General features: G+C 67.8%; 87 protein-coding genes, 2 pseudogenes and 1 CRISPR repeat array. Of the genes and pseudogenes, 46 read left to right on the top strand and 43 right to left on the bottom strand.

What is annotated here, in order from left to right; genetic code table 11:
• Positions 1-1,140: 1,140 nt before the first annotated feature.
• Positions 1,141-1,473: a CRISPR direct-repeat array (repeat unit 28 nt; unit sequence GAGCGATCCCCGCGAGCGCGGGGCCAAC).
• Between the two features lie 79 nt (positions 1,474-1,552).
• From cas2e to EMA17_RS52155, 13 genes are all read right to left on the bottom strand, one after another.
• Positions 1,553-1,831, bottom strand: coding sequence for a type I-E CRISPR-associated endoribonuclease Cas2e (gene cas2e / locus EMA17_RS36545; RefSeq protein WP_126641491.1), 279 nt, complete (start codon positions 1,829-1,831; stop codon positions 1,553-1,555).
• On the bottom strand, positions 1,828-2,850 hold the full coding sequence (gene cas1e, locus EMA17_RS36540) for a type I-E CRISPR-associated endonuclease Cas1e (RefSeq protein ID WP_126641490.1): 1,023 nt from the start codon (positions 2,848-2,850) through the stop codon (positions 1,828-1,830). The genes cas2e and cas1e overlap by 4 nt, the downstream gene beginning before the upstream one ends.
• 2 nt (positions 2,851-2,852) lie before the next feature.
• Positions 2,853-3,611 carry a type I-E CRISPR-associated protein Cas6/Cse3/CasE gene (cas6e, locus tag EMA17_RS36535; RefSeq protein WP_126641559.1) on the bottom strand — a complete coding sequence of 253 codons (759 nt, stop codon included), beginning with the start codon at positions 3,609-3,611 and terminating at the stop codon, positions 2,853-2,855.
• A 5-nt stretch (positions 3,612-3,616) separates the two neighbouring features.
• Positions 3,617-4,402: a type I-E CRISPR-associated protein Cas5/CasD gene (gene cas5e, locus EMA17_RS36530; RefSeq protein WP_281290574.1), complete on the bottom strand. Its 786-nt coding sequence runs from the start codon at positions 4,400-4,402 to the stop codon at positions 3,617-3,619.
• Positions 4,399-5,529, bottom strand: a complete 1,131-nt coding sequence (cas7e, locus tag EMA17_RS36525; RefSeq protein ID WP_126641489.1) for a type I-E CRISPR-associated protein Cas7/Cse4/CasC — start codon at positions 5,527-5,529, stop codon at positions 4,399-4,401. The genes cas5e and cas7e overlap by 4 nt, the downstream gene beginning before the upstream one ends.
• A 92-nt stretch (positions 5,530-5,621) precedes the next feature.
• On the bottom strand, positions 5,622-6,221 hold the full coding sequence (gene casB, locus EMA17_RS36520) for a type I-E CRISPR-associated protein Cse2/CasB (RefSeq protein ID WP_126641488.1): 600 nt from the start codon (positions 6,219-6,221) through the stop codon (positions 5,622-5,624).
• The gene (gene casA / locus EMA17_RS36515) at positions 6,208-7,899 is read right to left on the bottom strand and encodes a type I-E CRISPR-associated protein Cse1/CasA (protein ID WP_126641487.1); all 1,692 of its coding nucleotides are present in this window, start codon (positions 7,897-7,899) and stop codon (positions 6,208-6,210) included. The genes casB and casA overlap by 14 nt, the downstream gene beginning before the upstream one ends.
• 220 nt (positions 7,900-8,119) lie before the next feature.
• Entirely contained in the window at positions 8,120-11,044 is a 2,925-nt protein-coding gene (locus EMA17_RS36510; RefSeq protein WP_126641486.1) for a CRISPR-associated endonuclease Cas3'', read from the bottom strand.
• A gap of 375 nt (positions 11,045-11,419) precedes the next feature.
• Positions 11,420-11,665: a hypothetical protein gene (locus EMA17_RS36505; RefSeq protein ID WP_126641485.1), complete on the bottom strand. Its 246-nt coding sequence runs from the start codon at positions 11,663-11,665 to the stop codon at positions 11,420-11,422.
• Positions 11,666-11,767: 102 nt separating this feature from the next.
• On the bottom strand, positions 11,768-12,094 hold the full coding sequence (locus EMA17_RS36500; RefSeq protein WP_126641484.1) for an NPCBM/NEW2 domain-containing protein: 327 nt from the start codon (positions 12,092-12,094) through the stop codon (positions 11,768-11,770).
• A 488-nt stretch (positions 12,095-12,582) separates the two neighbouring features.
• Complete coding sequence (locus tag EMA17_RS36495; RefSeq protein ID WP_281290573.1) at positions 12,583-13,179, bottom strand: RNA polymerase sigma factor; 597 nt, start codon at positions 13,177-13,179, stop codon at positions 12,583-12,585.
• Positions 13,180-13,185: 6 nt separating this feature from the next.
• The gene (locus EMA17_RS36490; RefSeq protein WP_126641482.1) at positions 13,186-13,431 is read right to left on the bottom strand and encodes a hypothetical protein; all 246 of its coding nucleotides are present in this window, start codon (positions 13,429-13,431) and stop codon (positions 13,186-13,188) included.
• A gap of 283 nt (positions 13,432-13,714) precedes the next feature.
• Entirely contained in the window at positions 13,715-13,864 is a 150-nt protein-coding gene (locus tag EMA17_RS52155) for a hypothetical protein (protein ID WP_160161698.1), read from the bottom strand.
• Positions 13,865-14,094: 230 nt separating this feature from the next.
• On the opposite strand from EMA17_RS52155, the gene EMA17_RS36485 reads away from it, so the two are divergent.
• On the top strand, positions 14,095-15,273 hold the full coding sequence (locus EMA17_RS36485; protein ID WP_126641481.1) for a hypothetical protein: 1,179 nt from the start codon (positions 14,095-14,097) through the stop codon (positions 15,271-15,273).
• A gap of 158 nt (positions 15,274-15,431) precedes the next feature.
• Positions 15,432-15,713: a hypothetical protein gene (locus EMA17_RS53025; protein ID WP_174861491.1), complete on the top strand. Its 282-nt coding sequence runs from the start codon at positions 15,432-15,434 to the stop codon at positions 15,711-15,713.
• A 137-nt stretch (positions 15,714-15,850) separates the two neighbouring features.
• On the opposite strand, the gene EMA17_RS36475 is transcribed toward EMA17_RS53025, so the two are convergent.
• The gene (locus tag EMA17_RS36475) at positions 15,851-17,830 is read right to left on the bottom strand and encodes a pentapeptide repeat-containing protein (protein WP_126641480.1); all 1,980 of its coding nucleotides are present in this window, start codon (positions 17,828-17,830) and stop codon (positions 15,851-15,853) included.
• A 331-nt stretch (positions 17,831-18,161) separates the two neighbouring features.
• Here EMA17_RS36475 and EMA17_RS52150 point away from each other — a divergent pair, with 331 nt between their 5' ends.
• Together EMA17_RS52150 and EMA17_RS55575 are read left to right on the top strand one after the other, a co-directional pair.
• Positions 18,162-18,332, top strand: a complete 171-nt coding sequence (locus tag EMA17_RS52150) for a hypothetical protein (protein ID WP_160161697.1) — start codon at positions 18,162-18,164, stop codon at positions 18,330-18,332.
• 50 nt (positions 18,333-18,382) lie between these two features.
• The gene (locus EMA17_RS55575; RefSeq protein WP_281290572.1) at positions 18,383-18,514 is read left to right on the top strand and encodes a hypothetical protein; all 132 of its coding nucleotides are present in this window, start codon (positions 18,383-18,385) and stop codon (positions 18,512-18,514) included.
• 547 nt (positions 18,515-19,061) lie between these two features.
• On the opposite strand, the gene EMA17_RS36470 is transcribed toward EMA17_RS55575, so the two are convergent.
• A complete protein-coding gene (locus EMA17_RS36470; protein WP_126641479.1) occupies positions 19,062-19,355 on the bottom strand; it encodes a site-specific integrase in 294 nt (97 codons plus the stop codon).
• Here EMA17_RS36470 and tpg (EMA17_RS56355) point away from each other — a divergent pair.
• A complete protein-coding gene (gene tpg, locus EMA17_RS56355) occupies positions 19,326-19,679 on the top strand; it encodes a telomere-protecting terminal protein Tpg (protein WP_443093127.1) in 354 nt (117 codons plus the stop codon). The two genes, EMA17_RS36470 and tpg (EMA17_RS56355), sit on opposite strands and share 30 nt — an antisense overlap.
• Positions 19,680-20,438: 759 nt before the next feature.
• Here tpg (EMA17_RS56355) and EMA17_RS36460 read toward each other — a convergent pair.
• On the bottom strand, positions 20,439-23,426 hold the full coding sequence (locus tag EMA17_RS36460; RefSeq protein WP_126641477.1) for an NACHT domain-containing protein: 2,988 nt from the start codon (positions 23,424-23,426) through the stop codon (positions 20,439-20,441).
• Between the two features lie 29 nt (positions 23,427-23,455).
• Between EMA17_RS36460 and EMA17_RS36455 the strand changes: the two genes are divergently transcribed.
• Entirely contained in the window at positions 23,456-23,665 is a 210-nt protein-coding gene (locus EMA17_RS36455) for a hypothetical protein (RefSeq protein ID WP_126641476.1), read from the top strand.
• A 443-nt stretch (positions 23,666-24,108) separates the two neighbouring features.
• Positions 24,109-24,696 carry a site-specific integrase gene (locus EMA17_RS54630; protein WP_126641475.1) on the top strand — a complete coding sequence of 196 codons (588 nt, stop codon included), beginning with the start codon at positions 24,109-24,111 and terminating at the stop codon, positions 24,694-24,696.
• 54 nt (positions 24,697-24,750) lie between these two features.
• Here EMA17_RS54630 and EMA17_RS52145 read toward each other — a convergent pair whose 3' ends face one another.
• Positions 24,751-24,978, bottom strand: a complete 228-nt coding sequence (locus EMA17_RS52145) for a helix-turn-helix domain-containing protein (protein ID WP_160161696.1) — start codon at positions 24,976-24,978, stop codon at positions 24,751-24,753.
• Positions 24,979-24,982: 4 nt separating this feature from the next.
• Positions 24,983-26,125: a hypothetical protein gene (locus EMA17_RS52140; RefSeq protein WP_160161695.1), complete on the bottom strand. Its 1,143-nt coding sequence runs from the start codon at positions 26,123-26,125 to the stop codon at positions 24,983-24,985.
• Between the two features lie 46 nt (positions 26,126-26,171).
• Between EMA17_RS52140 and EMA17_RS52725 the strand changes: the two genes are divergently transcribed.
• From EMA17_RS52725 to EMA17_RS36420, 6 genes and pseudogenes are all read left to right on the top strand, one after another.
• A complete protein-coding gene (locus EMA17_RS52725; protein ID WP_170222326.1) occupies positions 26,172-26,348 on the top strand; it encodes a hypothetical protein in 177 nt (58 codons plus the stop codon).
• A 162-nt stretch (positions 26,349-26,510) separates the two neighbouring features.
• Positions 26,511-27,490: pseudogene (locus tag EMA17_RS36440) on the top strand (IS5 family transposase).
• Positions 27,491-27,615: 125 nt separating this feature from the next.
• A complete protein-coding gene (locus tag EMA17_RS36435; RefSeq protein ID WP_126641472.1) occupies positions 27,616-27,897 on the top strand; it encodes a hypothetical protein in 282 nt (93 codons plus the stop codon).
• A complete protein-coding gene (locus EMA17_RS36430; protein WP_246127132.1) occupies positions 27,894-28,136 on the top strand; it encodes a type II toxin-antitoxin system RelE family toxin in 243 nt (80 codons plus the stop codon). Before EMA17_RS36435 ends, EMA17_RS36430 begins: the two co-directional genes overlap by 4 nt.
• Before the next feature lie 654 nt (positions 28,137-28,790).
• Positions 28,791-29,009 (top strand): hypothetical protein, encoded by a 219-nt coding sequence (locus EMA17_RS36425; RefSeq protein WP_126641471.1) that lies wholly within the window; start codon positions 28,791-28,793, stop codon positions 29,007-29,009.
• A gap of 12 nt (positions 29,010-29,021) precedes the next feature.
• On the top strand, positions 29,022-31,268 hold the full coding sequence (locus tag EMA17_RS36420; RefSeq protein ID WP_126641470.1) for an NACHT domain-containing protein: 2,247 nt from the start codon (positions 29,022-29,024) through the stop codon (positions 31,266-31,268).
• Positions 31,269-31,528: 260 nt separating this feature from the next.
• On the opposite strand, the gene EMA17_RS36415 is transcribed toward EMA17_RS36420, so the two are convergent.
• A complete protein-coding gene (locus EMA17_RS36415) occupies positions 31,529-31,918 on the bottom strand; it encodes a helix-turn-helix domain-containing protein (protein WP_371863097.1) in 390 nt (129 codons plus the stop codon).
• Positions 31,918-32,376 carry a replication/maintenance protein RepL gene (locus EMA17_RS36410; RefSeq protein WP_126641468.1) on the bottom strand — a complete coding sequence of 153 codons (459 nt, stop codon included), beginning with the start codon at positions 32,374-32,376 and terminating at the stop codon, positions 31,918-31,920. The genes EMA17_RS36415 and EMA17_RS36410 overlap by 1 nt, the downstream gene beginning before the upstream one ends.
• Positions 32,377-33,420: 1,044 nt before the next feature.
• Between EMA17_RS36410 and EMA17_RS36405 the strand changes: the two genes are divergently transcribed.
• Positions 33,421-33,960 (top strand): RNA polymerase sigma factor, encoded by a 540-nt coding sequence (locus EMA17_RS36405; RefSeq protein ID WP_126641467.1) that lies wholly within the window; start codon positions 33,421-33,423, stop codon positions 33,958-33,960.
• Entirely contained in the window at positions 33,941-34,696 is a 756-nt protein-coding gene (locus EMA17_RS36400; RefSeq protein ID WP_126641466.1) for a hypothetical protein, read from the top strand. Before EMA17_RS36405 ends, EMA17_RS36400 begins: the two co-directional genes overlap by 20 nt.
• A 55-nt stretch (positions 34,697-34,751) precedes the next feature.
• On the opposite strand, the gene EMA17_RS36395 is transcribed toward EMA17_RS36400, so the two are convergent.
• Positions 34,752-35,969 (bottom strand): chymotrypsin family serine protease, encoded by a 1,218-nt coding sequence (locus EMA17_RS36395; protein WP_126641465.1) that lies wholly within the window; start codon positions 35,967-35,969, stop codon positions 34,752-34,754.
• Positions 35,970-36,660: 691 nt separating this feature from the next.
• Between EMA17_RS36395 and EMA17_RS36390 the strand changes: the two genes are divergently transcribed.
• Complete coding sequence (locus EMA17_RS36390) at positions 36,661-36,876, top strand: hypothetical protein (protein WP_126641464.1); 216 nt, start codon at positions 36,661-36,663, stop codon at positions 36,874-36,876.
• A gap of 393 nt (positions 36,877-37,269) precedes the next feature.
• A complete protein-coding gene (locus EMA17_RS36385) occupies positions 37,270-38,169 on the top strand; it encodes an STAS domain-containing protein (RefSeq protein ID WP_160161694.1) in 900 nt (299 codons plus the stop codon).
• A gap of 142 nt (positions 38,170-38,311) precedes the next feature.
• On the opposite strand, the gene EMA17_RS36380 is transcribed toward EMA17_RS36385, so the two are convergent.
• A complete protein-coding gene (locus EMA17_RS36380) occupies positions 38,312-39,067 on the bottom strand; it encodes a Crp/Fnr family transcriptional regulator (protein WP_126641462.1) in 756 nt (251 codons plus the stop codon).
• Between the two features lie 14 nt (positions 39,068-39,081).
• A complete protein-coding gene (locus EMA17_RS36375) occupies positions 39,082-39,405 on the bottom strand; it encodes a hypothetical protein (protein WP_126641461.1) in 324 nt (107 codons plus the stop codon).
• Positions 39,406-40,019: 614 nt separating this feature from the next.
• Here EMA17_RS36375 and EMA17_RS36370 point away from each other — a divergent pair.
• Positions 40,020-40,916, top strand: a complete 897-nt coding sequence (locus EMA17_RS36370; RefSeq protein ID WP_160161693.1) for an STAS domain-containing protein — start codon at positions 40,020-40,022, stop codon at positions 40,914-40,916.
• Between the two features lie 74 nt (positions 40,917-40,990).
• The gene (gene tpg, locus EMA17_RS36365) at positions 40,991-41,260 is read left to right on the top strand and encodes a telomere-protecting terminal protein Tpg (RefSeq protein ID WP_126641459.1); all 270 of its coding nucleotides are present in this window, start codon (positions 40,991-40,993) and stop codon (positions 41,258-41,260) included.
• 320 nt (positions 41,261-41,580) lie between these two features.
• Here the strand turns inward: tpg (EMA17_RS36365) and EMA17_RS36360 are convergent, their stop codons facing one another.
• A complete protein-coding gene (locus tag EMA17_RS36360) occupies positions 41,581-41,844 on the bottom strand; it encodes a hypothetical protein (RefSeq protein ID WP_126641458.1) in 264 nt (87 codons plus the stop codon).
• Positions 41,845-42,119: 275 nt separating this feature from the next.
• On the opposite strand from EMA17_RS36360, the gene EMA17_RS36355 reads away from it, so the two are divergent.
• Positions 42,120-42,866, top strand: a complete 747-nt coding sequence (locus EMA17_RS36355; RefSeq protein ID WP_126641457.1) for a DUF5131 family protein — start codon at positions 42,120-42,122, stop codon at positions 42,864-42,866.
• Positions 42,867-42,915: 49 nt separating this feature from the next.
• On the opposite strand, the gene tcmP is transcribed toward EMA17_RS36355, so the two are convergent.
• Positions 42,916-44,079 (bottom strand): three-Cys-motif partner protein TcmP, encoded by a 1,164-nt coding sequence (gene tcmP / locus EMA17_RS36350; protein WP_126641456.1) that lies wholly within the window; start codon positions 44,077-44,079, stop codon positions 42,916-42,918.
• A gap of 594 nt (positions 44,080-44,673) precedes the next feature.
• Here tcmP and EMA17_RS36345 point away from each other — a divergent pair.
• Together EMA17_RS36345 and EMA17_RS36340 are read left to right on the top strand one after the other, a co-directional pair.
• Entirely contained in the window at positions 44,674-46,212 is a 1,539-nt protein-coding gene (locus EMA17_RS36345; protein ID WP_126641455.1) for a restriction endonuclease fold toxin-2 domain-containing protein, read from the top strand.
• Between the two features lie 30 nt (positions 46,213-46,242).
• Positions 46,243-46,677 carry a hypothetical protein gene (locus tag EMA17_RS36340; protein WP_126641454.1) on the top strand — a complete coding sequence of 145 codons (435 nt, stop codon included), beginning with the start codon at positions 46,243-46,245 and terminating at the stop codon, positions 46,675-46,677.
• Between the two features lie 259 nt (positions 46,678-46,936).
• Here the strand turns inward: EMA17_RS36340 and EMA17_RS36335 are convergent, their stop codons facing one another.
• Positions 46,937-47,977, bottom strand: coding sequence for a hypothetical protein (locus EMA17_RS36335; RefSeq protein ID WP_126641453.1), 1,041 nt, complete (start codon positions 47,975-47,977; stop codon positions 46,937-46,939).
• Between the two features lie 356 nt (positions 47,978-48,333).
• On the opposite strand from EMA17_RS36335, the gene EMA17_RS36330 reads away from it, so the two are divergent.
• The 6 genes from EMA17_RS36330 to EMA17_RS36305 all read left to right on the top strand — a co-directional run bounded on the left by EMA17_RS36330 (position 48,334) and on the right by EMA17_RS36305 (position 57,787).
• Entirely contained in the window at positions 48,334-49,329 is a 996-nt protein-coding gene (locus tag EMA17_RS36330; protein WP_126641452.1) for a hypothetical protein, read from the top strand.
• Between the two features lie 89 nt (positions 49,330-49,418).
• Entirely contained in the window at positions 49,419-52,739 is a 3,321-nt protein-coding gene (locus EMA17_RS36325; protein WP_126641451.1) for an AAA family ATPase, read from the top strand.
• Positions 52,739-53,602, top strand: a complete 864-nt coding sequence (locus EMA17_RS36320) for a hypothetical protein (RefSeq protein ID WP_126641450.1) — start codon at positions 52,739-52,741, stop codon at positions 53,600-53,602. The genes EMA17_RS36325 and EMA17_RS36320 overlap by 1 nt, the downstream gene beginning before the upstream one ends.
• 202 nt (positions 53,603-53,804) lie before the next feature.
• Positions 53,805-54,818, top strand: coding sequence for a phosphorothioated DNA-binding restriction endonuclease family protein (locus EMA17_RS36315; protein ID WP_126641449.1), 1,014 nt, complete (start codon positions 53,805-53,807; stop codon positions 54,816-54,818).
• A 963-nt stretch (positions 54,819-55,781) separates the two neighbouring features.
• Positions 55,782-56,390 carry a hypothetical protein gene (locus EMA17_RS36310; protein WP_126641448.1) on the top strand — a complete coding sequence of 203 codons (609 nt, stop codon included), beginning with the start codon at positions 55,782-55,784 and terminating at the stop codon, positions 56,388-56,390.
• Entirely contained in the window at positions 56,390-57,787 is a 1,398-nt protein-coding gene (locus EMA17_RS36305) for a hypothetical protein (RefSeq protein ID WP_126641447.1), read from the top strand. The genes EMA17_RS36310 and EMA17_RS36305 overlap by 1 nt, the downstream gene beginning before the upstream one ends.
• A gap of 346 nt (positions 57,788-58,133) precedes the next feature.
• Here EMA17_RS36305 and EMA17_RS36300 read toward each other — a convergent pair whose 3' ends face one another.
• Positions 58,134-60,149: a DNA cytosine methyltransferase gene (locus tag EMA17_RS36300; protein WP_126641446.1), complete on the bottom strand. Its 2,016-nt coding sequence runs from the start codon at positions 60,147-60,149 to the stop codon at positions 58,134-58,136.
• Positions 60,150-60,623: 474 nt separating this feature from the next.
• On the opposite strand from EMA17_RS36300, the gene EMA17_RS36295 reads away from it, so the two are divergent.
• Complete coding sequence (locus EMA17_RS36295; RefSeq protein ID WP_126641445.1) at positions 60,624-62,447, top strand: AIPR family protein; 1,824 nt, start codon at positions 60,624-60,626, stop codon at positions 62,445-62,447.
• 279 nt (positions 62,448-62,726) lie between these two features.
• Here EMA17_RS36295 and EMA17_RS36290 read toward each other — a convergent pair whose 3' ends face one another.
• Complete coding sequence (locus EMA17_RS36290; RefSeq protein ID WP_126641444.1) at positions 62,727-64,034, bottom strand: ATP-binding protein; 1,308 nt, start codon at positions 64,032-64,034, stop codon at positions 62,727-62,729.
• An 880-nt stretch (positions 64,035-64,914) separates the two neighbouring features.
• On the opposite strand from EMA17_RS36290, the gene EMA17_RS36285 reads away from it, so the two are divergent.
• Genes EMA17_RS36285 through EMA17_RS36275 form a run of 3 tightly spaced genes read left to right on the top strand, consistent with a single transcriptional unit; the run spans position 64,915 to position 69,930 of the window.
• Entirely contained in the window at positions 64,915-66,276 is a 1,362-nt protein-coding gene (locus EMA17_RS36285; protein ID WP_160161692.1) for an ATP-binding protein, read from the top strand.
• On the top strand, positions 66,260-68,944 hold the full coding sequence (locus tag EMA17_RS36280) for a Z1 domain-containing protein (RefSeq protein ID WP_160161691.1): 2,685 nt from the start codon (positions 66,260-66,262) through the stop codon (positions 68,942-68,944). Before EMA17_RS36285 ends, EMA17_RS36280 begins: the two co-directional genes overlap by 17 nt.
• A complete protein-coding gene (locus EMA17_RS36275) occupies positions 68,941-69,930 on the top strand; it encodes a PD-(D/E)XK motif protein (RefSeq protein ID WP_126641441.1) in 990 nt (329 codons plus the stop codon). Before EMA17_RS36280 ends, EMA17_RS36275 begins: the two co-directional genes overlap by 4 nt.
• Positions 69,931-70,084: 154 nt before the next feature.
• Here EMA17_RS36275 and EMA17_RS36270 read toward each other — a convergent pair whose 3' ends face one another.
• Positions 70,085-71,254: an IS30 family transposase gene (locus tag EMA17_RS36270; protein ID WP_218043183.1), complete on the bottom strand. Its 1,170-nt coding sequence runs from the start codon at positions 71,252-71,254 to the stop codon at positions 70,085-70,087.
• Positions 71,255-71,953: 699 nt separating this feature from the next.
• Between EMA17_RS36270 and EMA17_RS54625 the strand changes: the two genes are divergently transcribed.
• From EMA17_RS54625 to EMA17_RS36250, 4 genes are all read left to right on the top strand, one after another.
• Positions 71,954-72,934: a restriction endonuclease gene (locus EMA17_RS54625; RefSeq protein WP_246127131.1), complete on the top strand. Its 981-nt coding sequence runs from the start codon at positions 71,954-71,956 to the stop codon at positions 72,932-72,934.
• A 1,843-nt stretch (positions 72,935-74,777) separates the two neighbouring features.
• Positions 74,778-75,818: a bifunctional DNA primase/polymerase gene (locus EMA17_RS36260; RefSeq protein ID WP_126641554.1), complete on the top strand. Its 1,041-nt coding sequence runs from the start codon at positions 74,778-74,780 to the stop codon at positions 75,816-75,818.
• Complete coding sequence (locus EMA17_RS36255; RefSeq protein WP_126641440.1) at positions 75,815-77,323, top strand: DNA primase family protein; 1,509 nt, start codon at positions 75,815-75,817, stop codon at positions 77,321-77,323. Before EMA17_RS36260 ends, EMA17_RS36255 begins: the two co-directional genes overlap by 4 nt.
• Positions 77,320-77,724, top strand: coding sequence for a DUF6009 family protein (locus EMA17_RS36250; protein WP_126641439.1), 405 nt, complete (start codon positions 77,320-77,322; stop codon positions 77,722-77,724). The genes EMA17_RS36255 and EMA17_RS36250 overlap by 4 nt, the downstream gene beginning before the upstream one ends.
• Before the next feature lie 855 nt (positions 77,725-78,579).
• Here the strand turns inward: EMA17_RS36250 and EMA17_RS36245 are convergent.
• The 6 genes from EMA17_RS36245 to EMA17_RS36220 form a co-directional block, all read right to left on the bottom strand.
• Positions 78,580-80,676, bottom strand: coding sequence for a serine/threonine-protein kinase (locus EMA17_RS36245; RefSeq protein ID WP_126641438.1), 2,097 nt, complete (start codon positions 80,674-80,676; stop codon positions 78,580-78,582).
• Between the two features lie 502 nt (positions 80,677-81,178).
• The gene (locus EMA17_RS56405) at positions 81,179-81,859 is read right to left on the bottom strand and encodes a hypothetical protein (protein ID WP_126641437.1); all 681 of its coding nucleotides are present in this window, start codon (positions 81,857-81,859) and stop codon (positions 81,179-81,181) included.
• Between the two features lie 357 nt (positions 81,860-82,216).
• Positions 82,217-83,398, bottom strand: coding sequence for a Wadjet anti-phage system protein JetD domain-containing protein (locus tag EMA17_RS36235; protein ID WP_126641436.1), 1,182 nt, complete (start codon positions 83,396-83,398; stop codon positions 82,217-82,219).
• A 4-nt stretch (positions 83,399-83,402) separates the two neighbouring features.
• Positions 83,403-86,804: an ATP-binding protein gene (locus EMA17_RS36230; protein ID WP_126641435.1), complete on the bottom strand. Its 3,402-nt coding sequence runs from the start codon at positions 86,802-86,804 to the stop codon at positions 83,403-83,405.
• Entirely contained in the window at positions 86,804-87,391 is a 588-nt protein-coding gene (locus EMA17_RS36225) for a DUF4194 domain-containing protein (RefSeq protein WP_218043182.1), read from the bottom strand. Before EMA17_RS36225 ends, EMA17_RS36230 begins: the two co-directional genes overlap by 1 nt.
• Positions 87,388-88,842: a DUF3375 domain-containing protein gene (locus tag EMA17_RS36220; protein ID WP_126641434.1), complete on the bottom strand. Its 1,455-nt coding sequence runs from the start codon at positions 88,840-88,842 to the stop codon at positions 87,388-87,390. The genes EMA17_RS36225 and EMA17_RS36220 overlap by 4 nt, the downstream gene beginning before the upstream one ends.
• Positions 88,843-90,065: 1,223 nt before the next feature.
• Here EMA17_RS36220 and EMA17_RS36210 point away from each other — a divergent pair.
• On the top strand, positions 90,066-91,058 hold the full coding sequence (locus EMA17_RS36210; RefSeq protein WP_126641432.1) for a replication-relaxation family protein: 993 nt from the start codon (positions 90,066-90,068) through the stop codon (positions 91,056-91,058).
• A 616-nt stretch (positions 91,059-91,674) separates the two neighbouring features.
• Here EMA17_RS36210 and EMA17_RS55570 read toward each other — a convergent pair.
• The 5 genes from EMA17_RS55570 to EMA17_RS36190 all read right to left on the bottom strand — a co-directional run bounded on the left by EMA17_RS55570 (position 91,675) and on the right by EMA17_RS36190 (position 98,021).
• Positions 91,675-91,797: a hypothetical protein gene (locus EMA17_RS55570; protein WP_281290571.1), complete on the bottom strand. Its 123-nt coding sequence runs from the start codon at positions 91,795-91,797 to the stop codon at positions 91,675-91,677.
• Positions 91,798-91,995: 198 nt separating this feature from the next.
• Positions 91,996-92,298 carry a hypothetical protein gene (locus tag EMA17_RS36205; protein WP_246127129.1) on the bottom strand — a complete coding sequence of 101 codons (303 nt, stop codon included), beginning with the start codon at positions 92,296-92,298 and terminating at the stop codon, positions 91,996-91,998.
• 287 nt (positions 92,299-92,585) lie between these two features.
• Positions 92,586-94,190, bottom strand: a complete 1,605-nt coding sequence (locus tag EMA17_RS36200; protein WP_126641430.1) for an arabinofuranosyltransferase AftB family protein — start codon at positions 94,188-94,190, stop codon at positions 92,586-92,588.
• Between the two features lie 2,384 nt (positions 94,191-96,574).
• Positions 96,575-97,480, bottom strand: coding sequence for a hypothetical protein (locus EMA17_RS36195; RefSeq protein WP_126641429.1), 906 nt, complete (start codon positions 97,478-97,480; stop codon positions 96,575-96,577).
• A 115-nt stretch (positions 97,481-97,595) separates the two neighbouring features.
• Positions 97,596-98,021 (bottom strand): hypothetical protein, encoded by a 426-nt coding sequence (locus EMA17_RS36190; RefSeq protein ID WP_126641428.1) that lies wholly within the window; start codon positions 98,019-98,021, stop codon positions 97,596-97,598.
• A 507-nt stretch (positions 98,022-98,528) separates the two neighbouring features.
• Between EMA17_RS36190 and EMA17_RS36185 the strand changes: the two genes are divergently transcribed.
• Both EMA17_RS36185 and EMA17_RS36175 read left to right on the top strand, forming a co-directional pair.
• Positions 98,529-98,813, top strand: a complete 285-nt coding sequence (locus tag EMA17_RS36185; RefSeq protein WP_126641427.1) for a hypothetical protein — start codon at positions 98,529-98,531, stop codon at positions 98,811-98,813.
• A 1,228-nt stretch (positions 98,814-100,041) separates the two neighbouring features.
• The gene (locus EMA17_RS36175) at positions 100,042-104,331 is read left to right on the top strand and encodes a golvesin C-terminal-like domain-containing protein (RefSeq protein ID WP_126641426.1); all 4,290 of its coding nucleotides are present in this window, start codon (positions 100,042-100,044) and stop codon (positions 104,329-104,331) included.
• A 74-nt stretch (positions 104,332-104,405) separates the two neighbouring features.
• Here EMA17_RS36175 and EMA17_RS36170 read toward each other — a convergent pair whose 3' ends face one another.
• Complete coding sequence (locus tag EMA17_RS36170) at positions 104,406-105,005, bottom strand: DUF6461 domain-containing protein (RefSeq protein ID WP_126641425.1); 600 nt, start codon at positions 105,003-105,005, stop codon at positions 104,406-104,408.
• A gap of 744 nt (positions 105,006-105,749) precedes the next feature.
• Between EMA17_RS36170 and EMA17_RS36165 the strand changes: the two genes are divergently transcribed.
• Both EMA17_RS36165 and EMA17_RS56130 read left to right on the top strand, forming a co-directional pair.
• On the top strand, positions 105,750-106,196 hold the full coding sequence (locus tag EMA17_RS36165; protein ID WP_126641424.1) for a hypothetical protein: 447 nt from the start codon (positions 105,750-105,752) through the stop codon (positions 106,194-106,196).
• A pseudogene (locus EMA17_RS56130) lies at positions 106,139-106,471 on the top strand (ATP-binding protein); the annotation flags it as partial. The gene EMA17_RS36165 and the pseudogene EMA17_RS56130, both read left to right, overlap by 58 nt.
• A gap of 489 nt (positions 106,472-106,960) precedes the next feature.
• Here EMA17_RS56130 and EMA17_RS36160 read toward each other — a convergent pair.
• Both EMA17_RS36160 and EMA17_RS36155 read right to left on the bottom strand, forming a co-directional pair.
• On the bottom strand, positions 106,961-107,359 hold the full coding sequence (locus EMA17_RS36160) for a PIN domain-containing protein (RefSeq protein WP_126641423.1): 399 nt from the start codon (positions 107,357-107,359) through the stop codon (positions 106,961-106,963).
• Positions 107,356-107,631 (bottom strand): ribbon-helix-helix protein, CopG family, encoded by a 276-nt coding sequence (locus EMA17_RS36155; protein WP_126641422.1) that lies wholly within the window; start codon positions 107,629-107,631, stop codon positions 107,356-107,358. Before EMA17_RS36155 ends, EMA17_RS36160 begins: the two co-directional genes overlap by 4 nt.
• Positions 107,632-108,242: 611 nt before the next feature.
• Here EMA17_RS36155 and EMA17_RS52130 point away from each other — a divergent pair.
• From EMA17_RS52130 to EMA17_RS36135, 5 genes are all read left to right on the top strand, one after another.
• Positions 108,243-108,392: a hypothetical protein gene (locus tag EMA17_RS52130; protein WP_160161690.1), complete on the top strand. Its 150-nt coding sequence runs from the start codon at positions 108,243-108,245 to the stop codon at positions 108,390-108,392.
• Positions 108,393-108,834: 442 nt separating this feature from the next.
• Entirely contained in the window at positions 108,835-110,262 is a 1,428-nt protein-coding gene (locus tag EMA17_RS36150; protein WP_126641421.1) for an ATP-binding protein, read from the top strand.
• Positions 110,263-111,018: 756 nt separating this feature from the next.
• A complete protein-coding gene (locus tag EMA17_RS36145; protein ID WP_126641420.1) occupies positions 111,019-111,360 on the top strand; it encodes a hypothetical protein in 342 nt (113 codons plus the stop codon).
• Complete coding sequence (locus EMA17_RS36140) at positions 111,357-111,872, top strand: GNAT family N-acetyltransferase (protein WP_126641419.1); 516 nt, start codon at positions 111,357-111,359, stop codon at positions 111,870-111,872. Before EMA17_RS36145 ends, EMA17_RS36140 begins: the two co-directional genes overlap by 4 nt.
• A 469-nt stretch (positions 111,873-112,341) precedes the next feature.
• Positions 112,342-113,583: a site-specific integrase gene (locus tag EMA17_RS36135; RefSeq protein WP_126641418.1), complete on the top strand. Its 1,242-nt coding sequence runs from the start codon at positions 112,342-112,344 to the stop codon at positions 113,581-113,583.
• Positions 113,584-115,343 lie beyond the last annotated feature (1,760 nt).

The following is a 115,343-nucleotide window of genomic DNA, read 5'->3' as shown; positions in this document are numbered from 1 at the left end:
CCGAGTGAAAAAGCTGTTACCCGCTGGTAGAACCCCAGGTCATCCGGTGTCGGCCCCGCGCAGGCGGGGATGTTCCCAGCCAGGTTCGGCACGAACCCTCCCTCAGTAGGTCGGCCCCGCGCAGGCGGGGATGTTCCCTCCCGGGATCACCGGGCACGCCGGGTCGCACGGTCGGCCCCGCGCAGGCGGGGATGTTCCCGGCGCCCCGCACCGCGCGCGGCGACCTCGCCGGTCGGCCCCGCGCAGGCGGGGATGTTCCCCCACCCCGGGGCCGTGGCCGGCCCCGGGGTCGGTCGGCCCCGCGCAGGCGGGGATGTTCCTGAGTATGGCGTGGGCCGGCATGTGGTATCAGGGTCGGCCCCGCGCAGGCGGGGATGTTCCGACATGGGCCACGGGCCGCTTGTGTGGGAGGAGGTCGGCCCCGCGCAGACGGGGATGTTCCCTGATCCGCTCCGTACCGTGCTGGCTCCGGGACATCGGCCCCGCACAAGCGGGGATGCTTCTACGTACCTGATGCTGTCGGGAACTTGTGAATACAAGGTTGGGTGTGCCGATCGAGTGCCGGTGTGCGGCCGCCTTGTGACAGCACGAGAGGATTCCGGGGTGATGGATCCGACCGAGATGACCGAGCGCGAGTACCTTGCGTTCTTTGCCAAGCGGCCCGGGATGTACATAGGTCGCGTCTCCCTCGCTGGCGTGACTGCGTTCCTGCAGGGCTACGACCACGCCGCCCGGCGGCTCGGCGGGCCTGGCACCGGCACGCCGCCCGCATCGGCGCCAAGCTGGCCCCGCGCAGGCGGGGATTGCTCCTGGCGGTGTCCGCGCACGCCGTCGACCTCGCCGTCGGCCCCGGGAACGCGGGATTGCTCGGCCGAGGCGGAGAAGACGGCCGCGCACAGGCCGCGTCGGCCCCGCGAACACGGGGATGTTCCCGCACCCACTTGCGCGAACGCGCCAACCTCGGCGTCGGCCCCGCGCGAGCGGGGATGCTCCCAGGCCGTTCCCAGCACGTAGGCATGATGGTCTGTCGGCCCCGCGCAGGTGGGGCCAACCACTTCCGGGAGGTGTCACCGGTCTTCTGCGTCGAGCGATCTCCGCGGGGCCCACAGATCTGGGCATCAGGCCCATGGGCTCGCGCGAGAGCGATCCCCGCGAGCGCGGGGCCAACCGCTTGGCCAGGGCACCCGCCCCGGCGATAACCGAGCGATCCCCGCGAGCGCGGGGCCAACGAGATGCGCGGACTCACCGCAATCCCCATGCAGGAGCGATCCCCGCGAGCGCGGGGCCAACCGCGAACGCCGACTCGCCCGGGCACTCCGGCCGGAGCGATCCCCGCGAGCGCGGGGCCAACCCCGCGGGCGTCGAGCTCCCGGACATGACGGGGGAGCGATCCCCGCGAGCGCGGGGCCAACTCCGCAGCGAGGAGCGGCCACCAGCGTGGGGGGGAGCGATCCCCGCGAGCGCGGGGCCAACGCTGCCTGAACTGGGCTTCTACCGGCAGGTAACACGAATTTCATTTAGTTGCATCATGCCACCACACCTATTGATGTCTTCACTTTCCGGGACGTGCCGACAGGATCAGTCCGTCGAAGTCCGTCGGTCGCCAGCGATCGCGGCCGGCCGTGCGAACGGCCCAGCCCTGTTCGTTGTTCGCCGGTTCGGCCATTACGGCCTGTCCGTCCCGGATGCGCTCGGTCAGAAGTTGCCAGAGGCGGTCGCGTACGCGGCGACTGGGGGTGCCGACGAAGACGCCGGCGTTGACTTCGACCATCCAGCGGGTGAGGTGGCCGCGCAGGCCTTCCGGGACGGCGATGAGCACGATGACCGTCACTGTCTCCCGCCCTCGGTGGGTTCGTCGAAGTCGGGGCCCAGGATGGTGATGTGGTCCTCTCCCATCGAGGCCTCTCGGACGAGGTCCGGCGTGTCGTCCCCGCCGTAGTCGACGCCGCCGGCGACGGTGCCGGTCTGATCGTCCCAGAGTTCGTTGGCCTCGACGTCCGGGATTTCGACTCCCTGGGGCGTCAGCAGTGCTTTGACGTCGTCGACGATTCTCCCCAGGAGTTTGTCGCGGACGATGAGTTCCCGCAGGCCGACGCGTGCGTCGCGTTCGTCGACGAGGCCCTTGGCCGCGAGATCGAACGCCAGGGGGACCGAGTACTCGGCCTTGTAGAGGTCGGCGACGTCCTGGACGAACGACGTTGCCGTCCCGGTGTGGACGAAGCCCAGGCCCGGGCTCGCGCCCAGGCCCACGATGACGGCGTGGCTGATGCCGTACAGCGCGGCATTCGCCGCCGAGTACAGCCGGTTGACGTCGTCTCCGGCCGCGAAGGCGTCCCCCGCGCGGTATTCGCGGCGCTTCCACGGCACCCCGGTACGTTCCGATTCGGCCTTGTACACGTCACGCATTCGTCTGCCTTCGCGTCCGCGCAGCACCTGCATCGTGGCCTTCGACACGTCCTCACCGGGGAAGCGCATGCCGTACATCGCGCGGGCGACGGCGAGTCGTTCCCTGGGTCGGGTCACCAGCCATGCCTGCCGGTGCAACAGTCCGGCGCCTCGTGCGGGGCCGATGCCGGTGGCGTACAGACGGACGCCTCGTTCCCCGACCCAGCACACCGCCGTGCCGGAATCGGCGAGGACCGCGATCGCCTGGTGGGTGACGCGGGTGCCGGGTCCGAGCAGCATGACGGCGATCATCGCGGCCGGGACGCGTACGGTCTCCCGTTTGTTGATGACGACGACGGCGTTGTCGTCGCGGTCGACGTGGCTGCGTTCGACGTACACGCTGGAGACGCGATCGACCAGGCGGTGCAGGTCGTGCGGGTGGGCCTTCCACCAGATGTCGGGCACGTTCAGGATCCTTCCGGCAGCGCGGCGAGGGTCATCAGGCCGCAGCCGTAGGCCTTTCCCGGGCCGATGCCCCCGACCAGTCTTTCCGCGAACAGGGCGGCGTCGGTCACGCGCAGCCGTCCCTCGAACGTGGCCGTGGTCAGGACCACCGGAGATTCGCCGCGGCCGTTCTTGCCGAACGAGTGGCGTTGCCGTGCGGTGATCCGGACTTCACGTGCGGCCTCGCCGCTTTCTGGGGCGTCGAGCCCCGGTGCCGCGGGGTCCGTGCGTGCGTCCGGGACCGTAAATCCCCAGCGTTCGCAGCGCTTGAGGAACCAGGCCGTCTGGTCGGCGGCGGTGCGGTGTCCGATGCGGAAGGATCGCGTGTGGCCCGCGGACTTGCGTTTGCCCTGGATGGTCGAGGGCGCCTGCGGTGTGCTCGTGTTCTGTACGGGGTTCGCGGTGAGTCGGAAGGCGAACTCGCGGCCGACCGCGATCCGTGCGAGGAGCGGTGTGTAGTCGCGTACGGCGGCGTGTTCGCCGTCGGCGTCGGGCCAGCCCGCGCGTTCGACGATGTGTGTCCAGTCGGGCTTGGACTCGGTGAGGACGAACAGCATCGGCCGTCGTGGGTTGTCCGTGTCCAGTCGCCACAGGACGCGTTCCTCGGTGGGTCGTTCGGCGACGCCGCCCAGCACGGCACCGCGCATCGCGCGCGGATTCGCCAGCAGCGTCCGGCTCTCGCCGCGCAGCGGGTTGAGCCGGACGCGGGACAGGTAGGGCATGAGGGTCACCAGTCCAGGAGTGCGAAGGGGTCGTGGCCGGCGGAGCGCGCGTCCGGATCCGGGTTGTCGAATCCGGACGGAACGGTCAACCAGGCGTGGCGGATGCGGCGGCTCGTGAACGCGCGGCGCAGCGGGTCGAAGGAGACGGGGCGGTCGTGGGCGACGTCGTCGCCGTCGGGGTCGTCGAGGGTCGCGGCCAGTTGCACGGTGGCGGGGCGGCCCTTGCGGGCCTGGCGTCGGCGGGCGTGGTCGCCGATCTGCCAGGGCTCGGTGATCAGTGCGGTCTCGAGGTCGGTCGGGCGCAGTCCGAGGTTCACGGGTTGTGTGGGTACGCACGAGCGGCGGCCGAGTGCGAGTGGGAACGCCGGGTTGGAGACGGCGGTGCCCAGTGTCGTGATCAGGTCGGCGGGTCCTTCGATGCCGGCGACGAAGACGGCGTCCTGGAGGTAGAAGCGTTGCGTGATGTGGGTGTGTTTGGCGGGTGAGGTCGGCTTCTGGATGCCTTTGGCAGATACGCCCGCTTGGGGCAAGGGTTGCCCGCGGTAGTCGCTGACGGTGTGGTAGTCGCGCATCAGTGATCCGGCCTGGTCGACGCGTACGCCGAGCCGCAGCTCGGCCAGGTCGGTGATGTCGGCCTCGCGGCGGCGGCCGGCGGCGGCGGCGAGGAGTCCGACGACGCCTGATTTGGTGGGTTCGGGGCGGGTCTCGCGGCGGTTGAACGCGCTGCGGTCGCCCCAGGACTGCATCGGCCCGGCGAGGCGCAGCAGGAGTACGAGGTGGTCGGTGGTCACGCGTTCGTCCTGGCCTGGAGTCGGGCGGTGAGGCCGGTGAGCAGCGTGGGGAACGGTTTCGTGTCGCCGAAGACCTCCGCGAGTCGTGCGCCGGCGGGGGATTTGGTGTCGAAGGTGTGGCACACGTCGATGTGTTCCGGGCCGCCCCACGCCTGGGTGACGCGGGCGTATTCGTCGGCGAGGCGGATGGCGGAGTCGGCGGCGATGCCGTCGGTGCCGGGGACGGGTTCCTCGAACGCGGAGACGAGGTTGACGGGTTGGTCGGTGCGGATGGCGACGGCGACGAGGTTGGGCAGGGTGCGGTGGGCGAAGGTGTTCTGGTGGCCGGAGGGTACGGCGCGGGCGAAGTCCTGGACGAACAGTCGTGTGGCGTCGATGGCGGCGTCGGTGTCGCCGAGGTTGTCCTCGAGTTGGTGGAGGCCGATGGTGGCGTAGCGGTAGAGGGTGGCGGAGTTGAAGCCGACGGTGCCGATCATTCCGGCGCCGGTTTCCTCGGCGGTGTTTTGGTCGTCGACGGCGGTGTAGTAGTCGAATTCGAGTTCGACGGCGTGGGTGGACAGGGCGTGGGCGACCTGGGTGGCGGCGTCGACGTTGAGGGAGGGGATGTCGGCGACCATGCGGCCGAACAGGGCGACGTCCATGGGGTGTCCGGTGCGGAGTGTGTCGGCGACGGGCAGGTTCTTCACTGCGTCGACGAGGTCGGTGTCGTCCAGTGCGACGAGGTCGGTGGCCCGGTCGGCGACGAGGTCGACGATGTTCTCCACTTGGTGGTGGCCGTAGAACAGCAGGTAGGCGGTGTCGCCGGCCTTCTTGCCGGGTTTGACGCCCAGGGGGGTGAGCAGGGCGGTGGCGAGGCGTTGTGCCTGTTCGCCGTCGACGCCGGTGCGGGCGAGGCGGGTGGCGAGTTCGGTGGCGATGCGCTTGGTGCGGGTGCCCTGTTCGCCTTCGGGCTGGTGGGAGGCGAATTGCATGCGGGTGGCGCGTTTCCATGCCTGGGAGGAGACGCGGGCGCGGCGGACGCCGCCGAAGTAGGCCTCCTTGGGGTTGCCCTGGTCGTCGCGGTTGAGGTTGGCGGGTGGGACGGTCTGCAGGATGTGGATGTCGATGTACAGCGGTGCGGCGGTCATGATCTCTCCGGGGTTCGGTGGAACGGTTCGAGCGGTTGGAACGGGTGGGACGTACGGGGCGGGATCGAGGGAATCGTCCGGTGGCGTGGTCGTCACGGTGTGGGGTCGGCGTCCGGTTTCCAGCCGTAGTAGTCGCGGCCCCAGCGCCTGCGGACCCGGCGGCGGCCGTCCGGATGTTCGAATTCGCGCAGGTCTTCCAGCAGGGTGTTGTAGTCGAGGGGTTGGGCGACGGCTCGGAGTTGGGTGACCAGGCCGCGGAGGTGGATGTGCAGCGCCTCGGCCCGGGTGGCGGTGGCGGCGGCGTCGACGCGTCGGTCGACGGCCTGTTCGCTGAACTTCCCGGTGGCCCGCAGGGCGCGCAGGGCCTGTCCGGGGCGTACTCCGGACTTGTGCATCGGGGTGGACTGCGACTGCTGGTGGAGGCCGTACAGGGCCAGCGCGGCGTGTTCCGCTCGTTGTTCGGCGGACATGCGGTCCTGGCGGGCGAGGTGTTCGTCGACCTCGGACACGCTGAACGTCCACACGGCCCATGCCTCGCCCGGGGTGCGTCCCAGTCCGGTGCGCATCGCCGCGAGGTCGGCCCCGGGCGGCGGCCCGACGTATCCGGTGGCGTGGTCGACGCGCCAACGGCCGTCGACGCCGATACGGGTGTCCCAGTACCGTTCGCGTCGTTCGATGTCAGGTGTCGTCATCCTCGTCCTCGTCGTGTGTGTTCGCGGCGGTGTCGCGGCGTGCGGTCTCGGTGGCCCGGGTGAGGGTCCGTCGGAGCTGGAATCGGAAGTTGTCGTCGGCGGTGGCCAGGCGGTAGGTGCGTTCGCGGCCGTTGTCGTCGACGGTGCGGCCCGCGAACACGCCCGGCGCGGCGGCGGTGACGACCCGATCCGCGATGTCGTGCGCGTGCCGCAGGGCGAGTTGTTCCCAGGCGAGCAGGCCGCGTTCGACGAGGTCGGCGTCGTCTGCGGCGCTGCGCAGGCCGGCGAGCAGGCGACGCATCAGGGGGTCCAGGGCGTGCAGGAGCAGTTCGCCGGGTCGTTGGCCCTTGTCCCAGGGGATGGGGTCGGCGCCCGCGGCCCGGCGCAGGTCGGCCGAGAGGTGGTTGATCGCGCGGGCGAGTTCCTCGGCCTGTTCGGCGGCTTCGAGGAGGGCGTCGCGGGCGGGGCTGTCGGCGGCGAGTGCGGTGAGGGGCAGGGGGATGGCGTCGAAGAGGACGTCGTCGACGACGGCCGATTGTGTCCCGTACGAGATCCCGGTCATCTCCAGTTGAACGGGGTGGTCGGTGGGCAATGCGTCGCCGAGGTCGCGGAGTTGGTCCACCAGGACGCTGGTCTCGAAGCCGGCGGAGCTCTTGCCCGGCCCGGTGGACGTTCGTACGTCCGCTTCCAGGAGGGCGTCCAGGCCGCGCCAGGCCGCCTTCCCCGGTTGGTGGCGACGCGGGCGACGCATGGGTGTCTGGGGGGACTTCCTGCCGGTCGGGGGGATGGACCAGGCGGTGTGCGGTTCGAAGTCGGGGGTTTCCTTGAGTCGATCACCTGCGGTGATGATCACGCGGGTGACCCGGACCGTGCCGTCGTGCGTCTCCTCGGGCACGAGGCGGATCCTGCGGGACTGCCAGGTCCACAGGTCCGACAGGCCGTGTGCCGCGCGGGTCTTCCAGGTGTGTCCGGCCGGCGGTTGTTCCCACTGCGGTTTGTCGCCGGGGATGGCGCCCGTGCGATACGGGGTGTTCAGCAGGAGGGTCTCGTACAGGGTGCGGCCGGTCGGAACCACGACGCCGAGTTGTCCGAGGGGGCCGGTCGGGTTGCCCGTCGTCTTGCCCGCCTTCGCCTGGTCGTCGTCGGCGGCGCCGGTCTTGATCGCGGCGGTGTCCCAGCAGTGGGTGTGCAGCAGCCAGTGGGCGGCCTCGGCCGGGGTGAGCGGCAGCGGGTCGCCCTCCGTCCGCGACGCGAACAGGGGCACGTTGTTGCCGGTGGCGGCGGTCGCGACGAGCAGCGCGGAGCCCTTGGTCTCGTCCTTGGCCGTGCGCAGCCCCGCGACCTGCGCGAACGGGTGCGTCGGATGGAAGAGGTCGAACCGGTCGCGATGGGTGTCCAGATAGGCGTTCAGCCGTTCCTTCTCGTCTTTGTCGAACGCGCCGGCGCGAAAGCGCTCGAGCCACCCGGCGCGGCCGCCGGGTGGGCCGAGCGCGGCCCGGACGATCGGCAGGAGGAACTGTCTGAGCAGTGCCGGTGCCTGGGTGGGAAGGTCGACGACGAGTGTCTCGAACTCGTCGGCGTGGATCAGGGCGTGGCGTCCCGGGTGGAGTTCGGGAGGGCCTCCGCCCCTCGGGGCGAGGGTCAGCCACGGGTCGTCGACCAGGCTGAATGCGGGCATGCTGAATAGCCCCCAACTGTCCATGTCTAAAAGAGGTTTCGGAAAAAAACCCTGGCACATTCGGCCGGAGCGACGGGGCGGAATGCGAGAATCCGCCGTAGGCCCCGCGCCGATCGCGGGGATGACCCGTGTCCGTGTCTCGCACCGAGTCGGGTCGACGGGTGGGCCCCGCGTTCGCGGGGGCGGGCCGGGGTCGTCGTCGGACGGTCCCGGCCCGCGCCTACCTCCGTCTCTCGGCCCGGCCTGCGAAGTCCGGGGCGCTTTCCTGCACGAGCCCGAGCACGGGGTCGTACCGCAGGGTGTAACCGCCGACTTCCGCCCACCCCTCGGCGTCCACGACGAGAGCCGGGCTGTACTGCAGCCAGGGGTCGCCCCGCCAGCCGGGCAGTGGCTCCAGCTCCTTTTGGGCGGCCAGGCTCTGGCCCGCGGACAGCCGCACCGTCCCGCCCAGCACCTCGTCGAGCAGCGCCTCGGCGACGTCCCCGTTCACCGACAGGGCGCGACCGGCCGGCGTACGGTACCCGCCGCCCGGTTCCCGAACCACCAGGACGGCCTCGACGCCGGGTCGGCCGTCGCGCACGACGGCCTGGAGTCGACGCTCGCCCCCGTCCAAAGCGCCCGCGAAGTGCAGCCCCTCGAGGGTGGTGTTCTCGTGCTCGCCGGTTCGGGTCAACAGGTACCGCTCGGCGTCCTCGATGCGCTCGCGTCTGGTGTCCTCCCACAGCAGACGGGCCTCGTCCTCCGCAGACCGCCACGCCGCCGGGACGACGTCGTGAGTTTCGCCGTATACACGACCGACGAGTTCGGGGACCTGCGCGGGTACACGCCACCCGTCGTGCGCGGCGGCGTCGAGGACGAGCGCCGCGGTCCGGAGCAGGGGCCAGCGCCCGTAGATCCCCTCGGACGCCCCGAGCAGGTCCGGTGGTCCGTCGTCGGCGGGCGCGAACCCGGTCACCACGACGCGGGGTTCGCGCAGACCGCACGGGCGGGCCGTACCGGTGTGACGATGCAACCTTCCGATCCGCTGCAGCAACAGGTCGACCGGGGCCAGATCCGTGATCAGCAGATCCGCGTCGACATCGAAGGACTGCTCGGCCAACTGCGTCGCCACCAGCACCCATCGGGCCGGGCGGTCGTCACCTTCGCCGGATGTTCCGAGTGCGTTCAGGGCGGCCCGGGTCCGATCGGCTCGCGCCCGCACGGTCAACCGGCCGTGCAACAGGTCGACCTCATCCTCTGCGAACCGCTCGTACAGGACCTTCGCCAACGACTGGGCTCGCGCGACCGTGTTGCGGATGACCAGGGCACAGCCGCCCTCGGCGAGCCGCTCCACCAGCAGGTCCGCGACCTCCTCGTCCACGCGGCGCTGCGCGTCCTCGAGGGCGTCGTCGCTTCCGATCACCGTCTCCGGCAACACTTCGAGTCGGACCGCGGGAAGCGACTCGTCCGCCCGCAGGGCCGCCTCGCGCCACGCGGGCGCGGCGTCGACACCGAACCGGGCCCGTTCCCCGTCCCACCAGGCCGACGTCGCGCACGGATACCCCTGCGGTTCGACCCAGCCGGACAGGTCGCACTCGGTGCGGGACGCCGCCCCCGCCAGGTAGGCGCCCACCAACGCGTGCCGCTGCGCGGGCGCGAGGGTCGCGGACAACATCACGACCGGGACGCGGGCCTGACCGAGCCACCGGAGCGCCTCCTGCAGGAACTGCGACATGTACACGTCCGCGGCGTGCACTTCGTCGAGAACGACGACCTTGCCCGCGAGCCCGGCCATACGGAGCATCACGTGCTTCGTACGCGTCGCCGCGAACAACAACTGGTCGATCGTGCCGACGACGAAGGGTGCCAGCAGGCCCCGATGGCGCCCGAGGAACCAGCCGGCGAGCGCCTGGGCGACCGTGCCACCACCGTCCAGGTAGGGATCGTCGCAACAATCGAGGCCGAACTCGTCGACACTCGCGAAACGCCCGCCCATGGATCCCGCGCCCGCGTCGATCTGCTCCTTCCACTCGGGATTGAACCTACTCTTGCCGTGCAGGAGAGCGACCTGGGACACGAGTTTGGGATCGATGCCGCGCAACCAGTCGCGCATCCGATCGAACATCGGATCACAGGTGGCCTGGGTCGGCATCCCCATGAACACCCCGTCCGCGCCGAACCGAGCGGCCAGGACCTCCGCCGCGAGGAACGCGGCCTTCGTCTTCCCCTCGCCCATCGGAGCCTCGACGATCAACAATCCCGGCTCGGCCATCGCATGCGCAGCCCGCAACACCATGGCCTGCGACGGCCGCGGCTGTTCGTCGAATCGCTCCCGGAACACATCCTCGCCGGGAAGCGGCAGACGACCCCAGCCACCCCTGAGCCCCAGCTCCTCCCAGGCCCTGGCGGCGCGCTCGCGCGAGACCTTCATGCCCAACGACGCCAAGTCGTCGATGCCCACGAAGTGCCTCTCGTCGCTGGCGATCCAATCCGCCATGACGATCAACCCACTGACCTGCAACTGCGTTGCCCGAGAGGGCACTCGCACCGGCTCGACCTCGTCCACGGACCCGTACCCGAGTGCGGCGGTCACCGCTTCCAGCAAGGCCCGTTGAGCGACCTCCCACCGCGCGTCGCCGTTGAGGAGAGTGCGCTTGCTCCCCCGCAGGGCCAGAGACCCCGCGGACGGGAAGAGCCCATGATGCCCGGCCACGAGCGGCCATACCCAGTCGACGTGCTCATCCCGCCAACCGGAGGCCCGCAACCGATCGATCAGCACGCGACCACCCGCCCGATCGTGCCTCCACTGCCTCGGCCCGGCTTCCTTCCGCCACCCGAGGCCGACTGCCCGCACGGCCAAGGAACCCGCGCGATCCATCTGCTGGAAAGGCGGCGTCGCCTTGCCGACATCGTGTACGGCACACAACCAACAGAACAGCCGCTTCCCCCTCGTCTCCCCACCCGCCAACTCGTCGAGCGTGCGGCGGGTCGACGGAGCCAGGAATCGATCCCAGATCAACTCCGCCACGGCGGCCGTGTCCAGCAGGTGCGACAGCAACAGATTGACGCGCCCACCCGCCTTGCCTGCCGATTTGCCCCACAACACGCCCAGCAGGGCGGCATGGTCGCCTCTGATCGCCAGTAAGCCACCCGATTCATCCGGCATGATCCACTCTTCCGTCGACAACGAGCCCGGAACTCTACGAGGTCGCACTGACACAGGACGTGAAGACGCGGATCGAAGCTCGACGAACCTCCCACCACGCGGCCGCATTGACGGTCGTGTTCACGAGACGCGTCCCTCGAGGAGCCAGACCAGGGTGGTTGCTCCCGTGCCGACGGCGGACCCGAAGGGGTGGGCCGGACAGGAACGGCCGGGCCAACCTCTCGGGACCAACGCCCCTGGCCCACCTCGACCGCGCGGACCACCACCAGGCGTGGGCCGACGAGCACCGTCGCCGCGCGGACGACGCCCGCGCCCGGTGGCGCGAACTCGAATGCCTCGGCCGGCTCGGCAGGATCGGGCTGGGGCACGCCGGCCTCACCTGCGCGCAGGTCGCCGCCGACACCACCACCGCGCACCCGCGCCGTCGCCCGCACCGAGGCCGACAACGACCGGGACCGCGCCCGAGGCCTGCGCGAAGAGGCCGCGCTGCGCACCGACATGCCTGAGGACCGGTCCGCCGCCGAGGACACGATCCGCGTCGACCTCGACCGTGAACGCCGTGAGCAGCAGGTGCGTCGGGAACGCGCCGAACGCGAACGACAACGACAGCAATGGCGGCATCGGCGGCCGCCGGGCCATTCCGGGCCGGAGTCGGGGCCAAGGGGCGTTTGCCCTGGGCCGATGCCTACCGCCGGCCGTGGTGCGAGTGTGCGGGCATTGCCGTTACTTGGTCAGTACCGGCTGCAGGAGCTCTGCCGGCGAGCAGTCGGCGGGATCGTCGGAGCGTTGGACGGTCAGCGACAGGATCCCCACACCCTGCATGTTCGCGTGCAGGGTTGCGGGGGGGCCGCCGGGCATGGCCGTCGCGCTGGCGACGAGGGGCCCTCCGTCGAACCCGTCGACGGTCAATGTCACGGTCACGGGCGTGGTGCCGGAAGAGGGGACCCTCAGCCGGGCGTCGAACGTTCGGTACTTCCCGTCGAGTCGGTAGCGGCGGGGACCCGGTTCGCAACCGAGCAGCGTGTCGCCGCCGACGATTCGGTCCTCCACGCCGCCCGGGATGCGCAGGGTTTCGAGCGCCAGCCCATTGCCGGGGGACGCCGTGACCGGAGGCGTCCCCGCGTGTGTGGGAGGCCTCGCCTCCGCTGTCGTCGGGGCCGGGGCGGAATGTCCTGCGGGCTCGTCGTGGGGTTGGAGAACGATCACCGTGATCAACGCCGCGACCACTGCGCCCGCCGTGCCCACGATCGCTGCCCTCAGGTACGACGGACCGTTCATGACAATGCCGCTCGGCATCGGGGGCAAGGGTGCGTGCCTCGGCGCCGGAGCGCGGTGCGGTGCGGGAACGTTCTCCGGCGGCCTCGCTGCCGTCACGATTTTGGGCGGAGGACCGGGGGGAAGGGCCGGGTGGGTGTCCACGGTGGCGTGCAGTCGCCGCAGCGCGGTCTCCGCGTCGGCCGGGGGCAGGTTCTCCCGGCGGACGCGCCCCAGGCGGTGCAACTCGGCGAGGTCGTCGGACCGGCGCCTGCGGAACAACGTCACGAGCGACCACCTCCCGTCTCACTCGCGCCTTGGACGTCCGACACCGCCGAGGAGGTTCCCAGATGCGCCGTCTCGGCGGCCTCGAGGCGGGACCTCGCCGTCGAGACCTGCGTGCGTACCGTGCTGGCCGACACCCCCAGCATCGTCGAGATCTCCTTGACTTCGTACCCGGCAAGGGCGAGCACCGCGACCTCCCGGCAGGCCGGGGTCAATCCGTCGATGACCCGACAGGCCCGGACGAGCCTTTCCTCCGCGTCCTGGCGCACCTCGTCCAAGGCCTTGGGCAGATATCCGATCTCCCCCACCCGCTCCATGTCGCCGTGGGGCCTGACATGGCGCTGGTATGCGCTTGCGCGGTGCTTGCGCGCCGCGTTGATCACCGTCGTCCACGCGTAGCTCCGCTGCCGCCCCACCTCCGCCATGGCCTGCAGGGTGTGCCAGTTCCTGAACAGACCGATGCACGCGTTCTGGATCACATCGTCCGCGTCGTCGCCCACGTACGTGTACGCGACGCGGACCATGTCGGCGTGCATGTCCCGCACCAGGGAATCGAGATCCTCGTACCGATCCCGCCTCCGCCGCCCCCCGAACACCGGCGATCAGCCGTCCACCACGACGGCCGCCACCGCCGCCACCGGCGCACCCTCGGGCGCGATCAGCAACATCGTCCCATCCCCTCGACGTTCGATCACCAAAGTCCGTCCGGACGCGACCTGCGCGGCGATACCCCGAATCGCCCTCGCCCTGGCCAGCTCGCGGACGACCGCCATCACCCCGGTCACCACCACGAGCAGCACCGGCGCGAGCACGTACACGACGATCCACAGAGCGAGCATCGTGGCCACCCCCTCTCCCCGACGGCGGAATCGCTCGTCGACAAGAGGGATCCATCGTGGCGTCGAAACGTCCAAGAGACGGCCGGAACACCGAAACTGCCCGGCCGTCGTCGGTACGTTGCCGAGGTGGGCGCCTGCGGCGCCGAGGACAAGGGGCACACCGCTTCACGCCGGTACGTGTCCGTCCGTGGCCGTGTGCCCGCGGCGGGAACGCGTGGGGTCGCCGTCGTCCTCGGGACCCGGAGGGACCGTGACCACCCTCCCTGCCGGGCCGCTTCGTGATGCGAAGGGGTCACCGCCCCAGCCAGATCGTCCCCACGGATCCCAGGACGGCGGCGGCGACGGTGACAAGTCGATGCGGGAGGTGTTGGACGGTCAGGTGCAGGCCGCCGACGCGCAGCTCGAGGAAGGGCCGGGGCGTGGCGGTGTGGGGCCGGGGCATGTCGTGTTCTCCATTCGTTCGTTGTCCGCCTCGGCGGTCGCCGGGCACGAACGAGCGTCCGGCGACCGCCGGGTGCTGCGGCAGGGGGAACGGGGTGTTCCCGGCGGATCGGCAAGGCGTCGTTCGGCGGGCGGGGCGTTCCCGGTGCGGAAACCTTCGGGTTCTCGCACGACACGGCCGACGATCCCGCTTGAATCGGGGACGGGACGGTGTCGAAGGGGGCGGCGGGCATGGTCGAGGAGAGACCCGAGCGGGACGGGATCGAGCCGGAGGCGGCGGCCTACGGAGCCGCGATGGAGGAGTGCTTCGAGCGGTGCGGCGCCTCGCGCCGGGAGTTCGCCGCGTCCATCCCCACCAACGCCTCGGTGGTCACCCGCTACTTTCAGGGCCGGCGCATCGCGCCCGCCGCGTTCCTGACCGCCCTCGCCGCGTTTCTCGCCGAACGCGGCACACCGACGACGCCGCAGGAGACGGAGCGCCTGGACGAGTTGCGGCGCGCGGCGCTGGAGGCCAGCACCCGCCCGCACAACCAGGCCCAGGCGTGGCGCGAACGCGCCGAACGCCTCGCCCACGACAAGGACGAACTCGCCGCGCTCCTACGCGAGCAGCAGGACCGCGGCGACCGCGAACGCGACGAGACCACCCGGGCCCTGAACGCTCTCGGACTCGATCTCGCCGAACTGCGCGAGGACCTCGACCAAGCCCTGGCCGACAACACCCGCCTACAGGCGGAGAAGACCACCGCCGAACACGAACGCGACGAACTCCGTGCCCGCGTGGACGACCTGGACCGCCAACTCGCCGCGGCGGCGGCCTACACCCGAAACCTCGAACACGACCTCGCCGAACAACGCACCGCCGCCGAACGCCTGAGCCGCGAGGTCGAGGTCCTGCGCCACCAGGTCGGCGCCCTCGTCCGGGAGGCCGCGCGGGACGTGGTACCGGTCGCCGCACGTGTTCCCACCCCGGCAACACGCCTCGCTCCGACCCGACCTGCCGTCCCCGCTGGCCCGGCCGAACGTGGCCGACGCGCCCCACGCACCGCGAGCCCCGGGAGGACGCAGAAGTGGCGGTCGAACCTGGCGTTCGTGTTCTGGTGTGTGGGTGTGGTTTGCGCGGGGTACCTCGGCGCCGCCGCTCTGGTAGGGACCTGGACTCCCGGGAACGTGGCGCCCTCATGGGTACGTCACCACGGCTCGATCTTCCAGGTGCCTGCTCTGTCCTACCTGGTCGCGAATACGTTCGCGACGATCGTCGGTGCCGTGGGTGAAGCGAAGGGGCTCGACAAATCCGTGTCGACGGTTCTTCGCGAGTACGCCGCCGTGTTGCTGGTCCCAGCGTTGCTCCTGACCGGATTCCTGACCCTCGCCTCCTACGCCGTCCTCGCGCTCGTGGCGTTTCCGGCATGATCGGCGACGGCCCCACCGAGGAGACGGCCCGCCACAACGGCCACCTGGACATCCCCGCACCCCGATGCGACGCCAACAGGGTTGGCATCCCATCGGATAACCTCCCCTTATCCGACGCGACAAACCGGACGCGTCACCACTCGGGAGGGAGATCGTCCGTGAGCCACGTCCTCGAACCCGTCCCGGAGTCGGCCGATCCGCGCGACGAGCTGGTGACGCGCTGGGTCGAGCGGCACGGCGTCGACGTCGCCCACCGCCTGGCCCAGGCGGAGGACCTGGCCGACGCGGTGGCCGAGGCGATCGTCCCGAAGAACACGACCGACACCTACGACAAGGCGTGGCGGACGTGGGAGCGGTTCACCTCCGCGCAGGGCCTGCCCGTCGACGAGGGCGGCCGCGGCTCGCTCATCGCGTTCGTGACGTCCCATCAGAGCCACTGACACTTTTCGTGGCGAACGCGCTGACATTTGACGGCCAAAGTCGCTGACAAGTTCATTTTCGTGGCGGACGACAGCCCATGTTGTCGGACGCGAACGAACTTGTCAGTGCCTTTCGCCACGGCCAGATGTCAGTGAGTTCAGCGTTTGACGCGGCCTCGGATGGCAAGGGCCGCGAGGCCGAGGAGGACGGGTTCGAGGAAGCGGGAGGCCATCTCGATGTACGCACCGCGTGTGGTGAGGTTTTGTCCGCTGGAGCGGAACACGACGGAGTTGAGGACGACTCGGGTAGCCTTCTCGGCGCGTTTGCCGGTCAGCCTGGTGTGGGGTGGGCCGGTCAGGACGGGGTCGGGGGTGTCGGTCGTGAGCGCGATGTTCTGCCCGGCGAGGGTGCCGTTCGTCCGCGGCTCGGGGTCGCTCGTGGGCAATCCCCAGAGCATCATCGCGAGGACCGTGACGGTCATGGCGAGGAGCAGCCAGGTCAGGGCGCGAGAGGCACGCAGGCCGTAGCCGGACAGGGCCCAGTAGGCAGTCAGGAGTCCGCGTTCGGCGCGGGGGCGGCCAGGGCGTCGGTCGAGGCGGCGCATCTCCATCTCACCCATGTAGAAGTCGGCGGCGCCGGGTTCGTCCTTGCCGTCCTCGAATGCCTTGCGGAGTTGGCGGTACAGCGCGGCGAGCGCGGCAGGCCCGGGCACGGTTGGCGGTGAGCCGGAGGACAGCGGCGGTGCGGGCGTCCACCCGGCGCGCAGCCGGGGGCGGTGTGCGGGCAGTGCCCGCCAGTGGTGTTCCTCGGCCAGGGCCAGGCGGTCGGTCCAGCGCACGGGCATACCGCGGAGCGGGTCGATTCCCGCTGGTGTGCGAGCGAAACGGGTGTCGCCCTCCAGACGGAGTTGGTCGAGGTGGAACGCGCCGAGCAATCGGCACACGGTGAGGTCGGTATCGGTCAGGACCAGATGGGCGGCGTCGACCCCGTTTACGCTCAGCACCCGTACCGGGTCGGTGCCTGCGGCGGCCGAGACCACGGCCAAGGGAAAGTTGAGGACCGCACCGCTCATGTCGAGGTCGCCGTGCCACAACCGCAGCGTCGCCGTCGCCTCCCACCGCGTCCGCCCGCATCGCAACTCCCCGACTGCGGCCTCGATCACCACCGGCATACCGAACACCGCTTCCGACAGGTCCAACACCCCCTGGCACCACAACGGTCCCAGCACCGCCAGGGAATTGAACCGCCCACCGTCGAACCTGGCATTACCACCGACCACGACACCCCTGAAGCCGGCGTAGGTGGTGAACGTCGCGTCCTGGAAGTAGGCGTTGGCAGTGAACGTCGAGTCCCTGAAATAGGCACCGGCGGTGAACGTCGCGTCGTGGAAGTCGGCGTCGGCGGCGAAGGTCACGCGCTGAAACCAGGCGCTGGCGGTGAACCTCGCGCCCAGGAAGTTGGCGTCGGCGGCGAAGGTCACGCCCTGGAACCAGGCGCTGGCGGTGAAGGTCGCGCCCAGGAAGTTGGCGTCGGCAGTGAACGTCGCGCCCCGAAAGTTGGCCCTGGCGGTGAACGTCGCGTCGTCGAAGTTGGCGTCGGCAGTGAAGGTCGCACCCCGAAAGTAGGCACCGGCGGTGAACGTCGCGCTCTGGAAGTAGGCGTCGCTGGTGAAGGCCGTGCCCGGGAAATTGGCGTCGGCGGCGAACGTCGCGTCCTGGAAGTAGGCGTCGGCGGCGAACGTCGCGTCCTGGAAATGGGCGTCGGCGGCGAAGGCCGCGTCCCTGAAGTCGGCATCGGCGATGAACCTGGCGTCCTGGAACCAGGCGTTGGCGGTGAACGTCGCGTCTCGGAAGTCGGCGTTACCGAGACGGGGATGGGTTGTGGTGGGGTCGCGGAGTGCGTACAGGAGCTCGGTCAGCAGAGGGCCGTCAAGGGTGGTGCCGCAGTGGTTGACGTCGGCGCCGGGGGTCAGGCTGGCCAGGTAAGCGGTCCGGTCGGCGGGACCGAGGTGGGCCAGACACCGAGTGTGTCCGGTGACGTATATGCCCCGACATCCGACGAGGTCGGTCGTGGTCGTACCTTCCGCGCAGTGCGGCCACGGCGGGGGTGTGGGCGAAGGCGCGGGAGGCGAGGTCATGCCATCGGGGACGACCCTGTGTGAGCCTGCGGTTGCGGCCCGATCAACCCGGACTCGGCGGACCCGCCGGAAGCCGTCGCTCGTCCGGTGTTCCGATCGCCATCCACGCCCCCCGCGTCCCGTGCGCCAAGTTTCGTCCCACGCACGTCCTCGGCGCCGGCGGAACGCCGGCACGCCCACGACGAATCCCGTGCGCGGGACGTCCCGTTCCCGTCCGGACCCGTGTGCGCGCACGCCCCGCACACGCCCGACGGGTCCACGGTGGAAGGAGCCGACCGGCTGCCCCGCGCCGCCGGCCCACCCATCCGTCACGCGCTCTCGGGAGACAGGCATGACCACCACCACCGGCACCCCCGTCGACCCCCCGACCCCGCCGGCCGTGATCGCCGTACGGGCCCGCCTGGCCCGCGCCGGTCGTGTCCTGGCCGCGACCGCGGCGCGAGGTCTGGCCACCGGCACCGCGGTCGGTACGTGGCTCGTGTGGTGGATCACCCACCACTGAACCCGGCCGTTACGACGGACCGCTCCAGACACAACAACCCCGACATCGTGATGACCACCGGACCCGGCTGGTACTACAGCGGAACGGTGCAACTCGTGCTGTGGCGCCGCTACGTGCTCGGTGACGACGTGACCGCCGCCACCGCCGACGCCGGGCCGGACGCGCTGGGCTGGGCTGGGTGAGGCGACTCGGGGACGATCGGCCGGCCCCTTCAGCGCGAGCCCGATCAAGCCGATGCGATGCCAACCCAGTTGGCATCGCATCGGATAAGCTCCCCAAATCCGACGCGACGGCTACGGCTCGATGCCGTCGGTGGCAGCGTTCTCCTGCACCTCATGGATGAGCATGCTGGAGGTGGGTGGGGGCGTATTGCCGCTCTTGTCAAAGAAGTTGCGGGTTGCACGCGGCATCCGCGCTTACGAAATCTGCTTGGCAGCGAACCTCCTGATACAGGAGGATGCCCACGCATCACCTTCCGAGGACGACCACTGGGGTAGGCGCCCAAGGCCCTGTAAACCCGGGGTACTCCAAGGAAGGGAGGCGGCGTGACTTGCGTAGGCAACGACACGATGCGAAGGAGTCGTTCGCGCGCCGGGTGGCGGCAACGCTGCTGCGGCACGCGGCGTGGGCGATCCTCAGGGATCTGTTCGACACCTTCATCTCCATGTGATGCAACGAAGCCCCGGCCTTGCGCCGGGGCTTCGTCACTTGCCGTGCATCCCGGGCGTGCTACAGCCCCAGGCCCTCGGTGGCGGCGTCCTCCCACATCTCGCCGTCCTCGACGTAGGACCACAACACCGGGCTGTTCGCGGAATGTCCGGACTGCTTGCGCAGCTTCTCCGGCTTCTTGCCCTTCTTGCGGCCGGTGGTGACCAGTCCGCGGCGCGCGGAGTGGCCGGTGAGCCGCACGTCCAGCCCGGCGCGCTCGGCGGCGCGGGTGATCGCGATCCGGCAGCCGTCCGGGGACAGCCGCGCGGTGCCGACGCGGCCAGGATCGACGCGGAGGTCCGCCGCCTGTGGCAACCCCGGGTCCGCCGCCGCGCCGAGCAACGCGCCGCAGCCGCAGGCGCTGTGATCGTCGAGACCAGAGCCAGGTTCGGGTTCTCCTCGGCTGCTGGCTCGACCGACGACCCCGACATGCGCCGCATCACCCAACCGCTTCCCCCCGACCGGGCCCGGGAGTTGTTCGAGGCCCACCATGCTGGCACCTCCGAGCGCGACCTGGAGCGCATCGTGGCCGCCGGCCCGCACCAGGCCTACTTCCAGGAGAGCGGCACCCGCGCCGAAGACCTGGACGTGGTCGAACTCACCGACGTCGACTACATCGACTTCGACATCCAAGGCTGACGCGAACGCACAGGTCGGCGCTGCGCGGGTGGCAATGGTTACTTGCCGCAGTAGCCCTACACAAGACGAGGATCACCCGGACCGCAGAGCGGCGCTCTCCTCGAGGGGCGCGCCGAGCCCGTTCAGTTCCACTCGCCGTGGCGGGGTGGCCCAGGCGCCTACGGCCCGTCGAATCCGGCACCGCTGGCGATATCTTGGCCGGTCCGATGCCCGCCAGGTCCCGAGCGAGCCGGGGCGATGGGTCAGATTGCCGTCCGGCCGCGCGGCCGGCCCCCGGCTACGTCACCACTTCTCGCCCCGGGATCCGCACACCCGGATGGCGCACCCGCCTCACCCGGGCCGGATACGCCTTCGCGCAACTTCAGCCGATGACCTCCGCCGGAGCCCGGGATCGTGTCGTCGCCTGGCACCAGGTCCAGGAACACCACCCTTGCCGCGTTTCTCGCCGAACGCGGTACACCACCGACGCCACAGGGGGCGGAGCGCCTGGACGGGTTGCGGCGCGCGGCGCTGGAGGCTAGTGCCCGCCCGCACAATCAGGCCCGGGCGTGGCGCGAACGCGCCGAACGTCTCGCTCACGACAAGGACGAACTCGCTGCGCTCCTCCGCGAGCAGCAGGACCGCAGCGACCGCGAACGCCACCTGACCACCCGGGCCCTGAAGGCTCTCGGACTCGATCCTGCCGAACTGCGCGAGGACCTCGACCGAGCCTTGGCCGACAACGCCCGCCTGCAAATGGATCTGCTACCCGCCCGGCACCTACTTGGATCGCTGACTTCTCGGCGCCAGGAGCTGTTTTTCGTCGAATATATTGGCGCCGATCACGCTCTTCACGTGCGATGCATCGATACGAATCCCCTCGATACCGGTGAGAGGCGTGAGATCCGGTACCCACTGGTCTCCGGCCAATGTCAGATGTGTGAGACCCGGAAAGGTGCTCACCACATCGTTGAGGTCGGCGGGACGGCCCTCATGGGACACCAGCCAAAGATCCTTCACCCTTGGGCAGGGTATTGCATTGCCAAAATTTCCCGCCATGGAAAGTGTGCCCAGATTAGGAAGATCGGCAAGCTCTTGCCATTCATGCAATCGCGTGACGGGCGTGGAAGTCCCAAAAGTACGCAACTCTTGCCATCGTGACACGCCGGAGATTGAGGGACCAAACCCAACCTGGAGATTTTCGAGATTTTCCGATGCCCGTAGCTCTGTCAAATCCCTCCACGGAAGCTCTGTGAGCAAAGTGAGATTTCGAAGTTTTCGCAGAGAAACGAGGAAATCGAAAGAGCACTCGAGTGGCGAATTATAGATAACTAACTCTTGCAGCCCGAGGTTCGCGAGGCCGTCAAGGTCGCGAATACTGGAGCAACCATGCAGAAATAGATACGTCAGCACCCGGGCATTCTGCAAGACCGAGACATCGCTCAACGAGGTGTCGGAAATTTCCAGATCCAGGAGATTCTCAACCGATACATGTTCGAAGATCTCCTCGACGGTGAAGTTCCCGAGAAACGCCACCCTGGTCACCGAATGGATATGCCGGAGCGCTTCTCTTTGCGCATGACTCCTGATGCGCAAATTTCCCATTGCATGCAATGCAAGAATATCTCGGGCATATTCATCCACGTCGAACCTTTCCCAGTGGGTGGCGAAAGCCGGATATGGCCTTTGGCTGGTTTTAGCGAAGCGGTGGAGGAAGGCATGGGCTTGGTCTCCACCGATAATTCCGGCGGTATGGATTACAGCGGTACCTTCGTCTTCCTCCAGGCCCGCGTCCGTGGCCGGGAGCAGGTCCAGGACGCCGGGGCCGAGGGCGGCCAAGCCATAGGCGTCTTGGTATGTGCGTGGGGGCATCAGGGCGCGGGTGCGGTCGTCGACCAAGGCGCGGGTTTCGGAGTCGATCTCGGTGGCGTAGCGCAGTGCCGCAGCGGCAAGGAGGTGGGTGCGGGCGCGTTGCTTGGGGCGTTGGTCGCCGCGGCGGATCAGGCGTTGGAGGAGTTTGGCGCCGTCAGTGGGGCCCGCGTGGGCGACGGCCATGCGGATGACGTCCTCCCACTGGTCGTCCCGGGCGTTGTCGACCAGAAGAGGGAAGTCTCGGGCTTCCACGACGGCCTTCGCGCCGAGGTAGTCCTGGAACGTGCGGTGGATGAAGTCGATCGTGTCCTCGGTCGGTCGACGCAACAGCCCGCTGCGTGCGACCAGGTGTTCCAGTACCCGTTCGGCGTCGCCCTGTTCGGCAATCTGCGGCATCGAGGGCAGGGCGACGTCGATCACTGACACTGCGGTCGCGACGTCCATCTCCTGTTGCCGGTTGCGAATCAGCCAGTATGCGAGACGCTGCAGGAGCAGCACGCTCTGCTGCTCGCTCAGGTCCATGCTTTCGGGTGCGCCCACGCCCCGTTCGCGGTCGCGGCGCACCAGGAGCATCGACAACGCGGCCGCGTACAACTCCATCCGCGTGTGGGGCAGGTAGCCCCGCCGCTCCCGGTGCAGCGCGCAGATCACCGCGCACATCAACGGCGACGTCGCCAGCTCCGCGAGATCGCGCTGCGCGCGTACGCTCGTCCTCAACGACGCCTCAAGTTCGTCCAGATGTCGGCGCTCGGCGGTGTCCTGGGCGCAGAGCCGGGCGGCGGTGTGCCAGCGTCCGACGAACAACGCGGTGTCCGCCGTGCTCATCGGTCGTACCGCCACTTCCGTGAATCCCGTCGATCGCAGCCATCCTTGCGGCACTGCCGTCGGGCGCGTGGTGACCACGAAGACCGTCGTCGGGTAGGCGGCGACCAGCCCCTCCAGCCACTGTTCGGCTGCGGCGCGTTGTTCCTGGGGGACCTCGTCGACGCCGTCGACCAGGATCGCGCCCCGTCCGGACGCCAGTACCCCGTCGGCCCAGCCGGGCGGCTGTGCGTCGGCGAGCGGGCACTCCAAGCCTTTCAGGAACCCCTCGGGTCCCGGTAGCGCGCCATGCCGCGACAGCGTCCGGAGCGGCAACAAGAACGGCACTCGCCCTCGCCACGACGCCAACTCGTCGGGGACCTTGCCGGACGCGGCGGACACCGTCAGCCACTGCAGCAACGTCGTCTTCCCTCCACCGGCGTGGCCCCGCAAGACCAGTCGCGCGGACCCGGACAACGCCCGCTCCGCCCGCTCCACCGACACCGACGGCGCCCGCTCCACGTCCTCGTCGACCACGTGACGGCTCGGGTGCCGCTCCTTGTGTACCGCGAGCTCGAGGCTCAGATAGGCCGCGTCCAACGACCACCGGGCCTGCTGCGTCCGCCCCAGATCCAGACCGAACACCGTCAGGTTGGCGTGCCGATCCCGTACGTATGCCAAGTACCGCTCGTCGAACCGCAGCTCCGCAGCCGATCGCGCGAGCACCTCGCTCCCAGCCCGTTCAGTCGACGCCTTCGACGTGTCGGCCGCGGCCGAACCCTGCGCGAGCAGGTCCAACAGCGGCTCCGGATCGGCGCGCAAAGCCCTCGCCAACGCCACCACCGTGCCCGGCGAGGGAACCGCCCGACCGTTCAACGCCTGACTCACAGTGGTACGCCCCAGCCCCGACCGCGCCCGCAGTGCGTCCACCGATAGCTCGCGCTCCGCACGCAACCGACGCAAACACTCGGCCAGTCGCCCCAACGGATTCTCGACCGGTCCCGCCACCCCAACGCCCCCAGACCGTGATCGCTCACGTTCGACTTCGTTCGCCCGAACCCCGGCGAACACCCCACCGAAGACAGTGTGTTCCACGCATCCCTACCACCCTCGGGACCCACACGATGGACACTTCCCTCACTCGCCTGACCCTCCTGCTCCTCGCGCTGGCGGTCGCCGTGCTGTTCGCCGCGATGGTCGCCTTTGCCACCGCCGTGTTGAGCCGCCTCGACGGCGCACGCCCGGTCGCCTGTGTCGAACGGGGCGCGGTCACATTCCTGGCCACGCTCACGGTGTGTGTGGCGACACTGTCGCTCATGGTCACGGCGCTGTAGCTCACCAATGTCACGCACGTCGGCCGCCGGTACACCGTCGACCGCAGCTCCGTCGACGTTGCGCCGCCGGGCCGAGGCGGAGACCTGGCCGACGCCGTCGCCGAGGCGATCGTCCCGAAGAACACAACTGACACCTACGCCAAGGCGTGGCGGACCTGGGAGCGGTTCACCGCGACCCAGGGCCCGCCCGTCGACGAGGGCGGCCGCGGCTCGCTGGTCGCGTTCGTCGCGTGGATGCTGTGCGAAGGCCGGGCGAACGGCATCGGCTACGCGCCGAGTTCCGCCTCGACTATCCTCGCCGCGGTCGTCGTCGGGCTGCGCGAGCGCGGCGTGAACGTCGCCCGCGACGACCAGGCCGAGGCCCGCAAGGCGTTGGACGGGCTGACCGTACGGCTCCTGCGGGAGGGCGAGCGCGCGGACGCGGCCAGGCCAAGGCCGTCAACGTGGGGGGCCTGTACACCGTGGTCCGGGCCTGCCCCGACACCCTCACCGGGCACCGCGACCGCGCGCTGATCCTCACCGGACTGCACTACGCCTCCCGCGCCCAGGATCCGGCTGGACTCCTCGCCCGCGACGTCGCTTTGCACCCGCGCGGCCTGGTCGTGTCGATCCTCACCGGCAAGACGACGCACTCGGTGCGCGGGGCACGGATCCTGCGCCAACGTGACACGGAGGTCTGTGCGGTCCGGGCCTGGGAGACCTGCCGCGCCCGCCTCGCCGCCGACGCCGCCCCCGCCTGGTCTGCGCCCGACGCCCCCGCGTTCGTCGGCATCGACCAGTGGGGCCACGTCACCGGCGGCATGACCCCCGACTCGATCAGCCGCGCGGTGAAGCGGGTGAGCATCCGGGCCGAGGGCGCGGTTGCCTGGACCGGACACTCGCTGCGCGTCGGCCACGCCTCCCTGGCCCGCCGCAAGGGGAAGGACGCCGTCGCCATCGCCGACCAGGGCGGCCGGGCCTGCCACTCCCGCTCCCTCCCCATGCAGATCGAGGACGGCTGGAACGACAACAGCTCCGCCGACCTCGTCTGAGGAAGACCCCGGTACCCGGCTCAGTTCACTGGTCTCCGACCTGGTGCCGCAGTTTCATCCGATGCGGCTGGTACCGGCACGGAGTGCCGCGTACAGCTCCCGATGAAGGTCCAACAGCTCTGCCAAAGGCAGGTCCAGTGACGTCGCCAGGCTTATCAACAATTCTTCCGATGGGATCATCTTGCCACCGAAGATGTGCTTGAGCTTTCCGACCGATGAACCGCAATGCTCGGCCAGCTCGCTCAGGGACAGCGCTTTCCTCCTTCGGGCGCTGGTGAGCACACGTTCAAGCCTGAGCCAAGCGTCGCCGGATCTCCGCAGCGCGTATGGCGTCTTCCACGGCTTGGAGCGTCTCCTCCCATACCGGATCGTGCGGCATGAGTAGGTCTCCTTCGTTCCCGGACAGGACGGCTCGTCGATATAGGAGAGAGCGAAACCGCGCGAACCGTTGATCCGCTGCGGGAATGGAGACCCCCTGAAGCCAATCGTGCATCACCCCAAGCGGCAACGTGATCGAAGGGCTTGAGGAACGGCTCTCGTCCGCTAGTTCCTGCAGGCTCGGATGCCCCGCGGCTTGGTACAGCTGGAACAGAGACATCCACAACGCGTTCCAGAGATGATCAGGATCTTGAAGTGGCCCACCCTCGGCGTTCGCTCGGGTGGCTCCATGCTCGGTGACCTCCAGGATGCGTTCAAGCTCCTCACATCGGTGCTCGGCTTCCAGAGTCCGGCGATGGGCGTCGTCCAATGCCTCGCGCAGCGCCTCGACCTTGGCCATCAGGCGGTCACATTCCTCACGCAGGCGTGCCCGCTCGTCGTTGGCCACGCCGAGTTCCGCGTCGTGATCGACACGCTCTTGCTCGCTGGCAGCCTGTAATTCGCGATGGCGTCCGTTCAGATCGGCGAGATCGCGTTGCCGAGCCTGCAACGCCTCGATGATGGCCTCCTCTCGGACCTCGCACCGTTGGCGTCGACGATCAGCCTCCGCCAACTCGTCGCGCAGACGTTGCAACTCAGCTTGCACCCGGTTGCTCTCGGCCAAGGCGGCGCGCTGGGCGGCGCGAATGCTGGCTATCGCCTCGGCCGTGCGAGGTCCCGCCTTGGTCGCGACGTCCAGCAACAACCGCTCCACGAACTCGGCCGGAGCCACCCGGGTTCCGTTGAGATACCGGGAAAGAGCACCGGCATCCAGCTGCACACGCAGCGCGTACGTACGCACCGACACCTGCAACACCTCGAACAGGGCTCGCAGATCCAAGGCCAACGCCCGGCAGCGGGGCCGCACCCCCGCCGGGATCGCCTTCAGCGGAGTGCGCTCGACCAACTCCGCCTCAACCGGCGTCATTTCTTCCCCCATGCCCGTCCCCTCGCGCACGCCGATCCGTTGTTCGAGATCGGCAACGTGTGCCAACTGCCGCAACGCTGCCACACCCGAGCATCCTCGGATCCCCGAAACCAAACCCCGAGGAGAGCCCATGTCCGTCAATCCCGACCACGGCGGGAACGAGCCGTTCGATCTGCGCACTCTCGTGCTGCTCACTGTGGCCGGCGCCGTCGTCTACGCGAGCTACCGCAACTCGGCACTGGGAGCCGCAGTTGGTATCGGAATCGCCGTCCTGCTCGCTCTTCACAACCTGGTGAAGCGCAACTGAAAGCTTTGGCCTCGGAAACGGCGCGTTATTCGAGGCCGGAACCCGGAAGCGGAAGCCGGGCCGCTCCGAGGCGTTCTTCGAGTCCTAGGGCCTGTGTGATGTTGCGATCACTCCTCGGGTTCTGCCCCTGCTCCGGGGCAGAACCCGGTAGGAATGTTGGCTGTGACGCGCAGGCAACTCAGCGACGAGCAGTGGAGTTTGATCGAGCCCTACCTGCCGATCGGCAGGTTCGGGCCCTATCCCGAACGGCTTCGTGACCAGTTCGAGGGAGTGATCTGGCGGTTCCGTTCCAGCGCCCAGTGGCGGGAGATGCCTGACGAGTTCGGCCCCTGGTCCACGGTCTTCGGCCGGTTTCGGGTCTGGCGGGACGCCGGCGTGTTCAGCGCCCTGCTCGAAGGCCTGATCGCCGAGGCCGCCCGCGAGGAAAAGACTGACCTGTCGCTGGTCAGCGTCGACTCCACGACCGTCCGCGCCCACCACGACACCGCCGGGATGCTCGTCGACGAGGAGCTCATGCAGGCCCTGGAGGAGGCCGCGCGCGAGCAGGAGAGAGCCCGGCAAAAGGGGGCGAGTCGCAGGAACAGAACGGACAGGACGAGCGCGGACGGGTCCGATTGCGACGCAGACTCCGTCTGAAGCAGGCCCTGCTCGGCAGGTCACGGGGTGGGCCGACCAGCAAGGTCCATCTCGCCGCCGACCGCGGGTGCCGTCCGCTGGCACTCGTTCTGACTGCGGGACAGGCCGGCGACAGCCCCCGGTTCGTGCCCGTCCTCTCCAAAGTGCGCGTGCGCCTGCCCGTCGGCCGGCCTCGCACCCGGCCCGGCGCGGTCGCCGCAGACAAGGCCTACTCGTCCCGCGCCAACCGCGCCTACCTGCGCAAACGCGGGATCAAAGCTGTCATCCCGGAGAAGAGGGACCAGGCTGCCAGCCGGAAACGGAAGGGCAGCAGGGGCGGGCGACCCGTCGACCATGACACTGAACTCTACAAAGAGCGGAACACCGTCGAGCGCCTGATCAACAAGCTGAAGGCCTGGCGAGGCATCGCCACCCGCTTCGACAAGACACCCGAGAGCTACCTCGCAGGCCTTCACCTCCGCGCCTCGATGATCTGGATAGACGACCTCGTGCGACCGCCCAACTGATCACAACCTCACACAGGCCCTAGCACCGCCACCCCTGTGCGCCGTCGTGCGCCACTGCCGACACCTCGAGGTGGGAGCGCACACTGGGGGACGCACCGTCCATTCCCGTGAGAGGAGAGCATCCGATGGCCGAGCAGGAGCCGTATCTGCGTACCCGGATCGGCGGCGAGTTCGTGGATCTGCCCGGGTCGATCGGGAGCATCCGCGCGTCGTTGCCGGAGGATCGGCGTGCGGCGTTCGACGCGGCGATCGACGAGGCCCCGTTGATGGAGGTGCCGTTGATCGCGGCCCGGTGGGGGCTGCCGCAGGAGGCGATCGACGAGGACGAGGCGCTGATCGAACAGCTCAAGCGCGGGGACTTCTCCGGGTTCGCCGAGATGGACGAGAGCGCGGGTTCGCCGCAGTGAGCTACCGGGTGCAGTTCTCCACCGAGGCGCGGGCCGCAGTCGCCGCGTTACGGCCGGACGTGCGGGCCCGGTTCGACCGGGAGATCGGCGGGATCGCCGACGACCCCTACGGCCACGGCTCCACCGCCATCCGTGAACGGGACTACCGCCAGGCCCTCGTCGGCGGCTGCATCACGATCTACTACGTCTCGAACGAGGTGAAGGTCGTCTCCGTCACCCGCGTCCAGGAGCCGCCGTAGAAGTTCGCCGGCATGCCGATGGGCACCCGGGCGGCAGCGGGGCCGCCTGCCGACTGTCGTCACGACCTCCTTGCGTAACCCAGCGAACGAGACCCGCCGGAGGGAGGTCCTCCGGCGGGTCTCGTTCGCTGTGACCATGCCGTGTTCGCCACGGGCCGCCGGTCGGCAATCGAGCCGGCGCCCTTGTCCCACTTACACATGACGAAGGCCTCTCGCGGCAACGAGAGGCCTTTTTCGCGTCGAGGACGTCCGGGTCAACAGACGGAGACCTCGGGGCCCACCTCACGATGCGGCCCGCAGAAGTGATTGTGCATCGGTATGCCCGACGCTCTCATCTTCTCGGACGAGAATAGCCGATCTCGGTCTGTAATCAACCCCTGACCTGCGGATACATCCAATTGTCATCCGGCCGGGCCCGGATTGATTACTCGCCCTCACCCGACATGTCCGAACCTCCCGAGTGCCCCGGGGTCCTCGTTCCGGCCCATGCGAGTTATTCACGACTTCGCTCCAGCCGGGTCCTGCTGCGGGCTTCGCTCGACTTTCCGCAAGGAACGGGAGCATTCTGTTACCACGCTCGATCCGGTACGCGGCGGCAACCGCGCCGGAGTCATCGAGTGATGTCCGGGTCAGTAGACGAAACGAGGTCTTCGCATGCTCCTCAACTGGCGCCTGGAGGGCGGGTCTTCCTGCTCTCTGGGGCTGGTGATGCGCCGCCTGATGGTGATCGTGATCGTGATCGTCGTGGTGACCTGCGGGTTGCTGGGGTACGACGTCATGCCCACACTCACCGCGGCCGCCACCGTCACGGTCACCACCCGGGTCGCGGCCCGTGGCCTGTTCCCCGTCCGCCCCGCGCCCACCCGCGCCTGATTGCAAAGGGGCGTGGAGAACGCTCGCGTTCTCCACGCCCCGTCCACCATGGCCCGTCCGGAAAGGCCGATCGAAGGCGAAGGCCCCGTACCCGACTTCGCCCGGCGGCTGCGTGAGATACGTCGGCACGCGGGAACTCCCCAATACCGCGTGCTCGCGGAGCGCGCCCACTATTCGGCCGCCGCGCTGTCTCAGGCCGCGTCGGGCCGAAAGCTGCCGGGATGGACTCTCGCCTGGGCGTTCGTACGCGCGTGTGACGAAACGCAGGACGAGGCGACGTGGCGCGCGCACTGGGACACGGCCCGCAGCACCGCCTCTCCGGATCCGGTTCCTCACGGCAAACAGCTCCAACCCATCGAGCCGCCCCAACCATCAGCCCCGACCGTGGGCCTCGCCACGGAACCCGTCGAGGCGCCCCTAACGGATCTCAAGTTCGACGAACTGCTGGCGGCCGCGCGTGCCACCGGGCAACGCGAGGAAGCCACACAGTTGTTCGTGCACGCCATGCGCGTCCGCAGGGCGGCGGCCGGCAATCCATCGTTTCGTGAACTCAGCGTCCGCAGTCAACGAGCCGACCGTCACCCTCGCGTACCGTTCCTGGCGCGCAGCACGCTGTCGGACGCCCTGAGCGGGAAACGCCTGCCGTCCTCCGAAGTCGTGATGGCCTTCGCCCTCGCATGCGGCGCAGGTTCCCGGGAGTTGCAGGATTGGCGCCGAACATGGACGCACCTGTCGCTCCTCGACGTGTTCCCGCCCCGGGTCCCACAAGGCCCCCCGGCCGCCGAGGCCCCCTTTTCCATGGCCGAGGTGGTGATCCATGACGCTACGGATCGCTGGAGTTCACGTTTCCTCGTCGAAGGGCCGATGCTGCTCGCGATGAGCACGCTGCTGGTCGCGTTCCTCCCTTCGCTCTTGGACGTGCCCCTCCCGTCGTCCTGGAAGAGTGTCCTGCCGGTGGTCCTGTCCGGTGTAGCGATGAGTCTCGCCCTGCTCTACTCGGTAGGACGCTCAAGAGGTAGAACCACCACGCCTGAGAAGTCGGCACGTCGGCTGGCGGTGCGGGTCTACCACCACGAGAAGAAAGCCCTGCGACGGGCGCTCGACGGCGACCACAACATGCTCAATCTCCGCCTCGAGCACGACCCGCGCCTCGGCCCGGCCTACCTCGGTCCGCCTCTGCCGGGCTCCTCGAGGGACATCGACTCGTTCTTCACCAGGATCAAATCGTCGCGGTTGATCATCCTGGGAGCACCCGGGGCCGGAAAGACCGTAATGGCCCGAGAACTGGCTACCCGTTTGCTCACCCGCACCCCGGACGGGCCCGTACCTGTCGTCCTCCACCCGGCCCGGAAACCGGACGGTCATTCCCTCCAACGATGGCTGCGCGACGAATTGATCGCGGTTCACCACTTCTCAAAGCATGAGGCCGATCAACTCGCGGGCTCACGATTGATCCTCCCGGTACTGGACGGCATCGACGAGATGTCCTCCCTCGAGTCCATGAAGGAACTCCTCGACGACCTACGCTCCTCGTTCCCGGGAGCGGTGATCACCTGCCGTACCCAACGCTTCCACCAACTGGCCCGCACGTTGGGGCCATCACGTGGAGGTTACGCCGTCGTGAAGCTCGATCGCCCCCACCGCCGGGAGGTGCATAAGTACCTCAGCCACCGCGTTCGGGACCGTGAACGTTGGCAACCGGTGCTCTCCCTCCTGCGCACGGAACCCAGCAACAGCAGCCTGGAAACGCCGTTCATCCGCGCCATGACCAACCCGGGATACCTGGTCGCCGCAACCACCCACTACGAACAGCTGTCTCCCGACGGCGATTACGTCCACGACATCGCCGACCTGATCACCTCACACTCGCAGGCACCACCCCTGCTCTTCCTGCTCAAGCACGCCTTCGCCCAGGCTCCCACTCACCCCGCCTACCCCTCCGAAGATGCGCTGAGATGGCTCGGCACACTCGCCCGGCACGCCCGGCCGAACGCCCGGTTCTCCACACGGACGCTTCCTCTTCGCCTGCGGTGGTTCCTGCCCCTTCGCCTGCACCGCTTCCTCGAATGGGCCACGGAGACCGGAGTCCTGCGCGCCTGCGGCCCCACACACTTCAGGTTCTCCGGGATGGGAACACAGGCATTGCTGGCGATGTTTCCCGGCCCTGACGACCGATCAGGACCTCGTGCCCGGGCCACCGAAGCACACGAGGATCACCACCTCGCCCGCCGCATCCCGCGTACTTCCCACCCGGGGTGAAGATCCTCGCGATCATGTGCGTCCGGGAACCGTCATAGGCACCGCGCCGATTAACGTCACAATCTTCCGCGTGACGCCCAACCGGACGAAGCACCCAGCGCCATGCCCCGCCACCGCGTTGCGCCGCACCGACCACCTCGAAGCAACCGGGACGGGCCAAGTCCGCGTTCGCGGTCGGTGCCGTGTGCTCAGAGATCAGGCATCGACCCCTATTAACCCGAACAAGCGCGGCCACACAGCCTCTTTCTCGGCCGCCTGGTTCAGCTGACGGCGGAGAGTGGTGGGGCGTGTCCGACCCGGGGTGGGGGTTGGACGTACAGCGGCACGGTGATGTCTGGGATGTCGTCGCGCCGCACGGCCTCGATCGCGGCGCGTTCGTAGTCCTCGCTGGACGCGTAGCCGGCGATCAGCGGGTGCAGGCGTTTCGAGCCGCGGGAGCCGATGACGAGGTTGCGGTCCCTCAGGGTGCGCATGCTGCGGGAGACGGTGACCTGGGAGAGCCCGAGGGCACTTGCGATGTCGACCTGGCTCTCGACGATCAGTCCGCCGGGCTGCTGGACGGCCTGGAGCCGGGCGAGGACGCGCATGGTCGCCGGGGGGAGGTCGAGGTCGGGCAGTATCGACCACAGCGCGGTCGACGAGTAGAGCATCACGGCGTCGTGCCCTTCTTCCTCGGTGCCGGCATCTCGGGGACGCAGACCTCGTCGGGGAACCCGGACGCGAGCGCCAGGGCCCGCGCGTCGGCCAACGTCGCGCGTTGCGCGTTCCCGTTGCCCATGTAGGCCAGCAACGGATTCACCTGGTATACCCCGCGGCGGACCTTCCGCACCCAGTTCAGGCCGCTCAGGCCGGTGAGTTCGGTCGACACGGTCGACCGCGGGATGGACAACGCGTCCGCGATGGCCTGCTGGTTCATCCCGACCAGCGATTCCTGCTGGCGTCCGATCATGTACAGCATGATCGCGCACTGCCGCGGCGAGACCACCCTCGCGGCCACCGACTTCGCCAGAACGTTCGCGAGATAGTCGTTGCTGACGAGGCTGAAGCCCTCGTCCCCCAACATGTGGTGCGGCGACCGGTAGTGCAGGTCGACCGAGACTCGCTCCACAGACCGGGGAACCCGGGCCTGGGGGGCTTTCGTGACGATCGCCTCGGTGATCGCCTGACCCAGGCTCACCCGCCGCGGCGGCTGACCGGGCCCCGGCGACGCGGAAGGATCCGTCCGCGCAGGCGTCGGTGATGCGGGGATCGGGCGTGCGGGGTCGGTCACTCGGGTCCTCCCAGGAATCTCACCCGGCGACGATAGCGATCTTTACCCCCGTGGTTATGGAACTTGCCCCCGGCCGTTAAGTCGTGTCGCGTTGTGTCGACCCAGGGCCGACACAACGCCGGTCGATGTGTCGCATCCGGCCGGCGGACGCCGGCCCCCGGCCCATCGCCGGCGAACCACGCGCGGTCACCCAAGGCGGAACTCGACACAACCGACCACGAGTTAACCGTGGCGGTGAAGTCGGGGAGAGATATGTAAGCCCAGCACGACACATCCCTCAGCGGTATGTCGTGACAGCCACGACATACCGTTTCGCAAACCCGCAGGTCAGGCCCACAATCCGCCGATTCGCCTCTGAAAAACCCGACCTCCGCCCGACGTCCGACCGCTTTCCGACCCACGAATCCGTCCCTCACGCACTCAACAGCACCGGTCGACGGCATCGTTCACGGTCGCCGGCCCCTGCGACCGATGCCTGCCAACGCCTGCGGCGGCCGCCGTTTCGTATCGCCTGCCGGCGCCATGGCACGCTGCGCGCGCCATCGGTGGGCGTTCCGCCGCCCCCCGATCCCCCCTGGCGGTTCGTGCCGTTGGGGGGGACCACCGTTCGCGCCCGGGTCGTGCGCCGCCGGTTCAGGCCCGCGCTTTACGTACCCGCGTTCGATCGGGTTGGTCGGGATGTTCAGGGCTCTGCCGGTGGGAACGTGGTTCGAGGCTCCGGGAATTGTTGGCTCGCTGCGAGCGAGGGTCGTGGTCACGGTCTCGTCGAGTTGGGAAGGCCAGGAATCTTCTCGCCGACGCGGCCAACCCGCCTCGAGGGTTGTTCGTTCTTTAGGGGTGTGACGGTGACGACAGGTCGGGTGTCGGGGTGGGGGAGGGCGGATGGGTGTTGACGGGGAGGTGGTGCATTCCCTGGTGGCGGCGCGTGGGCAGGCGTTGAAGCGGTACGCCTTCCTGCTGTGTGGCGACGACGACCGGGCCGACGACCTCGTGCAGGAGGCCCTGGTGCGTACCCTCGCGCGGCGGCACCCGCGCGACTTGGCGGAGTTGGAGGCGTACGTCCGGCGGGTGATCGTCAACCTGGTGATCGACGAGTCCCGCAGGGCAGGCCGCTGGGCCCGGCTGCGGCCCATGTTCCGTACGCGACAGGCGTCGTTCGACGAGGAGGGGCCCGAGTCGCGGGTATCCGCGCGGTTGTGGACCCGGGAGTTGCTGTCGCGTTTGCCGCCGGGACAGCGGGCCTGCCTGGTCCTGTACTACCTCGAGGATCTTCCGATCGCGGAGATCGCGAACGTTCTGGGATGCGGCCCGGGGTCGGTCAAGAGCCAACTGAGCGCCGCGCGCGCGGCGCTGCGGCGGATGTCGACGAGCGCGGACACGACGAACACCGAGGAGGAAGACCATGAGTTCGAGCCGAGATGACATTCGCCACGCTCTGGACACGCTCTCCCACGAGGCGAGGCCGCTGCGCGAGATGCCCCGGGAGACCCTGACGGCGGAAGCCGATCGGCGCCGGCGACGCCGCCGGTTGCGCACGGCCGCAGTCGCCACGGCGGTGGCCGTGTGCGGTGTGGGGGTGGTCGCCGCGATCGTGCGCGGGGCGGGCTCCGCGGACCCGTCGACCTCGGCCGCCGCGCCGACTCCGCGCGACGCGCCTGCGTGGGGCGCGCAGGAACCGGGGCCGTTCACGTGTGGTCGACCGCTCGGATACCCCACGGCGGAGCGGTTCGAGGGGGTCGGTCTGTCGCCGCTGAGGATCGAACGCCCCGCAGGGGCACCGGACGGTCCGCCGAAGGTGGAGGCCGACCTGGAGTCGCCCTCGCCGAGCGGATTGAACGCCACCGAGGTGTATCCCGTCGTGGTGGTGCTGCGGGACGGGATCGTGGTGGGCGGTCCGGTCGAGGCCGGTGCCCTGCCGCCCGGGCGTATGCTCCGAAGCCCGGATTGGCCCGCATGGAGTCGGACGATCCGGCAGCCGACCCCGGTGTGGTTGTGCGGGGCGGTGACCTGGCAGCAGGTGTGGGCGGACCCGGGAAGGTACACGGTGGCGCTCGTGATGACACCGCCCACGGCCGACGGAAACCGGCCCGGCGGCCGTGCGATCGATGCGTCCTACCCGTTGCTGATTTCGACGGCGCGGCTCGACGCGCTGCCGTGAGACGGACTTTCGTCCGGTGCGACGACGGTGGCGGTCGCACCGGACGAAAATCGTGTCAGCGGTGGTGGAGACGAACGGAGAAGGCGTTCATGATGGCGACGGCGCTGGGCCATCCCACGCTTTTGCAGGCCACGTTGTCGCAGCGGAATCCTGTGCTGACGGTTCCGTTGATCTGGCGGGTGTTCGTGTCGTTGATGGTGATGATCGGTCCTCCGCTGTCACCGCCTGTCGCGGCGTAGTAGTCGTCCCACTGGCCGCCGACCGAACCTACGATGTTCGTGCCGTTCACCGGCCAGATGTTGGAGCCGGCGACCCGGATGTTGCACATGACCTTGGTGTTGTAGCCCAGGTTGCACACGTAGTCCCCGGCCACGGTGGAGCGGGCGCCGTTGAGTCCGCGCATGTAACCGTTCGTGTCGTAGCCGTCCCAGGTGTAGTCGCTGGTCTCGGTCTCGATGAAGGCCGCGTCGACGTTGGGGTCCTTCGCCCTGACCTGGCCGACGTAGTTTCCGCCGTGCGTGTACACCTGCGCGCCCACGTCGTAGCAGTGTCCGGCGGTGACCAGCCACTGCCGAGCGTCCCAGGTACTGATGGTCGGTATCCCACTCGTGCAGAAGGAACGTTCCGGGCTGGATCCGACGCCGAGGGCACCTCCGGCGTAGAACGGGGCGAAGTCGTTCTCTCGGGTCAGCGGCTTGGCCGCAGCCCCTTTCTCGACGCGGACGTCGAGCGTGGGGGCGGCCGTTCGGTTGCGCCCCTTCGCCGACACCAGGTAACTATTCGCGTTTCCGGGATCGTTTACGGAGAGAGTGATGCTCCCGCCGTCGCCCGCGAAGCTCGCCGAATACACCTCGAACGGCAGTGTCTTGTCGTCGAGGAGAAGCGACGCCTCACGGATCATCGAGGCCTCGGAGTTCTTCCCTTGTTTCACGACGATGAGCTTCGTGTCGGCGTTCGGGTATTCCTTGTGGACCTGTGCGATGAACGCGTCGGCTTGCGACGTGTCGGTGAGGTATACGTTGAGGGCCTTGTAGTCCGCGCTCATCTCCGCCGAGGTGTAGATGTCCGCGCGCAGGTCGCGTCCCACTGTGACCACCCCGTCGGCGACCACACGCAGAGGCTCGAGGACACGGCCCTGCTCCTCGGGAGACATGCCCGCCAACACGGCGGCGGACAGCTCGGTGGGTGTGTCGGCAGAAGCGGAATAAGGTACTGTCGCCAAAGCCGCGAATGCTACGACGGCCGCCGCGAGGCGTTTGATATTCCTGCTCATTTCCCCCCCAGGTCAGGCGCTCCCCATGGCGCCATGTCGGTCTGCGGAGCGTATTCAAGTGGATGTGAAGAGTCAACGGAATAAATCGTGACTCGAATATATTGAATGCGATATCGGCCGCGCCCGTTGTAAAGTGTGCCAATTGGGGATTTTATATTCTATAATCCAAATTCCGATGCGATTCGAGATTGAAATGATCATTGGATTGACGCGCGCGACGGCCTCCGACGAGTAACAACGCGACCTCCGGTGCCGAGGTCCACGTCCGGCTCTCGCCACAGCGGTAGAGCGTGCGCGGAATGGGCGGTCCCAGTCCGCGACGACCAGGACCGAGGTGCGCCAAGCGTTGGACGGCGTTGCCGTGCGGCTCCTGCAGGAGGGCGAGCGACGCGGACGCGGCCAGGCCATTGGTGTTCGCGGCGGCAGCGCGGTCAACCAGTACCCGCGCCTGGGGCGGCCGCCGTTTCGTATCGCCCGCGCCCGCCGATCCCCCGTGGCGGGTCGTGCCGTCCCGCAGGACCTCGTTCATCCCAAGTCGTGTCGCCGGTTCAGGCTTGCGTCTCGGCGTGCCCACGTTCGGTCGGGCCGATCGGCAGGATCCGGGAGGTGATGCTTGGGGGTATCGAGGGCTGGGAGAGCGGCCCGCCGCCGTCCAAGCCCGATGTCGGAGGGCGGCGGTAGCGTGCGCCGGATGAGTATCGATACGACGCCCGGTGCCGAGGTCCGTGTCCAACTCTCGCCGGAAGCGGTGGAGCGCGTAAGGGAGTTGATCGGACTCGGACTCGCCGCGTCGGTCGAGGACTACGTGGCCGACTCCGTGCGCAACCGCCTCGCCGGATTCCAGGACCTCACCACCGGCCGGCCCGGCGGGGACCCGAAGGAATGGGTGGTCGGCCGTCACGCGTGATCCGCGGCCGAACGGCAGGCCCAGGGGCCACGATCGTCCAGGGGCTACTCCGCCCGTTCCGAGCGATCACCTTCCGGATCCGGTGCCCCCGGGGCGGTATAGGCGTCGGCGGCGGGCCGAGGCTCGGTGGTGATGATTCGATGCGTTCGTAGGTCCAGGAACACGCCGCAGGACACCGGAGCGCTCCGTGGACCCTGCGATATCCGGAGCCGGCGGGGCGAAACGCGGGTACGGTCGCCACATGTTCGGCGTCGACGACGCCGCTGGCACCACCCGTCCGGACGATCGCGGACGGACGCGGACGGCGGGGACGGACGCGGACGACGCCACATCGAGCCCGCGGCCGGCCGGGGACCCGCCGATCAACGGGGGAGAGCCATGGGGGAGATCGAGATGAGCGCTCGCGAGCACGACGAACCGGTCCCGACCGTCGTGGACGAACTCCCGCCCGCCCGCGGCGACGATCCCGATCCCGTGAAGGACTTCGCGAATTGGCTCTGCCTGGTGCGCCTGCACGGCGGCGACCCCTCCTACGACGAGATCCGCCGCCGCTGCAAGCGCGCGGGCGTGGACATCCCCAAGAGCACCCTGGGCGACGGCCTCACCGGCCGCCGCCTGCTCTCCAGAGAACGCGCCATCGCCGTCGTCCGGGCTTGCGGCGGCGGTCAGGGACTGCTCGCGGAATGCCGCAACCGGTGGACGAACGCCAAGGCCGGCCAGATCACCCGCACCCCCGCCGAGGGCGGACCCGACATCGGCCTGCGCGACGCCGAACCCATCGACATCCCCCTCGGCGCCCACCACCGCCGCGCCGGCGTCAGCTGCAGCATCATTCAGCACGGCGCCTGGCAGGTCGTCCGCTTCAGCGGCGACTGGGACGGCCACGTCATGCCCGCCGTCCGACCCCACCTCGAGAGCGTCGTCGCCGACACCCACCACCCCCACGTGGTCGTCGACCTGTCCGACGTCACCTTCATGGACAGCAGCCTCCTCGGCGGCCTCGTCTACGTCCTGCAGACCATGCGCCTGCGCGGCGCCGTCCTGCGCCTGGTCTCGGGGATGGGCGAGGGCAACCTCACCCGGATGGGCAAGGTGATGATCGTGACCGGCCTGAACCAGATCCTGCCCGTCTACCCGACCCTGGAGGTCGCGCTCTCGCCCCTGTCCGCGCTCGACGCCGACACCGCGCCCGTCCAGGAGGCGTCGCACGCGCCGACGCCGACGGTCGTGCGGGGAACGGTCGTTCCGCCTTCCCGATCGCCGCTCGCCGGCCGGGAGGAAACACCGGCCTGAGCCCGATCCGAGGCCGTGGTGGAGCATCGGGGCGGCCGACGACCCGGTCGCTCGCCGCGAGCGAGCTCTTCGCGCAGCACCCGACGGCCGGTGGCCCGCCCGGAATCGGGCGGGCCACCGGCCGTCGTGGTCGAGGTTCGGGTCAGGGCTGCCACGGAGGCATGTTGCCCACCCCCGCCCGGAGCGAGGCGGGGTCGACGATGTCGATGACGCGGTAGGCGGTGGTCACCCGCCCGGCGGTGCGCTGCTCGCGGAAGAAGTTCTCCACCGACGCCCGGGAGGCGCCGATGCCCTCGGCGATGTCGCTCTGCGAGAAGCCGGAGATGCGGATGCCGGGATGGACCGCCGTGCCGGTCTCCTCGCCGAGGAAGTCGGCGAGGAAACACAGATAGCGGGCGATCCGGACGGGCGTGGTGCCGTGGCGGACGTGGACGTCGAGGTAGAGGTCGAGTTTCTCGCGTTGGGCCATGGATTTCGCCAACGCGGTCATGGCGGCGGGACGGGTGGCGAGGAATGTCGTGAACACGGGACGCGGGATCGCGATAACGGCGGTGGATTGTACGCCGTGGACCATCGCGTTCCCGCCGAGCGGATCGAATACGGTCGACGATTCGACGATGTCGCCTGTCATGCGCAACCGCGTGTTCGTGGAGTCGCCGGAATAGGGGATCTCCCGGAGGATCCCGGACAGGACCACGAACACGGATTTCTCGTAGTAGAGATTCCTCGCGCCGCTCTTGTTCACCCGTGACACCGACGCCCTGCGCAACAGAGCCTCGCGATGCGCGATGTCGAGCAGCCCGAGAAAGCTGTGCGCCGGGTAGGAACGGCGGGCGTACCTCGGGGAGGGGACCGCGGGTGGTTCGTCGGGCTCGGGTGTCCGTCGAGGCCTGGGCACCAACGTCCCGCTCCTCACGGAAGGCGGTCGACGGCGGCTGGGCCGGGTTCCGTTATCCCCCTCGTGGTGGGGCTCGGGCTTGTGGGGGGAGTGGCGGTCGCGGTGGCGGGGACGCTGGCGGCCGCGGGCGCCACCGGCCTGGTCGACGTCGGTGCCGCGGCCAGTGCCGCGTAGATCACCGCCGGCACCACCCCGGCGAACGCGGTGATGGCCGCGATCACCCCCGCCAGCCGGGCCGGCGCCGAGGTGCTCATGCGCCGTACCGCGTAGGCGATCACCGCCGCCAACACGAAAACGATCAGTACGACGCAAAAAAGCGTCGAGAAACTTTCGGACATTTCCTGGCGTTCCTGCTTTCTCGTTCGCCCGGGCTCGTTCATGTACCCGGGAACGCCGGACGCCCTGGTAGGAGGCGGGCATTCCGCGGGTGATGTGCGCACGTTAGCCTACGCCGCCGTCCGAGTGACTACCAAGACCGCCGAAATGCTCCGTGACCTGGGTATTCTCGACGACTCCGGAAGCGATTCCCTAATCCTGGGGAGTTTTCGGTCGCGTTTCGCGTTATCGTGTTCACGCTGACGTTGACCTCGTTCGCCCGGGCTCGGCTCAGCACTCCGATCGGCGCGTCGGGGGTGGTAGCCCGCGCATCCGACCGGAACACGTCTGAGCCCTCGCCGGCATGCCGGCGAGGGCTCGCGCGTTCACGGGATCACCGGCGACGCGGCCACGACGCCGTCCGGATCGTGCTGCAACGCCACCATCGAAGACGACCGCCACACCCTCCCGCCACCCTCGCGGACGATCCCGGCCGAACGCGGACGCCCGCGGACGACCACAGACGACTGCGGACGACGTCTGCGGCGCGCAACGCTGTCGGTGGGCGCCACTACCTTGGAAGGCCACCACCGGTGACGGCCCAACACCGCACACCACCAGGCGAAACGGGGAACCCGTGACCGTCCGCAACCGACGAACCGGCCGGGCCGACGCACCGCTGGCCATCGTCGAAGTCCCCCTGCCCCGTCGCGCGTTCGCCAACTGGCTCGCCCAGATACGACTCCGCGCCGGACAACCCTCCCTCCAGGAACTCTGCGTCCGCATGCGAAAGTTCGGCGTCCACGTACCCAAGAGCACCCTCGGCGACGGCCTCACCGGCAAACGCCTGCTCGCCCTCGACCGCGCCCGCGCCCTCGTACGCGCCTGCGGCGGCGACAACGCCCTCCAGGCCGAGTGCCAGAACCGCTGGACACTCGCCCGCGAGGGCCGTCTGCCCACCACGCCCACCGAAACATCCATCACCGCCGCGGACGTCCGACGCACACCGGCGATCGACATGCCCCTGGGAATCGTCCACCAACGCGAAGGCGTGCGCTGCGAACTCACCCCCCACGACCCATGGCAGATCGTCCGCCTCCACGGCGAATGGGACGTCCACGCCACCCGCAGACTGCGCCCGGGCTTCGACCGCGTCCTCGCCGACGAACGACGCCCCCAGATCATCGTCGACCTGTCCGCCGTGACCTTCATGGACACCGCCGTCCTGAGCACCCTGCTGCACGCGCTCAAGATCCTCCGCCAACGCGGCGCGATCCTGCGCGTCGTCTCCGGGACGTCCGACCTCAGCCTGGCCCGGGTGGGACGCGTCATGATCCTCACCTGCGTCACGCCGTACCTGCCCGTCTACCCAACCCTCGAGGCAGCCCTGTCACCGCTGTCCAACCTCGAGACACTGCACCCCGTACCCAACATCCCCGACCCGATCGACTCCACCATGCCCGCGGCCACGATCACCGGCCCACGCAAGCCCGACCTCCACTCGGGAACCTGGCGGCAGGACCCACCGGCGTGAGCTCCCGCAGATGAACAAGTGCTCGACCCCTCGAACGACATCGAGCTCCGACACCGCAACGAACGGAGCAACCGGTGGGCAAGATCGGTGACGGCCTGGACCAAGCCGCGCAACACGTCCTCACCCGCAAGCCGCCGCAATCCACCCGGGCGCGGGTGCGGTTCCTGATGAGCAAGCACGGCAACCGCACCCGTGCCGTTGCCCAGCTGCTCGGGGGCAGCCAGCGCACCGTCGAGCGCTATCTCAAGGGCGATCGCAAGAACCCGCCCCGCCCGGTGAACGCCAGGATCGACGCCGAGGTCCGGCGCCTGTGGCAGCCCCAGATCCGCCGCCGCGCCGAGTAGCGCGCCGCCGCCGCAGGTGCGGCGATCGTCGAGACCAGGGCCCGGTTCGGCTTCTCCTCGGCGGCCGGGTCGACCGACGACCCGCACACGCGCCGCATCACCCGGCCCCTGCCCCCGGACCGCGCCCAAGAGTTGTTCGACGCCCACCACGCCAGCGCCTCCGAACGCGACCTCGAACGCATCGTCGGCGTGGGCACGCGGACGAATCGTGGGCGTCGATGCCGCGCCGGATCATCACGTTCGTTTTTACGGCGGGTCGTCGGGGTTCATGCCGAGTCGATTCCGCGCCTGCGACGTCCCGCGGTTGCCGTCCTACAGGGTCAGGACAGGTTGTCGGGGTTGATGCCCTGGGCGCGGGCGAGGGCGAATAGGACGCGTTCGATGGTATCGAGACGCTGGGTGATGCTGCGGTCGCCGGGGGCGCCGATGGCGTCGGCGAGGGAGTCCACGTTGCGGAATGCGGTCTGCTGCTGCTCGCTGATGGTCTTGAGCTGTTCCGAGTGCTCGGCCAGCGTCCGGCCAGTGCGGAACGCTTCGGCCTCGAGGTCTCGCAACCGTTCGTCGTGCGTCGTCTCTCGCGCCATGGCCCCATCTTCTCAGACCGAACGCAACCCCAATCCCCACGGAGCGCCTCCCCGGCCCGGACGCACGCGATCGCGCTCCGGCCTGGAATGGGCGATCCCGCCCATACACGGCAGACGGCGAAGTGTGGCCTCGGGACCGACCGCCCCGATTTCGCATCAATGTTCGAACAAGGTGTGAAGCCTGGGTATCGATCGGCTCGTTTCGCCAGCCGCATGAGGCGTCTGGGCGGTTGCGTCGGTAGCGTGCCCGACGTCGACGAGGAAGGGAGTCCGGTGTGAGTGATCGCAGCAGCATCGAGTGGACCGAGGCGACCTGGAACCCCACCACGGGATGCGACCGCATCTCCAAGGGCTGCGACAACTGCTACGCCCTGACGCTCGCGAAACGGCTGAAGGCCATGGGCGCCGCCAAGTACCAGGCCGACGGCGACCCGCGCACCTCCGGGCCGGGGTTCGCGCTCACCACCCACGCCTCCGCGCTCACGGTGCCCTACGGGTGGAGGAGCCCACGGACGGTGTTCGTCAACAGCATGTCCGACCTCTTCCACGCCCGCGTGCCGCTGCCGTTCGTCCGGCGCGTGTTCGAGGTCATGGCCGACACCCCGCAACACACCTACCAGGTCCTGACCAAACGCTCCCGCCGCCTGCGGCAGGTGGCCGGGAAGCTGACGTGGCCACCGAACGTGTGGATCGGCGTCTCCGTCGAGGACCAAGCGTCCATGTACCGCGTCGACGACCTCCGCGAAGTCCCGGCCGCGGTCCGATTCCTCAGCTGCGAACCCCTCCTGGGCCCGCTCACCGGCCTTGACCTCGAGAGCATCGGCTGGGTGATCGCGGGCGGCGAGTCCGGGCCCGGCCACCGGCGCATGGATCCCGAATGGGCCGCCGAGATCCGCGATCTGTGCGTCGCCGCGCGGGTGCCGTTCTTCTTCAAGCAGTGGGGCGGACACACCCCCAAGTCCAACGGCCGCGACCTCGAGGGCCGCACCTGGGACCAGATGCCCCTCGCAGTCCCGGCGTAGCGACCGTCCGGTCGACGACACGGCATCGCGTCGTCGGCCGGACGGTACGTCAGGCGGGTGGGTCGACGACCAGGTTGTGGATCGGGCTGCCCTTCCCGTTGCTGGGAGTCCGGCGCTGCGTGTGCAGCAGTTTGATCGCCTTGCGGACCACCGGCTCGGTGACCTGCCCATACAGGTCGCCGAACACCTCGAGGGTGTGATCGACCAGCTTCACCGGCCGCCCCTCGCGCAGCAGACGTTCGATGTTGTCCGCGATCACCGGCAGTGCCGCGCGTTCGATCGTCTCCGGGTCCGGGCGCAGCACCTCGGCCTCGGTCAGCAGGAAGGGCGTGTCCGACGCCTCGTTCCTTGCCGCCTCGTCCTGAGCCAGCGATTCCCACCAGGCGTCGCGGGCCTTGGCCGCCGAGTCCCCGAAGGCCCACAACCCGTACTGACTCCGCGTGGCGAACACCAAGTGGTAGACGGCCTTGTGGCGCGGACGGCGGCGCACGGGCACCGACCGCACAAACATGCCGGTCGCCTCCTGCAGACGTCGTGCGTACTCGGTGGCCACGGGCTCGTCCGCGTTCACGCCTTCGCGGTCCACGATGTCACGCCACCAGGACCCGCCGCACACGATGTCCAAGCGCTCCATGGTGCGTGCGTTGCCCTGCTCGGACCGCTGGTGCCCGCCGATCCGACGCACGGCCTCCAGGCTGAAGTTCAACAGGAACTCCGTCGGCGGCCACTGCGGCGGCACCGCCCGAGGCCCGTTGACAATGCCGGTGAGCCGCTCGAACGGCACCCCCAGGCCACACGGATCCAGGAAAAGGAACAAAGGCAGACCGACCGCCGCGGCCACGGCCTGGTCCAGCAGGTCGTCGACCTCCCCGTGGTGAATCCTCGAATCCACGCCACGCTTGACGTACTCCCCTGCCACCTCGCGGAGTTTCACGGCGGACGCGGCCTTGCGTTCGGCGAAGAAGCACGTCCACACGATCGGCCTGCCCATCGCGGCGTGATCGGCGGCGATGCCCATCGCGAGTTCGGCCGAACCCTTCCTCCCGTCCTCGTACCGGCCTTCGCCCGCGTAGCCGTCAAGGTAGACGATCTGCTTGCTGTGCGAGCCAGTCATCCCCGCGAAACGCGGGATATACGACCGCAGCAGGCGATGCTTGAGCACGCTCGGCAGCGCCTGCGCCTTCCAGTAGTCCTTGTCGGTACCGGTCGACATTCATCCCCCTAATGTCTGCCAGAACGCCCCGACACCAGCCTGACGCACACTCATCCCCGTGCGAAGGTCTCCGAGAAAACCGGCCAGCGCCGACCACGGGGTAAATCGGCTCCGTGAGTTGACCAGCGATCCGGGTTGATGACGCCCATGCCGTCGAGGGGACGGTCGGGGGTTGGGCAAGCGACCGCGCCTGCGGTCGCCGTCGGTCGGCTTCAGCGGCCGGATCCGGTCGCCGCGCCGCGTCCGCATCCCTCGGTGTGGTGTACAACGGTCCGGTGATGCGGGCGACAGCTGGTCGATGCATTCGCGTCTGCGCTCGCCGCGCTCACCCTCGAGGTGGCAGTCGCCCTGTTGCCGGGGTAGCCGTCGGTGCCGGCTGCCCCGGCAACTATCGGCGAGACGTGTGCCGCCACCTCCCGGAGTGTTGAGGACTTGAGGACCCGACTCGTTTTTCGTTGATGCCGACCAGGTGGAGATCCCGGAGACGACCGAGAGATCCGTCGTCTTGGGCCCGCTCGTCGTGGTGGCGGTACGTTGGTCACCGGTCACGTTCGGTTCGCGTCCTGGGGGGCTCGTATGACGGCGGATTTCGACGTGGGTTTCGATCGCCTGGTGGTCACCGCGCAGGGGTTCAACACCCTGCGGGAACAGGTGAACACGATCGCGAACGCCCTGGCGCACGACCTGGGTGGCTCTGCGGGGATGGCGGGCGACGACGGGGCGGGCAACGCGTTCGCGAAGGTCTACCAGCCGGCCGCCGCGGAGACGGTCGACCAGATCGCGTTCGCCGCCTCCGTGATGGGGGCCACCTCCGCCACCGTCATGCGCACCGCCGCCGACTACCTGGCCACGGAGGACGCGATCGCCGCCGCGATGATGCGCGCACAACCCATCGGTCCGGCCATCGAAGCCCTCCGCGGACCGGCCGCCGACCCCTGCGACGCGACCGGGCGCGGACGCGAACTCCCGCACATCGTCGACGAACAGGGCACCTTCGAACGCGTCCTGAACCCCTCCAAGGGCAACCGCGGGAAACTTTCCTCCGCCCGCGGCAGCTGGAACTCCGCCGCGTCCCTCCTCGACACCGTCCTCGCCCAGGCGCAGCAGGGCGCCCGCACCATGCTCGCCGAGTGCCGCGGCGTCGCCATGAACGGGTTCGACGCCCATTTCAAGCTGTTCGTCGGCTACCAGGGCGCGCCGGGCGAACCCACCGAGTGCGCGCCCCTGATCGCGAACCTGGCCGCGGCGTGTCGTCAGATCGCCCACGCGTGCGAGCGGTACGCCGCCCACGTCAAAGCGGACCAGGGCAAAATTCACTTCCCGCCGAAGCTGTTCGGCGGCGGCGACGACCTGAAACACGCCGTGCTGTCCGACCCGGCGATACGCGCCCTCGGCGAGTTACCGCCGATCCTCAACACCTCCCGATCCCGCGTCACCCTCCCCGCACCCGGCGGCGGCAACGCCCCGCTCGTCCCCGGCATCCCCCCGATACCCCCACTCGTCCCCGCCGTGCCGGCGCAGCCCGTGCCCGTCGCCCTGACCTCGCTGACCACCACGAACACCGCCGGCTTCGCCGGGTTGTTCACCGGCACGTTCGGCGTCCCCGACCCCGTCGACCCCGCCTTGATCACACCCGCCCTGCCGCCGCCTCCCGGCGCACCGCTGTTCACCCCGGCACAACGCGCCGACTTCGTCGCATGGCAGAGCACCCTCAACGCCCACCACTTCGCGAACCACCGCGACGAGAAGGACCCCGACAACGCCTACCAACGACGCACCGCCGGCTACCCCGAATACGACCTCCCCCTCTCCGACGGCGAAAAGATCCAGGCCGACGGGCTACGCCCCGACGACGGCGCCATCGTCGAGGCCAAACACGTCCGCAACCCCGACAGCACCTGCCGCACCGAAACCAGTCTCACCGACGCCGAACAACGCGAACTCCGCCCCTGGGAGGCAAAGATCTTCAAGGACGACAAGGAGGAGATCACCCGCTACGCCGACGCCGTCACCGAATCCAAGGGACGACTCACCACCGTCGAACTCCACACCAACAACCCCGCGAGCGTCGCCTACTGGCAGATCCTCATGGCCCGCCATCACACCCCCGGCCGAGTCCTCCTCACACCCTGACACCCGCACGCACCCCACGAGGAACCCCCTATGTCCGATCCCACCCGCTACGCCACGCGCTGGTTCGTCGAACCCGCCCGCGACCGCCCCTGGATCATGACCGCCGACGCCGTGATCGCCGCGATCGCGGACCGTCCGGGCGCACACCACAAGGAACGCGTCCCGGGCCTTCTCGGGTTCGGGTTCCGCATCCAGGACTGGGACTTCCAGGGCATCTACGACCTCGAGACCGGCGCCCTGCACATCGGCACGTGTGACGCCCGCGCCGCCGCCGAGGTCCTCACCACCTGGTTCCTCGGCCTCCTGCCCACCGACGTCCGGATCGTGTTCAACACCGAGGACGGCGTCGAGAACGGCTACGGCGACACCGACTTCACCATCCCCCGCAACGCGGGCCTCGGTCCCGTCCATCGTGCCCTCACCGACCACCTCGCCCACGTGTGGGCACCACACCAACCTGCGTAGGTGTCCGGCACGATCGCGCATCCGGTGTTCGCCGTTGGCGGCTCGGATGGCCGTCCGGTGTCGCCGACTTCCTGTGGTCGATCCACGAGTGGTCCGATGCTCGCTCGCCCCGTCGGACTGCGGCCGACCGACTTCGCGAGTTGGAGCAGGCTCCCGGCACCGGGAGTTGAGCCCGGGACGCTCACCGACGAGGAACCCGGGCCTCCGTGCCCGCCGGCCTAAGGTGCCGCAGGCGGTGCCCGACGGCTCGGACGTCGTGTTATGGCTTGGGCCATCCGGGCTTGAGTCTGGTCGGGTCTACGTCGGGGTGGGTGTCGAGGCCGAACCAGGCGCGGTGGAAGCGGAGGTGGTCCCGGTCGATGGGGTGTGCCCTGGATACGTGGAGGTCGCGTTCGCGTTTGCCGGTCGTTCCCGAGCGCACGACCAGGTCGTCGTCGATGTAGATGCCGCCCGCGTCGTATTCGGTGTGGCAGTACGCGCAGAGGCAGCCGATGTTGGTCTCGTGGTCGGGGCCGTCGTGTTCGAGGGCTCGGAAGTGTGCGCCCTCGCTGGTGTGTCCGGTCGCGGTGCGCATGGAGCGCCCGCAGATCTGGCAGGTGTGTTTGTAGTGGTCGCGCACGCGTTCGGATCGGGCGGTGTTGCGGACGGTGCGTTGGCCGGTCTGTGGGGTGCGGCGTGTGGGACCGGTGGGGACCGGTTCGGAGCCCAGTTGGGCGGGGATGTCGGGTCCCGGCCGGGTTCGACCGGCGGGGATCACACTCAGGTGTGGGGGAAGGAGGTGGGCGATCGAGCGGTACTCCCGGTGGGTTCGGCGGACGAGGCTGCGCAGGAAGTCCTGCCTGACGAGCGATCGGAGGATCCCTGCCGCGGGGACGTCGTCGAGGAGTTCGATCTCGTCCAGGGCCATGATGTGCTGCCACGTCTGCCCGTTGGTGTCGCCCCAGACGGACCGGGCGAGGGGAGCGTTGTCGAGGCAGTGGACGATCAGCGCGCGAGCGATGATCTTCTTCTCGGCGTAGACGAGGAGGTGGTCGCCCGCCCTGCGTTGGGCGATGGCCCGTGTCTTCTCGTGGCCGGGGACGCTGCAGGGCGTGGCTCCCCACAGATGGGCGACGCCGTCCGGATAGAGCCCGCGCAACACGCCTGCGTCGGGGCCGAGATGCGCGGCATGGTTCGCGAGGAGGACACCGCGTACGATCGATTTCTCGAAGTTCGCGGGGCCGCGGACATCTGCGTTGCCTCGGGGCGTCATGACCAGGTCGGGGCCGGTGGTGGGTGACGCGAGTACGGGCGTGGTCACGTCGGACCTTTCGTGGGCGCAGGGAATCCCGGCCGATGCCGGCGGGCCGGATCGTGAACTTCGATGCCATTGCGCATCGTTGCATCCATAGCAGCCGAGGCCGACAAATGATCACGTCGGGAAGCTTCCTTATCCGCGTACACGTGCGGCAACGAGTATGGGTCGGCTTCGCACGCGGGGACAGTTCCGGTGTTCCGCGGAAGCGTGCGCAGCCGATCCGTCGGCCCCGCAACAGGGGCACCCGAGTGGGACACACGCGTCGTCGACGTCGGGGGCAGGAGCAACTTGCCGGCAGGGAAGCGACGTTGCTTCGTGCGGCCGCGCTAGAGTGGCGATCTTCACGCCCGGGGGGTCCGTTGCACGTCTTCTTCCAACCGGCGGCGTTGTCGCAGAAGTCGGTGAGGCGGCACTACGACGCCACCATCGCCCGGCGTGTTTCCTTCCTCGACCACGAGAGGGTCATACCGGGGAAGGCGTTCCGGGAGCTCTCGGTGTCGTTTCCCGACGGGGAGGCCTGTGTGTGGGGGGTGACGCCGGGTCAGAGGGGTGTGAACGTCTCCAAGGCGAGGCGTATCGCGAAGGGCGATCTGGCGTTCTTCACCGGTGACAAGGTGGCGTACCTCAGCGGGATCGTGTCTGCCGTGTGGCACAGCACCCCGTTCGCCGAGCGTCTGTGGGGGCGGGACCAGCTGGGACAGACGTGGGAGTGGATGTATGCCCTCGACGACGTCCGCGAGCACGACATCCTCATGGACGAGGTGCGTGCGGCCCTCGGTTGGAAGGACACACGGAACGTCCAGAACCTGACGCTCCTCGTCGAGGATCAGGGAGCGACGATGCGTGCCCTGCGGGAGGCGAGACCGGGGTCATCCCTGTCGGCGGCCCTCCCGGCGGCGTCGGGACCGGATGTCGCTCCGTCGCCGGCCCGGGTCGTGTCCGCAGCCGTGCCGGGTGCCGGGGCGGACGTCCCCGCGCCGTCGGCGGGTCGGATCACGACCGGGACCTGTGCGTTGTGCCGCGGTGAGGTCCCCGACGGGTTCCTGGTCGTTGCGGCGATCAAGACGCGTGGGTGTTCGCCGCAGGAGCGCGGCGACCCGGCGAACGTGATCGCGCTGTGCACTCTGGGGTGCGAGAGCCTGTTCAGGCTCGGCTACGTCGCGGTCGACGGCGGCGGGATCGTGGTGACGAGTCCGCAGGCGCTGGAGGTGCCCGCGCTCCGGGTCCACGTCGAGCGCCTCGCCCTGACGGGTTGCGAGATCGCGTACCGGTCGCTGGCGACCGCCGGGTACCTCGCGTGGCATCACGCGAGGGTGTTCCGGGACACGGCCCCGTTGAGGTTGTTCGAGACCTAGGCATGGGACGTCGACCGCAACGCGGTCGACGTCGCCGGCGGAGCCGGGCGGGTCGTGTCGGAATTCGAGCGTGGACGGGGAACGGTTGCGTGTCGGCCCGGGAGTGGGCGTTGCTGGTGGGGGTCGGTCGTTTCCACGGCCCGCCCGACGACGGCGACGAGGCGGAAATGGACGACTCGTCCTTCGCGGACCTCGAGTTCGTGGACGATGTCGTCCCGCGTGTGCGGTCGGCCCTGGAGGCCATGGCGTTCGAGGCGGACTCGGTCATGGATCCGGACGCCGCCGAGTTGCGGGGGCGGGTCCAGGACGCCCTCGGTGACGCGAGGATCGTCTACGTGGTGTCCCACGGGGTGGATTCCCCGGAAACGAACCCCTACCGGGTGGCGGTGGTGCCCTCGTGCGGGAAGCACGGGGCGACCACCAACGCCGGGAACTGGGTCGAGGGGGCCTTGGACCACGACAGACCCACGCTGTTCCTGTTCGATTTGTGTCGGTCCGGGCGCGCGGCCACGTTGCCGGCGGCCACGCATCGTCCGGGGGCCGGGAGCAAGGCGTGGGTGATCGCCGCGTCGGCCCCTCAGCAGGACGCCTTCGCCGGCGATTTCAGCTACGCGCTCGCCGAGGTCCTGCAGGAGGTCGCGGAGACCGGTCTCGACACCGACCCCGCCCGGCGGTTCGTGGCGTTCTCGGCGGTGGCCCGCAGGATCGCCAACCGGGTGCGGCAGCGTTCGAAGTTCGGTCAGTTGGTGCACGCCACCGCGATGGACATGACGCTGGACGAACCCGAACTGCCGTTCTTCCCCAACGTGCGTTTCGACGAGGGAGCGGCGAGCCTGCGGACCGTGGACGCGGGTGCCCGAGGCTTTCTCGAACGTCGTGACGCCCGGCACTTCACGGACAAGGCGGGCGATCACTTCACCGGCCGAAAATCCCAACTGCGTCTGCTGGCGCCGTGGTTGGACGACCGGTCCGGCGGGTCGGGGAACCTGCGAGTGGTCACGGGAAGCCCCGGCGTGGGGAAGTCCGCGCTCCTGGGGGCGTTGGCGTGCGCGGCGCACGCGGAACTGTCCAACGCCGTGCCCGAGGTCGTCCGGCGGCTGGAGGACGGCTGCCGACCCGAGGTCAATCCACGCTTGGCCGCGGTACACGCACGCGGGCGCCCGGCCGGGGAGGTCCTGACCGCCATCGCCCGTCAACTCGACCTCCTCGACATCCTCGGGAGGAGGCACGTCGACTCCGGGACACTGATCAAGGCGCTGTCGGCGGGTGATGACACGTGTGTCCTGATCGTCGACGCCCTGGACGAATCCCCGAGGTGGAAAGAACTGCGGGACGAGTTGGCGACGCTGGCAGGGGCCTTCCGTGCCGATGGCCGGCCGGTGTGCCGGCTGTTGATCGGCATGCGACCGTGGGGGGATTTCACGGTCCTGAAGGATCTGGCCGCCGCCCAGGGAGGCCTGATCGACCTTGACTCAGCCGATCCGGCGGAGGTCCGGAGCGACCTGGCCGAGCACATCGGCAGCCGGTTGCGCGTGGAGGAGCCGTACGCGAAGCCGGGGACGGCGTCGATCCGTCGGACCCTGGCGCGTGCCGTTGCCGAGACCCTGGTGCCCCGCAGGCCTGTCGTACCCCCGGCCCGGGGGGATCGTCCCGAGTGGGGGGCGTTCCTGGTGGCGGACGTCTTCACTCGGTACCTGGCATCCGCCCCGGCCCCGACCACCCCGGAAGAGGCGGAACAACTGGGTGGGACCGCGCCGGTGGACCTGCCGGCCGTGCTGGAGATGGAGCTGGCCATCCACGATCGCGGCCCGCGGATGCGATCGCTCCTGGTGGCGTTCGCGCACGCACAGGGCGAGGGCATGCCCCTGGAAGTGGCCGTGCCGCTCGCCGACCACCTCGCCCGCGATCCGGATACCGACCGGGATCCGAAGGCGGTCCGGGCATTGCTCGACGACGTCTTCTTCTACCTTCGATCCGCCCCGGACCGCGAGGGCATCCTGCGGTACCGGTTGTTCCACCAAGGGCTCATCGACTACCTCGCGCCCCGCGATACGAAATCCGCCGCACCGGCGGCGCTCGTCGACACACCCCGGAACCCGGATTTCGGGACCGTCCTGGACCACCTTCTCGCGACGCACACCTTCCACGACGGAAAGCGTCGACTGTGGGAGATCAGCCCGCGTTACATTCTGCGCCACGTCCTGGACCACGCGGCGGCAGCGGATCGCGCGGACGAACTCCTCGTCGATCCCGAGTTCCTCGTCCACGCGGATCCGGCGGTGCTCAAGGAGGGGTTCCGGCACGCCCGAGGCCCCGAGGCCCGCCTCGCCGTTCGGTTGTACTCAAGTCGCTACGAGTCGCTGGCCCGGGTCGAACCGATCGGGCGTCGCCAACTCCTGGCGGTCCTGGCCGCGGCGAACGCCTCCCGGGAACTCGTCGACGCCTTCGCGCACGGGCAGTCGTGGCGGCCCCGGTGGGCCGTCCTGGGACCGATGGAACCGACGGCCGCCCCACCCGGCTGGGTACTCGCCCTCGACTGCGGTTGGATCCGCGAAGACGGGATCATAGTGGCCGGCGACGCGACCGGCGACGTCCTCGTCCGCGACCTGGAGACCGGGAAACAGCGCGGCCAACGCCTGCAGGGGCACACGGGATCGGTACTCGCGGTGGCGTGCGCACGCCTGGCCGGACGGGACGTGGTGATCACCGGAGGCGCCGACGGCACCGTCCGCCTGTGGGACGCCGACTCCGGCACCGCCGCAGGGGCGCCGATGACCGGTCACGTCGGTGCCGTCACCGCAGTGGCGCACGCACGCGTGGACGAGCGCGACGTGATCGTCACCGGTGGCGCGGACGGCACCGTCCGCCTGTGGGACCCCGTCGCGGGAGAGCAACTGTCGCACCCGGTCATGAGTCACGACGAGCAGAGCCGGGTGCGTTCCCTGTCCGTCGCGGAGACCGAGACGGGACCCCTCGTGCTCAGCGCGGGCTCCGACGACACCGTACGCACCTGGAACGCGCGCACGGGAATGCTCACAGACACCCCGGTCGATTCGGATCCCGACACCGACACCACACGTGCGGTGACCATCGCGATGCTCGACGGACACGCCACACTCGTAACCGGCGGCGATCGTGGCCTGCGGGCAAGCGACTTGACGAACGGCCGGGAAGTCGCCGCGATCGATGACGCGGCCCTGGACCTCGCCGTCCTGCGGATCGGAGAGCGGGCCGTGATCGCTGCCGGCGGCCTGGACCACCGCCTCCTGGTATGGGACCCGCTCGAGAACGGCGTCGACCACTACGCCGTGTTCCACCCCGCCTACGCGGTTCGGGCCGCGTCCGACGGGTCCCTCGTCATCGGAGGCGGCCACGACGTCGTCGTCCTGGAACCCAACGAGAGGCCGTAATGAACGCGATCGTGGGCGTACACGGGATCTGGAACTTCAAACGTCGCCTGACCCCCGAGGAGGCGGCGGCGAACCTCGCGAATCGTGTGTGGACCCCCGCCCTCGCCCGATCCCTCGAGGGCGCCGGGCACGCGGGCCCGACGCCGACGGTGACGGTGGCGTACTACGCCGACCTACTGCGCAGATCCGACCGACAGGGTGCGTCCGAGGACCTCGAGGACCTCGACCCGCTCGAGCAAGAAATCGCCCTCGCCTGGTTGACCGAACTCGGCCTACCCGAAGCCGTGCCGATGGGACGCTCCTTCATCCGCGTTCGCCAAGCCGCCACCTGGCTCGCCCAAAGTCGCGGGCTGCCCGAGGCCTCGGTGGCCTGGTTCACGAACCGGATCGCCCGCGAGGTCGGCGCCTATCTCCGCGACCCCGACAGCCCGGCCCGCAAAGCCGCCCGCGCACGCGTGACCGACGCGGTCGCGTCCTCGGGGGCACGGGTGGTGATCGCGCACTCCCTGGGATCGATCGTCGCCTACGAGGCCCTGTGGGAACGACCCGACCTGCCGATCGACCTGCTCATCACACTCGGCTCGCCCTTGGCACTGCCCGGCGTCGTGCTCCCCCGACTGTGCCCGCCGCCGATCGACGGCATGGGCGCACGGCCTCCCGGAGTCTCCCGATGGGTCAACCTCGCGGACCCCGGCGACATCGTCGCGATCCCGCCCCGGGGGATCGGTCGCGCGTTCGCGAACGTGGACGTGGACGACCACACCGAGATCGGCATATTCGACTTCCACTTCGCCAAGAATTACCTCGCTCATCCCAGAGTCGGACAAGCCTTGATCTCGAACTGGGGCCAAACCACGCGGTAGGGCTCCTTCGTATTTCAGGGTATGGGCATTGGCGCGTCCTGCTGAGCGCTGGGATGGCTCCGGCTCTCCGTCACGATCACGGTTCGTCTCGACGTCGGCATCGCAAGCGTGGGGAGACCCGTACGGTCGGGGGGGAGCGCTTGGTCCGGCGGGTGGCGGGCGGGTCGTCGGCGGTGTCTGCCCCACCTCATAGCCTCTGCCCATGACAATCGGTGAAGGCGCCCTTAGTTCGGCTCCCGAGGCGAAGTTCCTCGGCAAGTCGGCGGCTTCGGTCCCGGCGAACACAACGCTTCTGCGGCTGCGGAACATGCGCCTGCACCGGGCCGCGGACATGCCCGTGAGTCTCCACAAGCCGATCACGCTCATGTGGGCGCTCGGCCGCATCGCCTGCGAGGAGCACCACCAAGTGCGATGGGTGCAATTCCGAGACGAAGTCAGCCCTCTGCTGGACAAGTTCGGCCACGAGAAGTCCGGGGTCACACCGGAGAACCCGGTCTGGTATCTGCGCACGGACGGGATCTGGGAGGTCGACGGTCTCACGACCGCGGACGACCGGGTGCCCAGTGTTGCCAGGCTCGACGCCGTCAATCCGCTGGTGGGCTTTACCGCCGAGGCCGCCGCAGACTTGGGAGCGCCCGACGTCCGCGCCGCTGCGGTTGGGTACCTGCTGACCCGGTATTTCTCTCACGCCGACCAAAACGCGCTGCTTGCGCGAACGAGGATCGCCCCCAACGACGCAACCGACCCGTCGACCACCAAGGTTCCCGTCCCGGGAACCGGGGCGACGGACGAGGGCGTACCGCCCGGCAAAACAAGCACGAAAACGACCCGGTTCAAGCGCGACCCGGCATTCGTTCGCTACCTCAAGGACCTCTACGACAACAGGTGTCAGGTCTGCGACGCGACCATGCGCGCCATCGACGGGAGGAGCAGGAGCGAAGGGGCACACGTGCGTGCGCTGCAGGAGGGCGGTCCGGACTCGATGGACAACCTCCTGGTGATGTGCGCCACCCACCACGTCGAGTTCGATGCCCTCGCGATACACGTCACCGACCAAGGCGACGTCGTCGCCACCGACACTGGGGAAACCGAAGCCCATCTGACGTTCAGACCGGGCCACGGCGTGAACCTCGAACACCTGCGCTATCACCGAGCACTCTGCGTCCGAGACGAACATCCCGACATCCCGCAACCCCCCCACAAAGGACCGCTTTGACCCCGGGAGATCAGCGTCCGACCCGATCTGATCCGAACGCCCATCGAGTGACAGGGAAGCCACAGCACTTTCGAGCTAGCGTGCTCGCGGCGCCGACGCGAGTCAGGTCACCAAGGGTCAACCTCGCAAGATGGTCCGTGAAGGACAAGGCGCAACCAAACAGAGATGGTGTTACCTGCTGGTAGATCCCCGGGTCATATAGGCCAGCACCGCGAACGTCTGTGCGCATGCGAGGCTCGCGGCCGGTCGATCGGCCTAGTGGTTGTGCGGATGACTCGGCCCCATATCTCGGGCCGCTTCGGGGATCCGTCGCTTCGATTCGTTCGATGGTGACGGGTTCGTCACGCGATGTGGGCACTGCGCCGTACGCTGCTCAACGACTGGACCGCCAAAGCGAGTTCGAGCGATGGGGGAGACATGGAGCTACGCGAACGTATCGAAATCGGCAGGGTGATCGACTGTGTCGACCTGGAAGAGTACGACGACGCCACGTACTCCGGCGACGACGCCGTGCGGGATCGCCGGACTCACGACCGCCGCCTTTGCGGGCCGTCGCGCGGGATCGTCCCGTCATCATCGGCACATGTTCTCGACTGCGGCTTCGGTGACCCGACCGAACCACCATGTTGGAGGCCAACGCCGGAGGCGATTGTGGCGCAGGGGTGCTCGAACGCGAGTCCGTCTGTCATCGCGGGGTCCGCGTGGCCGAAGCACGACCGGGTGCCGGCCCCCGCCCGCTCGGGGAATCCCGCCGGGGGTTCGAGTGAGGGACCGGCGAGCCAACCGAATTGTGCCGTCGGGCTCGAAAAGGGGCGTCTCGGGATTTCACCACCCAATATGCGGAGTCCATCCCTCCGATTAAGGTGTTCTCATTCATACCGCGGCCGTCGACGTTCGAGAATTCCCACGGAAGAATCGAGGCATCCGTTTCTCGCCCCCTGCGGGTGCGGCTAGGATCCCCGCATGTCAGGTGAGGCCATGCACCAAAAGGGTGCCGATGGGACACGACGCGCCAAACTCTGGCTCGACGCGACCACGAGAGTGAGCGCCTCGTGGACGAACGAGGACGCGGTGCACGCGGCCCGCCTCGAGTTCACGTGGCCACACGGCGAGAAAAGGCCGTTCTCCTTCGATGTGGGGGGAATTCTGAGTGGCGACGAGTTCCATGGGCAATTCTTCGTGGCCGAGTGCAAGAAATATGCCGGCGCGTCCGATCAAGGCGTCCATTTCGACGACTGGGTGGCAAAGTGCTACCTGACCAGAAGGGACAACCATCGACTGGCCGACCACTTCATGTGGATCACGTGGCATCCATTCAGGTCGAGCACGTGGACGGATCTCTGCACCCCGGAAAGCGTCATAAAAGGTCTGCTCCTGGAACGCAACATCGACCGGGTCTTCGGCACCACCGACAGAGCCGAGGCCGACGCCATGATCGATCGCGATCTTGCTCGGGACGTCGCCGACCGAATGTGGGTGATCGTTCTCTCCGACAAACAAGAGCGTCTGGTCATCAGCCCCAGAAACCGCGCACTGGTCTTCGCTCAACAGTTAGAGAGGGGTGAACTTTGATGGACGATTTCTCGAACGTTCTCTCGGATCTGACCGACGGTGATCCTTTTCTCAATGTCGCATCGATCAAGAACGCGGTCATCGCGCGCCTGGAAGCCTCCGACGCGGACGTCCGCGTCGAGTCGACGGAATACTTCAATCACACCTACGCGCCGGATCTTGTGCTCCACTGGAAAAACGACAATTCTTTCCGACACATCTATTTGCGCACGAGCGACAATCCGGACTATATCCGTGAAGACCTCGCCGTCGTCTCCGAGACCAGCCCGATCATTATGCCCCTGGTTTCACTGCGCGAGCATGACGACGGCTCCCTGGAGCTCGAGTCGACCAATGCCCGCACTCTGGTCGCCACACCATCGACGATCACCGAGTTCGCCACAACGCATGGGGAGAGAACCATCGCGGGGTTGCTCTCCCACGCCGTCCTCCAAGGCGGACGTGGGCTACTCAGCGAACAACGGGCCCGCTCGGTGAGCGCCGTGATCGACGCCGGGTTCACGGCCGCCCAGGTATCCGAAACCGAGGAAACGCGGAGGGCGGTGATGGCCGCGGAAGCACTTCTCGACCCCGCGCGTGCCGCCGTTCTGACCCGTCTGTTACATGCCGTTTGGTTGGGATCGGGGGCGCCCGCCTCCACCTTCCCCGGAGCCACCGGAATCACGGCACACCTCGACTCCGCGGGTCTCAGGCTGCTCCTGGACATCTCCATCTCCGACGACACGGAATTCTGGCGGAGAATCGGCAAAGGCATCTCCCTGGAACAACTCTGCGAACTCGAGGTGTCCAGCGAGTCGAACAGCCTGCAATATCTGGTCGAATCCAATCTCGATCACCTGAGGGCCAAGAGTTGCCGAGTCTCACAAATCGGCAACGCTGAAGTCGCGGCCCACTCCGTACGCTGGTTTGTCTCCTCCGGTGTACTCGCCTTCAAGAGTCGCGACTACGTCTCTCTGTTCTCACCGGGGCCGGTCTCCTCAACCGCCTTCTACGAGGATGGCGAGTCATCGCCTCTACGGCTCGGTCTGTTGATGGACCGTGCCCAAGCGGCCGATGTCGACGTCGACGAGGTGACGATCGAATCCGATAACGGACGGCGTATCGACTACCGGTCGCCGACCGGGACCAGGATGTGGGCCGACGAGGTGCTGGGGCAGCTCTCCAGCGTCCTCGGTCGGCACTCGGTGGTGATCTCGGCCACCACTCCCTTGGCAGGCGGAACCCGACACCTGAAATGCGACCTGGAGAACCTCACCGCGTCAGGCAGAACAGGAGCCAAGTTCTATCTCTTGGAGATGCTGCGCTACGCCATCCCGTTGTTGAGGGGTCTGTCTCCCACGGAGCGCGACAGTCTCGCGCGCATTATTCCCGCGCAACAACGGGGGGCAGACGGCTGAGTCGTGAGCACGACACGTTCACGCAGGCGAGCGGCGCGTCGCCGATATTCGCTACGAGCTCGTCTGTTCGCGAGCACATATCCCGGATAGTTCCCCGATGGGTCTCGTTGCCCGCAGGATGTGTGCAATGCAAGCGTCGGGACGCGTGGGGCAGTCGGCTCTCGGTTCATCCGGCACTCGTGTGGCGCAGGGCCCGTGAACGCTGCCCGTGGATGCCCCTTCCGGGCGGAACACCTCCTGCGGTTACGTCGCGTGCGTCGAGTACACCGTCCTTTCCTGCGGACCACCGACGTGGAGAAGGGGTCCGCAAGGCGTGACGAGGCCGAACACCTTGCTCCGGGCCTTTTCAGTAGAGCAGGAGCTGATCCTGGGAATCCGCAGATGCTCCGGCGCACATCGTCTCCAGCGGGCAGGCACTGCACAGAGGATCCGTCGGTCGGCACAAACTCGCCGCGAGCTCGACCAGCCCCAAGTGCGCGTTGCGGGCCTCGTCCCCGTAACCGATCAGGCGCGCGACCGCCAGGCGACCGTCGGTGAGTCGGTTGCGGCGGTCGACGTCCTCCCCGGTGACGCGGGCCGCGACACGCAGGACCCCGCGACCCGCCAACACGGGTTCCTCGGACACGGCGTCGTCCGCCTCCCTGTCCGCCGCATCGTCACCGATCCGTTCGTCGGGATCGTCCTCGGGAACCACGGCTCCGAGCGTCGCCGGTACAACCAGGATGGCCAGATCGGCCACGCTCTGGCTGATCCCGGCCACATTCGACAACCGCTCGTCGTCCTGAAGCATGTCCGGGGCACCGACCAGCTCGGTGGCCACGGCGACGAGCTGCTCACCGCGTGGTTCGCGCCCTATCCACGTGGCGATTTCGCGGATCTCGTCCTCGGCGGTGAGCGTGTCGACGGGGAACTCCCACCGTCGGAGCAGCGGCCACAGGTGACGCGCCTGCTGTGGTGCCATCCGGTCCAGCATGATCTCGGCGGAAACCACCTGCCAGCGCGTGCTGGCGGTCAACCAGGGCACGTTCCGGTGGGCGAGACCGGAGAACCAGTCGGCGAGCGACGCCGCCATGCGCTGGGTGTTCGGTCCGGCCGGCCGCGGCTCGTGGAGCGCCGCGATCACCGCGGTGCCCAAGTGCTCGCCCAGCAGTGGCGGTACCGCGTTGCCGATCTGGCGGAATGCGGCGGACGGCGGGCCGGCGAAGCGGAACCGATCGGGGAACGTCTGCAGGCGCGCGGCCTCACGTACCGTCAGGGTGCGGTTCTGACGAGGGTGGATGTACCAGTAGCCGTCCTTGGCGATGTGTGCGGTGATCGTCCGGGACAGTCCGTCCTCGTCCAAGCGCTTGTACTTGTCCTGGAAGATGTCGTCGCGGTAACGCTTCATGCCCTGGGGCAGATCCGAGTATCGGGTGCCGGAGGTCATCGACTCGAACGCGACCTCGTCGTCGGGGCGGACAGGGCGTGTGACGTGATCGAACACCTTGTGTGCGTCGGCGTCGGGTATCTGGTCGCGCATCCGCTTCTGGAAGCCGGTGACCGGCGAATCGTAGTCGGACCAACCGTCCGCCCCGCCCGCGGGGCGCCAGCCGCCCTTCACTTCGGGAAGGTCCCCGATGGCGTTCCACACCGTGACCTTGTCCGGGGTTTCCGCAGGCCAGGCAAAGGCGTGGCCGTCGCGCAGGGCGACCAGGATCAGGCGCTGCCGGAATTGGGGGACGCCGTAGCGCCACGTGTCCACGGCACGTTCCTCGACCGCGTAGCCGAGCGACTCCAGCTCGTGGACCATGGTGCGCAGGATGAACATCTCACGGTCCAGCGCCATGTCGGGGACGTTCTCCATGACGACGGCGGCGGGTCGCGCGAGCCGGATCACCTCAAGGTAGGAGCGCCACAGGTCCCGGCGTTCGTCGTACGGGTCACGCAGTCCGGTGCGGACCCGGTGTCGGATCTTGTAGCGACCGGCTTTGGAGAAGGGTTGGCAGGGCGGCCCGCCGGCAAGGAGGGTGACGCCCGCGTCGCGGATCAATCCGGCGACGTGCGCGACGAGATCGGGATCGCCGAGGTCGCCGTCCAGGGTGAGACCGCCGAAGTGGTGTCGGTGGGTCTCAACCGCCTCGCGGTCGTGGTCGGCCCCGAGAACGACCTTGAAGCCGGCGGCTTCCAAGCCGAAGCTCATGCCACCTGCGCCGGAGAAGAGATCTGCGGCCAACAACGCCCCGTCGGCGCGTAGTCGGGCGGCATAGGCGAGGAACGACAGGGCGTCCTCGCAGTGTTCGGGGTGCGGCTCCAGGCGGATGAACGGCCCGCGTACGAGCTTCACTCCATAGGGGCGGCGCGGTGATTCCGCAGCCTCCGTCATGACACCTCCCGATCCGACACCCAGGCAGGTTACCGTCCCCGTGCGATTGTCGATGACCGCTCCTAGGCGGCGTCGGGGGCGACCGTGGAAAATCCACGCGGAGGGTCAGGGCGGATGATCGCGGTATGTCCCCATCTGTGGACTCCGCGTCGTCGATACCCCTCTTGACCTGGGTATCTCCCTATGCTTGAAGAGGACGCGGCCCAGCACACGTCGGCGGTGTGTCCGTGTCGACTTCGCTCGGGAGGGACGAGAGGTACCGGGTCCCGGTGAACCCCCAACACACATGGACGGGGCCGTCCCGTCGGCCGTGACCATCGTGTGGTTGTCGACGAACGAGTGACCAACGATTCGGCCGGTTCCGGAGGATCTCCGCGTCCGAGCGTGAGCAATTGACAGTACGGTGTCAACACCGTCGGCTGGAGGACCATCAGGTCGCACCGTAGGCACCGGCCGCAGCACTCAGGGGGACCGATGGCTGACCTGGACCGCTCCGCGTACAACCGGGGTCTCGTGGCCGACATCTTGGCAACGACCGAAGTGGGGGACGGGGATGCTCTGGAGGTGTTCACCGAGCGGATCCTTGACGAACTCGAACAGGCTGGGGAGATCGAGAACTTTTTCGTCGGCTGCTACCGCGCGTGGGGCCTCGAGGTCAGCGGCTACGCGCGCAACGATGTGACGAACACACTCGACCTTTTCGTCAGCGACTTCCGCCAGTCCCCGGCCGAGGAAAAGCTCACGAAGACGCAGGCCGACCACCTGTTTCGCCGCGTGGGCACCTTCGTCCACAAGGTGAAGTCGGGCCTTCGGCACACGGTGGACGGGGCATCGGGCGTCCATGACATGTGCGTCGCGGTGGAGAAGGCACTCCCCGAGGTGTCCGGGTTCCGGTTTTTCCTCCTCACGAACGCGGTGGCCTCCACCCCGGCGTCGGCTGCTCCCGATCTCGATGGTCTGCCGGTCAGACAGGAGATCTGGGACGTCACCCGATTCCACCGGATGGCCACCTCGGGCAGTCTGAGCGCACCCGTAGTCGCCGAGTTCGATCCCCCCGTCGATTGTCTGCCCGCTCCGCGCACAGACGGCGACTACGACGTCATCCTGGCCGTCGTTCCCGGGCATGTGCTGGCGGATCTGTACAGGGACCACGGCCCTCGGCTGCTTGAGCTCAACGTCCGCTCGTTCCTGCAGGGTCGGGGAGCCGTGAACAAGGGGTTGCGGGAGACGATCCTCAACGCGCCGGAGCGATTCCTCGCCTACAACAACGGCATCACGGCCACCGCGTCCCAGGTCGATTTCGTCCCCGGGGACGACCGCGCCATCCAACGCATCCACGACATGCAGATCGTCAACGGTGGACAGACGACCGCGTCGCTCCACTACGTGCGCGAACGCGACAGGGTCGACCTCGACGGCGTCTTCGTCCAGATGAAACTCACCGTGGTCTCCCCCGATCGACTCCACGAGATCGTCCCGGAGATCTCCAAGTACTCCAACACGCAGAACAAGGTCAGCGTGGTCGATTTCAGCTCCAACGACGCGTACCACGTTCAAGTGGAGCGGGTCACCAGGAGTCTATGGGCACGCCCCTTGGACGGCAGCGGGCAGGACACCAAGTGGTTCTACGAGCGGGCACGTGGACAGTACGTCGACGCCGAGACCCGGGCGGGCAGCGTCGCCGAGCGCCGACGGTTCAAGGCGCTGCATCCCTCCACTCAGAAGTTCACCAAGCAGGACCTGGCCAAGTACGTCCAGTCGTGGAATCAGCAGCCGTACTGGGTCAGTCGCGGCAACCAGAAGAACTTCCAGCAGTTCATGAGCGTGATCACCGCGAGCAAGCCCGACGTGGATGTCCGCTACTGCAAAAGGCTCGTCGCCTTGGCCATCCTCTTCAAGGCGGCCGACCGCAGTGCCCGCCTCGCCCACGCGGGTAGTTTCAAGGCTGCGGTCACCACCTATACGGTCGCCCGCCTCAGTCATGCCGTGAATCGACGCCTGGACCTGGACCAAATATGGCGTGAGCAACGGGTCAGCGCCGCCGTCCAGACGGCCTTGACGGAGCTCAGTCCGCTCGTCCTGGGCGTCATCACCCGCCCTCGCACCGGGAATCACTCGGGGGAATGGGCCAAGAAGATCGAATGCTGGGAGGACGTCCTCGGGTTGGACTGGAGCGTATCCCACGACGTGCGCGCGGAACTTCCGGAGATGTCCGCCCGGGGCGCGAACGCCCGGACGGGAAGGCATCGTGAACCCGGTCGCGCCGCTGGGGACGGCGGTGCTGTCGTCGGAGTGTGAGGCCTTGAGATGTCGGGCGACGGGGCGTTACAGCGGAACCTCGGCAGCGGCGAACCGCGGCCGACTGTTGCCCGCACGATCGAGGACGGCGACCGCGAAAGGCGAGGCTGGTTGTCTCGGAGTCGCCGTCGAAGCCTTCTCGCGCTTTCACGAAGCCCGCCGACGACGATCAGGAGTGGGCCCGTCGGGACGACGAACGACCGGCACGCCGCCGGGTGTGACCCTTCCTCGATCGTCGAACGCCACCGCCTTCACGGTGCGCCCACCAAGATGAACTCTTCAGTTGCTGAATCCCAGTGCCCGGGCGGCCTCCGGAGACCTCTCCCGCAGGGTCTCCGCGATTCGTCGAAACGCCGGGTACTCGCCCGCATGCATGGCTGCGGCCCGCAGCGCCAGTCCCGCGTCCGCCGCGACCGGCGGGTCTACCGGCCCGGACCACGGAGCCTCGGAGGCGGCGTCCGAGCTCCGATAGTGAGTCGATGACCGAGAGGCCCTGCGATACGTCTCGTCAGCCCGGCTGCACAACTCGTTGATGGGTCGCTCGAGCATCTGACGGATTTGGGTGGGAACGGTCACGCGTACCTTGGCGACGTCGATGTTGAACACGCCGTCGAGGTCGGTGTCGAAGTCCATGGATGCACGGGCCAGTTTCGTGTGCTCGTCGATGCTGCGGATGCCACTCCAACCGCCCCATTGGACGAGTCGGTTGGCCCGGTAGATGTACAAACCCTGCTGGCGGTTCCACTTCAACGGTCCGGACAGGCGATCGAACTGCTCCAACGAACTGAACGCACTCTTGGGCGGGAGGACGTAGCGCCTCATGCGCACCGCACCGTGGGCTTCCCCGACGGTGACCTCGAACCTCTGCTCGGGGAGTTCGACCCGACCCGCCTCGTCGGGGGCGAATGGGTCCCACGGCTCGACCCTGTTTCCGTTGACCGAGATGACCAAGCGACGTCCCGCAGTTCCGGTGAGGAACCGGTGGAACACCATGCCGAGATGCTCCATCGTTCGCGTTGCCATGCCCTCCAGCCTGCGTCGCGCCCACCCGCCTTCCGGACGCCGCTCCGGTAGCACGCGGTCGAGTTTCTGCCATATCACGGCTGTGCCTGTGCCCTCCGTGAGCAGCCGGAGGGCGCGCGGAGGAAGACCTTCCCGTCGCGGATTGAGGACCAGCCATTCGTCGGTCTCGGCGATCAGATCGAGGTCGAGGGTTCGTACGTGCAGACGGGGTGTCCTGGGTGAGGTCCGCGTCGCCACCGTGATCGCACGACACTGCGAAAGGGAGGCGGTCTTCAATCCGAGACCGTAACGCCCGAGGTCTCCGGGCTCGTAGTCCCGACGGCTGCCGAATCGCATGGCCTCGGTGAGCTGGGGTTCGCTCATGCCGCTCCCGTCGTCGGCGATCATGACATAGGACTCCGCACCGTCGAACGCGACGACGACTTCGACCCGCTCGGCCCCGGCGCACACGCTGTTGTCCACGAGGTCGGCGACTGCGGCCGGAAAGTCGTAGCCGATGTCCCGCAACGACTTCGTGAGCCGGGCGGCGGACGGAGCGATATTCGCAAGTCTGTTCAGGGTCATGGGCGTTGGCCTCCGAGGCGTCGACAACGAGCTCCAGGGTCCCACAGGCACCTCATCGGATCGCAGGCCGAGGTCGACCCTGATCCGTCGGGCGCGATGACGGATCGCTTCGATACGGGCCGCCTGACCCGACCCAGGGACTGTGCGCGGGCGGCATCGCGCGGACTTCGCAACGCGACGCAGTTGCTCCGACTCGGGTTGGTCTCGCGCAACTCATGCCTGCACGGTTGTCCACCGCAACGCGTAGCGATCGTGCGCTGACGACGAATCGACCGGTCTTCCTCGCGCCTGTCACAGGCCACATGTCGGGTTAGGTGCAAGGGGCAGCCCCGGCGATCTGCAGTTCTCTCAGCAACACGACGCTATGTCGGACATCCTGCCCGATCGGGAGCGCAATCGGGTGAGTCCGGACGGGGATTGCGGCCCGGACCTTTCGGGTGACGATCTGACGCGTGACGCATTTGGCCAACCCGACACGACGAACGGCAACGGCCCGCCAGCTCGGGCGTGCGTGTATCCGGGGCCTAGCTAGCGGCCATCCCGATCGAACCGTGCCGTGAAAACTGAGGTTCGAGGCATGCGCACGATCGCGCTTGCTTCGTCCGTCACGTCGTGAACTTGGCCTATTGAGGCCATACTTCGTGCCTCGAGTGCACGGAACCCTCGTCCAACGGTTAGGCTGATCATCCGCTTGTGCGCACACGATGCCCAGAGCGTCCGGTGGCATGCCGTGACACTCCGAGCGGTCGCCCAGAATCCGCCGATCCGGTGGCGGCGGCACGTCGGGCACATCTCAACACCACGGCGCGGGAGGCGATCGCACTTGGGAGCCATGCGAACCATCGATGTGCCCCCGGGAGCGGCAAGGACCACGGCGTCCATGCGCAACCTCGGGTACACCGTGCAGCAATCGGTGGCGGATCTGGTGGACAACTCCGTGTCCGCCGGGGCCACCGAAGTGGCAGTGACTTTCAAGTTCGACGGGTCTGCATCGTGGATCAGCGTCGCTGACAACGGTCACGGCATGGATGCGCGTCAACTGACCGAGGCCCTGCGCTACGGCAGCAACGGTACCTACGGCAACGACGATTTGGGGCGCTTCGGGTTCGGGCTCAAGACGGCGTCGACGTCACACTGCCGTGAGGTGACCGTCGCCACCAAAGCGAAGCGCCACGTTCGCGTCATCGGTCGCCGCCTCGATCTGGATCACATCGAGACCACCGACAAATGGCAGATCTTCGAACTCGCCGAAGGAGATCTTCCCGAGGCGGTACTGGCACAGTTGCGCTCACGGACCGGGACCGTCGTGCTCTGGCGCAGGCTCGATCGCGTGCTGCGTTACGAGGATCCGTTCGGTGGTTGGGCCAGGAACAACCTGGCGAAAGTGGCGGAGGAGGTCGACGCCCACCTCGGCATGGTTTTCCACAAGTTCATCGCGGGCGAGATACCGAAGCGTGCACCGCTGCGGATCACGATCAACGGTTCTGTCGTCGACGCGTGGGATCCCTTCTGCCGCGATGAGGCCGAGACCTATCCCTTCCCCGAAGAGCATTTGACAGTGGGCTCGACGGAGGGAGCGGCCATCGTTCGCGTCCGGCCGTTCATCCTGCCCAGGCAGAGCCACTTCTCCTCGAAGGAGGCGTGGCGGCGCGCCAACGGGATCAAGAAGTGGAACCGCCAGCAGGGGTTCTACATCTACAGGGGTCACAGGCTCATTCAATCCGGTGGATGGAACAAGATGCGGGCGGTCGACGAGCACACCAAGCTCGCCCGTGTGGCAATCGAGTTCTTTCCGCAGCTTGATCACGCTTTCGGTCTGAACGTCGCCAAGGCGACCGTGCGTCTTCCCTCGGAGCTGCGCGAACGGCTGACGCCTCTTGTGCCGCAGTGGATCCGAGCTGCGGAACGGACCTATCGCGACGGCCAGTCGAAGCCCAGGCCCACCCGCAGCGCCGCACCCGCAGCGGTGGCCACGAGATCGCCCGAGCGACCACAGGCGGATGCGCTGCGCCCGCCCCCGTCCCCCTCCTCGTCGACCACAGGGCGGCCCCAGGCACCACGCGCCGCTTTTGCCCCGATCAGGACCTTCGTCCCGGCCTCTCCAATGCCGGATTCGGGCGGACGGGCCCGGGTCGCGCTCGAGGCGGCTGCGGCCAGTGTCGGCGAAGACGTGGCACTTCATCGGATCGTGGCAGCGCTGCGCGACTCGTCACCGGAGGTGGCCCGTGACCTCGGGTGGTGAAGGCGTAGAGCGCCATATGCAAGTGCTGCGAGCGCTCATGGAACGAGACGGACTGACCGTCGATCAGGCGTTGGTGAAAGTTCCGGGCCTGATCCCGGACGAGGATCACGATGCGGTCCGGGAGGCGTGGAAGGCGCAGAGTTCCGTGGTGATCCAGGTGCTGGAACCCACCGAACTCAGCGCCGCAGGCCCAAGGTCGTGGTTCGAAACGCACGACACGTCACAGGGTTACTACTGGACACGTCAACGCTCCTTCCTCAAGTTCGAGCTGAAGCGCAAGGACGCCGAGGTCGACAACATCGACCTGTCCAGCGATCGGGTCCTCGCCCACTTGGAGGACCCGCAGCATCGGGAACCGTTTGACGTCCGCGGCTTGGTCGTGGGGCATGTGCAGAGCGGCAAGACGAGTAATTTCTCCGCCCTCATCGCCAAGGCTGCGGATGCCGGATACAAGATCGTGATCGTGCTCTCGGGGCTGCACAACTCCCTACGCCAGCAGACGCAGCGTCGGCTGCAGCGGGACCTCGGACACGAGGATTCACCGACCGGTGTAGGCCAGGGCGTGGCCGAGAAGTGGTGGACCTGGATGACGGGGGAGGGCTTGGACGGGGACTTCGTGCCCCATACGAACACGGCCTGTCTGCAAGGCCAGAGCCAGGTCATCCTCGTCGTGAAAAAGAACAAGAGTCGTCTGGATCGGCTGATCGATTGGATCGACCGGGTTCCCGAGCACGTGCCGGTACTCGTCATCGACGACGAGGCGGACCAGGCGTCGGTCAACACGGGCGGCAATCGCGGTGATCGGGGGCCAGCCCTGGAGGAACTGGACCTGACGTCCGCAGACTTCGACGCCGAGGGCCCCGCCTCCGATGAACTCGACCCGAGCGCGATCAATCTGCGGGTCAGACGCCTGCTGGGTCTGTTCGCACGCTGCTCGTACGTCGCCTACACCGCCACGCCGTTCGCCAACGTCCTGATCAACCCGGACGCCAACGACCACGAGGCCGGAGAGGATCTCTTCCCGCGCGACTTCATCCTCACGCTGCCGCACCCTCCTGGGACCGACTACGTCGGGACCGAGCGACTGTTCGGCCGCGACGAACTCATGGGGGACGCGGAGGGAACCGACGGGCTCGATGTGATCCGCATCGTGCCCGACGCGGACGTGAGCCAGGTCGTGCCCACCGGTGGGAACGCTGCGGTCCGTGTGCCGGCGTCCCTCAGAGCGGCTCTGTGCGACTATCTGCTCGCCTCTGCGGGGCGTCTCGCCCGCGCGGAGACAGACCGCCCCTGCACGATGCTCGTGCATGTCGACGTGAAGAAGGATGCGCAGGATCGGCTGGCAGAGGTAATCGGGGCCGAATTGAGTAGCATGCGCCAGTCGTGGCGCTATGACCGGACGGAGTTCGAGCCGCAGCTTCGCGAGCGGTGGGACCGGGACTTTCGGCCGCTGACGGCGTCCATGAACATCGATGCCGATGTGTCGTTCGAAACGATCGAGCCGTACCTGGACCCGTTGTTGGGACGCGGCGTGGAGGTCCGGGTCCTCAACTCCAATCACGGGAACGAGATCGACTTCGATGTCGAACCCACGCTCAAGGCCGTTCTGGTCGGCGGCAACAAACTCTCGCGTGGCGTCACCATCGAAGGCCTGCTCGTCTCCTACTACGTGCGACGCACGCCGTACTACGACACTCTCCTGCAGATGGGTCGTTGGTTCGGATACCGAGGCGACCACGTGGATCTGACCCGTCTGTACAGCACCCAGCAGCTTGTGGGTTGGTTCCACGACCTCGCCACGATCGAGGAGGAACTGCGTCGTCAGATCGAGGACTACGTCCGGCGAGGTCTCACCCCCTTGAGGGCTGCGCCTCGCATCCGCAGCCACGCGAGGATGCAGCCCACCGCCAGGAACAAAATGCGCGATGCGGCCTTGGTGGAGCAGGCCTTCGACGGAAGGAAACTCCAAACGCTCCGATTCCCCTTCGGGATCGGCAGTCCCACTACCGCGTTCGAGGAGAACCTGGCGCTGACCCGCCGACTGCTCTCGGGTCTCGGAGCCCCGGTTCACGTGCACGCGGGCCACTTCGGCTGGAACAGGGTCGACGCCCAGCCCGTCCTCGAGTTCGTGGAGGCGTTCAGCTCGATCAGCCAGGGATCCTTCGAGCGGGAGTCGATCGTCGACTACATACGTGATCGGGTACGGGTCAACGAACTCACCCTCTGGCACATACTCGTGTCCGGCCTTCACGACCCCGGCGCCACCGTCGACCTGGGTATCGTCGATCACCCGAAAATCGGAATGATCACACGTAGCCGCAAGTCGACGGATCCTCAGTCACTGGGTGTGGTGACCGAACCGGGTGACGAAAGCTTCGGGCTTACCGATACCCAGAAAACCGAGGCGGAACGGTTCTACCAATCGGATCCCCGGGTCAGGCTTGCTGACGCCTACCGTTGCAGCCGTACCCCGCAAGAGGGTCTTCTCGTGCTCTATCCGATCGACCCGAACAGTCAACCTGGCAGTAACGCGAAACTGAGACGGGCCCTCTTCGAACCGAATGCCCCACGTCCAGACTGTGTCATGGCCTACTCGATCAGCTTCCCGCACACACGAACGATCGGCGATGCGCAGTATCTGTCCGGTCCCAGGAGCGAACGGGCATGAACGCGGCCGAACTCGAACGCATCTGGGAAAACCTGTCTGCCGCGTCCGCCGTCGGGATCTTGAACGCCGTTCCGCTTGGCCGAGAGCATCTGTGGGCAGCGCTCGACTCGTCCGGGCAGTGTCACCTGCTCGTGGAAACACCGTCAGGGTCCGATGCTCCCAGATTGCAGGTGAAGGGGCTGCGAGCGATCGTCGCCATGCATCAGGTCGCCGATCGGGAGCCCGCGCCCTTCCTGGACTTCAGCTGTGTAGACCCGAGTGTGTTACCCACATTCGCAGCCGTCGCCGCAGACATCGTTCGCGCCGCCACGGAGACGACCCCCGCCGAAGCGGTTTCCGTTGTCACGGATGTCCTGGAACGGTGGAAGTGGTTCTGGGAGGTCGACTCCTCGCGACTGACGGACTCCGAGGCACTCGGCCTCTTCGGAGAGCTTTGGTTCCTGGCGCGCTGGGCCCGGCCCACGCCAACCAGCCTCGCCGCGTGGACAGGATCTGACGGCTCTCGGCACGACTTTCAATGGCCCTCGGTCTCGGTCGAGGTGAAGACCACGGCACGACGCTCCGAGATCCGCGCCTCCCACACGATCAAGAGCCTCGATCAGTTGGCAGCGCCGGAAACAGGCGACCTCTACTTGTTCAGTCTCCAATTGGTGCGCGACCAGCTGGCCAAAAACACCCTGCCGCGCTTGGTGGACCACGTCGCCTCGGCACTTGGCCAAGATCCAGTGACACAGGAACTCTTCGCTCGGAAGCTGGGCAACCGGGGATACACACCAGCGCACCGCCGGACCCTGGGTACTCGCTACAGAGTGGTTGAGGAGTACCTCTACCGCGTCGAAGGGGATTTTCCACGTCTAACCCCTGGAACCTTTCCCCAAGGGCTCCCACCCGGCATCGGCGGCATCTCGTACCGGCTGGACACGGCAGCATGTGAACCATGGCTCGCCGCATCAGCTCCACTACCGTGGCCACCGACACAAGCATGACCGGCTATCGGTCGGCCGGACCGGTGTCTGCTGGACCAACGCACTCACGGATGGGCTTGATCCGGTTTGACGGACACCCTGACTAAGGGGTTTTGGCCCCTCGGGAGAATGTCCAGCTGTGGCGGATTCGCGTGAGCGTCGCAACGTTGCAGCGTCATGGTGCCAGGGCTGCGGCGAACGCGAGGGCGGGGGTCTGCCAACCGAGGGTCTTGCGGGGTCGGTTGTTGAGTCTGTCCTCGATCACGCGGAGATCGTCCGGAGTGTGGAGCGACAGGTTCGTGCGCTTGGGCAGGTACTGGCGGATCAGCCCGTTCGTGTTCTCGTTGGTGCCGCGTTGCCAGGGGCTGCCGGGGTGGGCGAGGAAGACACCATCGGTGAAGTAGGGCGCGAGTTCGTGGTGGCGGGCCATTTCCGAGCCCTGGTCCCAGGTGAGGGTCCGGCGAGCGTGATCCGGGAGTGCATCGAGTGCGGCGACGAGGGCGTCGCGGAGATGACCCGCGGAGTGTCCGTCGGGCAGCGCCACCAGAAGGAGGTAGCGGGTGCGGCGGTCGACGAGGGTGGCCACCGCTGATTGGCTGCGGGGACCGACGATCAGGTCGCCCTCCCAATCGCCCAGACGTGACCGCAGCTCGACGACTTGTGGTCGGCGGTCGATGAGGACGGCCGGCGCCGCGAACCTGGCGGCCCGTTGGTCGGAGCGGCGGCGCTTCTTGCGAAGGGGCCGTCCGGTTCGGAGTTTTCTGGTGAGTGTCCTGCTCAGGCCGCCTCGGGCGCCCTGGTAGAGGGCCCGGTAGATGCTCTCGTGGCACAGATGTCGTTCGGGATGGTCGGGCCAGAGAGCGCGGAGATGGGCGGCGATCTGTTCGGGGCTCCACTCCAGGTTGAGCCTCTGGACCTCGGCCTTCAGCTCGGGGTCCGCGGCGAGCTTGACGCGGCGCGGTCGCCCGCCGCGTTCGAGACTGCGGTGATGGGCGAGGTCGGCGTCGTAGACGCCGCGGTCGTGCGGGAGGCTGTTACGGCGCGGCTCACGGCTGATCGTCGACGGTGCCCGACCGAGTCGCTCGGCTATGTCCCGGACGCCCAGGCCACGTTCGCGCAGAGTGGCGATCCTCTTGCGTTCCAGCAGTGACAGATAGCGGCGCGAACGGGAAGCCTCCGGAAGGACGACCGGTGGCAGGCCGCCGCTCTCCGCCCTCCATCGATAGCCCGTCTTCCGCCCGATCCCCAGCCGCTTGCACGCCTCGACCGTGCCCACCCCGGCCGCCAACAGGCGCCAGTATTCGGCCTCGATCTCCAGCCTGCGCTTACGCCCCCGCCTCGCCATCGACACACCCCCAATGATCAAGGAATGTTGCGACGAGTGTTAGAACCCAACCGCCGAAAGTGGAGCACGATTCACGCGACGCCGACACGGATAACCGAGGTTCGGGGAGTCGTCTCGTCGAACCCGGCCTCGCGGCACCGGGCCGCCGTTCGTGACGATCTCCCGCACCCGTGTCGAGACTCCACTACGTCCAGGTGTGACACCAGTCGCTGTGCCATGCCTCTCACCCGGGTCCGGAATGCGCCGGGGGCGTGATTGACACCCGCGACGAGTACACGCGGTCCTCTCCCGTGACCCATGCTCGTCTCCGGCAACTTTCCTGCCGGATGCTTGCGTTGGGAGGATTGGCAAGCGCTCCGCGCAGTCCGCTCCCCAAGAAGCGCCCAAGGCGATGAGCCGAACGACGGGGGAGAAGGCCCGATCCACCATCGCGTATGGATGGTTTCGGAGGATCCCGGTTCGGGTTTCAATGCGGCGGCATACGGACACTGCGCTGCGGAGCGCCCCTTCGTGGGTACACCGGAGTGCCATGTCGGTTCGACAGCAGCCGGGCGTTCCAACTCGACGACGGTGAAGTCCTTCGCGTAGTTGTCGTCTACGTAGATGGCAACTACGTAGACGGCAACTACGTAGTCGCAAGCCGGCAACCGGGTCGAAGGGGTTGTCGGCTGAAAACCGACATACCGCTAACCTGCCGAAATGATCATCGATTCGAAGGCCGCTGTCGTTCCGCCCCGATACGAGAACCGGGACCTGCGAACCTGGATGGGCGACAGGATAGGCAAGGCCGCACCCGACGATCTCATCGCCGCCTGGCTTCTCGTCTCCGAGAGCGCCTTCGTACGAGCGATCCACGGCCACCTCGACCAACACGTCGCACGCCTGCGCCACGAGCACTCCGAAATCCTGCGCCGACTCGAACACGATGGCACGGACGGGGACGGTACGTCCTTCACGCAGCAGTGGCGTGCGACGTCCCGAGCATGGGCACGTCTCCTGGAGACCGAACTCCGGGCGGCCCGTACCAGAACCGACGAGGCCAGGCACGTCTGGAGTCGACTCACCGAGGACTTCGGTGTCGACCCGGTCTCCCTTTTCGACGGGGCAACACCTCGATCGGGAGCCACCGCCGTGGTCGAAGAGGGTCCCGCCCTGTACCAGGCATACGAACGAGCGGAGCGTCGACTCGCACGCCGTCGGACGGAGTATCACGACGCGATGCACGAGCTGGCCCTAGCCGAGGACCTGCGGATGACCCGTGTCCACAAGGGCGAGGTCGTGGCCCTCGCCGACATCGACCGCATGTCACACCACGAGTTCGAACACCTTGCGGCGGTCCTCATGCGACGAGACGGCTACCGCGTGGAGCGTGCCGGGGGAGGACCGGGCGACCTCGGAGCCGACATCGTGGCAACGGACCCCGACGGGAGGATCGTTGTGATCCAGTGCAAACACACACGCCGTCAAGCGTCCGTCGGATCACCCGAGTTGCAGCGTCTCAACGGCACGGCACGGCCTGTGCACGGGGCGGAGACGGTGATCGCCCTCACGAACGGTTCCTTTTCCCGGCCTGCGGTCGCCTTCGCCCGAAACCAACACATACACCTCATGCCCCGCGACGAACTACGGCGCTGGGCGAGTCACGGGGAGCCCCTCGACACCATCCTGGGGAGGAAGTGACCACCCACGAAGGCCATTCGACCGGCTCCTGAGAGCCGCACGAGCGTCCGGTGGATCAATGATGAACGTACCTATTATAGGTACGTTCATCATTGATCCACCGGACCGGGGCTCCGGTTCACTGCAGGATGTCGGAAGGATCCGGGGCTGCCGAAGGTCGTGGACGTGGTCGCCGACGGCGTTCCCGGTCGATCGAGTCCCCGGTAATGACGACGCCACCTCCGGCGAAGTCGAGTCGCCGTGACGTCCCTTCGCGACCGACCGGCAACGGCTCGTTGGGTACTCGCCACGGGGAACCAGGATGGGCACGACATGATCCGGTGACGAGCCCGACTCGGCGAAAACTGCAGACCCGGACAGGCGGCGGAACGCCCGCTCAAGCTCACCCACGCCGAGTTGTCGACCTATACGGACCCGATGGTCGTGTCCGCACTGAGCATGGCCTACTACGCCGACCCTTTTTCACCGACCCGGTCACAAGGGAGCATCCGACGACCTCGATCGCCTCGATCCCTGTGAGACGATCGAGGTCGTTCACGCAGCTCTGACCGAACTCGGCTTGCCTGCAGCGGTGTCGACACGGCACTTCACCGCGTTCGTTCGCCAAGCCGCCGGCCGGCCACCAGACGGCACCTGGACCTAGCCGAGTTGCAGTGGTTGACGAATCACTCGGCACGCGAGGTCGGCGCTTACATGCGGGATCCCGACGGCGTCGTGCGGAAGGCCATCCGGACCCGCGTCGCCGAGCGTCGTGGCCTCGGACGCGCGGGGTGGTGATCGCGACACTCCCTGGGGTCCGTCGTAGCTTACGAAGCCCTGTGGGAACAGCCCGACCTGGCCATCGACTTGCCGATCGCCCTCGGTTCGCCTCTGGCTCTGGCCCACGTCGTATTACCCAGGCTGGTACCCGAACCCGTGAACGGCAGAGGGGCCCGACCACCCGGTATCGCAAGATGGGTGAATCTCGCGAACCCTGGCAACGTCGTGCCGTCCCACCGGACGGGGCCCGCAAAGCGTTCGCCTACGTGGACGAATCCGAGACGCGTGGTGACGGTTGCACGGCACACGGCCTCCCACTGTGAGGCGAGGGGCGTGACGCCATGCCCTGAGCGACCGAAGCGACCGAAGCGACCGAGATCCTCAATAGGAATCAGGTTTTCCGCATGTGAGAAACACGTGCACGTATCCCGCAGAGCGACCGAAGACGTTCGGTCGCTGGCCCGGTCGCTCGATAAATACGCAGGTCAGAGCGCTGTTCGTGGTCAAACAGCGACCGAAGCGACCGAACTTCCCAATTATGAGGACATTCGCGTGCGCGCGTGTGCGTCATAGAGTCCGACCTTCAGTCGCTTCGGTCGCTGTTGTGTCGCCGGCAGAACTCTGACCTGGTCTTTCGTGAATCGGGGACGGCAGCGACCGAACATCTTCGGTCGCTGGACCGGCAATCCTTCGGTCGCTGACACGCGGAACGTCGGTTCGAGACGCCTCCTGGAGGTGGTCTCCGCTACCCTGGCGTGCCTGAACCAATTGGAACCTTCAGTCGCTTCGGTCGCTATCGAGGCCGTACATACACTCTGACCTGGCCTTTCGGTCAGCGACCGAAAGGACGACGCCCGATCGACAGGTTCAGTCGGCGACCGTGTGCAAGCGGCCGAGGCCGGACCGAGCGCCGTCGGTGTACACATACTCGGCCGTTTAGGCGGCTCGGCGAGATCCTTCGGACCAGGGGGCCTCGCCCCGACACGGGGTCCATCGTCGGACTTCGGTCGTCGGACGCGGCGAAGGAGCGGTTATCGGGGAGGCCGGTGTGGTGCGGCAGGAACGGGACGCGGTTCCCGGGGCGTTGGCCGTAGCACGGTGGTGCGCGCGGTCCGGCTGGCCCGTGCACCCCTTGACCCCGCAACGCAAGACCCCACCCGCCAACTGCGACGCCTGCCACGAGCCCGGCCACACCCATCTCGACTGCCCCTGCCTGGCGGCCGGTCGCTGGTGTCACGGCTTCCACGCCGCAACGCTCGACCCCGAACGGATCCGCGCCTGGTGGGGACGCGGATCACGCTTCGGCGTGGGCGTGGCGTGCGGACCGGCAGATCTGGTCGTCATCGACGTCGACGCCCACGACGCGGCCCCGCCCGCTCGGGCCCGGCTGTTGCCGGGCATCGCGATCGGCGACCACGTGGACCTGACGGGCCTCGCGAGCGGCTTCGACAGCCTGGCCCTCCTGGCCGCGCTCCGCAGTGCCCCGGACCCCACCGAGGACGAGGACACCCTCCGCGTACGCACCCCCTCCGGCGGCATGCACATCTGGTACCGCACCACCCCGAACCGCAGGTGGCTGTGCTCCACCGGATCGAGCACCGGCCGCGCACTGGCCTGGCAGGTGGACGTACGCGGTGTCGGCGGCTACATCGTCGCCCCCGGCACCCGCACCCCCACCGGCGCCTACACCCCCGAAGGGTCCTGCCGTGTCCCGGCACCGCTGCCCGCATGGCTGGCATCCGAGCTCGTCCGCACCGGTCACGCCGACCGACCCGACTCGGCGACCCGCCCCAATCCGGTGCCGCAACGTGCCCGACTCGCCGTGGCGGCCGCAGGAGGCAGCGCACACCTCGCCGCCAAGACGCTGGGGACCGTCCTCCGGGAAGTCGCCGACTGCGCACTCGTGTCCTCGGGCACCGGGTTCAACGACAAACTCAACCGGGCCGCCTACACCGCCGGTGGCCTGGTCGCCGCAGGGCACCTTGACCCGGCAGACGCCGAACGCCTGCTCTTGGAGGCGGCCGAACACGCCCGCCCCGGTCACGTCCAACGGTCCCTGTCCACCATTCGCGGCGGTATGACCGCCGGCCGCGTCAGGCCCCTGAACCTCGGAGGCCGCCCGTGAGCGGTATCCCGTCCTCCCGCTTCGACGCGGCCGCCGTCGCGGCGCAGATCCAGGCGACCCTGCCGCTCTTCCCCGCCCAGGACACCGGCCCCGCCCAGATCCCGGGCCCGGGCGGGGCGACCAGCCAGGGCCTGGTCCCCGATTCGCTCTCCGACCGCGGCAACGCCAAGGCCTTCGTCGCCCTCTACGGCGCGGACTTTCGGCACGTCCCCGGCCTGGGCTGGTACCGATGGGCCGGACACCGTTGGCAGCTCGACGAGGACGACACCGTGCTGTGGGCGGCCGGCGACATGGCGGAGACCCTCGCCACGTCCGATCCCAACCGTGTGCACTCCGACGGCGAACTGCGCAAGCACCGCCGCCGATCGCTGTCCACCTCGGGCCTGAAGTCCATGCTCATGCAGGCCCAGGCAGCCCCCGGCATGGTGCTTCGCGCCGAGCACCTGGACGCCGACCCCTACGCACTGTGCACCCCCGGCGGGGTCGTCGACCTGCACACCGGAGCGGTCGAAGCCCCCGACCCGGAGAAACACAACCACTCCCGCTCGTGCACCGTCGCCCCCGCCGCGATGCCCACCCCGCGGTGGAACCGGTTCCTCGCCGACACCTTCGGCGACGACGCCGAAGGCGCGGAGATGATCGACTTCCTGCACCTGCTCCTCGGCTACTCCGTCACCGGCGACGTGGGAGCGCAGATCATGCCGTTCCTATACGGCCTCGGAAAGAACGGCAAGAGCGTCCTCCTGGACGTCCTGGTGACACTCCTCGGCGACTACGCCGACGCCGCCCCACCCGGATTCCTCATGGCCAAACCCTTCGAGGGTCACCCCACCGACCTCGCCGAACTCCACGGCCGCCGCGTCATCGTCTGCTCCGAACTCAAACCCGGCGACCGCTTCGACGAGGCCCGCTTCAAACTCCTCACCGGCGGCGACCGCCTCAAGGCCCGCCGCATGCGGCAGGACTTCTTCAGCTTCGAACCCACCCACAAACTCTGGCTGCTCGGCAACCACCGCCCCGAAGTCACCTCCGGTGGCTTCGCGTTCTGGCGCCGCATGCGCCTGGTCCCGTTCGAGCGCGTCGTCGCCGACGAACACCGCGTCGACAACCTCGCCCAGGTCCTCGTCTCCGAGGAGGGTCCCGGCATCCTGGCACGGCTGGTCGAGGGCGCCCGCCGCTACCTCGCCGGCGACCGCGACCTCACCGGGCCGCCGCGAGTGCGCGTCGCCACCCACGCCTACGCGGAGACCGAGGACCACATCGGTCGCTTCGTCGACGAACGCTGCACCCTCGCCGCCGGGATGCGCGCGGAACAGACGGGCCTGTACGCCGCGTACCGCACCTGGTGCGGCTTCGAGGACGCCTCACCGGTTTCCGCCCGCGCGTTCGCGGCCAGGATCCGGGAGACGGTCGGACTCACCTCGCCCCGTCAGATGACCACGTCCAACCAACGCAAGTACTACCCGGGCATCGGCCTGCTCGACGACACCGAGGAGACGCCGTGAGCGCGCTGATCACGCCGGACCAGATCGCCCACGAGACCGGCATCGTCTGGCTCGAGGACCCCACCGACCTCGACTACGTACGGCAGGTTCTCGACCGCCTTCCGCGTCGCGCGGGTGTCCCCGCGTTCCACCGTGACGGCCGCATGGTCGGCTACGCCACTCTCGGTCGCCAGGCGAAGGCGTCCAGAGCCTCCGGCACCTACCGACGGCGCGTGTTCTGGCTCGCCCCACACGACCGCGACCAGGCTCCGGCGGGAGCCTATGTCTCCGGCGCCCCATCCGAAGCAGTCGACCCCCGCACGCTCAAACCCACAGTGCCCGGACACAAGACCGAGCGCTCCGAAGGCGGACCGCCATCCGAGGCGATGCGTGCGCTGGGGATAACCCTCCCGAAGGGATAGACCGCTCGGCGACCTCCGGCGACGCCCCGATGTTAACTGAGGACCATGCCCCACCCGGTGACCCGAACCGATGGCGTCGGCGGCGGTGAACGTTGGCTGCCGAAGGCAATTCGGTTGCCCTGCAGGCCGCCCATGCCGGCACGGTGCGTCGCCCCAGATCCGACGCGTGGGCACGCTCGTGACATTCCTGCGCGGAAAGGAGAAATCCATGTTCCGGGCGCAGCGGTACGAGTGTGTTTGGGCGATGGAGGGGGCAGGCGGGGGACTTGCCTTCGCGAGGTGGGGGAACTTGTCGAAGACTACCGGGACGGCGTGTTCGTGGCCCACGGCGAGGAGCGCGTCGATGACACTGTGCCAGGCGGTGGAGGTCAGAGGGGCGAGCGTCCCCGGATACTCGGTGAGGACTTCGCCGCTTTGGTGAAGCCGCTCGCCGCCCGGGCCCCGGTTCACGGCGAAGTGCAGTCTTCTCGTTGTCTGGCACAGCCCTCGCAACAGGTGAGTCTTGCCTTGTCGATGTCGACTTGAGACCTCCGGGCGTCGCGCCCGGCTGCTGGTGCGTTGCGAATCGGTCGAGGCCCGACTATTCGGACTCGTGATCGAACGTTTCGTCCGGCCTGGAGAGGTTCATAGAACTTTTCCGCCTGGTTGTGATAACTGCAGTTATGATAACTGGACTTATGACTCGTCGACGGCGTGCTTCCCGGGGCCGTGTTCGGAGTGGTGGAGCCTGGGGGTGTGTTCGAGGCAACCTCGTCCGGTATTCGCGGAGTGTAAGGGTCCCGACCTGGGGCTTTCGGGACTTCGGTCGGCAGCGCCCGGGGCCTGTGGCCGTCGAAGGTGCCACGTTTGGGTTCGTCACTGGTGCGCGATGGCGTACAGCCTCTTGTCGCGGCTCGTGACGTAGATGCCTTCGCGGGTGACCGCGGGCGCGGAGACGATGGAGCCCCGGGTCTTGAATGCCCACTCCTTGATGCCGGCCGTGATCTCGATGCCGTAGAGCCTGCCGTCCCGACTGCCGATGTAGACGAGGCCGTTGGCGAGCGTCGCAGGACCGACGAAGTCGGGGGCGGCCCACGTCCAACGCCTGGTCCCGGGGGCCCGGTTGACTGCGTGGACGTACTTCCCGCTGTCGACAACGAGGATGTCGCCTTCGACGGCAAGGGACCCCGCCGGGCCACCGGTTCCGTAAGCCCATCGCATGGTCCCCGAGGCGGCGTCGATCGCGTATACGTTGGCGTCGTAACTGGCCGCGTAGACGGCCCCGTCCACCGTCAGGGTGTTCTGGACGGCACTGCCGGTCCTGAACGCCCAACGCTGCCGGCCGGTGGCCGCGTCGAGCGCGTACACATTGCCGTCCAAGCACCCGAGATACACGACGCCGTTCACCACTGCGGGGCGGTCGTAGAACCCGCCGTCGGCTTCGAAGCGCCAACGCTCGGCGCCGGTGCGGGCGTCCAGGGCATGATATCGACCGGTGTACCCGGTGCGGCCGGCCCCGTTTTCCGTGACGGCGCCGCCGGTGTAGCAAACGTCGTCGACCACGGTGGGGGCGCCGCCATACGACATGAAGGGGACGGACCACACGGCGGTTCCGTTTCTTGTCTCCACGGCATGCAGAGTGCCCGCCTGGTTGCCGGCCTCGAGGGGATTGCTTTGAACGTAGACGATTCCGTCGGTCACGTCGACGTCGGTCAGTCGCTTGCCGCCGGTTCGGTACACCCAGCGCCTGGCCCCGGAGGCAGCGTCGACCGCGTAGAGGTTTCCGTCCTGGCCGGCGACGTAGACCGTGTTGTCGACCGCCACGGGTGCGGTTGTGATTTCACCGCCGGTGGTGAACTCCCACCGCTTGCGCGGTGAGGATTCGTCGTCGGCGTCCGAGCCCCGGAAGCGGACGGCGAGCGCGGTGCCTGCGGCTGTGGCCGTGCCGAGCGCCAGCAACACCGCGCCTCGGCGGGAGAGCCCGCGTGGCGGACGCGGTTCATGCAGGCGTGTGTCCCGCTCGTGTCCTGGACCGGTGTGGTGGATGAGCGTGTCGGCGGGAGCGGCCGCGTCGAGGTTCCAGGCAGCGAGCGCTTCATAGGGGCTGACTCCCGCGCCGGCTCCGTTGCCGGGCCCCGCGGTGGGATCGGGTACGACCGAGGACCTGTCCGGTCGTTCCGCCGGCCCGGTCAGGGCGTGCAGTCGCTGGTGGACCTCGCGGGCGGTGGCGGGGCGGTGCGTGGGGTCCTTGGCTAGCAGCTCCGCGACCAGCGGTTCCACGCCGGGCGGCAGATCCGCGCGGTGGGCGCCGAGCGGGGCCGGATCCTGGTGTAGATGCGCGTACATCAGCGCCATCGGGTCCGGCGCCGTGAACGGCGGTTGGCCGCTTATGAGTTCGTAGAGTATGCAGCCCAGCGCGTATAGGTCGACCCGCGCGTCCCCGGGTTGGCCGCCGAAGCGTTCGGGGGCGATGTACGCCGGGGTTCCGACGACCTGGCTCGACCGGGTCGTGGCCGCCGTGTATCGGGCGATCCCGAAGTCCAGGACCTTGATCGTGCCTGCGGGCGTCAGCAGGACGTTCGCAGGCTTCAGGTCACGGTGCACGATGCCCGCCTCATGCGCCGCGACCAGTGCGTGCGCGCACTGCCCGGACCAGTCGACCGCGTCGCGCACCGTGACCCGCCCGTCCTCCCGGAGGACGCGCGCCAAGTCCCTCCCGGCGACGAGTTCCATGACCACGAACACCGTGCCGTCGGGCTCGTGTCCGAGGTCGTGGACGGTGACAACGCCCGGATGATTGAGCGCGCCGGCGACGCGAGCCTCGCGTAAGAGCGCCTGCGGATTGCCTCCGCCGCCCGACGACAGGAGCTTCACCGCCACGCGTCGAGCCATGCGCGCATCGACCGCCGCCCACACCTCGCCCATCCCGCCTCGACCCAGCAGCCCCGTGAGCTCGTAACGCCCAGCCAGCACGCGCCCGATCGCCAAACCCGCCCCCGTGTCCGTTCCCGACGAGCCCGGTGCCTTGTCCACCTCTGTCGGAACGCACCGGCGCCCTCGACCCTAGCCGGGGCCGCAGCGCCTCGACCAGTGGACCGACATCGCGGCAACACGGAGACGGTTCTGTCGAACTCGCAGATCAAGTCGCCCACACACTTGGCTTGTCCCAGAACCACGAGACTGGTTCCCGCCAAGCCCCTGCCGATGTCCAAGCGGCCGACGAAGTCGGCGCCACCGTCGCCCGAACGGCGAGTCAACCAGCCCTGCCCATACGATCCGCCCGCTCCGAGGAGGCGTGCCGCGATGGTGGCGGCGACCGACTCGAAGTCGTGTTTGCGTCCGTCGAAGTGGCGATAGATGACGTCGAGATCTCTGGTTTCGGGAGTCGTCGGCGCGGGTTTTTGCTCCTTGATCTTGACGACGCGGTTGCGGGCGACACGGCGGCGGAGACGCGGGAGCGCCGAACGGCCGTCCTTCACCCAGTCGCGCCAGGCTCGGGGTGCCCACCGCAACGTTTCGGTCGCCGCGAGTCGAGGGCTCCGGCGATCGGCGATCCAGGACCAGTCGATCTTGTCGTCCTCGTCGCAGAGGTCGAGCATCGCGAGATCGTAGACGTAGTTGACGAACGTTTTGCGGTCCGCGCCCCCCACTGCACCAACCTTTCCGCGCGCTCGACCAATCCCACACCGCAGAACTGGACATGGCCCTTCGGGCTGGGCCCGCGTTTGACGGTTCGGAACAGCAGCAGTGGTTCCGCGTTTGTACGTTCGATCGCGGTCGGCGCCCGGTGCCGGATGAAGGGCTGGAGAAGGGCGGCGTTGCCGACCGTGCTGCCCGTCGGTTTCGTCTCGGTGTGTTTGTGGTCTCCGAAGTAGCCGACATGCCCGTCCTCAAGGTTGAAGACGTCGTGCCAGGGGGTCTGTTCGCGCCCTGCTTTCGGCGGGCTGGACCGGATCAATATCGCGGGACTTCGTGTGATTCCCTGGGCGTCGATCTCCTTGATCCTGTTGATCCCGAATTCCACCTGCGCGCGTACGGGGATACCCGGGGTGGCGGTGGCGTGCCAGAAGTTCCGGTACCCGTTTTCGACGGCGTGGGTGGGATCGGCCGCCTTCTTGTACCGGAAGATCTCGCCGACTCTCAGGAACTCGCTCACTCGACCCTGCCCAGGATGTCTCGGTGTTGCCCCCAGACTGTCATGGCCTCGCCTGCTCTCCTGCGAGAGGTTCGGCCCTCGAGGTGTGGGACGCGTGAAAGGTGTTTCCTCCGGGTTCGGAGACGTCGACGTACGTGTCGCCGACCGCGGTGTGGAGGCCGCCTTTCGAGTCGATTTCGTCGTCGACAGGGAGCGCGGGCCAGGTGTTGAGCCCCCCGGGCCGGGACCGGCCCGCTTTTCGGGGCGGTTCGGCGTCGACGACTACCGCTGTGGACGGCGCCCTGCGGTGAGGGTGTTGTGCCGCGTCGGGGGCGTTGACGCGGCGGCGGCCCTCTCGGACGGGCCCTGGGTAGGGATTCAGGACTGGGAGATGGCTTTCTCGACGGTCGAGAAGCGGATGCGTTCCTGCTCCAATCGCACGCCGGTACCGAGGCCGTCATCGGTCAGGGCTCGGTAGACGTCCGTCTCGGATTTCGTGAGGTGGGGGAGCTCCTCTTTGATGGGCCTGGTCTCGACGACCCATTGGGTGCGGTGCGCGAGGAGGGTCGCGTGGTCCATGAGCATCGATCGGGTGTGGGGAAAGGTGCGGCGGAGCCGGTCGAGGATCGCGAAACCGTGCGTGTCTATGTCGCCCCAGTAGAGCAGGCTCCGATCGTGAAGCCAGCCGAGTGGGGCGAGTCGGGTCACGGCATAGCCCGCGCCGAAGACGACGATCGCGTCGCGGACAGGTGGAAAAGCCAGGTAGGTGATCTCGTTCTCTACGACGTAGACCGTGTCGACTCGCAAGGCGGTGGTGGCGAGCTCGTCGACTCGGACGGCGGCTTCGCTGAAAGGACCGAAGAGGTTTTCCGGGCCGCCGAGCCGGCGGATTCGCACGTACTCGGGTTTGCGGGCGAAGCGGTAGCGGCCGATGAAGTCCGAGCGTGGTGCGCCCGGGTCGATCCTTTCGTCGGGGAGGTGTCGATCCAGGATGTCGGTGAGGACGCCTCGGTGGGTCTCGACGAACTTGGTGTCGACTCCGGGGATGTCGAGATGGCGCAGGTGGGTGCCCGGCCGTGCGTGTCGTTCGATCCAGATCACCGCCGTGATCAGTGTCGGCCAGATGTCGTGGTGCGCGAGGACGTGTCGCGGGTTCTCGATCATCCACGCCGCGACACGCGGAGCGAACTCCTCGGTGTGGCTGAGGAGATCGGTGTAGCGGCGTACGGTTCCGCGGACGCCGAGGAGGTCCCACAGGTGTGAGTAGTCGTCGATCACGACGCTGGCGGGGAGTCGGTTCGTGCCGAGGAGGCGGCCTCCGACATTGCGGTATTCGACGCGCATGGCTGGGGGAGCGGTGTCCTCCCAGAGGCGGACCCAGGTTTGGGCGGCGGCGAAGTTGTCGACGAGTTCGCGTGGGCCGGGGCCGCGGATCGGCAGCTCGAGTGGGTGCCAGGGTTGACCCGTGGCGAGCATGGTCAGGAACTCGCCGCGGTCGAATCGCGCGCGCAGTTTCGCCGCGAGGTCGCGGGGCGTCGTCCATGGCCGGGGTTGGGGCATGGTCTCAGGCCCGCCGGTCGGTGAGGCCGCCGTTGGTGGCGTGGGCACGCTGTCGATCGCGGTATTCGTCGATGGTCAGGGTCTGCAGCCTCGAGTTGCTTCCGGTGGGGTTGTCGACGAAGCCGACTGCGGCTACGTAGGGCTCGATCACGTGGATCTTCTGGAGTGGTGTGACGATGAGGAGTTGCAGGCCGAGGCGGCGGAAGAGGCCGAGGGCGAATCGGGTGGACTCGTCGGACCCGCGACCGAAGGCCTCGTCGATGACGACGAACCGGAACGTCTTGGACACAGCCGCGCCCCAGTCGAGTTTGAATTGGTAGGCCAGGGACGCGGCGAGGATGGTGTAGGCGAGTTTCTCCTTCTGGCCTCCGGATTTACCGCCCGACCCCGTGTAGTTCTCGTGTTCGGTGTCGTCCGTGCGCCACCGTTCGGACGCGGTGAAAACGAACCAGTTGCGAACATCGGTCACACGGGCTGTCCAGGCCCTGTCGGCGTCTGCGTGCCCCGGGCGGCCTTTGAAGCGTTCGATCAGGTTTTTGACCTGGAGGAATTTGTGTTCCGAATATTGGTCTTCCGTGTGCGTGGCGAGCGCGTTGTCGGTGCATGCTCGAAGGTCGGCGATGAAGTTGCGGATGTCGACGTTGGGAGTGCGGGCGGCTTCCAGACGGATGTAGCGGTCCTGGTTGTAGTCGATGCCCACGAGAGACTCGTTGATGGTGTCGATCCGCTCGCGGATCAGGGTCTCCTGTTTGCTCAGCAGCGAGTGGAACCCGGCGATGTCGCGGATGGTGTTGGTGTTGAGGTATGTCTTGAAGTCGCTCTCGAAGCGGGGAAGGTCGTCTTGGACCAGACGGTCGTGCAGGGTTCGGTATTCGCTGGCGGCGAGGACGGAGTTGTCGATCTCGGAGGTTTCCAGGGGGTATTTGTCCCGGAAGCGACTCATCTGCGCGACGATCCTGTTGCCGAGTGTGCCCTGGGTCCGCGCGCAGGATTCGCGCTCGGTGGTCAGCGTGCGGCTCGCGTCGGTCACGGCCCGGTCGTAGTCGTCGGGATCCCCCAAGGGACCGCCACCGAGTCGTCGCTCGATCTCCGGGAAATGAGGCAGTGCCGTTGCGTATCCCGGGGCGTCGAGCACCCTGCGGGTGCGCGCCGCAGCCTCTTCGGCCGCTGTGAGCCGGTTCTCGGTCGTGGTGACGGCGCGAACATGTGATTCCTGTTCGTCCTCGGTCCGCCGAATCGCCGACATGGTCGATTCGAGTTCCCGGGCTATGCCGGCGAGGACGCGTGAGGAGGAGAGCAGTTCCTGCTTCTCGGTTTCGAGCTTCGTGATCAGATGGGCCGACCGTTGCCAGTCGATGTCCGCGAAGGCCGCGAACTCGCCGATCATGGCGAGCAAGGAGACCCGTTCCCGGGCGGCCTCGTGGTCCGTGCGCGCGCGAGCCTGTGCGGCGAGGAGGCTTTGACGACGTACGTGTTGCGCCGTCTTGTCCGTGACAAGGGCGTCGATCTTGCGCTCGTTGCTCCAACCCAGGACGTAGGTGCCGCGATCGTCGATACGTGAGGAGTCGTTCTTCTCGTGGCGGCCTCGTGAGTCCTTGATCTGGCCGGCCCGGGTAAGGGCCCGGTCGCTCCGGCGGAACTCGACCATGTTCTCGACACACTCGTGACCGGCTCGGATACTCAGTTCGTTGCCCAGCCAGGCGGTGAACGGGCTCCGGTCTATCTCGAGCTTGGCGTACAACCGTCGGCCGTCGGCAGAGCCCACCTCGTGGCTGCGGGACACGGCGGCGGGGACGTGGAAGTAAACGACTCGGATGCCGAGATGGCGGGCGTCGATCCACTCGGAGACCGCAGGATAGTGTGCCTGCGCGACCAGGAGGGACAAGGCGAATCCACGCAGCACCCGCTCTGCGGCTCCCTCCCACTCGGACTCGTCGGCGCGAACCTGGACGAGCTCTCCCGCGTACGGCAGGTCCGATTCCGCGAGGCGCAAGTCCGCGCACATGAGCCGGCGCAGCTCCAGGTTGCGTCGTGGAATGTTGTTGCGGCGTTCGGCCAGGCTGCGCAGTTCGGCGTCCACTTCGGCGATCTCGTTGTCGAGCGTGTTGAGCAGGACCCCGACATCGGTAAGCCGGTTCTGTGCGTCGACGAGGGTCTTCTCGCTCGCGGCCCGGGCTTCTTCCAGGGTCTCGCGCATGGCCTCGAACCGTTCCGCGGTGTGCACCGGTTCCAGGTGAGCGTCGGCCACGAGTTCGTCGAATCGCTGCGCACGTCGACGTCTGGTGTCCCGCTCCACGGTCGCCTCCTGGATGCGTCGATCGAGGTCGGTGACGCGGTCGCCGCCGTGGCCGGCCTGCTGGAGTTCCAGACGACTGGCCGTGGCGCGCAGCCTCGCGAGGTGTTCCTTGCCGGTGTCCAGGTCGCCGCGATGTCTGGCGAGCGCGGTGCGCGCGGTGGCGATCCGCGCCTGGAGGAGGCCGACCTTCCGGCCGGCCGCGTAGAACGGCAGCGCGTCGCGTTGGGCGGACAGTATGGCCATGGTCCGTCCGAGCGCGTCGTGGCGGTCGCAGTCGGCGAGCAGCGGTTCCAGATCGGCCAGCTGGCTGCGGGCCTTCAGTACGGCCTCGTGTGCCCTGGTCAGATCGTCGAAGTGGGCGACCAAGCCCTCGATCCGGTGCTCGGCGTCGAAGGGCTCGAGCATATGGGTGCGGACGAAATCGTTGAGGTCCCCGACGGCCTTCATGGACACGGTCTGGTGGAAAAGGTCCATCGCCTGTTCGGAGTCGATTCCCAGGCGGCGGCGGTAGTCCTTGCCGTAGTCGGGGAAATGCTCGTACGTCTTCGCTCCGCGACCGCGCAGACGCTTGCGGAGAGCCGTCACCTCCGGACCGAACGCCGAGAAATCGTCGACGATCGACAATGTGTCGTCCATCGTGACGAAGAAGCGGTCGGGCTGCCCCTGTTGGCCCTCTCGGATCCAGAAGACCTGGGCCAGCGTGACGGACGTTCCGAGTGCGCGGTTCCCGAACACACCCAAGATCACCGAATACGAGCCGGGACCCCTCAACCCCACAGGGCGGGACGCCCCCGTTTCCTCGCTGCGCTCGGATTTGTGGTAGCCCGCGACATACGAGCGCAGCGAGCGCTCGCGCACCTCGGCGCCGGCGGCCTTGTTGTACGAGATCTTGGCCGCGGGCAGCAGCAGGGTCGTGATGGCGTCGACGATGGTGGATTTGCCCGACCCGATGTCACCGGTCAGCAGACCGTTGGCCCCGTCCACGGGGAACACCCAGACCCGCTTGTCGAATGTGCCCCAGTTGAACATCTCCAGCCGGACCAGACGATATCCCGGACGATCGTCGGCGTCCGGGTCCGCCAACTCCACCGCGCCGAACAGGCCTTCCATCACGCCTCCCCCGGCTTCGCGCGGCCGGCAAGGTCCTCCGTGTAGACGTCCAAGGCGTCGTTGAAGCCGGACAACCACTCGGCATCGACGAAAGCCTTCAGGATCCTGCGCACCTCGAACGACCCGTCGCCGATTCGTCGCAGGTATCCCAGGTCCACGATCTTGCCCAGATGGGAATCGATCTGGTCGACCAGGCGGGCCTCGTTGCTCGTGGACGCCATGAAGACACGCAGCGTCTCGACGATCTGCTCCCTGCTCAAGACCAGGCGTGCCTCTCCACCCGTCGCGTCGTGCTCGGCGAGCTTCTTCCGCAGCAACGCCAGCAGCAGGCTGACATGCAACGACAGCGACCGGCGAGGGATCAGCCTGGGCAGCGCCGGGGCGTCGTCATCATCGTCGGGGGACGAACGCAGGAACGCGTAGCCCTCCGCCTCGTCGACGATCACCGACAGGCCCACCAGCGTGAAGTAGTCGCGTACCTGCGTCTGCAGGGCGATTACGTGCCGCCACTGCGTTTCGTGAGTGTCGCGATACACGACGCCCTTCATCAACTGTGCCAAAGCCACCGACAGATCCGCGTTCGTCATCGTCTCGCCGCCTGCGGAGCGCGGCTCACGAACGTGACCTGGGGTACCGACGCGCACCGACCGCGTCCGTCGTCGCCGTCCCAGGCGATCTCTTCACGGGTGTTCTCATCGAAGACCACGTCGAACGCCGAGTCCGTCAAGGACAGGTACGTCACGAGTTCCGCCAATCCCTGCTCGAGGGGGAACTCGCCCAGCACCTTGACCAGACCCACCTGGGTGCGTCCGTGTAACGCGGAGCACACGGCGTGGACCAGGCGCGAGGGATCGACGTGGACCTGCTCGAACAACAACGAGACGTCATTGCCGTCGGCATCGGCCAGCACGACGGTGTCATCCACCGGGACTTTCCTCTTGGGCCGATACATCGGTCTCTCCATCGGCAAGGTGACCGCGGGGGACATCGCGTCGATGCGCATGGTGAGCGCCGAGTCGGGGCGCTCACGCAGTCGCAGGGCCTTCACCTCGATGGACCTGAGGATCTCGACCACCCTCCGGTTCTCCAACCACACCTGGTCATCGAGGAATCGACGCAGTTGTTCCGATAGCAGGCGGACGGTCGCCTGGGTGCGTTCACCAGCGTCCAGCCAGTCGTGATGAATGCGGCGCATCCGATGGTCCGTCTCACCGATGGACTCCAGCCGGTGGACCTTGGCGAGGAGGTCGCTGAACTCGGATTGGCGCCGGTGGGAGAGCAGAAAGTCGTAAAACGCGTGAAAACTGCGGCCCTGATCGGAGTCGGCGATGTTGCTGCGGTCGCCGAGTACGCGATCGAGGAGTTTGCCTTTCGGGCCGTCCCACGAGGCGACCCGCTCACGCAGTTCCCGGTCGAGACGTCGGAAGTTCTCCTCGACTTCGCGGAAATCCGCGAGCAGGCCCCGTGCGGTCGCGGCGAATTGCTGATAGCGATCACGCAGCGCGGTGTCGTTCATCACGTCCAAGTCACCGTCGCTCACCCGGGCGATCTCGGCGTCGATCTCCGCTCTGCGGCGGCGCAGTTCCGTAAGTCGCGTCCCACGATCCGGCTCGGTGCCGAACGCCATCTGGCGAAGCAGCTCGAATGCCGTGTTCAAGCGCGACTCGGTTCCCACGAAGGAACGAGCCTGCAAAGATGCGATCCACGCCAGAGCCTTCTCCACGGCCGGAGTCGCGTCGAAGTGCGCCTCGTCGGAACCTGGAGGGTAGTACTTGCGCAGCCAGCCATTCTCCGGCGCGGACCAGTCGTCCAGGTACGCCTTGGCGGTCCTGGGGAACGCGTGACCGCCCGAGCGGGCGTTGAGCGCGTACAAGACGTCGTCCAGGCGTGAGGCCAGGTCGGCGGCGGATAGCGACCGTACGTTCTCCTCGACGAACACCCGCCCCAAGAACGACAGCACCAGCGGCGCATGCTCGGCCCTGAGGAGCTTCCACGCCGGACTGCCCCGACGCAGTGCGTCCACCTCTTCGAACTCCACGTTCATCATCGTATGGAGCCGCGCACCACGCACACCGGCGTATCGCGTTTTCACACCGCTGCGGAATCTCGAAGGCGGAACCCGCGGTCGACCCGTGACCACCGAGAGTATCCACACGGTGTCGGCGTGCCTTAGGCGAGGGAGGGTCTTCGACGACGCCGACCGGGTACCACGGGAGCACCGGCGTCACGCGAGCCCAGTTCACGATGCCCTGGGCCCAGGTCGCGGTGTCCAGGGACGCCAGTGGGGTTCTTCCCGTAGGGAACCCACGGGCGTGCCTCGTGAAGGGGCATAAGCGGGTGGGCCCGGCGACCGGTCGGTGGCGATGAGTTCACCGCCGCGGCGGCGGGGACGGCCGTTCCGATCTGTTGCGCGACACGGCCGGTTCCGAGTCGCGGACCGGGCGGGACGGCAGTGCGCCGGGGCGGAATCCGGCTGCGGCACTCGCGTGCCCTATCACTCGCCCATGCGACCTTCGCGCACCTTCCGTGCACTTTCGACACACCTTCGGTGCACCCGCCCCCGAGTGCTGCAGTGTGCCGTGGTCACACGGGATGCGCCTCGTCCGAGGGATCCGACAGTCGTGGGCCGAGGAGGTGTCCGGGCGTGGCCCGGGTCTGGCATCGTCGATCGCGTCGGCCAGGACGTACCGTTTCGTTCACCCTGGTTGGTGTGGCGCGTCGCCCCCACGACCGGTCGCGGTGACCTCGGCGACGGTCTCGGCGGCCGTGACCGGAGACCTAGTCGGGATTCGTGTGCGTGGTGTGTACTCGGATACCGGACTCCTCCGAACCAGCCGGGCGGATACCGGTCTCCCCTGCCACAGTCCCCGACGCATGGGCCGAATCGGCCTCGGACGCACCCCCGGCCATCCGGTCGGACATTCGGGCGGCAACTCGGGTGGACGCTCTCATCGTCCGGGATGCTCTCTCCGTCGCCGCAGGTCATGGTGCCCGTATGCAGGCCGATGGTGTCCCGGACTGTTTGTAGGAAGTTCATCCCTCGCTCCAGATCCCTGCGGCGGCCTGCGGATCGATCTCCATGTCCCCCTCGCCACGCCCGGTCGGCCCTGCCGAACGGGCTTTCCCGGTCCGCTCCTTGCGGCCATCCCCACCACCTCGGGCCGGCCCAGCCTCGCCACCGTGTCGGTGCCCGGCCCACCCTCGGTGCCCGCCCGACCGGCGGTCCTGCCTCGTCCCACGATCGAGAAGGAGAAGTCCGCGATGTCCGCCGACGAAGTCTCGTTGCCCCGCATCCGAAGGCTCGCTGCCTGCCTGACCGACCGGGATCGTCTGATCCTGCGCACCCTCGCGACGCACCGTCTGTTGACCACCCACCAGATCACGGAGCTGGCGTTCACCAGCGCAGTCACAGGCCGCCACCGCATGCAGCAGCTCGAGGAGATGCAGGTCGTTGACCGCTTCCGCCCGAGAGCGGAACGCGGCTCGAACCCCTCACAGTTCGTCCTGGCCCCGGCCAGCGCCGCAGTGGTGGCCGCCGACGCCGGCGAGGACACGAGGCCGGCGATCCGCCGGGCCCGTCGCGACCGCGAACTCGGCCTCAAATCCCCCCACCGGCTCCGCCACCTGCTCGGCGTCAACGGCGTCCACACGGCCCTCGAAGCCCACGCGCGTACCCACCCCGACACAGCTGTCGAACGCTGGCTCAGCGAACGCGAGATGCCCGAACAAGGTCCCTATTCACACCGCGCACGTCCCGACGCCGTCCTGACCTGGCGTAAAAACGACATGCAAGCGACCCTCGCCGTGGAATACGACACCGGCACCGAACGACTGACCCGCCTCGTCGAAAAGACCCACGGGTACGCCGCCCTGCTGTACCTCGACCCCCACGCCGCGGACGGATGGGAAGCCGACGAACTGTTCGGCCACGAACGGCCCGTCGTGCTGTTCGTCTTCGCCTCCACCCGCCGTGAGACCGAGGCCCGCGCCGCGCTGCGCCGTTCCCCGACCACCGTCCCGATCGCCACCGGCGTGTGGACACCCGGCACTTCCCCGGCCGAGCCTCTGTGGATACCACTGAACGCACGACCGCCCCGAGTGCGCTTGGCACACCTGGACGCGGTCGTGCCCACGTCGGCCGCACCCAGGCCGATCGAGACCGGGACGACCCACACATCCGGACGAACCCGGTCCGCCGCACCACCGGCGGTGGACAACTGGTTCGAGGACGACGACGAAGCCGAACCCTGGTAGATCCACCTGCACCCATTTTCTCCCGAACGCACACCACACCGAGTTGTTCGGTGATGCGTCGAAGGCGCACATGACCCTGGTCGTCGACACGCCGCAGGGCACGTTTGCTGCGGCAGGTGGACCCGGCCCCACGCCGCCGACTCCCCGCCGGAAACCACAGTCAGCGCCACCAACTCGCGCCGTACGCGGCGTGCCCGGTTCCGGGCCGTCCCGCCGAACGCCGCGTCACTGTCCACCAGTTCCGACGGACGGCGGTGTGACGGCGGAATGAAAAGCTCCTCGTAGCCGGCCGGCATCGCGGGCCTGACACGCTGCGAACCTCGCCCACCCCACTCCACCCATGGCTTCGTCTGCGGTTGCGCGGTTCGCCGGCGCGGCCGCGGCCAAGTGCGCGCCGGTGCTTCACCTGCTCCACGCACCCGGACCGGAGACGACCTCAGAGCAAAACCGCAGGACCGGACACCCCAGCCGCTACGCCGCGCCGGTCGTGGCTCACGCGTTCGGGAGCGGCCGGCCACATCTCCCAGCGTCGGTCGGGCCGTTTTGCCCAGGCCGACTGCCGACCACGTTCGACGGCTATGCCGAAGTCGTAGCTGTGGACGAGGTGTTCGTCCCGTCAATGCAGAGCGGCGTAGACCTCTTCCCACAGCCGTCTCGGCCCGCCCCGGACGGCCTTGCCGATCCCGTGCCGGTCGTCGACCAGCGCCCAGGCCCGGCCGGTGTCCCACAGCCTCCACACGGTCCCACCGTGTGTCTCCAGCCACGTCGGGCAGCCTCAGCGCGACAGCACGAGGACGGGAGTCGTTCCCGCCATGCGCCTCCACGAGTCACGCGTCGGACCCGACCGGGATGTCGGCGCCGGGAACGGGCGGGAGCGCCCCCGGTTCGTTCATCCACGCTCGGGCGACATGTCGACTCGCGGGCCGGTGGTGGCGTGTCAGCGGTAGTCGTCGGGGTGGCCCTGCATCCAGGTGTTGATCCGGTCCCGGGTGCTGATCAGCATGGTCTGGTGCTTCTTCAGGTTCTCGAAGGATCGGTCGCCGCCGACTTCGGCGTCGAGTGCCTTGATCAGGGCTATCGGTTCGGGGAAGTGACCGGCGCCCTTCGGATCCGTCTTCATCGCCCGGTCCAGGCGGTGCAGTTCGTCGTGGACCCGCCCGAGGAAGTAGGCGCAGGTGCCCGGTGTGCAGGTGTCCTTCAGGGTCGCCTGGAGTCCGGCGAACGCGTCCCGTACCTTCACCTCCGGAACCGCAGCCGACGGGTCTAACGCACTCTCGGATGCACCCGCCGCGGCCGTCTCCTGCGATCCGTTGTTCGAGCTGTTGCAGGAGACGCCGAATACGATGGACGCCGTCACGGCAAGCACCGCCCTGCGCACCGATGGTGTGAACGACTTGAACATGAAAAGCCTCCTGCGGTCGTCGAATCGCACGACCCTAGCGTCACGGACGGGAAACCACACATAGGAGCCGTGGGCTCGCTCCGACCAGCTTTCACAGCCCGGATCGAGGCGTGCGGCGGCGTCGATCATGGTTGACGACGGCCACAGAACTTGCGCTCGGCGTCGAACGGGTCTCGAGGTATGCGCAGGTTGGTACGCTCCCACGCGCCTGTCAAGTTGTCCCAGAAGCGACCCGCGGTCAATGGTTTCCGGGTGGAATCGAGGAGTTCCTTGAGGTCGCCGCAGGACAGCGCGTGCCGTGCCGCGGCCAGGCCTTCCCGGGTGACGGCGATGCTGCCGGGGGGTGGGTCAAGGACCTGAGGGTCGAGGTCGAGCGCCAGTAGCCAAACGTCGTCAATGAGCTTGCCGTGGCCGGGCAGCTTCTTCTCCCAGCCGGGGGTGTATTCGAGATGCGCGCCCAAGGTGTGTGCGAGGCCCCACATTTCGACGATGCGTTGATCGAGGGGCACCACGGCGCCGGTGACGCCGAGGTACCAGCCGGGTATGGAGATTTTGGTGCCCTTGTACATCGGGTTGAGGGGCATGAGGAGATCCGGGCGGAAGTCATCGGGCCGGAGACGCAGCAGGACCGGCGTCTTTGCCGCGAGTGCTGCGGCCACGCTCTCTCGCAGTCCTGGAAACGCCGATGTCCAGGCGCGAGTGTTGTCGGCGTTGTCATTGCCGGTGAGTCTGGTGTCCTCGACGCGGACGCGGACTGTCTGCGAGTTCGGGTCGAGGGTGGTCGTGTGCCAGGGCCCCGCGACAACCGCGCACCAGGTCGCGATCGACACCGTGATCGCGGCCAAAGCGCGGGTGCAGGGAATGAGGAACACCGGGAGCAGCGCGAGGTACGTCGCCGGGAGCAGCATGCGGGCGTGCATGTAGTCCCCGCCTACCTTGGTGACGTAGGCGGTGAGCGCGAGGGCGGCGCATACGGGGGTTGCCGGTACCAGGAGGGCGCGGTCGAGCGAGTGGCGTTTGGCGATCAGGCATGCGGCGATGAGCAGGAGGGCCGCAGGTGCGTACAGCGCGTACGGGTCGGCGAAATCGCGCAGGTATCGCAGGCCGGCGGCGAGTTCGGTTTGGCCGGCTTCCTTGGTGAGTGCGGGCATCGGTAGGAGCAGGCCGTAGTAGCCGGCTCGGAAGACCTCGTAGGAGATCGGTAGCGTGCCCAGAGCCGCCAGTTGCGCTGCGGCCTGCGGGAATGAGGGGCGGCGCAGGAGCCATGATGCGGTGAAGAAGATGACGGTGACCAGGAACAGGTCGGGTCGCACGAGGACACCCAGGCCGTATACGACCGCGTGTGCCGTGAGTTCGAGCGGGCTGGGGTCGTTGCGTAAGCGTACGAGCAGCCACCAACATGCGCTCAGCCAGAGGGTACCCAGTCCGGAGTCGAGCCCCGCCGAAGCGAAGTCCTGGAAGGGTGGGACGGCGAAGATCACCAATACCCCGGCGGGGAGCATCCAGCGGGTGGGCGCGTTCGTGGAGTAGAGACGTCGTGTGGCGTCACAGGCGATGAAGACCCCGGTGACCGTCATAAGCAGACCGGTGATGACGGCGATGCGACCGAGGTCTCCGGGCAGCAGTGCGCCCAAGAGGACCAGCACCCATTGCCACAGGGTGCTCGTGTTCGCCTCGACACGTTCGTCTACGTTGAAGACTGGGCCGTTGCCGGCGAGGATCTGCCGCACGGTGCGGAGAAAGATTGTGCCGTCGTCGGTGAGTGCTCGGTTTCGCCACCCCAACACGGCTACTACAAGGGCGGGCAGCCACGTCAGGGCGGAGTTCCAAGGACCAACCCACCGGCGAGACGGCAGGAAGGGCGACCTCGCGACAGCGGGGGTTGCCTTGTCTTTCGCGGCAGGAGAGCTATTGGGCAACGCTTATCCAGTGTTCGAACATGGGCGGGGGCGAGGTAAGTGCGGTTGCGGATCGTCGACTTCACTGGGATCTGATTATGCGATCGCTTGAGAGCATCTCACGCCGATGTGCTTCTCAGCGTCCCCCGAGGATGTCGCGCGCTTTTGCATCTGTTCGCTACGTTTCAAGACGACAGTGTCGAGTGCGTCTTTGTTTCGTTCGATTGGTCGGTGATGTGTGCTTTCGCGGTCTCGTAATCACGCAACGACGACGGCTGTTCCTGATGAAGCCCAGGAATTTCCTATGGCGTCTCGAGCGAGCAACTTCCTTCTTCATGGATCCGTGCCACGGTGCGAAAAATTCGAGGACTCGTCCGTCTTTCCTGGACATGTCGAAAGAGTCATGGTCGATCTTGCATGATTGGGAAGTTGCCCGGATAATCGGAGGTCCCGGTCTCCCGTCGGGCAGCCGACGCATTGCAACCTTCCGCGGGTGCCTCTCTTGGTCCGGGCTCTCCGTTCTCGGTACGGGCGCCGTCGGCGGAGCAGGATCCCAGGACGCGTTCCACGATGATCACCGGGAGGTAAGCGACGAGTTCACTCGGGCGCGGCGAACGATGACGACGTAACGATCCTCTCCAACGTGTGCGTCCGACGGATCTCACCGTATTTTTGCCGTCACCCCAAGTCAATACTCTCAGCGCGTGAGAGAATACCGAATATCTCGCCCATTCAGGGATTATTACACCAAACACACCATCCGGGTTGTGTTTTTCGGACGCCACTTCGGACGTGCCCTATGCGAGTGACGGATCGTTGGGTTTGTTATGGGGATTCGGGCTGAGATTGGATCGATCCCGACGGTTTGTGCGGTGTGGTGCGGCCGTTGTCGCCGCTGGCGAGAGCATTCCCAGGGTGGGGAACGGCGAACAGAGGCAGTGTTCATGGCGATCGTGTGCATGTCGGTGCGGGTGTTCGAGGCGGCAGCTGCCACCGTGATCCCGCATGCCGAAAAGTCCCGTGGACTGGGAAAACCCGGGTCCAAGGCTGCTCGAAGGGCTGTGAGTGGTCGATTGTTGTGGGTGGTGTGGGATTTTTGGGCTGGGGTTTCGCAGATGTATCGTGATGTTTTCGGGGCGTAGGGCTGGCTGGATGGGTTTCGGGATGCGGGGAGTGGGGTGTGAGGCGGGCTCGGTCGAGTGTGTGAGCTGAGGTTCCCTCGATTCCGTGGGGATTCGCGGGTGTTGTGGAGTGCAGTGAGATTTTGTGCGGTTGGAATGGGGATTCCATGGGCAGCGGTTGCCTGCTCCGTTGCCGGTGGGTCCGGGGAATCGGCCGGGGGGCAGGGTTGGGTATGGCGGCGGGACCAGGACCGTGAGAGGTCGTCGGGTACGGGTGCCAGGCGGGTGAGTCCGAGCGTGTGTGGGTGGTGCGTTCGCGGAATGTGGTCACGGCCCGGCCCGGGGTGTCGCCGGTGGGCGTGTGGGGCGAAGGCGACCGTTTCGGGGTGGGTGGTCACAGGTCGAGTTGTCAGTGCCCACGAACTGCCGTTCGTGGTCGTGTGGTCGGGGTTGGCCACCGCAAGGCGGTGCTCTCGCGTCCGCCACGGGCCGGTGAGACACAGCTCGTGGTCGTTGCCGGCGGGGTGACGATGGGTGTGGCGCAGGATGCCACCACGGGCACGCCCACGAAGGTTGTTCGTACGGGTCGGGGTGGTGTCACGCGGCGATGCCCGCCCCGACGGCATCGGGTCCTCTTCCCCGTGATCGGAGGTTTTCCTCCTTCGGGTGTTCCACGACTTCGTGATGACTCCGAACCCTGCGGCGTTCCCGTCTCGTCGGACCGATTCACAGTGGGGTTGAGGGCCGGAGGTCGGATTGGCATGGTCGGCAGTCGCCGGGGGTCGGGCGCGAACAGTGCCCGCGTGGGCAGAGGAAGTGGAGCGGTCCGTCCAGATCGATGCGCTGTTCGGGTTCGTCCTCGCGCGAACATTGGTAGGACTGGGGGAGCCGGTGAGAATCGTGCCGATCCTGCCGACCAATGCCATGCCGTGCACGCGCTTGCGAACATGTTCCATCCGGGGGACACGTCAGTGGGTTCAACCGGCTTCATCACGGCTCAGCCGGGACGGATGGGAAGGACGCGATGCGGCTGAGTCCGGGGCCCAGTCACGACGAACAACATCGACACCGAAATCTTTCCAGGGGATGCGCTTGTCACCGGCTTTCGAGAATGAGGTGTGCTTTTTGAAGCTGCTCGTTGCGTTTCAATAGGACGTTGTCAAGTGCTTTTTTGTTGCGATCAATCAATACTTTCTGATACGCGCTTTCGATTCCGCTCCACGTATTCACGAAATTGACTTGTCTTTTGCAGCCGACGTCTGCTTTCGCCGTTTCGATCTCAAGCGGCGACGGCGGCTGGTCTTGCCGAAACTCTGTATCGAATGGTGTCTTGTAGGAGAAGCCTTTCCCCTTCATGCATTCGGACCACAGTTCGATTACCTTCGTGACTCGTCCGTCTTCTTTTGATATTCTGAACGACTCATGGTTGATCTGCTGCACGACCGGGAAGTCGCTCGGATATCCGGAAGTGCCCGTCACCTGTCGCGCGGCCGATGCATTGCAACCTTCCGCAGGTGCCCCTCCTGGCCCGGGCTTTCCGTTCTTCGTTCCGGACAGAGCTTTGATTTGCTCCTCGGTCAGCACCTCGTCCGGCCTCGCCTCCGGAAATACAAGTCGATAACCGTTGGCATCGGCTTCTCGGCTGTCCATGATTCCGTATCGCCTGTTGTTTCGCGACGGATAGAAATTTTTTGAGGGATGCTCTCGAGGCGGCGCCAATCCCGCGCGTCGGACGCAGTCTCGAACCAGGATGTCCAATGCCTTGAGGAGTTTGTCGCTGTCATCCGGGGACAGAAAGTACGGATCGAGCGGTAGCGCGGGCACGACATCATCGGAATAATTCGGTAACGAGTCGACGACCGGAGGCGCGATCCGTGTGATGGGGGCCGATGTTCGGGCGCTGTCGGCGGAGCAGGACCCCAGTATGCATCCCGTTGTGAGCACCGAAAGGAAAAGGGCGAGTTTTCCGCCGGGGCGGCGCATGAACATGAAAGAGTACATCTCCCGTTTCCGGAGCGCGAAAGCGCGGCGTTCGAGTGGCAGAAAATACCAACTGGTACGCCGCGCTTCCGACTGTCGAGCAGAGAATACTACTGAGACGTCGCGCTTCCGGCCGTCAACTGGTCCAACGTTTGAACGATGCATTTTGGTTGTAGGTTTCCACCAAATTATCTCCGGTGCAAGCGAAGATGAAGTCGGCGGGTCCGGCGAAGTTGCTGAGGTAGTAGCTGAGGGCGTAGCCCGTGCAGGAGCCGGCGACCTGATAGGTTGCGGATGCGGCATTATTTTTCACTGGTAGTCCAGCGCCTGCGCCGAGTGCAAACTCAAACCCTGCGAGATTGCCGACCCCGTCGGCATAGGTCAGGTCCCAACCGGCCACCCCGCCCTGCTGGCCACTGTTATAGAAGTAGCAGAACGCTCGTGTGGCGCTCCCATGCAACAAGCACCTGGGAGAAGGGGGAGCCGCTTGCGCGCTGGGCGCCTGCCCGATGACAGCAGCGCCGGCCAGAACGGTGGAAGCGAGAAGGTACCTGAGGCGCATGAAAGGACCTTTCGAGGAGAGGGCGAGCGATATCAGGGCTGGACGATCAAGAAGCAATATCTTTCTCCGGGTTCTGCATCCCGGATTTCACCGTATTTTCGCCGTCGCAGAAAGTCAATACTCTCGGCGCGTTGCATCGTGCCGAGAATTTCGGCAACTTTCTTCAGATGCAAACATCTAGCATGCCAAGGCCACATTTATTTGTCATGGCTGAGTATCGCTGGCAATGGGTGTTTCTGGCTTGGTTTGGCGATGTCTACGTCGGTTCGACCAGTACGCGATATGATCGGAATAGAGTATTCCGCTGCCAACGGCCGCGCCACTACTACTCGATCCCGAGAGCCCCGTGAGTGCAGGGGAACCGAATATTTCCCGGTGGAATCCGAGTTTCGGGATCATGATTCTCGGGAATCGCGCACGGGCTCGTTGTAAACCCATGTTGTGCGATCGCGGTGATGTGATGCGGGGGTGTGCGTGGCGCCCGGACTCGGTTCGCACCTCGTCGCGATGAGCGAGATGCATGCTGGTCAAGGCGCCGGCGAGCCGGTGTCGGAACCACCGGCGTTGGCGTCCATGGTGATCAGGGCGTTCGCCGAACGGCCCGGCATGCCGAACGTCGGCCGCGAGATCGCCGACGCCAAGTTGCGAAACCAAGGCTGTGGCCGTCCGTGGGCAGCCAGAGCGCGACGAGGACGATGCCGTCGAACCCGCACGATCGGCGTCGACACCGAAACCGCGCGGGTGAACGCGAGTATTTCGTTTGCCGAGACCGAAGGTCCGCCGCGAAGCTGAGACCCGTGTGCCGGTGTGAGAGGGAATGCGAGCCGGCCCAGGGCGAACTCACCACCGCAGGTCTGCCTCGAATCTGCTCACAACCCAAGCAGGTCGGGGCTGGTCAACGTGCGGGTGATCGCCCCGGTAAGCAGGGCGAGGACGTGTACTACGGCCGGTTCGGAGTCGCGTCGGCCGGGACATTGACGACGTCGGCCAGACTGTCATGTGGGGCTCGGGCCACGGTGTGCGGAAGCGCCGATCCCTACAACGTGTTGCGCCCGCTCATGCGCTAACCGGGCGTAAAGGCTGGCGAACACGCCCACCTGATCGAACGCGCTGACCTGCGTGGGCACCCGCAGCCATCAGCGCATGATTTGCCCTGCTTTGTTGCAGGAGGCGCCGCGTGTAACCAATCCGCAGGTGGCGGTACCCCCGACCAAGGGTCGGCGCGGCTGTCGCGGTGCGGGCTCGCGCTTAGGGGTCGAGTGGACTCTCGGCGCGCGATCCGGTTTCGGACGCCCACCCAACCAATCGTGTCATACACCACACGAACGGAATGTGACTGGCCGCAATCGCTCGGACCCATCGTCTGTTCACTCTGCGTGGTTGATCCCCGTGAATCTTCGTCCCTCTGATGGTCGGATCTTCCGATCGCAAGGTCATCGAGCCGATAGGTGGATGCGTTCGCCGACGGTTTGGTCCGGAAGCGCGGAGAAACAACTGCCATGGCCTTGGAAAGCGGAGCGTATTGGCAAAGAAATTGCAATGACTACCGTGAGTCATCTCATCGGAAATTACTTCTTGTCCCAGGAGGAGGCGGCTGCTTGAGTGGGGCCGCTTGTTCAATGCTTGATCGGCCGAATCCGCCGTCCTCGGCGCACTCGGTGGCCTGGTCGGCACCATCCTGGGCACCGTGACCACCGCCGCGAAACAGTGGACCCAGGCCGTTGATCCCCTCACCGTTGCCGCAGCAGCACCCTTGGTCGGCCTCGCCACCGGTGTCCTCGCGGGCCTGTACCTCGCCTGGCGTGCCGCCCGAGTCGAACCCGTCGAAGCCATGCGCCGCCGACGACGCGGCACGCCTTGTTCTCCAGCGCGGTGCCCGGCATTCGCGCCGTGCACACGCGGTGGCCGCGCGCGTCGATCGGCGCGTGTTCCCTAGCGAGAGGCTGTCATGCGAAACGCGAGAAGAAGAAGGTTGGTCCGCACATTAAATCGTCGAACAGCCCTGGGGGCGGCGGCCCTCATGGCGATCACGACGTTAGCCAGCGGCACCGCCGCCAACGCCGGCGAACGCAAGTCCGCAACCCCGGCCGCGCCCGCCGGGTCGCAGGATCGGGCGTGGACGACCACCGGTGACGCGGACGGGTTCCACGTCATGGTCGCCGACGCGAAGGACCAATACGGGTGGCGGACCGCCGCGAGCCTGTCCGAGCCGGGTTTCGACACCGACACCTGGATCGGGAACGCCTGCGTAACCGGATCCGGGCAGCGCGCCGTCGTGGTCTACGCGCCGCGCACGTTCACGAACAAGCCCCAACTGATGGCCCGCGGCGGGTTCACCGCGATCGTCGACCTGGCCTCCGGGCAGGTCACCAAGCTCGACCTGCAGGCGTCGCTGTCGTACTACAACCCCGGCTGCGGCGTTGACGAGGGCGCGATCCTGACCCAGTCCCCCGGCGAGGACAAGACCTCCACCCGCCTCGTGCGCGTCGACGCCGCCACCGGGGCCCTGAGTCCCGCAGTTGAGACCAAGGGACAGGTCACCTCGGCCGTCCCGGCCAAGGACGGCAGCATCGTTGCCGCCGACGGCGGCGCCCTCGTCAAGATCGAGGCCAACGGAGCGAGCACTCGGCTCGCGGCCACCCGCGGCGTCCCCTTCCGGCTCACCGCCGACAGGGACGGCGGCGTCGTCTACCTCGACAAGCTCACCGCCCCTCAGGCCAAGAGCGCGGCGGCCGAGCGCCTCACCGCCACCCAGATTCGCAAACCCGAACCGAAGAAGACCAAACCGACCGAGCTGGCCGCCGGACCGCTGGCCGAGACCGGCCTGGCCCGCGACGCCGCAGGAACGGTCTACGTCACCGGCCCCGTCAAGCAGACCGCGGACAAACTCCCCGACGTCGTGCGACTGTTGCCGACGGCGCCCAAGGACGCGAAGGTCGGTACCCGAGGCGAGAGCGTCCTGACCCGTACCGCCTGGGCGGACGGCAAGGACACCCGGATCGACCCCGACGAGGCCGTCGCCGTTCGCCCGGTGAGCATCGACCTCACCGTTCGCGCGACCGGCCGCACCGCCTCCGCCGTCGTCGACCCCGCCGCCAAGCCCGGACCCAACATCGTTCAGGGCAAGGACCGTTCCCCGAAACTCCCCGCCCCCAAGGACCAGCCGCAGGCCGCTTTGGCCGGTGGCGGCCAAAGCCTTACCGACCCCCGCCCGCCAGGGAGTTCGACGCAGATCGTCGAGGCGGAGCGCACCTGCGCCGTGCCGCGCAACGACCCGAGCAACCAAGCCATGCAGCCGAAGCCCCGTCAGGTGGAGTGGGCGGTCGACCAGGCCATCGTCGGCAACCTCGACAACAAGGTCAGCCGACCGGCGAACTGGAAGAACCTCGGCATGCCCGCCTATCAGCCGCAGGCGATGTTCCCCCTCCAGGCACTGTCCGGCGGCGGCAGTCGGGTGCCCGCCCAAGTGATGCTCGGCGTCACCGCGCAGGAATCCAATATGTGGCAGGCCTCGCGCACCACCGTCCCCGGCGTCACCGGAAACCCCCTCATCGGCAACTACTACGGCATCAACTACTACGACGGAAACCCCGCCAACGACTGGGACATCGACTGGTCCAAGGCCGACTGCGGCTACGGCATCACCCAGGTCACCGACCACATGCGCCTCGCCGGCCGCGAGGACGGCAAACTCCCCGCCTGGGACTATCAGCAACAACGCGCCGTCGCCCTCGACTACACCGCCAACATCGCTGCGGGCCTGCAGATCCTCACCGAGAAGTGGAACGTCACCCACGACAACGGCCTGATCGTCAACAACGGCAACTCCGCGAAGATCGAGAACTGGTACTTCGCCCTGTGGGCCTACAACTCCGGGTTCTACCCCAACCCCGGCGACGGCGGCCCCTGGGGGGTGGGCTGGGCCAACAACCCCGCCAACCCCGAGTGGGACGCCGGACGCCTGCCGTTCCTCGAGAAGGGCGACGGCAGCGACAACTACCCCGACGCCGCCCACCCCCAGGACTGGCCCTACCAGGAGAAGGTCATCGGCTGGGCCGGCCACCCCCTCGAAGGACTCGAATCACCCGGCAAGATGGTCGCCGGCTACCGCCAGGCCTGGTGGAACGGACGCGACGGCGACGCCACCACCGTCGGCACCGCCAAGTACTACCGCGCCCAGGCCAAGCCCCCCGAGGGCCTGTTCTGCGCACCGGAGAACGCCTGCGACGCCACCAAGATCACCGACGCCGCGTCCAACGACCCCGGCGTCGGTCCCTGCACTCGAGCCGACCACAAATGCTGGTGGAACAAACCCGCCACCTACAAACTCGACTGCGACTACTCCTGCGGCAACGACCTCGTACGCTTCAACACCACCTACCCCGAGGAACCGGACGGCACCGCCTACCCTCCGGCCTGCACCCTCAACGGCCTGCCCGCAGGCGCCCTGGTCGTCGATGACGTCCCCGACAACGTGCCGTCCATCCGCCCCGACTGCGGACACTCATGGACCAACGCGGGCACCTTCACCATGACCTTCGGAAACGACCCCAACGCCGGCACGTTCCCGGCGAAGGTAGACACGCACCAACTCGGCGCGGGTTTCGGTGGACACTTCTACTTCGCCCACACCCGCAGGGACGACCCCAAGGGCCAACTCCTGAAAGTCTTGGGCGAATGGGCCTTCAACCAGGCGGTCACCGGCCCAGCGAAGGTGTTCGTCCATCTACCCGACCACGGCGCACAGACCAAACAGGCGACATACGAGATCGAGAACGGCTGGGGTAAGCCGGTGCGCCGCACCATTTCCCAGGCGGGCGCGACGAACCGATGGGTCGAGCTGGGAGTTTTCAGGTTCGCAGGCGTACCCAAGATCCGCCTGAACTCGATCACTGCGGACGGTACTGGCGACCAGGACGTCGCATTCGACGCCGTGGCGGTCGCCCCCGGCAACTACGCCGTCGGAGGGCTGGACATAACAGTTCCCGAACCCGACCCAACGGCTCCTGACCCGGTCGACAATCAGCCTCGCCTCGTCAACGGTTTTTCTGCGGCATCACAAACGGCCAAGCTCGGAAGCGATCCTGCCGCGCCCAAATGTGGTCCGATCGACCCTGCCACAGGAGCACAGTGGTGCACCTCGATCGGGCAGGTCGGGAGCACTCCGTCCCGGGCGGCGACGCCCCCCATTGCCTCCGTGATCAACGGCCCCGTCGACTGGTGCAACAACGGCAATCTCATCGGCGACTGGATGAACCGCGACGCTGCGTGTCTGGGTTCGATGTCGCCTCTCAACGCCGAACTCAAAAAAGATGGCACAACGATCGGCACGGCCCAGTTCATCTATAAGCACGAGATCGAACTGGACATCGCGGGGATCAATTTCCAGGAATGGGTCTACCTAAAGCCGGTCAAGATTGATCCCGCGCTGCAGTCGATCAACGTTGCCATGACCTTCACGTGCACCGCGCCGCCGCCTGCCGCCCCCGCGTGTGACACCCATGTCACCACTACTGGCGCCACGAGTTGGATGCCCACCGATCTACACGAGGTTCGGATGCTCGTGGACCACTCGTGGACTGGCACAAGCAGCAAGAACGAACTGAATCTCGGCTGGTTCGCCATGGTGACCGCTCCGTTCATCCCGACCGCGTCCACAGGTTGGTGGGAGTGGCAGGATCCAAAGTTTCAGGTTCGCTGCGACCGCATCGTGCCGGGCAAGTTCCCGGGCTGTGTGTTTCCCGCGTACGGATATGCCTATCCGGTGAACACCAAGAAGTACCCTGTCGCCGCAGCCTACTATTGGATCATGCAACAAAGAATGATCAGCCCCAAGAATCCCCACCCCGGACAATTGCCCGACAATCTCTTGGATGATCATCCGCTCCATCGCCATGACGACCGGGCGTCGAACTACAACGTCATTTGCGACAATACGTTCGCGGCTCACCAGCAAGTGTCGAACTACCCCGAGCCTGCCCAGTGTGACGAGTTTCCGATCGCTTCTTCGAAGGAAAGCGGGGCGATGAAGGGCGCCACTTCAGGTAATCAGTGCGCTCAGATTGTCGCGTGGCCCATGGGCGGGAAGAAGTGGAACGTGACGATGGACGAGAACTATCCAGCTGCCGACTGGCAAAATCTCGTCTGCGGCCGAGCCACGATGACTAAGAGCCAGAACGAGGGGGCCTTCAACTGGTTGGGAGTCAGATTCAAGGATTTTCGGATCCTAGACGGAGACCCCTTCTACATTAAGATTCCGGGATTCCAGAACTGCAACCCGGACATCGCCTGCGTCGTGACACTCCCATAGAGTCATCTCGACTCTGAGCGAACAGGGCGGGTGTGTGATCGTCAATGAGGGCAGAACACACCCGCCCTTCCGTTTCATTCGTACATGACCGGAGCCGCTAGGAGTCCTGCTGTGAAGATGTCAGGAAGGGGCAGGGCGAGGGAAAATTCCTCCTCCGCCATCCGCAGAATATCCTCCCATGGGGACTCCGAAGGGAACGGGCCGTTTCCTCCGAAGCCCAGTCCCACGCGCTGCAGGGCCGACTCTAATCTCGCGGGATCGCTTCCCGAGGCCGACAAGGGATATTTCGCCATGAATGCGCAGATGATATCTGACTCCCGGGCGTAGCCGAACCCGGAGATTCCTCGAATGGTTCGATATAGGCAGATGGCCTCTGTGTTCGCCGCCACCCCCTTCATAATCTCAGGGCGCTGGCCATAAATGCTGCCGTCTTCTATTGCGAAAGCCCAATCTCCGGCCATTCCGGCACGAATCATGATGCGAAGATTGTCATCGTCGTACTGTTGGGACATGAAATCTGCCGCATCATCCGATGTCATGGGAGATGCTTCGTCGACGGCGCAGCCCATGCTCGCGAGAAGTTCCATCGGGCTGAACCCGCGCGCAAAAGTGACGCAGTAGTCCGGATCCAGCGCCTCAGTTCCCGCCAGCCATCGAACTCCACTCAGAGTCATTCGTCCTCCCAAGGCATATCATGTCGTGATCATTATGGTGGACGGCGGCACGCGCAGGTGGCCTCGAGCGTTCGGTCCTCGTCAGTTCACTGACGAAGGCTCTGCGCTTTTGAGGTGCGACTGTTCCACGGTCCGGGGTATTCCCATGGCCAGATTGTCGCGTCGGATGGGTGTCATGTTCCACCTCTTCGGGGTTTTGTGGCGGTTCGTCAGGATGATGGGCCCAGGTTTCAGATGGGTGCGACGAGGACGGTCGCCAGTTCGCTGACGGCCCGTTTCCGCTGTCCGGGGGCGTTGATTTGGTTTTCGGGTGTGGTTGTGAGTGTGTGTTGGGGTGGGGGTGGTTGGTCGTCGGTCGGGTTAATGCGTGTTGTGGGTGTTTGTGTGCTGGTCGGGGTGTGGAGGTGTGTGATCGTTTCGACTGTCACGGGCGTGACCGTCGATTGACGTCGGGTGCCTGACACAAGCGGGTTGTTCTGTCATGGAGTTGCCCGTTCCTGTGTCGGGCCCCCGATGGTGCGGGTGTGCTTGCCGGTATGGCGAGGGATCGTTCTTCGGTTTCGGTACGTCCTGCTGCCGGTGCCTCGGATATGGCAATGTTGCGGCCGCTGGTGGTGCGGCGTCTGCTCGCGGTGGCGGAAGCGGGGGGTGTCTCCCGCGCGCATGTGGCGGTCGCCGCCGAGGCGGTGGGGTGTCGGAGCGTACGGTGTGGCGCCGGCGTGGCGTCGGCACGCGGGTCGGGTCGTGCGGGTCCCGCCGGGAGGTCGGCGTTTCACGCCGGACGACGCGCTCTGGTCATGCCTGTCGGATCTGGGCGGGAACGTGAGGGCGTTCCACCGCTGGATGTGTGACAGGGCACGGCAGGACGCCGAGAACGACGATGTTCCAGTGGCCCCGGTGGTGTCGTTGACGACGCTGTATCACGCGGTGCGCCGAGGGCTTCGCGTCGGTCGCGTGCTGGAGATCGCCCGACCGGTTCGGCGTGCCGCCGTGGATGATCACGGCCGTGCGTTGGCGGAGCTCGCGCTGCCGGGGACGGTGGACGAGCAGGGCCGACTCGCATCGCCGGCCTTGACCGTCGAAGCCGACCATGGGGCCGATCCGATCGCGCAACCGGCACCCCGGGTGATGGTGTGCGCCTGTACACACCCGGCGCGCACCCGGTGTCTACGCGCCAACTCGGCGCGGTGACCGAAGCCCTCGTCCACACCGTCGCCGCCCACGGCATCCTGTGCGTGTACGGCGACCCCGGCCACGGCAAGACGATCGCACTCCACCAGGCCCTGCGCCTGCTCCCGCGCCGCGTCCCGATACACCGCGCCCTGGTCGCGGTGAAACCGGCCATGCCCCGGTTGCGGGCCGCGCTGCTCACCGCGTTCGGCCTGCCGGCCACCTCCTTGACGAACCGTACCGACGCGGCCGACCGCACACTCCTGGAAGCCCTCGAGCCTCCGGGCGTGCTCGTGATCGACGACGCCGGCGCATCGCCGCCCCCGCGTGGGACTACCTGCGCCTGTCGGTCGACGCCCCCCGCCACCCACACCAACCCGGTGCCGTGCGGCGCGGGCGCCGAACGCACTCTCGCCAAGGCCCCGGCGTTGGCCTCACGTGTGCTGAGCCGGCAGCACACGCCGCGCTTCGACATCTCCCAAGTCCCGTTCTTGCCAAGGCTGTTGCATCCCCTGTGGGACGTCGCGAACGACGAGGGCCTGCTCCGTACCGACCGCAGGCGCGCGGAGGAACCTCCGGACCTGGCCGCGCGCGAGCCTCACACGAGGTCCTCGCTGAACAAATCCGCGAGTTCCTCCGCGTCCTCGCCGTGCCGGCCGCGCCCCGCCTCGATCGCTTGTCCCGGCCGCACGCAGCGCCTCGGCGCGCGCCCGACGTGGGTACCGACGGATTCCCCACCGATGCGGCTTCGGTTGCGGCCGGCGGGTCCGAGGGGGTCGTCACCGTTACCCGAATCCGAGCATGCCGGGGGAGTCGATGTCGACGGTGACGATGCCGGGTGGGTAGGCGTCCTCGTGGGTGGTGAGGAGGATGGACATGCCGGTGAACTCGGCCCGGGGCAGGGCGCAGTACAGCGCGTGGCAGGTGTCCGCCCCGCCGAGGCCGTCGCGGATCATCGTGCCGACCGCCACCGACGCGACCGTTTCCAGGGGGTCGACGTTCACGCTCGACAGCGCCAGGACCCGGTGGGCGACGCCCTGCGCGTCGGCCTCGGCCTGCACCAGGCACAGCGCGGGGACGACCAGGTGGTCGCCGGGGGTGCGGGCCATGTTGCCCGCGAGCAGGCCCAGGGTCTTGTGGCCGGTGGCGAGGGCCTTGACGGCGCCGGTGTCCAGGATGATCACGCGCGCGTCTTCCGGGCCTTCTCCGCGGCGATCCGATGAATGTTGCCGAGGATGTCGGGCGCGTCGTCGAACTCCTCGTCCGTGATCGGCACGCCGATCACCGAACGCACCGTCTCCCGGTCCGCGGCCAGACGCTCGGCCCGCTGGGCGGCGGTGGGCTGCTCGGCGGCCAACGCCTCGACCAGTTGACCGATGCTCAGCCCGCGTTCCCTGGCGAGCTCGGCGAGATGGTCGCGGGTCTCGCGCGGCACCTGGATCGTCGTCGACGTCATAGCACCACTATAGGCACGCTACAGACGCGATTCCGCGACTTCCGACATCTCCGATGCGAGCGGATGCCAAGGCCCACCACCGAACCCCTACCGAACGTCTCCGACCGCACGGTGTGGCGCCGGCCGCAGATGCCACCACGACACCCGCCACCGCCGCCTCCGCGGACGCCCGCTGCGGCAACGTTTGTGCGATCCACCGCGAACTCCTCGTCCGAGCCCGTACGGTCACCCGCCGGTCCGGGGACGACGGCCGGCGACCGCGCCCCGCCGGCGTCGCCCGCCTCGCCACCGAGCGGTACATCGCTCCCGGGCGGCGCTCCGCTGGCAGCCGTGCCGTTGCCGGACCCGGTGCCGTCGCTGTCGACGTTCCTGCGCGCGCCCGGCGCGACCGGGACCGCTACGACCGCGCCCCGGCCGCGCTCGCGGACGTGCGGACGGTGGTGTTCGGCCGCCGAGTAGGCGGATCGATGTGTCGGACCGCTGGAGCATGGACGAAAGGCCGGACGACGGCGCCGCGGTGTGGGTGCACGTGGCGTTCGACCCGGGGGGACGGCGTACGGGTGCGTCCGATGGAACTGCCGACGTTCACTCGCGTGTGGCAGCACTGAGAGGTGCCGGTCGCGTTTCGCCGCGACGATCCCGAGAGCGTTCTGCTGTTCCCATGGGTCCGCGCCTGGCGGATGGTGGTGGCGTTCATGCCCTCCTTCGGCGGGCTGTGCTTGGTGTTCGCCTTCAACCTCCTGTTCCTCCTGCCGCGGTGACAGTTGCGGCCGGGCTCGCGAAACGGCCCGGGCCCCGCACGAGGCGAGCGGCCTCGTCGGGATGTGAACCGGGGTCGCTCGTTTCCGTCGTCCCATCGGGACCAGCGCTCGGCGCTGCCTGGTCCGGTCGTCCCACCGCGAACCGGCTCCCGCCTGCATGGGTCTGAGGCCTTCGTCCGGGCCCACCGTGTTGCCGCGGCCGGCCTCGGCCTTGCGGACGCGCGGCGAGAGTCCGCGTCGACCGGCGCGGGTGTCGCGTCCGTCGATCGGTCACGACGCGCCGGTCGGACGTTTTCCGCAAGGAGTGCGGCCCGCCACGTTGCCGCCCCTCATCACCGGCCGGCTGCGCCTGGAGCATCATCGTTGCCCCACACCCGTCACATAACTATCATTGATGTAAGTTTCGTCCATGAAACAAACATCGATGTGAGTGAAGGTCGGGATGACGGAGTTCATCGGACGTCAGCCGCAACTGCGGCGGTTGGACAAGATGCTGCGCCGCGTGGAACGACAGGCCGGGCCGGGCGGCCGGCCGGGGACGGCGTTGTTGATGCGCGGGCGGCGTCGGGTGGGGAAGTCCCGTCTCGTGGAGGAGTTCGTCGATCGCGCCGGCGTGCCGATTGTGTTCTTCACGGCCTCGACCCGGACCACCCGCGAGGAGATCGACCTGTTCGTCGCCGAGGCCGCAGCGTCCGACCTGCCCGGCGCCGCCCTGTTCACGGGCGCGCACCCGGACGGCTGGGACGCCGCGCTGCGCCTGCTGGCCGCAGCCCTGCCCACCGACGGCCCGAGCATCGTGGTGTTCGACGAGATGCCGTACCTGATCGAGAAGGACCCGGCGTTCGAGGGCACGCTGCAAAAGCTCTTCGACCGCGAGTTGTCCCGCAAGCCGGTGCTGCTGATCGGCATCGGCTCGGACCTGGCCGTGATGGAGGCGATGGGCACCTACGGACGCCCGTTCTACCAGCGCGCCACCGAGATGGTCGTCCCCCAGTTGAACCCGCGCGAGGTCGCCGCCATGCTCGATCTTCCCGCGGCAGAGGCCTTCGACGCGTACCTGGCCACGGGCGGCCTGCCGCTGCTGTGCGCGGAATGGGAACCGGGCACGGACACCGCCGGCTACCTCGCCACCTGCCTGGCCGACCCACTCTCGGCCCTGGTGGTGTCGGGGGAGCGCAGCCTGGCCGCCGAGTTCCCCACCGAGGCCCAAGCGCGCCGGGTCCTGGAGGCGATCGGCAGCGGCGAACGCACCTTCACCAACATCGCCCGCGCCGCCGGCGACATCCCCGGCGCCAGCCTCACCCGCGCCCTCGCACTCCTGACCCACAAACGCATCGTCGCCGCCGAGACACCCCTGTCGACCAAACCCGCGAACAAGGACACCCGCTACCGGGTCACCGACCCCCATCTACGGCTGTGGCTGGCCTTCGTGGGCCCGCACCTCGCCGAGATCGAACGCGGCCGCGGCGACCGCGCCAACCGACGCCTGCGCGCCTCGTGGAGCAGCTGGCGCGGCCGCGCCGTCGAACCCGTGATCCGAGAGGCCCTCGCCCTGCTCCCCCCCGAACGCCTCCCACCCGGATGCGAAACATTCGGCGGCTACTGGACCCGCACCAACGACCCCGAGATCGACATCGTCGCCGCCGACCGCGCCCCCATCGCCAAACACGTCACCGCCGTCGGCTCCATCAAATGGCTCGAAGGCCCGTTCGACCACCGCGACCTGGCCGCACTGACCGTCCACCGCGACCGCCTCCCCGGAGCCGGCCCCGACACCCCCCTCATCGCCGCCAGCCGCTCCGGCATCACCACCACCCAAGGCATCGACTACGCCTACGGACCCCAAGACCTACTCACCGCCTGGGAGTAGCGAGGACCCCGAGCCCGCGTCCAGCCCCCACCGGGCGTGCCGCACGCACACCCGGTCCCACCGCGCCGCGTACCGAACCACCCGTACCGTCCCACCGATACGCCGCGCACACAGCCGACACCCGAACGCCACCGGCCCCCCGCCACGACGCCACCCGCCCCAACCCTTGCGACCTGCCCGACTGTCCCCCTACCACCTCGCCCACCCCCCGACCTCGGGACGGCTGCGTCCGCCCTTCCGGGTGGTGCCCCGGTGTCCGCCGTGCCGTTGCCGGCACCGGTCCCCTCGCTGCTCCGTGCGGTGCGTCGGGATCCGACCGCGGGGGAGCGGGCAGGTCTGCGCGCGGGCCCCGAGGCCGCTCGCGCCCTGGACGTGTTCGCCCGGCGCCCGCCCACGTGGCGCAACCACACCTGGGAAGCCGACCACGTCCAAGCCCCCCTCACCGTCGACGCCGACGGCACCCCGTGCGCCCGCACGTCACCTGGTTCATCGACACCACCACCAAGGTCGTCACCGGTGTCGCCGTCACCCCCGGCCACCCCACCCGGACGTCGATCCCCACCGCCCCGCGCGTTGCCGTGCTCCGCGACGACCCCTACGGCCCCGCCGGGGGAGCCCCGGAGAACCTGCGGATCGACTGCGGCAAGGACTTCCTCTCGACCACCGTCACCACCGCCCTCCCGCCCTCCTCCGGAACCCGTGCACGGCCACAGGGCATTTCTCGAAAGCCGGCTACGAACCGGCCCGCTGAGCGCGGTGTCGGTGGACGCCGCCGGTAGCGTCCGCCGGATGAGTATCGATACGACCCTCGGCGCCGAGATCCGCATCAAGCTTTCCCCCGAAGCGGTGGAGCGTGTACGGGAGTTGATCGGCCTCGGGCTCGCCGCGTCGGTCGAGGACCATGTGGCGGATTCGGTTCGCAACCGCCTCGCCGGGTTCCAGGACCTCACCACCGGCCGAACCGAGGGAACGGGTGGTGCCCAACCGCCTCACGTGATCCGCGATCGGACAACCGGGCCCAAGGAAACACCACCTGCATCGGCTCTCGCGCGGCCGGTGTGCGTACGACGTGGTTCGTGTTCTACCCTCGCGTCATGATTCGCTCCGCTGCTCCTGCGGACGGGTTCGCGATCGGCCGGCTCAAGGTGCGGGCGTGGCGGGCGGCGTACGCGGGGTTCATGAGTCGGGCATACCTGGACACGCTGGACGCGGTCGAGGAGGCCGAGGACTGGGCCGAGTACCTGGCCGACCTGCCGGGGGAACACCGGCTGTGGGTCGCGGAGGAGGCAGGGGTCGTGGTCGGCTTCTGCCGTACCGGACCCGTCGACGAGGGCCGGGACGCGGATCTGGGGCACGCGGCGGCCGAGATCCTCGGCCTCTACATCGAGCCGGATCGCATCGGGACGGGCCTGGGCGGCAGGCTGTTCCGGCACGCCGTGGCCGACCTCGAGGGGCGCGGTCGTCGCCCCCTGTGCGTGTACGCCTACGAGCCCAACATCTCTGCCATCGCTTTTTACGAGCGGGCCGGCTTCGCCCGGGACGGCACCACGCGGCTTGACGAGGAGGATGGTACGGCCGTCGTCGAGGCACGGCTGGTGAAACGGACGTAGCACCGCTCGTCGTCCTCGACGAGGCACAGTGGCTCTCCAGCGACCAATGCAGGACGACGTCTCCACGCGTGTTCGGCCCGCGCCGTTCCCGCCGGGAAACACCCCCGCACCCGCAACGACCACACCCTCGGCCCAGCCGGTGATCCCGCCGCCGGCCGACAGCGCCCGAAGTCGTTGTCCCGCCTGCCGCAACCTGCGCCAGCTGCGCACCGCGACCGGCCGCTGCGCCTGGTGCTCACGCGTGTGCCCGGGCTGTGGAGGCGGCCGGCGGATTGAGGACGAACACTGCGCTGCGTGTCGTCGCCGCGCGGCGAATCGTCCCGCCCGGGGCCCGTGCCTGCGCTGCGGCCGCCGTCGCACCCTCCAGCCCCACACCCAGAGGTGCAACCCGTGCACGAACGCCGACCCCGCCGACGAAGCCCCGCCCTCGTGTACCACCTGCGGCACCACCGGCCAGTGGGCCAAAGGCATGTGCCACCGCTGCTACCCGCGCTCGCCCCACACCGTCCTGGCGCGCGCCGCCACCCTCACCCAACGCCTCCCGCACGTCCCGTCCTGGTGGGACGACTACGCGGCGCACCTGACCACCCACCGCAACCCGATGTTCGCCGCCGATCTCGTCGCCCGCACCGCCCGTCTTCTCCTCGCCACACCCGGAGCCGAATCGACCGACCCCCACACCGTCCTGGCCCGCGCCCACACCCACGCCCCCGAAATTCGCCCCGCCCTCGCCGACTTCTTCCACGCCCACCACCTCATCGACCCACCGGCCGACCCCACCCACACCCGCGCCACCGCCCGCCGGGCGAAGCGCATCCACGCCGTCCCCATCCCGCTGCGCCAAGCCGTCGAGGAATTCGCCGACGCCCTGATGTCGCGCCGCGACCACGCCCCCACACTCGGTCTGCAGCCCGTCAAGCTCCGCACCGTCGAGGTCCGCCTGGACACCGTCCGCGACCTCGCCCAACACCTCCACGCCCAAGGCCACACCACCTGGGCGAGCGCCACCACCGCCGACCTGGAAGCCTTCCTCGCCCGCAACCCGGCGCGCCGCGCAGCGTGGCTGGCGGGAATGCGCCAGTTCTTCGGCCACGCACACCGCACCGGCCACACCCTCCACGACCCCACCGCGCCGCTGACCGCGTCCCAGAACCGCGGCTTCAAAGGCCCGAGCCTGACCCTGGACGACCAACGAACCCTCTACCGCCGCTGGGTTCTCAACCCCGACGACGACGTCCACCCCCACGAGGCGTTCATCGGCCTGGCCGCCCTCCTCCACGCCGCGACCATCACCGAACTACGCCTGATCACCGACGACGGCATCGACACCACCAGCCGGACCCTTCACCTCCCCGCCCGCCCGGTCGCCACCCCACTGGACGACGCGACATGGACCGCGCTGCACAACTGCCTACGCCATCGCACCCGACTCGGATCGACCAATCCCCACCCGCTGATCACCCGCCGCACCCGCACCACCCGGACCCCACCCGGCGCGGCGCACATCCGCGAAGCCCTCGCCCCCGTCGGCCTGCTCCCACAGATCCTGCGCTCCACCCGACTGCTGACTCTCGTCCAGCACCTCGACATCGAAATGCTCACTGCAGCCCTGGGCATGTCCTACTCCGGCGTCACGCCCTACCTCAACCCGCAACCTACGTATAGACCCCGACCCGTCCCGCGATCCGCACATCCCAGCTCAAGACCGTGACGCCCAACGAACCAGCTTGCCCTGCTCCGGCAGCCGAACGACACGAGTTTGCGCACGCAGCCGACGTCCAGGCGTCCGGCGGCGTACCCCCTGCGTTGAACCACATCCCATTTGCCCGACCCGGTAGTCGTGATCGTGCTCGTCGCGTGCGCCGAGCGGGATCGTCACATGACCCTCCGCCGGCAGGAACCGCCGCGCGGCGAACTACCCGCGGATCCAGTCCCATCAGTCGGGCTCGATGACCCGTAGCCGCACGAAGTCGTCGACGACCGCAGGGCCGCGGGGGCCGGAGAACGCAGAAACGGCTGCGTCTCCGCCTCCACGCCCCCGGCCCGATCCCACCGGCCCCGTCGCGCCCTCGACAACCCCACCCAAGCCCTCGGCAACTCCCGCATCGCCGACCGCTGCGCCGGGCGTCACCGCGCCGTTGCCGACCGCACCACCCGTGTCGTCGTCGGTCCCGTCGACGATCGCCCGTGCTGCGCCATGTGCGCTGGCTTGGGGGACACCCGGGGGAGTGCGGATGACCGCGCCGACTCGAGGCGAACAATCCTGTTGTCCTTGAGCGGTCGTCCGGGCCCGTGTCGGCCCGGCCCCGACGGTGTCGTCCGCTGCGCCGTGTGTGGTCGCGGTGGCAGGCCATGTCGTCCTGGTCTCTGCCGGTTCGGGTCGTGTGGTGGTGTGGTGGTTTGTTGTCTGGTTTCTGTGGTGGGGTTTCTGTGTGGTTTTCCTTACGACATGCGGTGGGAGGGTGTGGGTTCGTCGGTGTCGCGGCGCGTCGTCCTGCGGCGTTGTTCGGGCTCGGTTGCGGGCCGTGGCGGAATCGGAGCGTGAGGGCCGCAGGGGCGTCGGGCGGCTTCCTGTCGGGCCGTCCTGGTGGTCCGAGGCGGGGCTCGCGACACGGTGGAGGCCTGTTCGCTGCGCCTGGAGGTCGGTGCCGGTTCGTTTGGTGTGGGGGAGTGGCGTAGGGGTTGTGGAGTTGCGGTTGGGTGTCGTGGTGGCCGTGTGAGGATGTCGTGGGTCGGTATGACGGGTGTGCCTGGTCGCGGCCGTGCAGGGCGCCGTTCGTGTCGTTTGGATGGTTTCCGGTGTCGTGGAGACGACGTCCTGCAGGGCAGCGTCCCGCAACCTCCCATGCGTGCCCGGGAGTTGGCCGTGCCCGGTCCGTCGTGTGGGTTGGGGCGCTGTGCCGAGTGGAGGTGGTTGCTCTGCGGTGTCCCGATTCCTGCCCGGATTTTCCTTACAACTTTCGGGCTTTTCGATCGGGGCCGCCTGGGGTTGTCGTCCCGTTGCAGGGCCTTCGGTGGCGGAGATCGGGCATCGAGGGCCCGAGGGGCCGTCCAGGGGGCTTGTCGGGGGTTCCCGGTGGTGTCCCGGGCGGGCTCTGATGGCCGTGGAGGGCCGGTGCGATGTATCCGAGGGGTGAGTGCCGGCTCGGCCCGGCGGGCGCGATGGTGGGGCCGCGGAGCGGACCGTCCGATGTCCCCGGTGGGGCCCGTGGATTTCCCCGAATCGTACCCGGGTCATGTTTTGATGCATGGTCTTGTCCGTAGTGTGGTTCCCACCTATATTGGAAGTGGCCGGCCGGTGGTGAAGTCGCCTGTTTCCAATGATGGTTGGCGATGACGGTTCCAAGTCCCGTGGTGTTGTGAGGTGTTGGTTCACTCCAGGGTCGGCGTCCCGGCCCCGGAGTGAACGCAGTCCCGGATGCGAACCTATTTGCTGCCAGCGCAGTTCCTGAGCAAGGTGGTCGGGAGTCG

The sequence above is a fragment of the Embleya hyalina genome (genome assembly GCF_003967355.1).
GTDB lineage: Bacteria > Actinomycetota > Actinomycetes > Streptomycetales > Streptomycetaceae > Embleya > Embleya hyalina.
Note: the sequence above shows the minus strand (reverse complement) of the source record. Positions and strands in the feature narration are given on the sequence as shown.

What these genes read in the sequence shown, in the direction of transcription:
- cas6e (WP_126641559.1), bottom strand. Translation starts at nt 3,611, where the DNA reads ATGCCCTACCTGTCCCGCGTCCGGCTCAACCCGCTGCGCGGCGAGAGC.
- cas7e (WP_126641489.1), bottom strand. Translation starts at nt 5,529, where the DNA reads ATGACCGCCGCACCGCTGTACATCGACATCCACATCCTGCAGACCGTC.
- casB (WP_126641488.1), bottom strand. Translation starts at nt 6,221, where the DNA reads ATGACGACACCTGACATCGAACGACGCGAACGGTACTGGGACACCCGT.
- casA (WP_126641487.1), bottom strand. Translation starts at nt 7,899, where the DNA reads ATGCCCGCATTCAGCCTGGTCGACGACCCGTGGCTGACCCTCGCCCCG.
- EMA17_RS36510 (WP_126641486.1), bottom strand. Translation starts at nt 11,044, where the DNA reads ATGCCGGATGAATCGGGTGGCTTACTGGCGATCAGAGGCGACCATGCC.
- EMA17_RS36505 (WP_126641485.1), bottom strand. Translation starts at nt 11,665, where the DNA reads ATGCCGCCATTGCTGTCGTTGTCGTTCGCGTTCGGCGCGTTCCCGACG.
- EMA17_RS52155 (WP_160161698.1), bottom strand. Translation starts at nt 13,864, where the DNA reads ATGCCCCGGCCCCACACCGCCACGCCCCGGCCCTTCCTCGAGCTGCGC.
- EMA17_RS36485 (WP_126641481.1), top strand. Translation starts at nt 14,095, where the DNA reads ATGGTCGAGGAGAGACCCGAGCGGGACGGGATCGAGCCGGAGGCGGCG.
- EMA17_RS36475 (WP_126641480.1), bottom strand. Translation starts at nt 17,830, where the DNA reads ATGACCTCGCCTCCCGCGCCTTCGCCCACACCCCCGCCGTGGCCGCAC.
- EMA17_RS52150 (WP_160161697.1), top strand. Translation starts at nt 18,162, where the DNA reads ATGACCACCACCACCGGCACCCCCGTCGACCCCCCGACCCCGCCGGCC.
- EMA17_RS55575 (WP_281290572.1), top strand. Translation starts at nt 18,383, where the DNA reads ATGACCACCGGACCCGGCTGGTACTACAGCGGAACGGTGCAACTCGTG.
- EMA17_RS36455 (WP_126641476.1), top strand. Translation starts at nt 23,456, where the DNA reads ATGGACACTTCCCTCACTCGCCTGACCCTCCTGCTCCTCGCGCTGGCG.
- EMA17_RS52725 (WP_170222326.1), top strand. Translation starts at nt 26,172, where the DNA reads ATGTCCGTCAATCCCGACCACGGCGGGAACGAGCCGTTCGATCTGCGC.
- EMA17_RS36435 (WP_126641472.1), top strand. Translation starts at nt 27,616, where the DNA reads ATGGCCGAGCAGGAGCCGTATCTGCGTACCCGGATCGGCGGCGAGTTC.
- EMA17_RS36425 (WP_126641471.1), top strand. Translation starts at nt 28,791, where the DNA reads ATGCTCCTCAACTGGCGCCTGGAGGGCGGGTCTTCCTGCTCTCTGGGG.
- EMA17_RS36415 (WP_371863097.1), bottom strand. Translation starts at nt 31,918, where the DNA reads ATGCTCTACTCGTCGACCGCGCTGTGGTCGATACTGCCCGACCTCGAC.
- EMA17_RS36405 (WP_126641467.1), top strand. Translation starts at nt 33,421, where the DNA reads ATGGGTGTTGACGGGGAGGTGGTGCATTCCCTGGTGGCGGCGCGTGGG.
- EMA17_RS36400 (WP_126641466.1), top strand. Translation starts at nt 33,941, where the DNA reads ATGAGTTCGAGCCGAGATGACATTCGCCACGCTCTGGACACGCTCTCC.
- EMA17_RS36395 (WP_126641465.1), bottom strand. Translation starts at nt 35,969, where the DNA reads ATGAGCAGGAATATCAAACGCCTCGCGGCGGCCGTCGTAGCATTCGCG.
- EMA17_RS36390 (WP_126641464.1), top strand. Translation starts at nt 36,661, where the DNA reads ATGAGTATCGATACGACGCCCGGTGCCGAGGTCCGTGTCCAACTCTCG.
- EMA17_RS36385 (WP_160161694.1), top strand. Translation starts at nt 37,270, where the DNA reads ATGAGCGCTCGCGAGCACGACGAACCGGTCCCGACCGTCGTGGACGAA.
- EMA17_RS36375 (WP_126641461.1), bottom strand. Translation starts at nt 39,405, where the DNA reads ATGTCCGAAAGTTTCTCGACGCTTTTTTGCGTCGTACTGATCGTTTTC.
- EMA17_RS36360 (WP_126641458.1), bottom strand. Translation starts at nt 41,844, where the DNA reads ATGGCGCGAGAGACGACGCACGACGAACGGTTGCGAGACCTCGAGGCC.
- tcmP (WP_126641456.1), bottom strand. Translation starts at nt 44,079, where the DNA reads ATGTCGACCGGTACCGACAAGGACTACTGGAAGGCGCAGGCGCTGCCG.
- EMA17_RS36340 (WP_126641454.1), top strand. Translation starts at nt 46,243, where the DNA reads ATGTCCGATCCCACCCGCTACGCCACGCGCTGGTTCGTCGAACCCGCC.
- EMA17_RS36320 (WP_126641450.1), top strand. Translation starts at nt 52,739, where the DNA reads ATGAACGCGATCGTGGGCGTACACGGGATCTGGAACTTCAAACGTCGC.
- EMA17_RS36315 (WP_126641449.1), top strand. Translation starts at nt 53,805, where the DNA reads ATGACAATCGGTGAAGGCGCCCTTAGTTCGGCTCCCGAGGCGAAGTTC.
- EMA17_RS36310 (WP_126641448.1), top strand. Translation starts at nt 55,782, where the DNA reads ATGTCAGGTGAGGCCATGCACCAAAAGGGTGCCGATGGGACACGACGC.
- EMA17_RS36305 (WP_126641447.1), top strand. Translation starts at nt 56,390, where the DNA reads ATGGACGATTTCTCGAACGTTCTCTCGGATCTGACCGACGGTGATCCT.
- EMA17_RS36300 (WP_126641446.1), bottom strand. Translation starts at nt 60,149, where the DNA reads ATGACGGAGGCTGCGGAATCACCGCGCCGCCCCTATGGAGTGAAGCTC.
- EMA17_RS36295 (WP_126641445.1), top strand. Translation starts at nt 60,624, where the DNA reads ATGGCTGACCTGGACCGCTCCGCGTACAACCGGGGTCTCGTGGCCGAC.
- EMA17_RS36290 (WP_126641444.1), bottom strand. Translation starts at nt 64,034, where the DNA reads ATGACCCTGAACAGACTTGCGAATATCGCTCCGTCCGCCGCCCGGCTC.
- EMA17_RS36285 (WP_160161692.1), top strand. Translation starts at nt 64,915, where the DNA reads ATGCGCAACCTCGGGTACACCGTGCAGCAATCGGTGGCGGATCTGGTG.
- EMA17_RS36275 (WP_126641441.1), top strand. Translation starts at nt 68,941, where the DNA reads ATGAACGCGGCCGAACTCGAACGCATCTGGGAAAACCTGTCTGCCGCG.
- EMA17_RS36270 (WP_218043183.1), bottom strand. Translation starts at nt 71,254, where the DNA reads ATGGCGAGGCGGGGGCGTAAGCGCAGGCTGGAGATCGAGGCCGAATAC.
- EMA17_RS54625 (WP_246127131.1), top strand. Translation starts at nt 71,954, where the DNA reads ATGATCATCGATTCGAAGGCCGCTGTCGTTCCGCCCCGATACGAGAAC.
- EMA17_RS36235 (WP_126641436.1), bottom strand. Translation starts at nt 83,398, where the DNA reads ATGCCCCAACCCCGGCCATGGACGACGCCCCGCGACCTCGCGGCGAAA.
- EMA17_RS36230 (WP_126641435.1), bottom strand. Translation starts at nt 86,804, where the DNA reads ATGGAAGGCCTGTTCGGCGCGGTGGAGTTGGCGGACCCGGACGCCGAC.
- EMA17_RS36225 (WP_218043182.1), bottom strand. Translation starts at nt 87,391, where the DNA reads ATGACGAACGCGGATCTGTCGGTGGCTTTGGCACAGTTGATGAAGGGC.
- EMA17_RS36210 (WP_126641432.1), top strand. Translation starts at nt 90,066, where the DNA reads ATGTCCGCCGACGAAGTCTCGTTGCCCCGCATCCGAAGGCTCGCTGCC.
- EMA17_RS36195 (WP_126641429.1), bottom strand. Translation starts at nt 97,480, where the DNA reads ATGTACTCTTTCATGTTCATGCGCCGCCCCGGCGGAAAACTCGCCCTT.
- EMA17_RS36190 (WP_126641428.1), bottom strand. Translation starts at nt 98,021, where the DNA reads ATGCGCCTCAGGTACCTTCTCGCTTCCACCGTTCTGGCCGGCGCTGCT.
- EMA17_RS36185 (WP_126641427.1), top strand. Translation starts at nt 98,529, where the DNA reads ATGAGCGAGATGCATGCTGGTCAAGGCGCCGGCGAGCCGGTGTCGGAA.
- EMA17_RS36175 (WP_126641426.1), top strand. Translation starts at nt 100,042, where the DNA reads ATGGCGATCACGACGTTAGCCAGCGGCACCGCCGCCAACGCCGGCGAA.
- EMA17_RS36170 (WP_126641425.1), bottom strand. Translation starts at nt 105,005, where the DNA reads ATGACTCTGAGTGGAGTTCGATGGCTGGCGGGAACTGAGGCGCTGGAT.
- EMA17_RS36155 (WP_126641422.1), bottom strand. Translation starts at nt 107,631, where the DNA reads ATGACGTCGACGACGATCCAGGTGCCGCGCGAGACCCGCGACCATCTC.
- EMA17_RS36150 (WP_126641421.1), top strand. Translation starts at nt 108,835, where the DNA reads ATGACGGAGTTCATCGGACGTCAGCCGCAACTGCGGCGGTTGGACAAG.
- EMA17_RS36140 (WP_126641419.1), top strand. Translation starts at nt 111,357, where the DNA reads ATGATTCGCTCCGCTGCTCCTGCGGACGGGTTCGCGATCGGCCGGCTC.
- EMA17_RS36135 (WP_126641418.1), top strand. Translation starts at nt 112,342, where the DNA reads ATGTGCCACCGCTGCTACCCGCGCTCGCCCCACACCGTCCTGGCGCGC.